General features: G+C 71.0%; 97 protein-coding genes (2 of these 97 only partly in view). 67 read left to right on the top strand and 30 right to left on the bottom strand.

What is annotated here, in order from left to right; translation table 11 throughout:
- From BM070_RS13720 to BM070_RS13705, 4 genes are all read right to left on the bottom strand, one after another.
- Positions 1-2560: the 5' portion of an efflux RND transporter permease subunit gene (locus tag BM070_RS13720; protein ID WP_092940014.1), read on the bottom strand. The gene continues 584 nt to the left of window position 1, outside the view; only the first 2560 of its 3144 coding nucleotides appear in the window; its start codon is at positions 2558-2560; its stop codon lies beyond the left edge, outside the window.
- A 31-nt stretch (positions 2561-2591) separates the two neighbouring features.
- The gene (locus tag BM070_RS13715) at positions 2592-4004 is read right to left on the bottom strand and encodes an efflux RND transporter periplasmic adaptor subunit (protein ID WP_092939964.1); all 1413 of its coding nucleotides are present in this window, start codon (positions 4002-4004) and stop codon (positions 2592-2594) included.
- A 184-nt stretch (positions 4005-4188) separates the two neighbouring features.
- Complete coding sequence (locus BM070_RS13710) at positions 4189-6381, bottom strand: protein-disulfide reductase DsbD family protein (protein ID WP_092939963.1); 2193 nt, start codon at positions 6379-6381, stop codon at positions 4189-4191.
- A gap of 65 nt (positions 6382-6446) precedes the next feature.
- Positions 6447-7202, bottom strand: coding sequence for an alanyl-tRNA editing protein (locus BM070_RS13705; protein WP_092939962.1), 756 nt, complete (start codon positions 7200-7202; stop codon positions 6447-6449).
- Between the two features lie 249 nt (positions 7203-7451).
- Between BM070_RS13705 and BM070_RS13700 the strand changes: the two genes are divergently transcribed.
- From BM070_RS13700 to BM070_RS13690, 3 genes are read left to right on the top strand one after another with little or no spacing between them, the layout of a single operon-like run.
- Positions 7452-7967 (top strand): FecR family protein, encoded by a 516-nt coding sequence (locus BM070_RS13700; RefSeq protein ID WP_092939961.1) that lies wholly within the window; start codon positions 7452-7454, stop codon positions 7965-7967.
- Positions 7967-8608, top strand: a complete 642-nt coding sequence (locus tag BM070_RS13695) for an OmpA family protein (protein ID WP_092939960.1) — start codon at positions 7967-7969, stop codon at positions 8606-8608. The genes BM070_RS13700 and BM070_RS13695 overlap by 1 nt, the downstream gene beginning before the upstream one ends.
- On the top strand, positions 8608-10695 hold the full coding sequence (locus BM070_RS13690; protein ID WP_092939959.1) for a CHASE2 domain-containing protein: 2088 nt from the start codon (positions 8608-8610) through the stop codon (positions 10693-10695). The genes BM070_RS13695 and BM070_RS13690 overlap by 1 nt, the downstream gene beginning before the upstream one ends.
- 81 nt (positions 10696-10776) lie before the next feature.
- Here the strand turns inward: BM070_RS13690 and BM070_RS13685 are convergent, their stop codons facing one another.
- The 8 genes from BM070_RS13685 to BM070_RS13650 form a co-directional block, all read right to left on the bottom strand.
- A complete protein-coding gene (locus BM070_RS13685) occupies positions 10777-12414 on the bottom strand; it encodes an FGGY-family carbohydrate kinase (protein ID WP_092939958.1) in 1638 nt (545 codons plus the stop codon).
- Positions 12414-13145 carry an SDR family oxidoreductase gene (locus BM070_RS13680; protein WP_092939957.1) on the bottom strand — a complete coding sequence of 244 codons (732 nt, stop codon included), beginning with the start codon at positions 13143-13145 and terminating at the stop codon, positions 12414-12416. Before BM070_RS13680 ends, BM070_RS13685 begins: the two co-directional genes overlap by 1 nt.
- A gap of 33 nt (positions 13146-13178) precedes the next feature.
- Complete coding sequence (locus BM070_RS13675; protein WP_092939956.1) at positions 13179-14450, bottom strand: sugar ABC transporter permease; 1272 nt, start codon at positions 14448-14450, stop codon at positions 13179-13181.
- The gene (locus BM070_RS13670) at positions 14447-15268 is read right to left on the bottom strand and encodes an ATP-binding cassette domain-containing protein (protein WP_092940013.1); all 822 of its coding nucleotides are present in this window, start codon (positions 15266-15268) and stop codon (positions 14447-14449) included. The genes BM070_RS13675 and BM070_RS13670 overlap by 4 nt, the downstream gene beginning before the upstream one ends.
- A 23-nt stretch (positions 15269-15291) precedes the next feature.
- Positions 15292-16359 carry an ABC transporter substrate-binding protein gene (locus BM070_RS13665; RefSeq protein ID WP_092939955.1) on the bottom strand — a complete coding sequence of 356 codons (1068 nt, stop codon included), beginning with the start codon at positions 16357-16359 and terminating at the stop codon, positions 15292-15294.
- Between the two features lie 81 nt (positions 16360-16440).
- Positions 16441-17325: a helix-turn-helix domain-containing protein gene (locus BM070_RS13660; protein ID WP_092939954.1), complete on the bottom strand. Its 885-nt coding sequence runs from the start codon at positions 17323-17325 to the stop codon at positions 16441-16443.
- Positions 17326-17723: 398 nt separating this feature from the next.
- The gene (locus BM070_RS13655) at positions 17724-19247 is read right to left on the bottom strand and encodes an MATE family efflux transporter (RefSeq protein WP_245785220.1); all 1524 of its coding nucleotides are present in this window, start codon (positions 19245-19247) and stop codon (positions 17724-17726) included.
- A gap of 84 nt (positions 19248-19331) precedes the next feature.
- Positions 19332-20345 (bottom strand): zinc-binding alcohol dehydrogenase family protein, encoded by a 1014-nt coding sequence (locus tag BM070_RS13650; RefSeq protein ID WP_092939953.1) that lies wholly within the window; start codon positions 20343-20345, stop codon positions 19332-19334.
- A gap of 112 nt (positions 20346-20457) precedes the next feature.
- On the opposite strand from BM070_RS13650, the gene BM070_RS13645 reads away from it, so the two are divergent.
- From BM070_RS13645 to BM070_RS13615, 6 genes are all read left to right on the top strand, one after another.
- Positions 20458-21423: a LysR family transcriptional regulator gene (locus tag BM070_RS13645; RefSeq protein ID WP_092939952.1), complete on the top strand. Its 966-nt coding sequence runs from the start codon at positions 20458-20460 to the stop codon at positions 21421-21423.
- A 78-nt stretch (positions 21424-21501) separates the two neighbouring features.
- Positions 21502-22554 (top strand): histone deacetylase family protein, encoded by a 1053-nt coding sequence (locus tag BM070_RS13640; protein ID WP_092939951.1) that lies wholly within the window; start codon positions 21502-21504, stop codon positions 22552-22554.
- Positions 22555-22562: 8 nt separating this feature from the next.
- Positions 22563-22964, top strand: coding sequence for a DUF2946 family protein (locus BM070_RS13635; RefSeq protein WP_175518493.1), 402 nt, complete (start codon positions 22563-22565; stop codon positions 22962-22964).
- Between the two features lie 160 nt (positions 22965-23124).
- On the top strand, positions 23125-25260 hold the full coding sequence (locus BM070_RS13630; protein WP_092939950.1) for a TonB-dependent receptor: 2136 nt from the start codon (positions 23125-23127) through the stop codon (positions 25258-25260).
- A gap of 192 nt (positions 25261-25452) precedes the next feature.
- Positions 25453-26886, top strand: coding sequence for a PepSY-associated TM helix domain-containing protein (locus BM070_RS13620; protein ID WP_092939948.1), 1434 nt, complete (start codon positions 25453-25455; stop codon positions 26884-26886).
- A 17-nt stretch (positions 26887-26903) separates the two neighbouring features.
- Positions 26904-27728, top strand: coding sequence for a creatininase family protein (locus tag BM070_RS13615; RefSeq protein WP_092939947.1), 825 nt, complete (start codon positions 26904-26906; stop codon positions 27726-27728).
- A 188-nt stretch (positions 27729-27916) separates the two neighbouring features.
- Here the strand turns inward: BM070_RS13615 and BM070_RS13610 are convergent, their stop codons facing one another.
- Positions 27917-29737, bottom strand: coding sequence for a methyl-accepting chemotaxis protein (locus BM070_RS13610; protein ID WP_175518492.1), 1821 nt, complete (start codon positions 29735-29737; stop codon positions 27917-27919).
- Between the two features lie 221 nt (positions 29738-29958).
- Here BM070_RS13610 and BM070_RS13605 point away from each other — a divergent pair, with 221 nt between their 5' ends.
- The 8 genes from BM070_RS13605 (at position 29959) to BM070_RS13570 (ending at position 38201) form a co-directional block, all read left to right on the top strand.
- Entirely contained in the window at positions 29959-30354 is a 396-nt protein-coding gene (locus BM070_RS13605) for a MerR family transcriptional regulator (RefSeq protein WP_092939946.1), read from the top strand.
- Positions 30355-30578: 224 nt separating this feature from the next.
- Complete coding sequence (locus BM070_RS13600) at positions 30579-31766, top strand: isovaleryl-CoA dehydrogenase (protein ID WP_092939945.1); 1188 nt, start codon at positions 30579-30581, stop codon at positions 31764-31766.
- Between the two features lie 50 nt (positions 31767-31816).
- Positions 31817-32479 carry a carbonate dehydratase gene (can, locus tag BM070_RS13595; RefSeq protein ID WP_092940010.1) on the top strand — a complete coding sequence of 221 codons (663 nt, stop codon included), beginning with the start codon at positions 31817-31819 and terminating at the stop codon, positions 32477-32479.
- Positions 32480-32509: 30 nt separating this feature from the next.
- Positions 32510-34348, top strand: a complete 1839-nt coding sequence (gene aceK / locus BM070_RS13590) for a bifunctional isocitrate dehydrogenase kinase/phosphatase (RefSeq protein ID WP_092939944.1) — start codon at positions 32510-32512, stop codon at positions 34346-34348.
- On the top strand, positions 34345-35562 hold the full coding sequence (locus BM070_RS13585) for an acetyl-CoA C-acyltransferase (protein WP_175518491.1): 1218 nt from the start codon (positions 34345-34347) through the stop codon (positions 35560-35562). The genes aceK and BM070_RS13585 overlap by 4 nt, the downstream gene beginning before the upstream one ends.
- Before the next feature lie 32 nt (positions 35563-35594).
- Entirely contained in the window at positions 35595-36221 is a 627-nt protein-coding gene (locus BM070_RS13580; protein ID WP_092939943.1) for a pyridoxamine 5'-phosphate oxidase family protein, read from the top strand.
- Positions 36222-36329: 108 nt separating this feature from the next.
- Complete coding sequence (locus tag BM070_RS13575; RefSeq protein WP_092939942.1) at positions 36330-36995, top strand: SDR family oxidoreductase; 666 nt, start codon at positions 36330-36332, stop codon at positions 36993-36995.
- A 75-nt stretch (positions 36996-37070) separates the two neighbouring features.
- Positions 37071-38201, top strand: coding sequence for an acyl-CoA dehydrogenase family protein (locus BM070_RS13570; RefSeq protein ID WP_092939941.1), 1131 nt, complete (start codon positions 37071-37073; stop codon positions 38199-38201).
- A 98-nt stretch (positions 38202-38299) separates the two neighbouring features.
- Here the strand turns inward: BM070_RS13570 and BM070_RS13565 are convergent, their stop codons facing one another.
- Positions 38300-38776 carry a DUF421 domain-containing protein gene (locus BM070_RS13565; RefSeq protein ID WP_092939940.1) on the bottom strand — a complete coding sequence of 159 codons (477 nt, stop codon included), beginning with the start codon at positions 38774-38776 and terminating at the stop codon, positions 38300-38302.
- 131 nt (positions 38777-38907) lie between these two features.
- Between BM070_RS13565 and BM070_RS13560 the strand changes: the two genes are divergently transcribed.
- Positions 38908-39324, top strand: a complete 417-nt coding sequence (locus tag BM070_RS13560) for a YchJ family protein (protein WP_092939939.1) — start codon at positions 38908-38910, stop codon at positions 39322-39324.
- A gap of 26 nt (positions 39325-39350) precedes the next feature.
- Positions 39351-41210, top strand: a complete 1860-nt coding sequence (locus tag BM070_RS13555; RefSeq protein ID WP_092939938.1) for a hybrid sensor histidine kinase/response regulator — start codon at positions 39351-39353, stop codon at positions 41208-41210.
- A 424-nt stretch (positions 41211-41634) separates the two neighbouring features.
- On the opposite strand, the gene BM070_RS13545 is transcribed toward BM070_RS13555, so the two are convergent.
- Entirely contained in the window at positions 41635-42333 is a 699-nt protein-coding gene (locus tag BM070_RS13545; protein ID WP_092939936.1) for a LuxR C-terminal-related transcriptional regulator, read from the bottom strand.
- Positions 42334-42704: 371 nt separating this feature from the next.
- Between BM070_RS13545 and BM070_RS13540 the strand changes: the two genes are divergently transcribed.
- From BM070_RS13540 to BM070_RS13530, 3 genes are all read left to right on the top strand, one after another.
- Positions 42705-43655: a hypothetical protein gene (locus BM070_RS13540; RefSeq protein ID WP_245785219.1), complete on the top strand. Its 951-nt coding sequence runs from the start codon at positions 42705-42707 to the stop codon at positions 43653-43655.
- Between the two features lie 114 nt (positions 43656-43769).
- The gene (locus BM070_RS13535) at positions 43770-44438 is read left to right on the top strand and encodes an HAD family hydrolase (protein ID WP_092940008.1); all 669 of its coding nucleotides are present in this window, start codon (positions 43770-43772) and stop codon (positions 44436-44438) included.
- 101 nt (positions 44439-44539) lie between these two features.
- Positions 44540-46096: a histidine-type phosphatase gene (locus BM070_RS13530; protein WP_092939934.1), complete on the top strand. Its 1557-nt coding sequence runs from the start codon at positions 44540-44542 to the stop codon at positions 46094-46096.
- Here the strand turns inward: BM070_RS13530 and BM070_RS13525 are convergent.
- Positions 46074-47171, bottom strand: coding sequence for an AraC family transcriptional regulator (locus BM070_RS13525; RefSeq protein ID WP_092939933.1), 1098 nt, complete (start codon positions 47169-47171; stop codon positions 46074-46076). The genes BM070_RS13530 and BM070_RS13525 overlap by 23 nt on opposite strands.
- A 192-nt stretch (positions 47172-47363) precedes the next feature.
- On the opposite strand from BM070_RS13525, the gene BM070_RS13520 reads away from it, so the two are divergent.
- The 10 genes from BM070_RS13520 to BM070_RS13475 all read left to right on the top strand — a co-directional run bounded on the left by BM070_RS13520 (position 47364) and on the right by BM070_RS13475 (position 58989).
- Complete coding sequence (locus BM070_RS13520) at positions 47364-49085, top strand: AMP-binding protein (protein WP_434803189.1); 1722 nt, start codon at positions 47364-47366, stop codon at positions 49083-49085.
- Positions 49086-49162: 77 nt separating this feature from the next.
- Entirely contained in the window at positions 49163-50767 is a 1605-nt protein-coding gene (locus BM070_RS13515; protein ID WP_092939931.1) for a carboxyl transferase domain-containing protein, read from the top strand.
- A gap of 52 nt (positions 50768-50819) precedes the next feature.
- Positions 50820-51995, top strand: coding sequence for a dienelactone hydrolase family protein (locus tag BM070_RS13510; protein ID WP_092939930.1), 1176 nt, complete (start codon positions 50820-50822; stop codon positions 51993-51995).
- Positions 51992-52927 carry a dienelactone hydrolase family protein gene (locus BM070_RS13505; RefSeq protein WP_092939929.1) on the top strand — a complete coding sequence of 312 codons (936 nt, stop codon included), beginning with the start codon at positions 51992-51994 and terminating at the stop codon, positions 52925-52927. Before BM070_RS13510 ends, BM070_RS13505 begins: the two co-directional genes overlap by 4 nt.
- Positions 52924-53439 carry a DinB family protein gene (locus BM070_RS13500; protein ID WP_092939928.1) on the top strand — a complete coding sequence of 172 codons (516 nt, stop codon included), beginning with the start codon at positions 52924-52926 and terminating at the stop codon, positions 53437-53439. Before BM070_RS13505 ends, BM070_RS13500 begins: the two co-directional genes overlap by 4 nt.
- Positions 53436-54233 (top strand): enoyl-CoA hydratase/isomerase family protein, encoded by a 798-nt coding sequence (locus tag BM070_RS13495; protein ID WP_092939927.1) that lies wholly within the window; start codon positions 53436-53438, stop codon positions 54231-54233. The genes BM070_RS13500 and BM070_RS13495 overlap by 4 nt, the downstream gene beginning before the upstream one ends.
- 22 nt (positions 54234-54255) lie before the next feature.
- Positions 54256-54975 carry a DUF4126 domain-containing protein gene (locus BM070_RS13490; protein WP_092939926.1) on the top strand — a complete coding sequence of 240 codons (720 nt, stop codon included), beginning with the start codon at positions 54256-54258 and terminating at the stop codon, positions 54973-54975.
- A 34-nt stretch (positions 54976-55009) separates the two neighbouring features.
- On the top strand, positions 55010-57037 hold the full coding sequence (locus BM070_RS13485) for an acetyl-CoA carboxylase biotin carboxylase subunit (RefSeq protein ID WP_092939925.1): 2028 nt from the start codon (positions 55010-55012) through the stop codon (positions 57035-57037).
- Between the two features lie 37 nt (positions 57038-57074).
- Positions 57075-57995: a 2-hydroxyacid dehydrogenase gene (locus tag BM070_RS13480; protein WP_092939924.1), complete on the top strand. Its 921-nt coding sequence runs from the start codon at positions 57075-57077 to the stop codon at positions 57993-57995.
- Between the two features lie 79 nt (positions 57996-58074).
- Entirely contained in the window at positions 58075-58989 is a 915-nt protein-coding gene (locus BM070_RS13475; RefSeq protein WP_092939923.1) for a hydroxymethylglutaryl-CoA lyase, read from the top strand.
- 135 nt (positions 58990-59124) lie between these two features.
- On the opposite strand, the gene BM070_RS13470 is transcribed toward BM070_RS13475, so the two are convergent.
- A complete protein-coding gene (locus BM070_RS13470; RefSeq protein ID WP_092939922.1) occupies positions 59125-60060 on the bottom strand; it encodes a LysR family transcriptional regulator in 936 nt (311 codons plus the stop codon).
- Between the two features lie 192 nt (positions 60061-60252).
- Here BM070_RS13470 and BM070_RS13465 point away from each other — a divergent pair, with 192 nt between their 5' ends.
- The 13 genes from BM070_RS13465 to uvrA all read left to right on the top strand — a co-directional run bounded on the left by BM070_RS13465 (position 60253) and on the right by uvrA (position 78477).
- Positions 60253-61791: an ABC transporter substrate-binding protein gene (locus tag BM070_RS13465; RefSeq protein ID WP_092939921.1), complete on the top strand. Its 1539-nt coding sequence runs from the start codon at positions 60253-60255 to the stop codon at positions 61789-61791.
- A 52-nt stretch (positions 61792-61843) separates the two neighbouring features.
- On the top strand, positions 61844-62761 hold the full coding sequence (locus BM070_RS13460) for an ABC transporter permease (RefSeq protein WP_092939920.1): 918 nt from the start codon (positions 61844-61846) through the stop codon (positions 62759-62761).
- Positions 62762-62776: 15 nt separating this feature from the next.
- On the top strand, positions 62777-63688 hold the full coding sequence (locus BM070_RS13455; protein WP_092939919.1) for an ABC transporter permease: 912 nt from the start codon (positions 62777-62779) through the stop codon (positions 63686-63688).
- A 22-nt stretch (positions 63689-63710) separates the two neighbouring features.
- Positions 63711-64709, top strand: a complete 999-nt coding sequence (locus BM070_RS13450) for an ABC transporter ATP-binding protein (RefSeq protein ID WP_092939918.1) — start codon at positions 63711-63713, stop codon at positions 64707-64709.
- A gap of 5 nt (positions 64710-64714) precedes the next feature.
- A complete protein-coding gene (locus BM070_RS13445; RefSeq protein WP_092940007.1) occupies positions 64715-65590 on the top strand; it encodes an ATP-binding cassette domain-containing protein in 876 nt (291 codons plus the stop codon).
- Between the two features lie 47 nt (positions 65591-65637).
- Complete coding sequence (locus tag BM070_RS13440) at positions 65638-67044, top strand: M20 family metallopeptidase (RefSeq protein ID WP_092940006.1); 1407 nt, start codon at positions 65638-65640, stop codon at positions 67042-67044.
- A 100-nt stretch (positions 67045-67144) separates the two neighbouring features.
- A complete protein-coding gene (locus BM070_RS13435; RefSeq protein WP_092939917.1) occupies positions 67145-67654 on the top strand; it encodes a YbaK/EbsC family protein in 510 nt (169 codons plus the stop codon).
- A 16-nt stretch (positions 67655-67670) separates the two neighbouring features.
- Entirely contained in the window at positions 67671-67961 is a 291-nt protein-coding gene (locus BM070_RS13430; RefSeq protein WP_092939916.1) for a DUF1289 domain-containing protein, read from the top strand.
- A gap of 46 nt (positions 67962-68007) precedes the next feature.
- Entirely contained in the window at positions 68008-68682 is a 675-nt protein-coding gene (locus BM070_RS13425; protein WP_092939915.1) for a DsbA family protein, read from the top strand.
- 317 nt (positions 68683-68999) lie between these two features.
- The gene (locus BM070_RS13420) at positions 69000-70658 is read left to right on the top strand and encodes an MFS transporter (RefSeq protein WP_092939914.1); all 1659 of its coding nucleotides are present in this window, start codon (positions 69000-69002) and stop codon (positions 70656-70658) included.
- 266 nt (positions 70659-70924) lie between these two features.
- The gene (locus BM070_RS13415; protein ID WP_092939913.1) at positions 70925-71938 is read left to right on the top strand and encodes a porin; all 1014 of its coding nucleotides are present in this window, start codon (positions 70925-70927) and stop codon (positions 71936-71938) included.
- 185 nt (positions 71939-72123) lie between these two features.
- A complete protein-coding gene (locus BM070_RS13410; RefSeq protein ID WP_092939912.1) occupies positions 72124-72318 on the top strand; it encodes a hypothetical protein in 195 nt (64 codons plus the stop codon).
- 255 nt (positions 72319-72573) lie between these two features.
- Positions 72574-78477 (top strand): excinuclease ABC subunit UvrA, encoded by a 5904-nt coding sequence (uvrA, locus tag BM070_RS13405; protein WP_092940005.1) that lies wholly within the window; start codon positions 72574-72576, stop codon positions 78475-78477.
- A gap of 13 nt (positions 78478-78490) precedes the next feature.
- Here the strand turns inward: uvrA and BM070_RS13400 are convergent, their stop codons facing one another.
- The gene (locus BM070_RS13400) at positions 78491-79663 is read right to left on the bottom strand and encodes an MFS transporter (protein WP_092939911.1); all 1173 of its coding nucleotides are present in this window, start codon (positions 79661-79663) and stop codon (positions 78491-78493) included.
- Positions 79664-79842: 179 nt separating this feature from the next.
- On the opposite strand from BM070_RS13400, the gene BM070_RS13395 reads away from it, so the two are divergent.
- The 5 genes from BM070_RS13395 (at position 79843) to BM070_RS13375 (ending at position 85286) form a co-directional block, all read left to right on the top strand.
- On the top strand, positions 79843-80859 hold the full coding sequence (locus BM070_RS13395; RefSeq protein WP_092939910.1) for a LysR family transcriptional regulator: 1017 nt from the start codon (positions 79843-79845) through the stop codon (positions 80857-80859).
- 176 nt (positions 80860-81035) lie between these two features.
- Complete coding sequence (locus BM070_RS13390) at positions 81036-81530, top strand: hypothetical protein (RefSeq protein WP_092939909.1); 495 nt, start codon at positions 81036-81038, stop codon at positions 81528-81530.
- A 234-nt stretch (positions 81531-81764) separates the two neighbouring features.
- The gene (locus BM070_RS13385) at positions 81765-83138 is read left to right on the top strand and encodes an aspartate aminotransferase family protein (protein WP_092939908.1); all 1374 of its coding nucleotides are present in this window, start codon (positions 81765-81767) and stop codon (positions 83136-83138) included.
- Between the two features lie 139 nt (positions 83139-83277).
- Positions 83278-84351, top strand: coding sequence for a GNAT family N-acetyltransferase (locus BM070_RS13380; protein WP_092939907.1), 1074 nt, complete (start codon positions 83278-83280; stop codon positions 84349-84351).
- On the top strand, positions 84348-85286 hold the full coding sequence (locus tag BM070_RS13375) for an arginase family protein (protein WP_092939906.1): 939 nt from the start codon (positions 84348-84350) through the stop codon (positions 85284-85286). Before BM070_RS13380 ends, BM070_RS13375 begins: the two co-directional genes overlap by 4 nt.
- A gap of 47 nt (positions 85287-85333) precedes the next feature.
- On the opposite strand, the gene BM070_RS13370 is transcribed toward BM070_RS13375, so the two are convergent.
- From BM070_RS13370 to BM070_RS13330, 9 genes are all read right to left on the bottom strand, one after another.
- Entirely contained in the window at positions 85334-86572 is a 1239-nt protein-coding gene (locus BM070_RS13370; RefSeq protein WP_092939905.1) for a DegT/DnrJ/EryC1/StrS family aminotransferase, read from the bottom strand.
- The gene (locus BM070_RS13365; RefSeq protein WP_092939904.1) at positions 86562-86981 is read right to left on the bottom strand and encodes an EamA family transporter; all 420 of its coding nucleotides are present in this window, start codon (positions 86979-86981) and stop codon (positions 86562-86564) included. Before BM070_RS13365 ends, BM070_RS13370 begins: the two co-directional genes overlap by 11 nt.
- Before the next feature lie 4 nt (positions 86982-86985).
- Positions 86986-87372 carry a DMT family transporter gene (locus tag BM070_RS13360; protein WP_092939903.1) on the bottom strand — a complete coding sequence of 129 codons (387 nt, stop codon included), beginning with the start codon at positions 87370-87372 and terminating at the stop codon, positions 86986-86988.
- Positions 87369-88286 (bottom strand): alpha/beta hydrolase, encoded by a 918-nt coding sequence (locus BM070_RS13355; protein ID WP_092940004.1) that lies wholly within the window; start codon positions 88284-88286, stop codon positions 87369-87371. The genes BM070_RS13360 and BM070_RS13355 overlap by 4 nt, the downstream gene beginning before the upstream one ends.
- Before the next feature lie 26 nt (positions 88287-88312).
- On the bottom strand, positions 88313-88978 hold the full coding sequence (locus BM070_RS13350) for an MtnX-like HAD-IB family phosphatase (RefSeq protein WP_245785225.1): 666 nt from the start codon (positions 88976-88978) through the stop codon (positions 88313-88315).
- A 131-nt stretch (positions 88979-89109) separates the two neighbouring features.
- Entirely contained in the window at positions 89110-90099 is a 990-nt protein-coding gene (locus tag BM070_RS13345; RefSeq protein ID WP_092939901.1) for an efflux RND transporter periplasmic adaptor subunit, read from the bottom strand.
- Positions 90096-90866 carry an ABC transporter ATP-binding protein gene (locus tag BM070_RS13340; RefSeq protein ID WP_092939900.1) on the bottom strand — a complete coding sequence of 257 codons (771 nt, stop codon included), beginning with the start codon at positions 90864-90866 and terminating at the stop codon, positions 90096-90098. The genes BM070_RS13345 and BM070_RS13340 overlap by 4 nt, the downstream gene beginning before the upstream one ends.
- Entirely contained in the window at positions 90863-91999 is a 1137-nt protein-coding gene (locus tag BM070_RS13335) for an FtsX-like permease family protein (protein WP_092939899.1), read from the bottom strand. The genes BM070_RS13340 and BM070_RS13335 overlap by 4 nt, the downstream gene beginning before the upstream one ends.
- A complete protein-coding gene (locus tag BM070_RS13330; protein ID WP_245785217.1) occupies positions 91996-93468 on the bottom strand; it encodes an efflux transporter outer membrane subunit in 1473 nt (490 codons plus the stop codon). Before BM070_RS13330 ends, BM070_RS13335 begins: the two co-directional genes overlap by 4 nt.
- A 162-nt stretch (positions 93469-93630) precedes the next feature.
- Between BM070_RS13330 and BM070_RS13325 the strand changes: the two genes are divergently transcribed.
- The 5 genes from BM070_RS13325 (at position 93631) to htpX (ending at position 98460) form a co-directional block, all read left to right on the top strand.
- Entirely contained in the window at positions 93631-94392 is a 762-nt protein-coding gene (locus BM070_RS13325; protein ID WP_092939897.1) for a response regulator, read from the top strand.
- Positions 94392-95555 carry a sensor histidine kinase gene (locus tag BM070_RS13320; RefSeq protein WP_245785216.1) on the top strand — a complete coding sequence of 388 codons (1164 nt, stop codon included), beginning with the start codon at positions 94392-94394 and terminating at the stop codon, positions 95553-95555. The genes BM070_RS13325 and BM070_RS13320 overlap by 1 nt, the downstream gene beginning before the upstream one ends.
- Before the next feature lie 59 nt (positions 95556-95614).
- Positions 95615-96676 (top strand): dihydroorotase, encoded by a 1062-nt coding sequence (pyrC, locus tag BM070_RS13315; protein ID WP_092939896.1) that lies wholly within the window; start codon positions 95615-95617, stop codon positions 96674-96676.
- 32 nt (positions 96677-96708) lie between these two features.
- The gene (locus BM070_RS13310) at positions 96709-97476 is read left to right on the top strand and encodes a DUF3025 domain-containing protein (RefSeq protein WP_245785215.1); all 768 of its coding nucleotides are present in this window, start codon (positions 96709-96711) and stop codon (positions 97474-97476) included.
- A gap of 114 nt (positions 97477-97590) precedes the next feature.
- Positions 97591-98460 (top strand): protease HtpX, encoded by an 870-nt coding sequence (htpX, locus tag BM070_RS13305; protein ID WP_092939895.1) that lies wholly within the window; start codon positions 97591-97593, stop codon positions 98458-98460.
- A 52-nt stretch (positions 98461-98512) separates the two neighbouring features.
- Here htpX and BM070_RS13300 read toward each other — a convergent pair whose 3' ends face one another.
- Both BM070_RS13300 and BM070_RS13295 read right to left on the bottom strand, forming a co-directional pair.
- Complete coding sequence (locus BM070_RS13300; RefSeq protein WP_092939894.1) at positions 98513-99154, bottom strand: FMN-binding negative transcriptional regulator; 642 nt, start codon at positions 99152-99154, stop codon at positions 98513-98515.
- 65 nt (positions 99155-99219) lie between these two features.
- Positions 99220-100131, bottom strand: coding sequence for a LysR family transcriptional regulator (locus tag BM070_RS13295; protein WP_092939893.1), 912 nt, complete (start codon positions 100129-100131; stop codon positions 99220-99222).
- A gap of 125 nt (positions 100132-100256) precedes the next feature.
- On the opposite strand from BM070_RS13295, the gene BM070_RS13290 reads away from it, so the two are divergent.
- From BM070_RS13290 to BM070_RS13240, 10 genes are all read left to right on the top strand, one after another.
- A complete protein-coding gene (locus BM070_RS13290; RefSeq protein ID WP_092939892.1) occupies positions 100257-102392 on the top strand; it encodes a 3-hydroxyacyl-CoA dehydrogenase NAD-binding domain-containing protein in 2136 nt (711 codons plus the stop codon).
- Between the two features lie 135 nt (positions 102393-102527).
- Positions 102528-103724 (top strand): acyl-CoA dehydrogenase family protein, encoded by a 1197-nt coding sequence (locus BM070_RS13285; protein ID WP_092939891.1) that lies wholly within the window; start codon positions 102528-102530, stop codon positions 103722-103724.
- Between the two features lie 4 nt (positions 103725-103728).
- Complete coding sequence (locus BM070_RS13280) at positions 103729-104862, top strand: acyl-CoA dehydrogenase family protein (RefSeq protein ID WP_092939890.1); 1134 nt, start codon at positions 103729-103731, stop codon at positions 104860-104862.
- A 193-nt stretch (positions 104863-105055) separates the two neighbouring features.
- The gene (locus BM070_RS13275) at positions 105056-105865 is read left to right on the top strand and encodes an oxepin-CoA hydrolase, alternative type (RefSeq protein WP_092939889.1); all 810 of its coding nucleotides are present in this window, start codon (positions 105056-105058) and stop codon (positions 105863-105865) included.
- Positions 105866-105931: 66 nt separating this feature from the next.
- Positions 105932-107209, top strand: coding sequence for a CaiB/BaiF CoA transferase family protein (locus BM070_RS13270; RefSeq protein ID WP_092939888.1), 1278 nt, complete (start codon positions 105932-105934; stop codon positions 107207-107209).
- 90 nt (positions 107210-107299) lie between these two features.
- Complete coding sequence (locus BM070_RS13265) at positions 107300-108310, top strand: Bug family tripartite tricarboxylate transporter substrate binding protein (protein ID WP_092939887.1); 1011 nt, start codon at positions 107300-107302, stop codon at positions 108308-108310.
- 55 nt (positions 108311-108365) lie between these two features.
- Positions 108366-109136: a class II aldolase/adducin family protein gene (locus tag BM070_RS13260; RefSeq protein ID WP_092939886.1), complete on the top strand. Its 771-nt coding sequence runs from the start codon at positions 108366-108368 to the stop codon at positions 109134-109136.
- Between the two features lie 65 nt (positions 109137-109201).
- On the top strand, positions 109202-110194 hold the full coding sequence (locus BM070_RS13255) for a tripartite tricarboxylate transporter substrate binding protein (RefSeq protein ID WP_092939885.1): 993 nt from the start codon (positions 109202-109204) through the stop codon (positions 110192-110194).
- A gap of 472 nt (positions 110195-110666) precedes the next feature.
- Complete coding sequence (locus BM070_RS13245) at positions 110667-112247, top strand: methyl-accepting chemotaxis protein (protein ID WP_092939883.1); 1581 nt, start codon at positions 110667-110669, stop codon at positions 112245-112247.
- Between the two features lie 131 nt (positions 112248-112378).
- Entirely contained in the window at positions 112379-112747 is a 369-nt protein-coding gene (locus BM070_RS13240; RefSeq protein WP_092940001.1) for a YXWGXW repeat-containing protein, read from the top strand.
- On the opposite strand, the gene BM070_RS13235 is transcribed toward BM070_RS13240, so the two are convergent.
- The gene (locus BM070_RS13235; protein WP_092939882.1) at positions 112744-113514 is read right to left on the bottom strand and encodes a TetR/AcrR family transcriptional regulator; all 771 of its coding nucleotides are present in this window, start codon (positions 113512-113514) and stop codon (positions 112744-112746) included. The genes BM070_RS13240 and BM070_RS13235 overlap by 4 nt on opposite strands.
- Positions 113515-113833: 319 nt before the next feature.
- On the opposite strand from BM070_RS13235, the gene BM070_RS13230 reads away from it, so the two are divergent.
- Both BM070_RS13230 and preA read left to right on the top strand, forming a co-directional pair.
- Positions 113834-115186, top strand: coding sequence for an NAD(P)-dependent oxidoreductase (locus BM070_RS13230; protein WP_092939881.1), 1353 nt, complete (start codon positions 113834-113836; stop codon positions 115184-115186).
- 53 nt (positions 115187-115239) lie between these two features.
- Positions 115240-115343, top strand: the beginning of a protein-coding gene (gene preA, locus BM070_RS13225; RefSeq protein ID WP_092939880.1) for an NAD-dependent dihydropyrimidine dehydrogenase subunit PreA. Its footprint extends 1204 nt past the window's final position; only the first 104 of its 1308 coding nucleotides appear in the window; the start codon lies at positions 115240-115242; its stop codon lies off the right edge, out of view.

Here is a 115343-nt window from a genome sequence, read left to right as displayed (position 1 = left end):
TGAGCGACTTCTCGTAGGCGCTCGCCGCGCCGAGGAATTCCATGGTCAGGCCGGCGGGCATGCCGATCTCCTGCGCCGCGGCGCGGATGGCATCCACCGCGCGGCCCAGCGACACGCCCGGCGCCGTGTCGAAGCCCAGCGTGGCCGCCGGGTACTGCGCCACGCGCGTGACCTGCAGCGGCGCGAACTGCTCGCGGATGGTGGCCACCGCCGAGAGCGGCGTGGGCGCGTTGCTGCTGGTGCGCAGCGGCAGCGTGCCCAGGCCCTCGGGGCTGTTCAGGTGCTCCTGCTGCGCCTCCAGGATCACGCGGTACTGGTTGGTCTCGGTGAAGATGGTGGAGACGATGCGCTGGCCGAAGGCGCTGTAGAGCGTGTCATCGACCGAGCTGGCCGTGACGCCCACGCGCGAGGCGGTGTTGCGGTCGATGTCCACATAGGCCGACAGGCCCTGCGCGCCCGCGTCGGTGGTGGCGTTGCGCACCTCGGGCACGGTCTTCAGGCGTTCGACCAGCTTCTGCGTCCAGCCGTTGACCTGGGCCGAATCCACGCCGCCGATGGAGGCGCGGTATTCGGTGGGGCCGGTCTCGGCGTCGATGGTCAGGTCCTGCGTGGGCTGCAGGAAGAGCGTCACGCCCGGCACGGCGGCGACCCGCTCGCGCAGGCGCTGCATGACGGTGGCCTGCGCGTCGTGGCTGGGCTTGAGGTTGATCAGCATCCGCCCGGCGTTGAGCATGGTGTTGTTGGCCGCGTCCACCCCGACGAAGGAGCTGAGCGACTGCACGTCCGGGTCCTGCAGGATGGCGCGCGCGGCGGCCTGCTGCAGCTCGCTCATGCGGGCGTACGAGACGTCCTGCGAGGCCTGCACCCGCGCCTGCAGCTGGCCCGTGTCCTGCGTGGGAAAGAGCCCCTTGGGGATCACCACGTAGAGCAGGGCGGTGAGCGCCATGGTCAAGAGCGCCACCACCAGCGTGGCGCGCTGGTGGCGCAGCACCCACTGCAGCCACACGTCGTAGCGCGCGATCACGCGGTCGAAGCCGCGCTGCACCGCGCCCGTCCAGCCGCGCTGGCTGCCGTGGGCGGGTTCGGCTTTCAGCCATCGCGCCGACATCATCGGCACCAGCGTGAGCGACACCACGGCCGAGATCAGGATGGTGATGGCCAGCGTCACCGCGAATTCGCGGAACAGGCGCCCCACCACGTCGCTCATGAAGAGCAGCGGGATCAGCACCGCGATCAGCGACACGGTGAGCGAGATGATGGTGAAGCCGATCTGCGTGGCGCCCTTGAGCGCGGCCTGGAAGGGCGGCTCGCCCTCTTCGATGTAGCGGGCGATGTTCTCGATCATCACGATCGCGTCATCGACCACGAAGCCGGTGGCGATGGTCAGCGCCATCAGGCTGAGGTTGTTGAGGCTGTAGCCCAGCAGGTACATCACGCCGCAGGTGCCGATCAGCGAGATGGGCACGGCCAGGCTGGCGATGACGGTGGCGCGCAGGCTGTGCAGGAAGAAGAAGATCACCAGCACCACCATCAGCACGGCCAGCACCAGCTCCATCTGCACGTGCTCGACCGAGGCGCGGATGCCGGTGGTGCGGTCGGACAGCACCTGCACCTTGATGGAGGAGGGCAGCTGCGATTCCAGCTCGGGCAGCTGGCGCTTGATGCCGTCCACCGTGGCGATCACGTTGGCGCCGGGCTGGCGCTGCACGTTCAATATGACGGCCGGCGTCTCGTTGGCCCAGGCGCCGAGGCGGTCGTTCTCGGCCGCATCCACCACGCGGGCCACGTCCGAGAGGCGCACCGGCGCGCCGTTCTTCCAGGTGAGGATGAGGCGCTTGTAGTCGTCCACCGTGACCAGCTGGTCGTTGGCGTTGATGTTGTAGGCGCGCTGCGGCCCGTCGAAGCTGCCCTTGGCGCTGTTGGCGTTGGCCGCCGAGATGGCGGTGCGCAGCGTGTCGAGGCCCAGGCCGTACGAGGCCAGCGCCTTGGTGTCGGCCTGGATGCGCACGGCCGGGCGCTGGCCGCCCGCGAGGGTGACCAGGCCCACGCCCGGCACCTGGCTGATCTTCTGCGCCAGCCGGGTGTTGACCAGGTTCTGCACCTCGGTGAGCGGCAGGGTGTCGGAGCTGATGGCCAGCGTCAGCACCGGCGCGTCGGCCGGGTTCACCTTGGCGTAGATGGGCGGCGCGGGCAGGTCGGCCGGCAGCAGCGAGGCGCCGGCGTTGATGGCGGCCTGCACCTCCTGCTCGGCCACGTCCAGCGCCAGGCCCAGGCCGAACTGCAGCGTGACGATGGACACGCCCGCCGCGCTGGTGGACGACATGCGGTCCAGCCCCGGCATCTGGCCGAACTGGCGCTCCAGCGGCGCGCTCACGGTGCGGCTCATCACCTCGGGGCTGGCGCCGGGGTAGAGGGTCTGCACCTGGATGGTGGGGTAGTCCACCTCGGGCAGGGCCGACAGCGGCAGCAGCCGGAACCCCAGCAGCCCTGCCAGCACGATGGCCAGCATCAGCAGCGCGGTGGCGACGGGGCGCTCGATGAACGGGCGCGACGGACTCAGGGCACTCATGGGCGGGGCCGTGCGTGAGGCGTCATCGGGCCGCGGGCTGCGAGGCAGCGGGCGCGGCGGCGGGTGCGGGCGCGGTGGGGGCCGGCTCTGCAGAAGCCGGCGCGGCCGGCGCCTGCGCTGCGCCGCCGTCCTGCGGCGGGCGGTGGCGGCGGCCTTCGCCCTGCGGCTCGGAGCCGCGCGCGCGCCGGCCCGGGGCGCCATCGGCGCTGCCCGGGCGCGGGCCCTGGCCTTGCAGCTGCACCTTCGCGCCGTCCTTGAGGCGGTCGCCGCCTTCGGTCACCACGCGCTCGCCGGGCTTCAGGCCTTCGGTGATGGCGACCAGGCTCACCGTCGCCTGGCCGCGCTTGATCTTGCGCAGCGACACGGTGCGGTCTTCGTTGATGACATAGACGAAGTCGCCGTTGGCGCCGGTGCGCACGGCCGTCACCGGCACCACCACGGCCGGCACCTCGCGCAGCAGCAGCCGCACGTTGACGAACTGGTTGGGAAACAGCGTGCCATCGGCATTGCCGAAGCGGGCCTTGGCCTTGACGGTGCCGGTGGTCGTGTCCACCAGGTTGTCCAGCGTGAGGAAGTTTCCCTCGGCCAGCGCCCGCGTGCGGGTGCGGTCGAAGGCCGTCACCGCCAGCGGCGCGCCGCCGCGCTGCGCGGCCTGCACGTCGCCCAGCCGGTCCTGCGGAATGGCGAATTCCACGTCGATGGGGTCTTCCTGCGTCAGCGTGGCGATGCCGTTGGCCTCGCCCGCGCTCACGTAGTTGCCCGCATCCACCGCGCGCAGGCCGATGCGGCCACTGGCCGGCGCGGTGATGCGCGTGTAGTCCAGGTTCAGCCGGGCGGCCTGCTCCTGCGCCAGGTCGGTGGTCACGGTGCCCTGCAGCTGGCGCACCAGCGCGGCCTGGGTGTCCACGTCCTGGCGGGCGATGGAGTCCTGCCCGAGCAGGGTGCGGTAGCGTTCGAGCACGATGCGGGCGTTGTCCAGCTGCGCCTGGTCGCGCTGGCGCGTGCCCTGGGCCTGCAGCAGCGCCTGCTCGAAGGGACGCGGGTCGATGCGGGCCAGCACCTGGCCCTTCTTCACGCGCTGGCCTTCGGTGAACAGCACCTCGGTCATAACGCCCGAGACCTGCGGGCGCAGCGTGACGGTGGCCAGCGGCGTGACCGTGCCCAGCGCCTCGATCGTCACCGGCAGTTCGGACTGGCGGGCCGCGGCCTCGCCCACCGTCACCATCAGCCGCCCGCCGGGAAAGCCGCCGCTCCCGGGCGCTTGCGAGCGCTGCACCAGATACCAGGCAGCCCCGGCGATCAGGGCCACGGTGCCGACGGCCACGACCGTGCCCAGCCAGCGGCTGCGGCGGCGGGGCGGGGTGGCGGCATCGGTGGCGGGGCCGGAGGCGGGCGGCTGGGCGGGCGCGGGGTGGGGGGCGTCTTGCGGGCTCATGGCGGTCCTGTGTCTGGGCGGAGTGGCACCGTCCGGGCGGCCTGTCGTCGGCGCCGGGCGCTGGTGCCGATCGTAGGGGCGCACGTTGGCGGTTTCCAGGCTGCCGTGCGAAGAAAAGTAAAGGAATCGCGAAGAAAGAGTGGCCGGCGCTGCGGCCGGCGGGCGTCAGAGCGCGTTCACGATCTCAGATCGCGTTGACGGCGTCCGTCAGCTCCTTGCGGCCCAGCACCTCGCTGAACACCACCGGCGGCTTGCCCGGGGCCATCAGCACATAGACCGGCACGCCGCTGCGCCCCAGCTTGGCCAGCGCGGCGGTGATCTGCGCGTCACGCCGCGTCCAGTCCGCCCGCAGCAGCGTGACCTTCTTGGCGGCCAGCGCGCCCAGCACCTCGGGGTTCGACAGGGTGGTCTGCTTGTTGTACTGGCAGGTCACGCACCAGGCGGCGGTGAAGTCCACGAACACCGGCTTGCCCTCGGCAACCAGCTTTTCGGGCAGGCCGGCCTGCCAGGGCTGCCAGCCTGCGGGCGCGCCTGCCGCGGCCAGGGCGGCGGGTGCGGGTTCGATGGCTTTCGGGCCCCAGGCCCAGGCCAGATAAGCGCAGATTGCTATGGAAAGCGGAGCGATCACCGCCCGGGCGCGCCCGGTCAGCGTGAGCGACCACACGGCCATGGACAGGGCCACCAGCAGCGCCAGCAGCGCCGCCGCGCCGTTGATGCCGCTTTGCTGGCCCAGCACCCAGACCAGCCAGACCACGGTGGCGAACATCGGGAAGGCCATCAGGCGGCGCAGCGTGTCCATCCACAGGCCGGGCCGTGGCAGGGCGCGCGCCACGGCCGGCACCCAGCTGGCCGCCAGGTAGGGCAGGGCCAGCCCCAGGCCCAGCGCCGCGAAGATGGCCAGCGCCTGCACGCCCGGCAGCGTGGCGGTGAGGCCCAGCGAGGCGCCCATGAAGGGCGCGGTGCAGGGCGAGGCCACGGCCACAGCCAGCACGCCGGTCAGGAAGGCGTCGGCCACCGGGTGGCGCGCCTGCAGGCTGGCGATGCCGCCCGGCAGCATGCGGCCGAACTCGAAGACGCCCGCCAGGTTCAGCCCCAGCAGGGTGAAGAGCGCGGCCAGCGCCGCCACCACGGCGGGCGACTGCAGCTGGAAGCCCCAGCCCACGGCCTCGCCGGCAGCGCGCAGGCCGAGCATCAGCGCGCCTAGCAGCACGAACGACAGCACCACGCCGGCCGTGTAGGCCAGCCCGCTGATGCGGTGCGAGCGCAGGCTCTGCGTGTGGCGGGCGAAGCCCACCACCTTGATCGCCAGCACCGGGAACACGCAGGGCATGAGGTTCAGGATCAGCCCGCCCAGCAGCGCGCCGAACAGCGCCACCACGAAGGTGCCCAGCGGCGCGGGCGTGGGCTCGGCGCGCGGGGCGGCGGCCGCTGCCGCGTCGGCATTGGCCTGCAGCGCGGCCTGCAGGGCGGGCGACACGCCGGCCTGGCCCGGCAGCGGCGGCCAGCCGTCCTGCACGGAGAGCTCCACCCGCCAGCCCTGGCCGGCATGGGCCAGCACCAGGGGCAGGGGCTCGGGGCCCGCGCTGCGGTGGGGCGAGAGCGGCAGGCGCGCCGTCCACACCGGGCCCTGCCAGCGCTGGGCCACGGGGGCGGCGGTCTCTGCCACGCCGGGCGTTTCGGCGAACACGTCCAGCGTCTCGCCCTGCAGCGATGCGGGCAGGCCCGCCACCGACAGCGCCACCGCCGTGCCTTCCACATGCGCCATGTTGCCGGCGGCCGGCGCCAGCGGCACGGGGTGCGCCTTGGCGGCTGCCGCGAAGGCGGCGGAATTGAGCGCGGTGGAGCCCTGCAGCGGCACCGTCAGCGTGAAGCTGCCCTCTTCGGGAATGCATTCCTTGCGGCAGGCCAGCCACGAGGCGTGCAGCGTGAAGGTCGCCTCCCGCGCCAGCGGGCCGGGCGCGTAGGCGCTGGTGACCGTCATGGGCACGGGCAGCAGCACCGTGCCTTCGTAACCGTAGTTGGCCAGGTTGCCGATGGGGATCTTGCGCGGCACGGGCCAGGCGATCTCGCCCGCGTCGATGCCGGCCGGCAGCTGCCATTCGAACTGCGTGGGCAGGCCGGAATCGCCGGGGTTCTTCCAGTAGGTGTGCCAGTCGGGCTGGTGGGTGATCGACAGCCCCAGCCAGAGCGGCTTGCCCGGGCCCACGCCCTCGGGCGCCTGGGCCACCAGCTCGGCCTGCACGTGCGGCGTGGTGACGATGCTGCCCGCCGCGCCCTGCCTGGGCGCCAATTGGGCATCAGCGCTGATGGATAGAGCGCTGAATGCTATGAAAAAGAGAGTGGGCAGCAGGCGCTGCAGCGGGCGGATGGACAACATGGCGCGGGGTGTGGCTGTGTGGGATCGGTGGCGGGCGGCGGGGTTCCCGGGGCTCTTGCGCCCGGTCAGGCGAAGCCCAGCACCACGCGGCGCGCCATGGCGCCCTTCTTCTCGATCTTGGTGACCACCACGGCGCCGATGTCCGAGGTGCGCGCCACGTGCGTGCCGCCGCAGGGCTGCAGGTCGATCTGCGCGCCGCCGCCGTCGCTGTCGCCCGTGCCGCCCACGCGCACGGTGCGCACCGTGCCGGTGCCGCGCGGCGGCTGCACGCTCATGCTCTTGACCAGCGCGGGGTTGGCGTCCAGTTCGGCATCGCTGATGGCGCCGATGGTGACGGGGTGGTCCTCGGCCACCAGCCGGGCGATGGCGGCGGTGAGCGCGTCCTTGTCGAGCGCGCCGTCCATGTGGAAGTCCAGGCGCGCGGAGTCCGGCGTGATCGAGCAGCCGTTGACCGGCTGCGCCACCACGTGGCAGAGCAGGTGCGTGGTGGTGTGAAAGCGCATCAGCCGGTGGCGCCGCTCCCAGTCCAGCCGGGCGGTGACTATCTCGCCCACGGCGGGCCGCGGCGCGTCGGCGTCGGCCGGCAGGTGCACGATGTCGGCGGTGGGCTGGCCCTCGGCGTCCTTGCCCTTGCGGGTGTCGGCCACGGCCCAGGCGCTGCCGTCCGCGCGCAGCAGCACGCCGCTGTCGCCCGCCTGCCCTCCGCCCAGCGGGTAGAACACGGTGCGGTCCAGCACCACCCCGCCCTCGGGCGTGTGGGCCGTGACGGTGGCGCTGCATTCACGGAGATGGCTGTCCTGGCGGAAGAGGTCTTGGGTCATCGTGTGATGGTAGTCAATCCTGGCGGCAGAGCCGGCCGCTGCCGGTTCGGCCGGGGGCGATGCCGCCCGGGCGGTCCGCCTCTCGGAAACGTCTGAAATCGGCTTGTCGCAAAAGGATGTTATTTGTTAGTATTGGTAACAGATGAGTGCGCGGGTCGTCAAGTCCGGCGCGCAGGCCAGACCGCCTGTGCACGCTTCGTCGGCCTTTTCCGTTCATCCCCCATACGACTCACAAGGGACTGGTTCCATATGACCCCGCTGCTCACGCCTGCACTTCGACGTGCCGGCCGTTCGGTTCTGGCCATCCTGGCCTGCTGGCTGGCCGTCGGCGTGTTTCCGCCAGCCGCCCAGGCCGGCGGCGCGCATGAGGCCACGGACGCGCCCGACGGCATCGCGCTGGTCAAGCGGGTGTCCGGCAGTGTGCAGCTATGGCGTGCAGGCGTCAGCCAGGCGCTGAAGGAAGGCCAGACGCTCGCCGCGACCGACCGCGTGCAGACGGGCGCCGACGGCACCGCCGCGCTGGTGTTCCGCGACGGCACGCGGCTCACGCTCGGCCACTCTTCGGACCTGCAGCTGCGCCGCTACGCGTTCGCGCCGAAGGCCGACGGGTGCGGCGACTGCGCCTTCGACATCTACCTGTCCAAGGGCCAGGCGGTCTATGCCTCCGGCAAGATCGGCAAGCTCGCGCCGCAGTCGGTCCAGCTGGAAACGCCCAACGCCGTCGCCGGAGTGCGGGGCACCCGCCTGATCCTGGAAGTGCACTGATGGGCCTGGGCGCCGCTTTTTCCCGGCCAGGCCGGCGCCTCGCCGCGCTCTGCTGCGTGCTGGGGCTGCTGCTCGGCGGCTGCGCCACGCCGCCGCCGCCCCAGCCGGGCACGACGCTGATCCTGCTGCCGGACGATGACGGCCATGTCGGCAGCGCGTGGCTGGGCACCGCCCAGGGGCGCCAGACGCTCTCCGAAGGTTTCAGCGGGGCGTCTGTCGTCGGCAGCGCCGGGGCGCCCTCCGCCCTCGCGCTCGGCCAGGCGGCCGTCGATGCCCGCTATGCCTCGCTGCTGGCCGCGCAGCCGCTGCCGCCGCGCAGCTTCACCCTGTATTTCCTGCAGGGCAAGACGGTGCTGACGCCGGCCTCCTGGGCCCAGCTGCCCGAGCTGCTGCGCACCGTGCGCGAACGCAGGCCGGCCGTCATGGGCATCTTCGGCCACACCAGCGCCGAGGGCGAAGGGGATTTCAACCAGCAGCTTTCCTTGCGGCGGGCGCACACCGTCGAGCGGCTCGTGCGCCAGGGCGATCCCGAGGTGGGTGACGTGGAGGTCCGGGGCCTGGGCAGCACCGAGCCGCTCACCGGGCCCGGCATCGGCCCCAACGACCCGCGCAATCGCCGTGTCGAGATACAGGTGTTCTGATGGCCCGGCCCCGTTGGGTCCGCTGGGCCCGCTGGTTCCGGTTCGATCACCGGTTCAGCCGCCGGCAGGTGCTCGCGCTCTTCGGCGGCAGCCTGGCTGCGGCGGCGGCCGTGGGGGCGCTGCTCGCGCTGTGGCCGGCCGCGTTCGCGCCGGCCGACCACCTGCTGCTCGACAGCTGGCTGCGCGTGGGGGCGTCGCCGGCTCCGGCGCCCAGCACGATCGTGGTCGATATCGACGAGGCCAGCCTGGCTGCCGCAGGCCAATGGCCCTGGCCGCGCTATCGCATCGCCACGCTGCTGCGGCGCATCGCCAGTGCACAGCCGGCCGCGATCGCGCTGGACATCTTCTTCCCCGAGCCCGATCGCAGCTCCCTGAACACGCTGCGCGAGAGCTTCCGGCACGACTTCGGCGTGGATCTGAAGATCTCGGGCGCCCCTTCCGGCCTCTACGACAACGACCGCTACCTGGGCCGCGTGCTCGCCGAGACGCAGACGGTCGGCGCGAGCTACCTGTACTTCGACCGCCGCACCGCACCCCTGCCGGACGGCAGCCTGCCCGGAGCGCTGCCGCCGGAGCCTTCGTTCGGCCTGCTGGATCTGCCTCTGGCGACCGGCGTCCTGTCCAACACCCCCGCCATCGAGGGCAGCCTGGGCCGCAGCGGCTTCGTCAACCACTCCGTGGACGGCGATGGCGTGCTGCGCCGCGTGCCGCTGCTGATCGCGCAGGCGGGGCGCGTGCATCCCAGCCTGGCGCTGGCCGCCGTGATGCAGGCCACCGGCGTGCAGGGCGTGCAGGTCCAGCAGACGCCGGATGGCCCGCAATTGAAGGCCGGGGCGCTCACCGTGCCGGTGGACCGCCGCGGGCAGGCCCTGCTGCGCACGGCGCCCAGTGCCGCGGCCTATCCGTCCGTGTCCGCGGTGGACATCCTGAACGGGCGCTTCTCCGCGGACGACTTCGCGGGCCGGGTCGTCTTCCTGGGCAGCTCGGCCCTCGTACTGAACGACTACCACCGCACCGCCGCGGCCGCGCGGTTGCCGGGCCTGCTCGTCCAGGCGGCGACGGCCGAGAACCTGCTGCACGACGGCTTCGTGCGCCAGCCGGCGTGGGCGCCCCAGGCGGCGACCGCTGCCGCCCTGGTGGTCGCGGCGGCCCTGGCCGGCCTCTTCGTCTGGAGCAACAGCATCGCGCTGCTGCTGGGCGGCGCAGTGGCCGGCCTGCTGCCTTGTGCCGCCAGCCTGCTGCTCTTCCTGCGCACGGGCATCTTCGTGTCGGCGGCGGCGCCGCTGCTGGTGGCCGCCGGGCTGCTGGCCGGCGGCTTCGCGGCGCGCCATGCCATCGAGCGGTGGCGGGCCCTGACCTGGCAGCGCCAGCTGGCCAACGCCCGCGAAATCACCATCGAGTCCATGGCCTCGGTGGCCGAGACGCGCGACCCCGAAACCGGAGCGCACATCAAGCGCACCCAGCATTACGTGCGGGAGATCGCCCTGAAGCTGCGCGGCATGGGCCGCCATCCACAGATCCTGACGCGGGCCTACATCGAGCTGCTCTTCCGGTCGGCGCCCCTGCACGACATCGGCAAGGTCGGCGTGCCCGACCACATCCTGCTCAAGCCGGGCAGGCTCACCCCGGATGAGATGGAGCAGATGAAGCGGCATGCCGACTACGGCCGGCAGATCCTGCTGAGCGCGGCCCAGCGCATCGATGGCGAGAACTTCCTCACCATCGCCGCGGACATCGCCGGCAGCCACCACGAGCGCTGGGACGGCGGCGGCTATCCCCGCGGCTTGGCCGGCGATGCCATTCCGCTCGCCGCGCGGATCATGGCCGTGGCCGACGTGTACGACGCGCTCATCAGCCGCCGCTGCTACAAGCCGCCTTTCACGCATGAGAACGCCATGCAGCTGATCCGCGAGCAATGCGGCGCCGCGTTCGACCCCGAGGTGCTGGAGGCCTTCCTCGCGATCGAATCCACGATCGTGTCCATCGCGGCGCGGTTCCGCGATGACGAATCATCCGGGGTGCCGCCCGTGGACCTGGCAGCCATCGCCCAGCTGTCCGGCACGGGCGGGGCCGCAGGTCTGCCCTGACGGGCGCGGCCGGGCGATGCCGCCCCTCGGGAGCGCTCCAGGAGACCGCTGACGATCCCCCGGGGAGATCGCCGAGCGTCTTCAGGAAGGCCGGTGCGCCGCCCCGCGCAGCCGCGCGGCCAGCTCCTGCAGCTGCCCGAAGGCGCTGAAGCGCGCGGCATGCACCTCTGCGATCGCGCCGGAGCGGGGCTCGAAGACCTCGCCGGAGCGGGACATGCCCGCCATGGTGCTCGCCACGTCGCCGAAGGCGCCCGCCGCCACGCCGCCCAGCATCGCGGCGCCCAGCAGCACCGGCTCGGCCGCCTCGGTCGCCACGACCGGCTTGCCGGTGCCGTCCGCCAGCAGCTGCCGCACCAGGGCCAGGCGGCCCGCGCCGCCGCTGATCATGATGCGGTCGATGGGCGCGCCGGCCCGGGCCTGCACCTCGATGATCTGCCGCAGCCCGTAGGCGATGCCGCAGATGCCCGCGACGTACATCGCCAGCAGGCTGTCGATGTCGCGCTCCATGCCCAGGCCCAGGATGGCCGCACGGGCATGCGGGTCGGCATGCGGCGCGCGATTGCCGAGGAATTCCGGCACCACGTGCAGCCCTTCGGCCAGGAGCACGGCGTCCGACAGGTCGGCTGTGCGCTGCGCGACCAGCTGCGCCAGCCGCGCGGGCAGGGCCTCGTCCTGCGCCTGGGCCTGCATTTCGGCGGCCAGCGGGTGCATGGAGAGCAGCTGGTCGATGGCGGCGCCCGCCGCCGACTGGCCGCCCTCGTTGAGCCAGGTCTGCGGCACCATCGCCGAGAAATACGGCCCCCAGACGCCGGGCACGAACACCGGCTCGCGCGTGCTGGTCATGGTGCAGGACGAGGTGCCGAAGACATAGGCCAGCGCCGCGAAGGGGTCTCCGTCCGCGCCCACGGTGCCGATGCCGCCGGCATGCGCGTCGATGACGCCGGTGGCCACCGCCGTGCCGGCCAGCAGGCCGAGTTCGGCCGCCGCCGCAGGCGTGAGCCCCTGGCCCAGCGCGGTGCCGGGCGCCACGACGCTGCGGCCGATGCGCGCGAAATCCTCGTCGGCCAGCACGCCCAGCCCGACGGTGCGGAAGTAGTCCGCGTCCCAGCGCTGCTCGTGCGCCAGGTAGGTCCACTTGCAGGTGACCGTGCAGGTGGAGCGGGCCAGGTCGCCGCTCGCACGCCAGGTGAGGAAGTCGGTCAGGTCCATGAACTGCCAGGCCGCGTCGAACACCTGCGGACGGTGCTCGCGCAGCCACAGCAGCTTGGGCGTCTCCATCTCGGGCGAGATGCGGCCGCCCACGTACTTCAGCACCTCGTGCCCGGTGGCGTTGATGCGCTCGGCCTGCTCCACGGCGCGGTGGTCCATCCACACGATGATGTTGCGCCCGGGGTCTTCCGAGGGGCCCACCGGCAGCGGCCGGCCGCCTTCGCCCAGCACCACCAGCGAGCAGGTCGCATCGAAGCCTATGCCGCGCACCTGGCCGGGCGCGATGCCGGCCTGCTGCATCGCGTCGCGCACCGAGGCGCAGACCGCGGCCCAGATCTCGTCGCTCGACTGCTCGACGATGGAGCCGGGCGCGTGGAAGAGCTGGATGTCGCGCTTGGCCGTGGCCAGCATGTGGCCGGCCAGGTCGAACACGCCGGCGCGGGCGCTGCCCGTGCCCACGTCCACGCCGATGACATAGGCCTGCGGCCTGGCGAGGGTGTCGGCGGCCATCACAGATCCACGTTGTTCGGCAGGATGACGATGTCGCGCACCGTCACGTTGCGCGGGCGGGTCAGCATGAACATCACGCAGTCGGCCACTTCCTGCGCCTGCATCAGGCTGCCCGAGGCCAGGGCCTCGTCCATCTTGGCCTTGGGCCAGTCGTCCAGCAGCGCGGTCACGACCGGGCCGGGCGCCACGGAACCCACGCGCACGCCGTGCTTGGCGAGCTGCCGGCGGGTGGTGTGGACGAAGGCCTGGACGGCGAATTTGGATGCCGTGTAGATCGGCTCCCACACCACCGGCACGATGCCCGCGATGGAGCTCGTGAAGAGGATGTCGCCGGACTTCTGCGCCACCAGGTGCGGCAGCACGGCGTGGACCGAGCGGAAGGCCGCATTGATGTTGAGGTTCAGCATGCGATCCCAGGCGTCGGGGTCGCCTTCGGTCACGTCGCCGCCCACGTAGGCGCCGGCGTTGGCGTGGAAGATGTCCAGGCCCCCGGCCAGCGCCAGGATCTTTTCCAGCATCGCCGAGTTCTCCTGCGGCTTCAGCAGGTCCAGCTGCAGGGCCAGGGCGCGCGGGCCCAGCTCGGCGCAGATCTGCTGCAGTTTGGTCGCGTCCCGGTCGATCAGCACGACCGTGGCGCCCGCTGCGAGCATCGCGCTCGCGCAGGCCAGGCCGATGCCCGACGCCGCGCCGGTGACGGCCGCCACGCGGCCCTTGAGTGATTCCGTCGTCATCAATTCAGTCTCCAGAAGGGGGGAGGCGGCGCATCAGGCGCGGCCATGGGACACGCGCGACTGGCGTGCCAGGGAATCGACGATCACTGCGATCGCCAGCACGGCGCCGGTGATCATGAAACGCAGGGACGAGGACAGGTTGAGCAGCGTCAGCCCACTCGCGATCGACTGGATCACGATGATGCCGAGCACCGCCGAATAGGCGCTGCCCCGGCCGCCGAAGAGGCTGGTGCCGCCGATCACCGCTGCGGCGATGGCGTTCAGGTTGACGTCGCCCGTGCCGGCCTGCTGGCTGGCCGAAGCCAGCCGCGCCGCGCTGAGGATGCCGCCGAGCGCCGCCAGGCTGGCGCACAGCACGAAGGCGCTGGCGAAGATGGCCCGCACGTTGATGCCCGCGCGGCGCGCCGCTTCGCGGTTGCCGCCGACGGCCTGCATCGCCCGGCCCCACCAGGTGCGGCGCAGCGCGTAGTCCATGGCGACCGCCAGAGCCAGGAACAGGCCGAACATCCATGGCACGCCCCGTGCCTGGTGCAGATAGGCCACAGCCGCCTGCAGCAGCACGGTGGCGATGGCAGCACGCGCCACCAGCCCGGCCACGGAGGGCGCCGACAGCCGCACCGCCTGCCGGCGGGCGCGCGTGCGCAGGCCCAGCACCAGCATCGCGGTGCCGGGCAGCAGCGCCAGCACGTGGGAGAGCGCCGGCGGGATCACCAGCAGCTGCCCGAAATCGACCATCTCCGAGCCGTACGGCAGGTTGATCGAGCCGCTGGTGCCCAGCAGGTAGAGCTGGAGGCCGAGGATGGCCAGCAGGCCGGCCAGGGTCGCCACGAAGCTCGGCATGCCGAAGCGGTTGAACAGCAGCGCGTAGAGCGCGCCGATCAGCCCGCCCGCGGCCAGCGCCGCGGCCACGGCCGCCGGCAGCGGCCAGCCCTGGGTCACCCAGAGCGTGCCGACCAGCGCGGACGAGAAACCGCTGATCGAGCCCACCGACAGGTCGATCTGCCCGACCATCAGCACGCAGACGATGCCGAGCGCGATGACGCCGGTGGTGGAGCAGTCGAACAGCAGGTTGACCAGGTTGTCGGCCGACAGGAACACCGGGTTCAGCAGGGCGAACACCGTCCAGATGATGAGCAGCCCGACGATGACCGGCAGCGAGCCGAGGTCGCCCGAGCGCACGCGCTGGAAGAAGGCCGATACCGAGGCGCCGAGGCCGTCCGCATGCTGCACGCGCACGTCGCTGCGGTCGAGCAGCGTGGGCGCCGGCACCGCTGCCGGCGCGGTGGATGGGGATTGGGGGCTCATGCTGTCTCCTGGCTCTGCGCCACGGTGTTGTCCTGGCCGCGGCTCGCGCGGCGCGAAACGGCGTTTTCGGTGGCGCCCGTGATGGCGGCAACGAGTTCCTGGTTGGAGGAGTCGGGGTAGAACACCCCGTTGTTGCGGCCCAGGCGCAGCACCACGATGCGGTCGGCCACGGCGCGCACGTCTTCCATGTTGTGGCTGATCATGATCACCGCGTGGCCCCGGTCGCGCACCCGCTCGATGAGGTTCAGCACCTCGGCGGTCTGCGCGACGCCGAGGGCGGCCGTGGGCTCGTCGAGCATGATCAGGCGCGGGTCGAGCAGCAGCGAGCGCGCGATGGCCACCGTCTGGCGCTGGCCGCCCGAGAGCGAGGCCACCACGTCGCGGACGTCGGGGATGCGGGCCGACAGCTCGTTGAGCAGCGTCCAGGCCTTGACCTCCATCGAGACCTCGTCGAGGCTCCACGGGCTCTTCTCGCGCCCGAGGTAGATGTTGGCGACCACGTCGAGGTTCTCGCACAGGGCCAGATCCTGGAACACCGTGGCGATGCCCAGGTCCAGCGCCTTGGCGGGGCTGTCGAGCGTGACCGGCTGGCCCGCGAAATGGATGCTGCCGGAGGTGGGCTGATGCACGCCCGCCAGCACCTTGACCAGGGTGGACTTGCCGGCGCCGTTGTCGCCCACGAGGGCGACCACTTCGCCCGCATGCACGTCGAGGTCGATGTCCGTCAGCGCGGACACCGCGCCGAAGCGCTTGCAGATCTTGCGCAGGCTCAGCACCGGCTCGCCGAGGGCGCGCCGTGGGGTAGAGGGGCTCTTCATCACGCTGTCCATCTATCCGTCGATCAGGGAGCGATGCCGAGCTTCTTGCAGCCGTCCACGTAGCGGCCCGTGCAGAGTTCCTTGGCGGTGGCGATCTTCTTGTCGATGATCTCGGCCTTGAGGTTCTTCGCGGTGACCACGGCCGGCGTGAAGAGCTGCGAAGGCGTGTTGTAGAGCTTGACCGGGGCGGCCGGCGTGGTGTCCGAGAGGAAGTCCACGGCGACGCGGGCGGCGGCGGCGGCCACGATCTCGCTGGGCTTGGAGATGGTGTTGTACTGGTCGCCCGAGATGATCAGCTGCAGCGCGGCGAGCGTGGCGTCGTTGCCCGACACCGGCGGGACGGGGTTGACGCCCGCGGCCTTGAACGCCGCGATGGCGCCGCCGGCCGTGCCGTCGTTGGCGGCCACCACGCCGACGATCTGCGAGCGGAAGCGCGTGACCTGCCCGCTGACCCACTGCTGCGCCTTGGGCGGCGCCCACTCGGGCGTGTCGAACTCGGCCAGCGTCTTGTAGCCGCTGTCCTTCAGGCCGGCGTGGATGCCGTTCTTGATCAGGCCCGCGGCGGCGTCGGTGGGCGAGCCGTTGACCTGCAGCAGGCCGCCCGCGTCGGTCGGCACCTTGTTCTCCTTCAGGTGCTGCACCAGCGACTGGGCGATGGCCTTGCCGATGCCCTCGTTGTCGAACGACACGTAGTAGTCGGCCGGGGTGGAGGGCACCGGGCGGTCATACGCGATCACCTTGACGCCCTTGCTCTGGGCCAGCTTGACCAGCGAGGCGGCGGAGGTGGAATCCACCGGGTCGAGCACGATGACCTTGGCGCCCTGTGCCATCACCGAATTGAATTGCTGCTGCTGCTGGGCCACGTCGCCGTTGGCGTTCTGGTAGAGCACCTTGCAGGCCGCGCAGAGCTTGGACATCTCGGCCTTGAAGCCTGGGAAGTCGTGCTGCTCGTAGCGGGTCGATGCCTGGTCCGGCATCAGGAAGGCGACGGTTCCGGCGGGCGCCGCTGCCGCGGCGGGCAGGGCTGCAGCGGCGAGTCCGGCGGCCAGCAGGCCGGCTGCGGCGAGCGTTTTGTGGGAATGGGCGGTCATGGCGTTGTCTCCTGTGGTTGAAATCGGATCGGCCCTGAGGTGTGGGCCTGTCTGCGGGGGCGGTGCTGCGGTTCTGCGCGGTCAGTCGGCGTGTGCCGTGCCGGAGTTCTCCATCAGAAAGTCCCTGAAGCGCGAGGGCGGAACGCCCTTTTGCCGCAGGAACTGGCGGTTGAAGTTCGAGATGTTCCGAAAGCCCGAGGCGAAGCAGATGTCGGTCACGGAGGCGTGCTCCCCGCTCATCAGCAGCTGCGCCGCCAGGTTGATGCGCAGCCGGTTCACGTAGCGGCTCAGGGCCATGCCGGTGTGGCGCCGGAAGCTGCGCGAGAACGCGCTGGGGCTGAGCTGGGAGATGGCGGACAGCTGCTTTTCGTCGAAGGGCTCGGTCAGGTGATGGCGGATGTAGTCGAGCGCCTCGTTGATGCCCGTCGCCATGAAGCCGGACGGGTCGGGGTGGTAGGAGTCGCTGCTCATCACCTGCGGGCTGCGCGCGCGGCTCAGCGCGCCGACGATGGAGATGAAGAGCTCGATCCGGCGGATGTGGGTGGCGCCCACCAGTTCGGCGATCAGCGGCCCCACCTCCGCCGCCGTCGCGGCCGGGAACAGCACGCCGCGCCGGCTCAGCTCCAGCATCGGCTGGAAGGACGACAGCTCGGGAAACAGCTGCGCGGCGTCGGAGATGAAGCGCTCGTCGAACTGCAGCACGCGGCTGCGCAGGGGCACCGAGGTTTCGTCGGGGATGTCGCTGACCCAGTTGTGGGGCAGGTTGGGCCCGGTCAGCACCAGGTGCCCGGGCGTGAACTCCCCGACGAAGTCGCCCACGAAGCAGCGGCCCGCCGTGGCCACCACGTGATGCAGCTCGTATTCGGGGTGGAAATGCCAGCGCACCGTGCGGAACGGATAGCCGTGCTCCCACGCCTTGAAGGACTGCGTGCGCCCTATCTGTACGAGTTCGAGGTCTGGTTGCATCTTCGGCGGTGCAATTCTTCGATCGCCTGCGAGGCCTGGGGCCTGCGGGCGGGTTGTCTCCGTGCGTCGGTGTGCCGACCTGGTTTGTGCTGGGGTCATGATAGGAAGCGCATCAGGCGCCTGGCTACTGCGTTTCGAAGTCCGAACTGATACTTTTTTGCCGATTCTGGGTCGATTTGCATACCGCATGGATCGGTATTCCATTGCTGGAGCAGTGAGGCGGCGGGCTCGCCGGGGCTTGCCGCCCAGGGCCGCAGGCAGGGCTGCGCGCCGCAGCCGCTGCGGCGGACTGCGATGGCGTTGTCAGGGAAGGAGAGGGGCCGGACGCGCCGGATGCACCGGATGCATGCTCGTGCGCTCTTTCGGGCCCCACGCCGGCCCGCCCCGGGCCGGGGGCGTCAGGCCGCGCGGTGCTGGCCCGGCCGTGGCGACGGCATGGGCGCTGCCCGGCCCTGGCCGGCCGGTGCCGCAGGCTGCGCATGCGCGCACACCGGCGACGGCGGCAGCGCGGCCACCTCGGCCGGGGTGCCCACCGGCGGGGCATCGTCCGGCGCCAGCATGCGGGCCTGGCGCCAGCGGCCCCAGCGGTAGTAGGCGATCGACATCAGCATGGCGCTGAGCGCGCTGGCCGGAAAGCTCCACCAGATCGCGTCCGCGCCCAGCCAGGGCTGCAGGCCGTAGGCGATGGGCAGGCGGATGCCCCAGAGCGCCAGGCCCAGGATGATGAGCGGCGGCACCACCGCGCCGGTGGAACGCACCACGCCCGAGAGCACGAAGGTCACGCCGAAGAAGAGGAACGAGCCCACGGCGATGTGGTTGAGGTGCCGTGCCGTCTCCAGCGCCGCGCTGCCGGCGGGCAGGAAGAGCGACAGCACCGTGCGGTCCAGCAGCACCAGCGGCACGATCAGCGCGCCGGTCAGCACGAAGTTGAAGAGCGTGCCGCTGCGGGCCACGCCGTCCACCCGGCTCCATTGCCCGGCGCCCACGTTCTGCGCGGCCATGGACGAGCAGGCCGCGCCGATCGCCATGGCCGGCATCTGCACGTAGGTCCAGAGCTGCAGCGCGGCGCCGTAGGCGGACGCGGTGGCCACGCCCTGGGCGTTGACCAGGCCCATCAGCATGAGCATGGCGGTGGAGATCATCACCATCTGCGCACCCATGGGCAGGCCCTTGAGGATGAGCGCGCGCAGGATGGCGCCGTCGGGCACGAACAGGCGCCAGTCGGCGCGGCCGATCCAGAGCGGGTGCCGGCGCCAGCGCAGCCAGCCCAGCAGCGCCGCGAAGCTGATCGCGTTGGCCACCAGCGTGGCCAGGGCCGAGCCCGCGATGCCCAGCGGCGGCACTGGCCCCCAGCCGAAGATGAGCAGCGGGTTCAGCGCCGTGTCCAGCACCACCACCAGCAGCAGGAAGACGAAGGGCGTGCGCGTGTCGCCCGCGCCGCGCAGCACGGCCGAGATGAAGGCGAACAGGTAGAGCAGCGGAATGGCGAGAAAGAGTGTGCGCAGATAGGTCTCGGCCAGCGGCAGCGCGGCGGCGGGCGTGCCCATCCAGCCCAGGATCTCGCGCGAGAGCGGCGGGCCGGCCGCCGCGATCAGCACGGATGTGCCGCCGAAGAAGGTGGCGCTGGTGCCGATCACGCGGCGCGCCTGCTGCGGGTTGTGCGCGCCCATGGCCTGCGCCACCAGGATGGTGGCCGCCATGCCCACGCCGAACACCGCGCCGATCAGCAGGAACAGGATGTTGTTGGCGTTCGCCGTGGCGGTGAGCGCCGCCTCGCCCAGGTAGCGGCCCACCCAGACCGCATTGACCGAGCCGTTGAGCGACTGCAGCACGTTGCCCGCCAGGATGGGCAGGGCGAAGATCAGCAGGGTGGTGGCGATGGGGCCGCGGGTCAGGTCGCGGGTAGGGGCGGCAGCAGGCATGGCGCGCATGGTGCCAGGGCCTGCGGCGCGCGGCTGTCGGCTGAGAGCCTGTCCGCCGGCCCGCCCCTCGTGGCGCGCAGCAGCTCAGAAGCCTTCGAGCACCACCTTGCCGATGGCCGTGCCGCTTTCCAGCAGGGCATGGGCGCGGCGCAGGTGTTCGGCGTCGATGGGGCCGAGCGTGGCCGTGAGCGTGCTGCGCAGGCGGCCGGCATCGGCCAGGGCCGCCACCTCGGCCAGCAGCGCGCCCTGGGCGGCCAGGTCCGGCGTGCCGAACAGCGGGCGGGTGAACATCAGCTCCCAGTGCAGCGACAGGCTCTTGCGCTTGAGCGGCACCACGTCCAGCGCGGGCATGTCGTCGATCAGCGCGATCTGGCCCTGGGGCTTGAGGCATTCCACGTACTGCGCGAAGTAGTCGGCCGTGTGCGTGAGGCTGGCCACCATGTCGATCTGCGGCAGGCCCAGCGCGGCCAGCTGCGGGGCCAGGGGCTGGCGGTGGTCGATCACGTCGTGCGCGCCCAGGTCCAGGCACCACTGGCGGGTCTCGGCGCGCGATGCCGTGGCGACCACGCGCAGCCCGGTGAGCTGGCGCGCGAGCTGGATAAGCACCGAGCCGACGCCGCCCGCGCCACCCATCACCAGCAGCGTCTGGCCCTGGCTGGCCGCGCCGCGCGCCACCCGGAGGCGGTCGAACAGCAGTTCGTAGGCGGTGATGCTGGTCAGCGGCAGCGCGGCGGCCTGGGCGTCGCTCAGCGTGGCGGGCGCCCGGGCGGCGATGCGGGCGTCCACCGCGTGCAGCTCGGCATTGGAGCCGGGCCGGTCGATGCTGCCGGCGTAATAGACGCGGTCGCCCACGGCGAAGCCCTGCACCTGGCTGCCCAGGGCCTCCACCGTGCCCACCGCGTCCCAGCCCAGCACCTTGGCGGCGCCGGCCTCGGGCGCGGCGCTCTTGCGCACCTTGGTGTCCACGGGGTTGACCGACACGGCGCGCACGCGCACCAGCAGGTCGTGGGGCCCGGGCGTGGGCGCGGGCAGCTCCAGGTCCAGCAGGGCCTGGGGATGGTCGATGGGGTGGGGGGCGTGGTAGCCGACGGCTTTCATGGAAGGGCTCCGAATGGGAAAAGGAGGGGCGGAATGGGCGCCCGGGGCGATGGTGTGACTGTATTTGTGCAGAATCGGCGCATAAAGCGGCTGGACCGGCTTACTCCTTCAAATGAAATTTGAAAATATCGCGGACCTGCGCGTGCTGGTGGAAACCGCACGGGGCGGCACCCTCACCGCTGCGGCCCGCGCGCTGGACATCACCCCCGCCGCCGCCAGCGCCATGCTCAAGCGGCTGGAGGGGCAGGTCGGCGCGCGCCTTTTCGAGCGCTCCACGCGCGCCATGCGCCTCACGCCCCAGGGCCAGACGCTGCTGGACTACGCCGGCCGCGCGCTGGAGCTGCTGGAGGAGGGCGCCAGCCAGGCGCTGTCGGAATCCGGCGCGCTGCGCGGCACCATCCGCGTGGCGGCGCCGTCGGACTTGTCGCGCAGCCTGCTGCTGGGCTGGTTCGACGGCTTCCTGGCGCAGCACCCCGGCGTGCAGATCGCCCTCTCGGTCAGCGACCGGGTGCAGGACGTGCGCCGCGACGCCGTGGACCTGGCCCTGCGCTACGGCGCGCTGGCCGATTCGCAGCTGGTGGCGCGCACGCTGCACACCACCCGCCGCGTGGCCTGCGCCGCGCCGGCCTACCTGCAGCGCCACGGCGCGCCCGCCCACCCGTCGGAGCTGGCGGCGCACCGCTGCATCACGCTGCACATCGCCGGCCGGCGCGAATCGCGCTGGCTTTTCGAGCGCGCGCCCGGCGCGGCGGGCGACGGCCCGGATGCGCTGGAGGTGCGGGTGGACGGCGACCGCAGCGTGGACGACGGCGCCATCGCCCATGCCTGGGCACTGGGCGGCGAGGGCATCGTGTACAAGTCCGGGCTGGACGTGCGCGCCTCGCTGCGCAGCGGCGCGCTGGTGGCCCTGCTGCCAGGGTGGCTGGGCCAGCGCTACACGCTCAGCGCCGTGCTGCCCAGCAACCGCTTCGTGCCGGCGCGGGTGCGCGCCCTGGTGGACCACCTCGCAGACTGCTTCGCCGGGCTGGCGGCGCAGGATGCCGCCCAGGCCGGCGGCCTGGGGGCGCAGGCGGCATGAACGCCGGTGCCCGCAGGCGCGTCCTCTTCCCTATCTGCTTCGCTCGTTCCCCGTCACCAACCCCTTCGCATCGATGCCATGCTGATCCTGCACAACCCCCTGCAATCGCGCCACGCCGGCCGCCAGGAAATGTTCCGTGGCCGCCTGGTGGACTGCCATGAAAACCCCGGCCGCTTCGACCACGTGATGGCCGCGCTGGAGCGCCGCCCGCAGGGCCCGCTGGCCACGCCCGGCGCGGCCGACATGGCGCTGGTGAGGAGCGTGCACGCGCCCGAATACGTGGATTTCCTGCAGAACGCCTGGGCGCAGTGGGTGGCGCTGGACGCCGCCAACGCCGCGCTGGACATCCTGCCCTCCGTCTGGCCCGGCCACGGCCTGCGGCGTGACGTGCGGCCCGCCAACTTCTCGGCCCAGGTCGGGCGCTTCGCGTTCGACAGCGGCTCGCCCATCACCGCCGGCACCTGGGAGGCCGCTCAGGCCGGCGCCGCCTGCGCCATCGACGCGGCACGCGCCGTCGCGCAGCCCGGCGGGCCGCGCGCGGCTTTCGCGCTCACGCGCCCGCCCGGCCACCATGCGGGCACCGACTTCTACGGCGGCTACTGCTTTCTCAACAACTCCGCGCTGGCGGCCCAGGCCCTGCGCGAAGCCGGCTTCGCCCGCGTGGCGGTGCTGGACGTGGACTACCACCACGGCAACGGCACGCAGCAGATCTTCTATGCGCGCGGCGACGTGCTCACCGTCTCGCTGCACGGCGACCCGCTGACCGAATACCCGTTCTACCTGGGCTATGCCGACGAGACGGGCGAGGGCGACGGCGCGGGCTGGAACCTCAACCTGCCGCTGCCGGCCGGCACCGGGCCCGACGCCTGGTTCGCCGCGCTGCAGCAGGGCCTTGCGCGGGTGGCCCAATCGGGCGCCCAGGCGCTGGTGGTGGCGCTGGGCGTGGACACCTTCGCGGGCGACCCGATCTCGAAGTTCCTGCTGCAAAGCCCCGACTACCTGCGCATCGGCCAGCAGATCGCCACGGCCGGCCTGCCCACCGTCTTCGTGATGGAGGGCGGCTATGCGGTCGAGGACATCGGCGTGAATGTGGTCAACGTGCTCGAGGGCTTCCAGCGCGCGGCCCGATAATCCGCGCCATGCCCGCCCACCTGCGCCGCCGAACCACCGCCCCAGCGATCACCCGCTGGGTGCTGGCGTGGTTCCTGCTGGCGCTGGGCGTGGCCACCGCCGCCCCGCTGGTGCAGCCCAAGCCCTGGGTGCTGGTCTGCAGCGCCAGCGGCGTGGTGGCGCTCGTCGCCCTGCAGGACGACGATGGCAGCAGCGGCGGCAGCGACGGGGCTGCGGCCCCGGGCGGCCTGCACCACACGCTCGACTGCGCGCTGTGCCTGCCGGGCGGCGCGCCGCCGCCCCTGCTGGTCTGGGCGCTGGCCGCGCCCGCGCCGCTGCCCCATGTGCTGCTGCCCGTCGAGGCGGCACGCATCGCCGCCCTGGTGGGCGCGCCGCTGCCGGCGCGCGGGCCGCCGGGCGCGCAGGGCTGAGCCCTCTCCCTCCCCTCGTGTCTTCTCCCTCCTCCGGGCACCGCCGCACTGCGGGCGCGTGCCCGATCGCTTGTCTGCCCGCCTGCCGGGGCTGACCTCGCGCGCCTTGCCGGCCGTGGGGCGGCCGGCAGGTGCCGGCGCTTTTTTGTTGGCTCCATTCATGCCTTACCGCATCGCTTCTTCCCTTTTCGTTCCGGGTGGCGCCCGGCTGCACGCCCTGGCCGGCGCCGTTCTGGCGCTGCTGGCCGCCTTGCCTGCCGTGGCCCAGCCGTCTTCGCTTCCCCTTTCGTCCGGTGCGGCTGCGCCATCGGCCGCATCGGTGGCATCGGCATCCTCGGCCCCTTCTGCCGATGCCGCGCTCTCGCTGGGCACCGTGCAGGTGCAGGGCGCCTCCACCGGCCCGCTGCCCGTGCGCGGGGTGTTCAGCTCGGTGGACATCCTGGGCGCGAGCATCGTGCAGGACCAGCATGTGGACTACAGCTGGGAGCTGTTCTCGCGCGCGCCCGGCGTGCAGGTCACGCCCTTCCGCCAGGGCACGGATGCCGGGCGCTTTTCCATGCGCGGCTTCAACGGCGAGGGCCGCGTCAATGCCGTCAAGCTGCTGATCGACGGCATTCCGTCCAACGACAACGCGGGCGGCATGCCGTTCCTGGACGCGGTGTTCCCCATCGACATCGAGGCCATCGAGATCGTGCGCGGCACCAACGACCCGCGCTACGGCCTGAACAACATCGCGGGCAATGCCAACGTGGTCACGCGCACCGGCGGCAACGACGGGCGCGCCACGGCCACCGTGGGCAGCTTCGGCACGCGCGAGGTGCAGGTGGCCAAGGGCGTCGAAAGCGGCAACTGGAGCCAGAACTATTCGCTGGCCTGGCGCGACGGCGACGGCTGGCGCGACCATGCCGACGCCACCAAGCACGCGCTCTCGGGCAAGTGGTTCTATACGACCGACGACGGCCGCTGGCGCGCCGGCCTCTCGGCCCGGGCCTATCGCAACCGCGCGCTGGAATCGGGCTACCTCACCTGGGCCGAGGCCCAGGCCGCGCCGCGCAGCTCGCCGGCGTTTTCCGCGTCCGACCGCAGCACGCGCGACACCACGCAGCTGGGCCTCTACCTGGACGGCGAGCTGGCCGACCGGCTCTCGTGGTCCACGCGCATCTACCGCAACCACTACGAGAACCAGCGCTGGGTGCGCTTCTCGCAGGCCGGCGTGCAGCAGGAGCGCGACAACGACGAGACCCACCACGGCGTCATCTCCACGCTGACCTGGCGCCCGCAGGTGCGCTGGGCGCATGAATTCACGCTCGAAGGCGGGCTGGATGCGCAGTGGCAGGACAACGCCGCCCAGCGGTACCGCACCGCCGAGCGCGTGCGCACCTCGCAGTTCCGCGACTGGGCCTTCGACCTGAACACCCGCGGCGCCTACGTGCAGGCCGTGATCCGCCCCGTGGCGGCGCTCAAGATCGTGCCCGCCCTGCGCGTGGACCGGGTGGGCGGATCTTTCGAGGATGCGATGACCGGCATCACCTCGCCCGTGCACGACTACGGCACCATCCGCCAGCCCAAGATCAGCGTGGCCTATGCCGTGCGCGACGACGTGAGCGTCTATGGCAACTGGGGCCGCACCTTCCAGATCGGCACCGGCATCGACGCCTACCGCACCCAGCCGCGCAACCTCGCGCCCTCGATCAACGACGGCTGGGAGACGGGCGTGAAGTTCCAGCCCCTGCCGTGGCTGGACGCCCGCGTGGCCTATTGGGAGCAGCGCGCCTCCGGCGAGGTGGCCCGCGTGCTGGGCGTCGATGGCCTGCCCGATCCGGGCGGCCTGGGCAACGTGGGGCGCACATTGCGCCGGGGCTACGACCTGCAGTTCAACGCCCACCTGGGCGCGCGCCTGACGGGCTGGCTGGCCTATTCGCACCAGCGGGCCCGCATCGTCACGCCCGACCCCAGCGCGCCGCAGACGGCGGGCAAGGAGGTCGAGAACGTGCCGCACTACCTCGTCACCGCCGGCGCGCAGTACCGCGCCACGGAGCGGCTGCGCCTCTCGGCCTCGGTCAGCGCGCAGGGCGACTACTGGCTGGACCGTGCCAACACCCTGCCGCGCACGGGCGGCTTCACGCTGCTCAACCTGGGCGCGCAGTGGCAGCTCACGCCCACCGTCGATGTGGGCCTGCAGGTGAACAATGCGACCAACCGCCGCTATGTCTATGCCTGGTACGACAGCGGCTCCTCCGGCTACTCTCCGGGCGACGGCCGCAGCGTGGCGCTCACCATGGGCTGGAAGTTCTAGTGGGGCCGCGGCACCCCCCTGAAGCGCTGCGCGCTCTCCCCCCGCTCTCGCCGTGCTGCGCCCGGCGGGCAGGGGGACGCAGCCCTCGCTGCGGGGCGGCCCTTGCTCGGCTGCTGCTGGCCCGGGCCGTGCCCGTGTCAGAGGCTGCGGGCAGCGCGCTGCGCCATGGATCACTGCAATCGAAATACCGCCATGCCTTCCACGACTGACACCTTGCCTCCGCTGGCCCCCAGCCTCTACCGCGCCGTGTGGCGCTGGCATTTCTATGCCGGCCTGCTGGTGCTGCCCTTCCTCGTCTGGCTGGCTATCACCGGCGCGGCCTATCTGTTCCATGACGAGATCGACGGCTGGTATCACCGCGACCTGCTCAGCGTGCCCGCGGCCTCGGCCGGGCAGGCCGCGCTGCCGCACGGGCGCATCGTCGGCGCGGCGCTGGCGGCCCATCCGGGCGGGCAGTGGTTCCGCTACACGCCCGCGCCCGATGCGGGCCATTCCGCCAACGTGGGCGTGGCCCTGCCGCAGGGCGAGCGCCTGGCGGTCTATGTGGACCCGGCCACGGCCCGCGTGCTGGGCGAGCTGCCCGAGCGCGGCACGCTGATGTGGACCGTGCGCCAGCTGCACAGCCTGAAGTACTTCGGCCCCATCGCGCGCGGCTTCATGGAGATGGCCGCCGGCTGGGCGCTGGTGCTCGTCGCCAGCGGCATCTACCTGTGGTGGCCCCGGGGCCGCCGCCGCGGGCAGGGCCTGGGCGGCGTGCTCGCGGTGCGCGGGCAGCCGGCGCAGCGCGTCTTCTGGCGCGACCTGCACGCCATCACCGGCGTGGGTGTGGGGCTGGTGCTGGCCTTCCTCGCGATCACCGGGCTGCCGTGGTCGGTGCTCTGGGGCAGCCAGGTCAACGCCTGGGCCAACGGGCAGGATTTCGGCTACCCGGCCGGCGTGCGCGTGCAGCTGCCCATGTCCGGCGAGCGCCTGGCCGATGCCGCCCATGTGCCCTGGACGCTGCAGCAGGCCCGCGTGCCCGGCAACCCGCATGCCGCCCACGAAGGCCACGGCGGCGGCGCAGCGCCCGCGGCCGACGAGCCGCTGCTGGGCACACCGCTGCCTTTCGATGCCGCCATGGCCGTGATCGGCCGGCTGGGGCTGGCGCCGGGCTACACCGTGACGCCGCCGAGCGGCGCCCGGGGCGTGTTCACCGCGTCGGCCTATCCGCGCGACCTGGCGCGCCAGCGCGTGGTGCACATCGACCGCTACAGCGGCGCCGTGCTGCTGGACCAGGGCTATGCCGACTACGGCCCCGCCGGCAAGGCGCTGGAGTGGGGCATCAACGTCCACCTGGGGCAGGAATTCGGCGCGCTCAACCAGTGGCTGCTGCTGGCCGCCTGCGCGGCCATCGTGCTGCTGTGCGTGACGGGCGCCGTCGCCTGGTGGAAGCGCCGGCCCAGCGGCAGCGGCCTGGCGGTGCCGCCGCTGCCCGCGCGGCCCGAGGTGCTGGCCGGGCTCACGGCGGTGCTGGCGCTGGGCGGCGTGGTGTTCCCGCTGGTGGGGCTGTCGCTGCTGGTGGTGCTGGGGGGCGATCTGTGGTGGCAGCGGCGGCTGGCGGCGCGGGCGTCGGTCAAGGCGGCCTGACTCGCTAACATCGCCGCATGCACCATCCCTCACGCTTCTGGGCCGACCTTTCCACGCGCGACTTTTCCGAAGCCCGGGCCACCGGCCTGGCCGCCCGGACGGTGGCCGTGCTGCCCGTGGCCGCCGTGGAGCAGCACGGCCCGCACCTGCCGCTGCATGTCGATGCCACGCTGCTGCAGGGCGTGATCGACGCGGCGCTGCCGCAGCTGCCGGCCGATCTGCCGGCGCTCTTCCTGCCGCCGCAGAACGTGGGCTTTTCCACCGAGCACACGGCTTTCCCGGGCACGCTCACGCTCTCGCCGGCCACGGTCATCGCGCTCTGGACCGAGCTGGGCGCCTGCGTGGCGCGGGCGGGCGTGAAGAAGCTGCTGCTGCTCAACGGCCATGGCGGCCAGGTGAGCGTGATGGACATCGTGGCGCGCGAGCTGCGCCAGCAGTGCGGCCTGCTGGTCTATAGCGCCAGCTGGTTCAGCCTGCCGCTGCCCGATGCGGTGCAGGGCCTCTTCAGCGCCGAGGAGCACCGCTTCGGCATCCATGCCGGCGAGATCGAGACCTCGATGATGCTGCACCTGGCGCCGCAGACCGTGCGCATGGAGCATGCCGCGCAATGGCGCTCCAGCTCGCAGGACCGGGCCGAGCGCTATGCCGTGCTGGGCAACGGCCGCAGCGCCAAGATGGGCTGGGCGATGCAGGACTACCACCCGGCCGGCGCCGTCGGCAACGCGGCGGGCGCCACGGCCGACAAGGGCCGCGCGGTGGTGGAGGCCGCGGGCGCGGCCCTGGTGCAGCTGCTGGGCGAGATCCACGAGCTGCCCTGGAGCCCGGCGCCCGCTGCGTACTGAGCGGCCGGCCTGGCCCACTTCGCCTCGCCTCGGCTCGCATGCCGGTCGCGGCGAAAGCCAGGCGGTTTGCTATCTAAAGAAGAGCGCCTTGCGCAGTCTGCGCAAGGGCTGGGGCGGAAAAGGCCCTGAGACCCTGCTGCTGGGGCGCCGCCGCCCGCCCCGATCAGATCCGATCCGTCAGCCCGTTCTCAGAAGCTTTCCCACTCGTCGTCGGCCGGCTTGGCGGGGGCCGCTGCGGGTTTGCGGGGCGCCGGGGGCGCGCTCAGCGTGGGCTGGCTGCCGGCGGGCGTGGTCCTGGGCTTGGCCTTGGCTGCTGCCGTGGCGCGGACGGGCGCGGCCACGGCGGGGGCCGGCGAGCTCGCCAGCGTGGGTTCGCGGCGCGGCGCCGGGGCAGGAGCTGCGCGATGCGCTGCCGGAGCCGGTGCGGAGGCCGGCGCCTGGGCCGCTTCCGCATGGTCGATGACGAACACCTTCACCAGCTCCACCAGCCGGGCGGCCTGGACGTTGAGGCTGTCGGCGGCGGCGGCGGATTCCTCCACCAGCGCGGCGTTCTGCTGCGTCACCTGGTCGAGCTGGTTCACGGCGCCGCTCACCTGGGCGATGCCTTGCTCCTGCTCCTGCGCGGCGGCGCCGATCTCGGCGATCAGGTCGGCCACGCGGCGCGCCTGCTGCACGAGCTCTTCCATCGTGGTGCCCGCCTCGTTCACCAGCTGCGCGCCGGCTTCGACGCGGTCCACGCTGGCGCCGATCAGCTGCTTGATCTCCTTGGCGGCCTCGGCGCTGCGCTGGGCCAGCGAGCGCACTTCGCCCGCCACCACCGCGAAGCCACGGCCCTGCTCGCCCGCGCGGGCCGCTTCGACGGCGGCGTTCAGCGCCAGGATGTTGGTCTGGAAGGCGATGCCGTCGATCACGCCGATGATGTCGCCGATCCGGCGCGAGCTGGTCGTGATCTCCTGCATGGTGGAGACGACGTTGCTCACCACGTCGCCGCCACGTGCGGCGGTCTGGCTGGCGGCATTGGCCATCTGCGTGGCGGTGCGCACCGTTTCGGCGTTTTGGTTGATGGTAGAGCCGATCTCTTCCATCGAGGCGGCCGTCTGCTGCAGGTTGGACGCCTGCTCTTCGGTGCGCTGGCTCAGGTCGGCATTGCCCATGGCGATCTGGCGCGCGCCCGTGGCGATGGATTCGCTGCTCTGGCGCACCTGGCTGACCACCCCGCTCAGGCTGCGGCGCATGCTTTCCATGGCGGCCATCACGCTGGTGGTGTCGCCGGGGCGCAGGTCGATGCGCATGGCCAGCTGGCCCTGGGCCACCTGCTGCGCGATCTCGGCGGCATAGGCGGGCTCGCCGCCCAGCTGGCCCTTGACCCGGCGGGTGATGCTCCAGGCCACCAGCACGCCGATGGCGGCGGCCAGCGCGGCCAGCATGAGCATGGCGTTGCTGGCGTCCAGGGAGTCACGCTTGGCTTCCAGGGCGATGGCGCGGGAATGGTCGCGCTCCATCGCCACCAGCTTGTCGATCGCCTTGAAGTAGCGGTCCTGCTCGGTGCGCAGCGCGCCCTGGATGGCCTCGCGCGCCGCGTCGATCTGGTCGGCCGAGGCCAGGTCCACCGCCTTGTCGAAGGCCGCGCGGTAGCCGGTGGTGGCGGAGGCCAGCTCCGCCAGCAGGGCCTTGCCGTCCGGCGTGGGGTAGCGCTCGCGCAGGTCGTCCTGGATGGTCGTGGCCTGCTTGCGGTTCTTGTCCATGAGCTTTTTCTGGCCCGGAATGCGGCTGCGGTCGCTCTGCATCGCCATGTTGCGCACCACGCGGGCGTTTTCGTTCACCAGATCGCGCAGGTTCTGCAGTATCAGCAGGGATTCCAGCCGCTCGTCTGCCAGCTGGGAGACGTTGCTGGCCACGTCCGTCAGGTGGACCCGGCCGTAGAGGGCGACCAGCAGGCTGATCAGGATCATTGCGGCGAAGCTCAGCCCTAGCTGGGTGCCCAACCGCATGTTGCGCAGAAAACTCATCAATCACCTCCGTGTGCACGCGTCCTGACCAGGAATGGTGGATCGTGTGTTTTTGTTACTTGTGTAGTGTAGAAGTTCCTCTTATACCGCCGGACATGCGGGTTATCTTGACAATGCGGGGCCGGGGCGGGGCTTTTCCCCCGGGCCGGCCGGCTTTCATCGGGAGTGAGGCGGCTGCGTTAGCATTGACGTTGACGTCAACGTAATTCGGCCCGCCCTCCATGTCCATCACCTACACCATCAGCGACCTCGCCAAGGAGTTCGACCTGACCACCCGCGCCATGCGCTTCTATGAAGACATGGGCCTGCTGCAGCCCGAGCGCACGGGCCCGGGCGGGCGCAACCGCATCTACAGCCCGCGCGACCGCACCCGGCTGCGCCTGACGCTGCGGGCCAAGCGCCTGGGCCTGTCGCTGACCGAGGCCAAGGAAATCATCGACCTCTACGACAGCCCGCGCGACACGGGCGTGCAGCTGCGCCGCTTCCTCGACGTGCTGGGCCAGCACCGCAAGCAGCTGGAGGCGCAGATGGCCGACCTGCAGGCCAACCTGGACGAGGTGCGCGAGCACGAGAAGGAAGCCCGCGCGCTGCTGCGCAAGAGCGAGAAGCAGGACTGAGCTTCGAGGCGGCCCGCCCAGCCCGCAAGGCCCGCAGCCCAGCGCCCCGCCGGAACCGCTTCGCCGGGCCATCCGATCCGCTCCACAAGCCGGAAATGGCTGATAATCTCGAATTGACGTTTACGTTAACGTAACACACAAGAAACTTCGGAACGCATCTCCGCGCCCACGGGCTGGCACCGCAGCGCCGGCCCGCGCCCACCACCGAAACCAGGAGACACACCATGAGCAACGCCCCCATGCCCGGCCTGAACTTCCAGCTCGGCGAAGACATCGACGCGCTGCGCGACGCCGTGCGCGATTTCGCCCAGGCCGAGATCGCCCCGCGCGCGGCCGAGATCGACCGCAGCGACCAGTTCCCCATGGACCTGTGGCGCAAGATGGGCGATCTGGGCGTGCTGGGCATCACCGTGCCCGAGGCCTACGGCGGCGCCGCCATGGGGTACCTGGCGCACATGGTGGCCATGGAGGAAATCTCCCGCGCCAGCGCATCGGTGGGCCTCTCCTACGGCGCGCACAGCAACCTGTGCGTGAACCAGATCAACCGCAACGGCAGCGAGGAGCAGAAACGCAAGTACCTGCCCGGGCTCATCAGCGGCGAACACGTGGGCGCGCTCGCCATGAGCGAGCCCGGCGCCGGCTCCGACGTCATCAGCATGAAGCTCAAGGCCGAGGACAAGGGCGGCTACTACCTGCTCAACGGCAGCAAGATGTGGATCACCAACGGCCCCGACGCCGACACCCTGGTGGTCTATGCCAAGACCGAGCCCGAGATGGGCGCGCGCGGCGTCACCGCCTTCCTGATCGAAAAGGGCATGAAGGGCTTTTCCGTCGCGCAGAAGCTCGACAAGCTGGGCATGCGCGGCAGCCACACGGGCGAGCTGGTGTTCCAGGACGTGGAGGTGCCCGCCGGGAACGTGCTGGGCCAGGTGGGCGGCGGCGCCCGGGTGCTGATGAGCGGGCTGGACTACGAGCGCGCCGTGCTCACCGGCGGGCCGCTGGGCATCATGCAGGCGGTGATGGACAACGTGGTGCCCTACATCCACGACCGCAAGCAGTTCGGCCAGAGCATCGGCGAATTCCAGCTCATCCAGGGCAAGGTGGCCGACATGTACACGGTGCTGCAGGCCGGCCGCGCCTTCGCCTACACCGTGGCCAAGAACCTCGACCTGCTGGGCGAGGGCCACGTGCGCCAGGTGCGCAAGGACTGCGCCTCGGTCATCCTCTGGTGCGCCGAGAAGGCTACCTGGATGGCCGGCGAGGGCGTGCAGATCCACGGCGGCAACGGCTACATCAACGACTATCCGCTGGGCCGCCTCTGGCGGGATGCGAAACTCTACGAGATCGGCGCCGGCACCAGCGAGATCCGCCGCATGCTGATCGGCCGCGAGCTGTTCGCCGAGACTTGTTGAACCTTCTTTTTCTTTTTTTGATTTTGCAGATAGCAGAAAGCGACCCGCGCGTGCCCACCTCCATCGATGCCCTTTTCGTCCACAACCGTGCCTGGGCGGCCGGTATGGAGGCTGAGCGCCCCGGCTTCTTCACCAACCTGCTGGCGCAGCAGGAGCCCAAGTACATGTGGATCGGCTGCTCCGACAGCCGCGTGCCGGCCAACCAGATCACCGGCCTGCAGCCGGGCGAGGTCTTCGTGCACCGCAACATCGCCAACGTGGTGGTGCCTACCGACCTGAACTGCCTGTCCACCATCCAGTACGCGGTGGACCAGCTGCACGTCGAGCACCTGATGGTCGTGGGCCACTACGGCTGCGGCGGCGTGATGGCCGGCCTGACCGGCATGCGCGTGGGCCTGGCCGACAACTGGATCCGCCACGTCTCCGACGTGCGCGACCGCCACCGCAAGCTGCTGGATGCGATCGATCCGGCCTACCAGCACGACGCGCTGTGCGAGCTGAACGTGATCGAGCAGGTGGTCAACGTGGCGCAGACCACGGTGATGGCCGACGCCTGGGAGCGTGGCCAGCAGGTGACCCTGCACGGCTGGTGCTACGGCCTCAAGGACGGGCTCATCAACAACCTGCACATGACCGTCGCCGGCCGTGACGAGCTCGAAGCGCAGTACCAGGCCGCCGTCGAAGGCGTGGCCAAGGCGCCCCGCGGGCACTAAGCCGGCACCCGCCGCACCGCACCGGCCACCATGTTTCCCCAGCGCCTCGATTCGCCGCAAGCCTGGGGGATCGCCCAGGCGATGATGGACGGCTTCGACCGCCATTACCGCCTGTTCCGCGACGCATCGGCCGGTGCGCAGGCGCGCTTCGAGGCGCAGGACTGGCACGGCCAGCAGCGCGCCCAGCGCGAGCGCATCGAGTTCTACGACCTGCGCGTGAAGGAATGCCTGCGCCGGCTCGACGAGGAGTTCGACGCCGGCCGCCAGCCCATGGAGGTCTGGCAGCAGGCCAAGCTGCACTACATCGGCCTGCTGGTGGGCCACTTCCAGCCCGAGCTGGCCGAGACCTTCTTCAACTCGGTCACCACCAAGATCCTGCACCGCACGCACTTCCAGAACGACTTCATCTTCGTGCGGCCGGCCGCCAGCACCGAATACATCGAGAACGACGGCCCGGGCGCGCGCCCCACCTACCGCGCCTACTACCCGGCGGGCGAGGGCCTGCAGGCCACGCTGCTGCGCATCGTGCAAGACTTCCGGCTCGCCTGCGGCTTCGAGGACCTGCCGCGCGACGTGGCCCGCGTGGTGGCCGCCATGCAGCCGCACATCGCGCCCATGAAGCTGCGCGCCAACTTCCAGATCCAGGTGCTCTCCAGCCTGTTCTTCCGCAACAAGGGCGCCTATCTGGTCGGCAAGCTCATCAACGGCTTCACCGAGATCCCGCTCGCGCTGCCCCTGCTGCACGCCCCCTCGGGCGGCGGGCTGGTGATCGACGCCGCGCTCTTCGGCGAGGACGACCTGCTCGCGCTCTTCAGCTTCGCGCGCGCCTACTTCCTCGTGGACATGGAGATCCCCAGCGCCTACGTGCGCTTTTTGCGCAGCCTCATGCCCCGCAAGCCCCGCGCCGAGCTCTACAACGCGCTGGGCCTGGCCAAGCAGGGCAAGACGCTCTTCTACCGCGACTTCCTGCACCACCTGAAATATTCCAGCGACCAGTTCCGCATCGCGCCGGGCATCAAGGGCATGGTGATGCTGGTGTTCGACCTGCCGAGCTTTCCCTACGTCTTCAAGCTCATCAAGGACTTCTACCCGCATCCCAAGGAAACCACGCGCGAGCAGGTGCAGGGCAAGTACCTGCTGGTCAAGCAGCACGACCGCGTGGGCCGCATGGCCGACACGCTGGAATACAGCGAGGTGGCCTTCCCGCGCGAGCGCTTCAGCGACGAGCTGATCGCCGAGATCGAGCGCTTCGCGCCCAGCCAGCTGGAGATCGGCGACCGCGACGGCGACGGCCGCACCGAGGTCATCATCAAGCACCTCTACATCGAGCGGCGCATGATCCCGCTCAACATCTACCTGCAGGAAGCCTTCGACGCCGGCCCCGGCCAGGCCGACGCGGCGCAGCAGATCGAGCGCTGCGTCGTCGAATACGGCAACGCCATCAAGGACCTGGTGGCCGCCAACATCTTCCCCGGCGACATGCTGTGGAAGAACTTCGGCATCACCCGCCACGGCAAGGTGGTGTTCTACGACTACGACGAGATCGAATACCTCACCGACTGCCATTTCCGCCGCGTGCCCGCGCCGCGCAACGAAGAGGACGAGATGAGCGGCGAGATCTGGTGGCCCGTGGGCCCGCGCGACGTCTTTCCCGAAACCTTCGCGCCCTTCCTGCTCGGCAACCCCGCCGTGCGCGAGGCCTTCATGCGCCACCACGCCGACCTGCTCGACCCCGCCTTCTGGCAGGCCCACCAGGCGCGCATCCGCGCCGGGCAGGTGTCCGACGTTTTCCCCTACGACGCGGAGCGCCGCTTCCAGAGCGGTGCCCGCCTGATTCCATCCACCTTGACTGCAGGAGACACCGCATGACTTCCACCCCCTCCAACACCGCTTCCTCCCTGGCCGACGACGCCATCGTCATCGTCGGCGCCGCGCGCACGCCCATGGGCGCCTTCCAGGGCGACTTCGCCGGCCTGGCCGCGCACGACCTGGGCGGCGCCGCCATCCGCGCCGCGGTGGAACGTGCCGGCGTGGCGCCCGAGGCCGTGGGCGAGGTGCTGTTCGGCAACTGCCTGATGGCCGGCCAGGGCCAGGCCCCGGCGCGGCAGGCCGGCTTCAAGGGCGGGCTGCCGCAGAGCGCCGGCGCCGTCACGCTCAGCAAGATGTGCGGCTCCGGCATGAAGGCCGCCATGCTGGCGAACGACCTGCTGTTGGCCGGCACGCACGAGGTCATCGTGGCCGGCGGCATGGAGAGCATGACCAACGCGCCCTACCTGCTGCAGAAGGGCCGCGGCGGCTACCGCATGGGCCACGACCGCATCTTCGACCACATGATGCTCGACGGCCTGGAGGACGCCTACGAAGCCGGCCGCAGCATGGGCACCTTCGGCGAGGACTGCGCGGCCAAGTACCAGTTCAGCCGCGAGGCGCAGGACGCCTTCGCCATCGCCAGCGTGCAGCGCGCGCAGGCGGCCACCGCCTCGGGCGCCTTCGCGGCCGAGATCGCGCCCGTCACCGTCAAGACGCGCGCGGGCGAGACGGTCGTCTCCACCGACGAAGGCCCGGCCAAGGCCCGCCTGGACAAGATCCCCCAGCTCAAGCCCGCCTTCAAGAAGGACGGCACCATCACCGCCGCCTCCAGCTCCAGCATCAACGACGGCGCCGCCGCGCTGGTGATGATGCGCGCCTCCACCGCCGCGCGCCTGGGTTGCCAGCCGCTGGCGCGGGTGGTGTCGCACGCCACGCATGCGCAGGCGCCCGAATGGTTCTCCACCGCGCCCGTGGGCGCCACGCAGAAGGCGCTGGACAAGGCCGGCTGGAGCGTGGCCGACGTGCAGCTCTGGGAGGTGAACGAGGCCTTCGCCGTCGTGCCCATGGCGCTCATGAAGGAGCTGAACATCCCGCACGAGATCGTCAACGTGAACGGCGGCGCCTGCGCCCTGGGCCACCCCATCGGCGCGAGCGGCGCGCGCATCCTGGTCACGCTGATCCATGCGCTCAAGGCCCGCGGCCTGCAGCGCGGCCTGGCCACGCTGTGCATCGGCGGCGGCGAGGGCACGGCCATGGCCATCGAGCTGGTCTGACGGGCCGGCGCACGAGAAACAAGGCGGCCGCCATGATCACCACCGAAGCCCAGCTGCGCGCGCTCTATGCCGCGCCGGCCGAGCGGGCCCTGCGCAAGCAGCTGGACCGGCTGGACGCGCACTGCCGCCGCTTCATCGCGCTTGCGCCTCTGTGCGTTCTCGCCACCGGCGGCGGCGCGGGCAGCCTGCTGGACGCTTCGCCCCGGGGCGGCCCGCCGGGCTTCGTGCAGGTGGGCGAGGACGGCGACCTGCTGCTGCCCGATGCGGGCGGCAACAACCGGCTCGATTCGCTCGCCAACCTGCTGCACGACCCGCGCATCGGCCTGCTGTTCTTCATCCCCGGCGTGGACGAGACCCTGCGCGTGAACGGCACGGCCTGCCTGCGCGACGAGCCCGCATTCATCGCCCGCTTCGGCGCCGAGCGCCAGCCGCCCCGGCTGGTCGTGCAGGTGCAGGTGCGCGAGGCCTATCTGCACTGCCCCAAGGCGCTGATGCGCTCGCGCCTGTGGCGCGCCGAATCGCAGGTCGAGCGCAGCGTGCTGCCCACGCTCAACCAGATGATCCACGCGCAGTCCGGCAATACCGCCCCGCCCGAGGCCCAGGAAGCGATGGTTGAGCGCTATGCGCGGCAGATCGCGCAGGAGCAGGGCGAGATCTGATTGCTATGAATTCAATAGCTGCATGCGCTTGATTCGAGAGCGCTGCAGGCCGAAAAGGCTCTGAATGAGCCCCACAACCCGCGGCAACGCGGCAGGAAGGAAATCGACATGTCCCTCGTCCTCGTGATCGGTGCCTCGCGCGGCATCGGGCTGGAGCTGGTGCGCCAGTACCGCGAAACCGGCCAGCGCGTGGTGGCCACCGTGCGCGACGCCGCCGGCCGCGAGCGCGTGCAGGCCCTGGGCGCGCAGGCGCTCGTCGTGGACGTGAGCGACCCGGCCAGCGTGAGCGGCCTGGCCTGGCAGCTCGACGGCGAGAAGATCGACGTGGCGCTCTACGTGGCCGGCCTGTGGGACGACCACGGCGCCGCCACCCCGCCCACGCGCGAGGCCTTCGACCGCGTCATGCACACCAACGTGCTGGGCGCCATGCAGGCGCTGCCCCAGGTGGCGCCGCTGGTGGAAGAGGCGGGCGGCGTGTTCGGCTTTCTCTCCAGCGAGATGTCGCTCATCAGCGAAGCCGGCAGCAGCGCCTGGCTCTACCGCGTGAGCAAGGCCGCGCTCAACATGGCCGTGGCGGCGGCCCAGCCCGCCTGGCCGCGCGCCACGCTGGTCACGCTCGACCCGGGCTGGACGCAGACCGACATGGGCGGCGCCGGCGCCCCGCTGACGGTGGAGCGCAGCGTGGCCGGGCTGATCGCCACCATCGCCGGCATCACCCCCGCCGACCGGGGCCGCCTGCTGCACCACGACGGCCGCCGGGCCGAGCGCTGGTAGGCGGCTGCGGCGGCAAGACCCGAATCCAGGCCAAGACACGACAAGACAAGACGACCGAACCAGGAGACCTTCACCATGCTGTTGACCCCCGACCAGGAAATGATCCGCGACGCCGTGCGCGACTTCGCCCAGGACCAGCTCTGGCCCCATGCCGCGCGCTGGGACCGCGAGCACCATTTCCCCAAGGAGGCTCACCAGGGCCTGGCCGCGCTCGGCGCCTACGGCATCTGCGTGCCCGAGGAATACGGCGGCGCCGCGCTGGACTACGTCTCGCTCGCCGTGGTGCTCGAAGAGATCGCGGCCGGCGACGGCGGCACCAGCACCGCCATCAGCGTGACCAACTGCCCCGTCAACGCCATCCTGATGCGCTACGGCACGCCCGAGCAAAAGCGCGACTGGCTCACGCCGCTGGCGCGCGGCGAGATGCTGGGCGCCTTCTGCCTGACCGAGCCGCACGTGGGCTCCGACGCCTCGGCGCTGAGGACCACGGCGGTGAAGCAGGGCGGTGAATACGTCATCAACGGCGTCAAGCAGTTCATCACCAGCGGCAAGAACGGGCAGGTGGCCATCGTCATCGCCGTGACCGACAAGGCGGCCGGCAAGAAGGGCATGAGCGCCTTCATCGTGCCCACCAGCGCGCCCGGCTACGGCGTGGCGCGGCTGGAGGACAAGCTGGGCCAGCACAGCAGCGACACGGCGCAGATCCAGTTCGACGACTGCCGCATCCCGGCCGCGAACCTGATCGGCGCCGAAGGCGAGGGCTACAAGATCGCCCTGGGCGCGCTGGAGGGCGGGCGCATCGGCATCGCCGCGCAGAGCGTGGGCATGGCCCGCAGCGCCTTCGACGTGGCGCTGCAGTACGCCAAGGAGCGCGAGAGCTTCGGCACCGCCATCTTCAACCACCAGGCCGTGGGCTTTCGCCTGGCCGACTGCGCCACGCAGATCGAGGCCGCGCGCCAGCTCATCTGGCACGCCGCCGCGCTGCGCGATGCCGGCCGGCCGTGCCTGAAGGAGGCGGCCATGGCCAAGCTCTTCGCCAGCGAGATGGCCGAGCGCGTGTGCAGCGCCGCCATCCAGACCCTGGGCGGCTACGGCGTGGTGAACGACTTCCCGGTCGAGCGCATCTACCGCGACGTGCGCGTCTGCCAGATCTACGAAGGCACGAGCGACGTGCAGAAGATCCTCATCCAGCGCGCGCTGGCCTGACGGGGTTTGCTATCTATTCAGTAGCTTGATGCGAAGGCGGGTAGCGTGCTACGGGGCTTTTGCGCACATGATCCCCTGGCGCAGCCACGCTGCGCCGCTCACTCCGAATCGCGCTTGCGCAGCACCACCGTGATCTGCCCGTTGACCTCCAGCGTGGCGCTCTCCACCTCGTGCAGGTGGCGGCAGCCGCCCGCGCGCAGGGCGGCGGCCAGGTCGTCGGCCGACAGCAGCTGCTGGCGCATCAGCGCCTCGTTCACGCGGCCCTGATAGACCAGCTCCTTGGGCCGGCCGTCCACCAGGTCGGCCAGGCGCGGAAAGCGGTAGGTCAGGTGCGCGAGCAGCACATGGCACATCAGCAGCGTCGCGGCCGAGATCAGGCCGCCGATCAGCGAGTTGTCGCCCGCGTTCATCGAGTTCTGCACCGCGTTCGAGAGCACCAGCAGCAGCACCAGGTCGAACGGCGCGAACTGGCCCGTCTGCCGCCGCCCGGTCAGGCGCAGGAAGACGAGCAGGAAGGCATACACCACCACGCCCCGGACGATGAACTCCCACCAGGGCACGCTGAGCGAAAACATCGGTGCAATCTCCTCATGAACGACGTTGATCCCGCCGCTGCGGGGTCTGCCATCATGGCAGCAATGGGGCCGGCCTGCGCAATGCAAGAATGCCCGCCCGACCTTCACCGATCCCGCCGCTTCCTTCGCCGATGTCCCTGGACCCCCGCTCTCCCTGCCCCTGCGGCCGCACCCCGGCCCGCACCCGCTCCCCGCTGGCCTATGCCGACTGCTGCGGCCGCTACCTCGGCCACTGGGACGACTGTCCCGCACCCGATGCCGAAAGCCTGATGCGCTCGCGCTACACCGCCTTCGTGCGCGAAGACGGCCCCTATCTGCTGGCCACCTGGGATGCGGCCCACCGCCCCGCCTCCATCGACTTCGACCCGGGCACACGCTGGCTGGGCCTGGAGGTGCGCGCGCACCGCCAGCTGGGGCCCGACAGTGCCGAGGTCGAATTCGTCGCCCGCCAGCGCGCCCCCGGCGGGCGCGCCCACCGCCTGCACGAGACCAGCCGCTTCGTGCGCACCGCCGGCCGCTGGTACTACGTGGACGGCGACCTGCGCTGACGCGGCCGAGCCTGCACGCCTCGCCCATGCCACGCAGCCCCTCGATTCCCCAGGAAGACGACGCCGCGCCGGCGTCCTGGTCGGCCTCCCTGCTGCCGGGCGAGGGCGAGCCGCAGCTGGAGCTGGCCATGAAGCGGCGGCTGCTGCTGTCGCTCTCGGAGCGCGGCTCCACCGAGGCCGCGGCGCTGGTCATTCCCGGCGTGCTGTGCTGGATGTACGGCTTCGCGCCCGGCCATGTGGGCCTCTGGGCCTGCTGGGCCGGCTTCGTGATGGCCGCGTGCGGGCTGAACTGGCAGCGCCGCCGCATGCAGCGCGGCGCGCCGCTCATCCAGGCGCAGGCCGTGCAGCGCTGGGAGCGGCACTACGCCCGCACCGCCATCATCGTCGGCCTGTTCTGGATCGCGCCGCTGGGCTTCGGCCTCTACGGCGGCACGGTGGAGTTCCGGCTGGTCGTCTATATCTGCCTGTGCGCCATCCTGGCCTCCACCGCCACCTTCGTCGCGCCGCTGCCGCAGGTCTTCTGGCGCTTCTACGCCGTGGTCTTCGTGCCCATGGCGGTGGCCGTGCCCTGGGCCTTTCCGCTGCGCTGGAAATACCTGCTGCCGCTCACGCTGCTCTACGGCGCCGTGATCGCGCGGCACGCCTGGGGCGGGCGCCGGCTCATCGAGCAGCAGGTGGAGCAGGAGCGCCAGCGCCTGCGGCTGGCCGAGCGCTACCGCCTCGCCAAGGAGGAGGCCGAAAACGCCCTGCTGGAGCGCGACCGCTTCATCTCCACCACCAGCCACGACCTGCGCCAGCCGCTGCATGCCATGGGCCTGCTGGTGCAGGCGGCAGTGCAGCGCAATGCCGACGCGCAGCTCTCGCCGCTGCTGCGCGACGTGCAGGAATGCGTGCGCTCGCTGAGCTTCATGTTCAACGCGCTGCTCGACCTCTCGCGGCTGGAGTCGGGCGAATTCACGGCGCGGCACGAAGACCTGGCGCTGGCCGCCGTCTTCGAGGACGCGGCCCGCATCTTCGGCCCCGATGCCGATCACCGGGGCCTGAGGCTGCGCCTCTTCCTGCCGCGCAGCCAGGACCCGTGGGTGCGTGCCGATCCGGCCCTGCTGCGGCAGATGGTGTTCAACCTGCTGCAGAACGCGCTGCGCTATACGCCTTCGGGCGGCGTGCTGCTCGGCGCGCGCCTGCGCGGCAGCCGCTGGCGCATCGAAGTCTGGGACACGGGGGCCGGCATCGCCCAGCAGGACCGCGAGCGCATCTATGCGCCCTATGCGCGCGGGAAGAACGGCGTGCAGGCCACGGCCGAGGGACACGGCCTGGGCCTGGCGGTGGTGGCGCGCGGCGCGCAGCTGACGGGTGCGGACTACGGCTTCGAGTCCACGCCGCAGCGCGGCTCCTGCTTCTGGCTGGAGCTGCCGGCCGTGCGCCCCGGCATCCGCCCCGCCGCAGCGCCGGCGCACCTGCCCGTGGTGCCGCCGGACGCATCGCTGACCGGGCGCTGCCTGCTGGTGGACGACGACCCCCAGGTCACCTCCGCGCTCACCGGGCTGCTGCAGTCGTGGGGCGTGCAGGTGCGCGCAGCGGCCGGCGGCGCGCAGGCCCTGGCCTGGCTGGACGAGGGCTATGCGCCCGATGCCGTGGTGTGCGACTACCGGCTGGCCGGCGGCGAAAGCGGCCTGGCCGTGCTGCAGGCCGTGCTCCAGCGCTGCGGGCATTCGCGCGGCGCGCTGCTCACCGGCGAGCACGCCGCCGCAGGCGTGGACCGGGCGGAGGAAGACGGCTACCTGGTGCTGCGCAAGCCGCTGGAGCCTGAGCTGCTGTATGGCCTGCTGGCGCACTGGCTTGCGGTGGCGGAGCCGCCGGGCGAGGGCAAGAGCGATACGCCGTAGCGGCGCCCCGCCATGGAGGGCGGCGGCACGGCAGGATGCGATGTGGCAGGCAGCGTGCGCCGCTTGTAAGAACGTGTTTACGATCTCGCAGGGGATCGCGTTGGAGCGCAATCGGGATGAGTGGATGCTTCGGATGCGCCGCATGGGCTGATGCCCATGCAAGCAGCCGGGGCGTCCAATCGCCCGATTTCGCTCCAACCCGAAGGGCAGCTACGTCGGCGGGCGGTCTGCGGCGTTGCGGCGCTTGTGGATAGCCCGAGCTATCCACTGCGCACCGCGCCTTGCATCCCATCCCGCCGACGTAGCTGCGCGACCCCTGGGAGATCGTAAACACGTTCTAAGCAAGCATGTCGCTGCGGCTGCGCCGAACGGGGGCGGGCAGGCCCCTGAAGCGCTTGGCAGCGGCTGCGCGCCGCGCGTCGCTCTAGCTCGCGGCCGGCGCCAGGCCCTGCGCCTGGAATTCCAGCCGCACGCCGCGCAGGCGGGAGATGGCCTCCACCCGGTTGCGCGCGCCCAGCTTGCCCAGCAGGGCGGTCACATGCTCCTTCACCGTGTGCTCCGAGAGGTTCAGGGTCGCGGCGATGTGCTTGTTGGGCAGGCCTTCGAGCAGCAGCGCCAGGATCTGCCCCTGCCGCGGCGTGAGGCCCAGCTCGGCCGGCGACATCGGCAGCTCGCGCAGCTGCGCTCCGGGCGAGGCGACGATCTCTTCGTCGAACCAGATGCCGCCCTGCAGCACGGCCGTGGCCGCCTGCGCGAACACCTCGGGGCAGCGCTGCTTGTGGATGAAGCCGTGCGCGCCGCAGCTGCGCGCCTTGAGCGCGATGCCCGGGTGGTTGTCGCCGCTCACCATCAGCACCCGCGTCTGCGGCGCCAGCGCGAGCAGGTCGCGCACGCAGTGCGTGGTGGGGCCCTCGGCGAGCCAGAAATCCATCAGCGTCAGCGCGGGCTGGCCGCGCGTGGCGATGGTGCGCAGCGCCTCTTCGGTGGTGTTGACGAAGACGGAATCCTGCAGGCAGGGCAGCTGGCGAAGGAACTCGCTCATGCCACGGGCGACGAGAGGGTGGTCGTCCAGGACCAGGGCATAGCGCGGCTCCGGGAGGGGGCAGGGCGCGGTGGAATTCATGGCAATCCAGTTCAAGGGCCGAAGGCGTGGGCCTGCAGCGGCAGTTCGGCACAGGGCTCGTGCAAGGCGGACTCGGGCGTTCAGCGCCGGTCCCGGCAGGGCCTGCCTGGTGAACGCATCGGTCTGCAGTGTGTAACAAAAACCCGGCCCCAGGGGGGTGTCGGCCAGTGGCGCGGGCTGCAAACAATTCTTTCTGCCGGGTATCGCGGCGCTGCATTGTTGCCGTGCCGCAACGGGGCTGCCGGCTGTCCAACCCTGATGTCAACCAAGGATTTTTCATGATCTCTCTTCCGATGACCCGTCGCGCTGCGTCTCTCGTCCTGGCCGCCTGCCTGGCTGCGTGTGGAGGCGGGGGAGGGGGCGATGGCGGCGTGGGTACGGCTCCCGGCGGGGGTGATGGCGGCAGCAGCGGAGGCGGCGGCAATGGTGGCGGAAGCGGCGGTGGCGGGGGCGCGCCCGCACAGCAGGTCACCGGCCAGTACGCCATGCAGCCCGCCGCCTCGGGGGCTGCGGCACTCGCGGCGTTCAACGACCAGGGCTCGCGCGGCTACGCCTTCATCGGAACGCAGTCCACCGGCAGCGGCAGCACGGGCACGGACTTCTACGTCTCCGATACCGCACACAGCGGCTCGCGGCTGGCCTACGAGTTCGTCGCCCAGGCCAGTTCGGGCGATGCCCTGGTGGCGCAGCTCAACCAGCAGGGCGCGCGCGGCTTCGCCTTCAAGGCGCCCTATCTGTCCGACGCCTCGGGCATCCGCCTGCTCACGGTGCGCGACACGACCCGCAGCGTGACCTATTCCTACGAACGGCTGCCCATCTCCGGCAGCCTGGGCAGCGACGCCTTCCAGGCCCAGCTCAATGCCGAGGGCGCCCGGGGCTACCGGCTGGTCGGCCCCTTCGGCGCGGGCCCGGACAGCTTCAATCTCTACGCCAAGGACTCCAGCGCCACCACCTACGCCTACACCGTGATCCCCATCTCCGGCTCCGGCGGCATGGCCTCGGGGGACGCGCTGCGCCAGCGGCTGAACGAGCAGGGCGCCCAGGGCCGGTTCTATCTGGGCACGTTCGTGCTGCAGGGCCAGGCGTCCGCGCAGGTCTTCGAGAAGAGCTCGGCGCAGAACGGCCCCATCGACTACGACCTGGCCGCCGTCAGCCTGCAGGCTTCGGCCAGCCAGAAGCTGGCCGCCATGAACCAGCTCGCCGCCCAGGGCCTCTTCTTCGTGAGCGACCTGACGACCGATGACCGCAGCGTCTACACCTTGTCGGCGCGCAACGCGGCCAGCCTGCGCAGCCCGCTGGCGGGGATCGCCTTCCCGAACTGATGACGGCAGCAAGGTCGTCCGGCCCGGCGCCACCACCGGGCTGACGCATACTCAGAGGCGCCTTCGGGCGCTTTCTTTTTTTCTTTGAACCTCTTTGGGAAAGACGTTGACATGCTGGCCTTCGATGCGGTGCTGTTCGATTGCGATGGTGTTCTGGTGGACAGCGAACCCATCACCCACCGCGTGCTGCGCGACCTGCTGGCCGAAACCGGCTGGGAGATGACGCACGAAGAGTGCATGGGCATCTTCCTGGGCAAGGCCGTGCGTGCGGAAACCGCGCGCATCGAGGCCCACACCGGCCGGCCGCTGACCGATGCATGGATGGCCGAGTTCTACGCCCGCCGCAACGTCGCGCTGGCCGCGGAGCTGCAGGCCATTCCCGGCGCGGCCGAGGCCGTGGCCGCCGTGCGCGAGCGGCTGGGCGGGCGCATCGCCTGCGCCTCGGGCGCCGACCGCGAGAAGGTCGAGCTGCAGCTGGCCAAGACCGGGCTGGCTCCGCTCTTCGCGGGCCAGGTCTTCAGCGGCCACGAGATGCCGCGCACCAAGCCCGCGCCCGACGTCTATCTGGCCGCCGCCGCCGCCCTGGGCGTGCCGCCCGCGCGCTGCCTGGTGGTGGAGGATTCGGCCACGGGCGTCACCGCCGGCGTGGCCGCGGGCGCCACGGTGGTGGGCTACAGCCCCGGCGGCCCGGGCCACGACGTGGCCGAGGCGCTACGGGCCGCCGGTGCCCAAAAGATCATCACGCGCATGGACGAGCTGCCGGGCCTGCTGGACGCGGCCTGAGGCGTGCGCCGGGGCGCTGGCCGCGCCTTTCTGTCATGACGCTGCCACGGGCCTGCCCTAGGCTGGCGGGTTCCGTGGGTTCCTCTGCCATTGCAGCCGTCATGCCTTCTTCTTTCCTCTCCTCCCTTCGCTGGGCCTGCCTGGCCGCCACCTTCTCGCTTGCCGCCTGTGGCGGCGGGGGCGACGGCACGCCGGCCGCGGCCTCTTCGGGCTTCTACGCCACCAAGACGGGCTACCAGCCCCGCCAGTCGCTGGCGAGCTACGAAGCGCCGCCGCCCGGCTTCAGCACGGTGTATGCCGAACTCGTCGCCCGGCACGGCTCGCGCGGCCTGTCCAGCCTGAAGTACGACGACGCGGTGCTGAACATGTGGACGCGGGCCAAGGCCGATGGCGCGCTCACCGCCCTGGGCCAGCAGCTGGGCCCGGACGTGCAGACGATCATGCAGGCCAACTTCGTTCTGGGCTGGGGCGTCGCCGGCATCAGCACGCCGGGCTACGGCAACCTCACCCAGGTGGGCATCGCCGAGCACCGCCAGCTGGCCGCCCGCCTGGTGCAGCGCGACCCGGATCTCTTCTCCGGACAGCGCTACCAGGGCCGCGCGCGGGCCATCGAGGTGCTGAATTCCGGCCAGGACCGCGCCGTGGACAGCTCGCAGTTCTTCGCCGCGTCGCTGGCCGCCTCGGCGCCGGCTGCGGCCGCCGCCATCGCACCGGCCGTGGTGGACCGCTACCAGCTCTATCCGCACAAGCTCTCCACCAGCACCGATGCGGTGACCGATGGCAACGCCGTGCATGCCGCCGTGCTGGCCGCCAGCCAGGACTACCAGCGCTACGCCGCCGCCAAGGATGCGGCCGGCTTCGGCGCCGAGGCCGCCGCCAAGGTGGCCGCCGCGCGCAATGCGCCCGAGGTGCGCGCCCATGCCCGCGCCGTGCTGGAGCGGCTCTTCACCGGCGCCTTCATCGACAAGCTCGATGCCGGCACCTACAGCTTCTCCAACAACGGCAAGCGCACGTTCGCCAGCGCCGACGGCCGCTTCACCAGCACGCTGACGGGCGACGGCAAGACCCGGATCCAGAGCGCGGTGGATGCCGCCGCGCTGCTCTACGAGCTCTACATCATCGCCCCCGGCATGAAGGCCGAAACCGGCGGCCTGGACTTCAGCCCCTACATGCCGCTGGAGCATGCGCCGACCTTCGCCTACCTGCAGGACATCGACGACTTCTACGGCAAGGGCCCGGCCGCGACCGAGTACGGCGGCGTCACCACCCGCTTCACGCAGGCGCTGCTGCAGGACTTCTTCGACGAAGTGGGCCGCATCGCCCAGGGCGACATGGGCCACGCCGCCCGCCTGCGCTTCACCCATGCCGAGGTCATGATCCCCTTCATCGCCCGGCTGGGCCTGCGCAATGCGGCCACGCCCGTGCCGCGGGCCTCCACCTACACCTATGCCGGCAACCCCTGGCGCGGCGAAGACGTCTCGCCCATGGCCACCAACGTGCAGTGGGACGTGGCGCGCGACACCTGGGGCGTGACGCTGGTGAAGATGCTGTTCAACGAGCAGGAGGTGGACTTCCCCGCCGCCTGCGAGGCCGCGCGCTACGCGCCCGGCAGCCACTACTACGACTACGCCGGCCTCAGGCGCTGCTACGGCCTGTAGCCGGCAGGGCCGGCGGGGTCATCAGCGCGGCCGCGCGCTGGCGCCGCCGGTATTCGGTGGGCGCCATCGCCATCCAGTGGCGGAAGGCGCGGGTGAAGCTCTTTTCGCTGGCGAAGCCCGCCATCTGGGCGATGGCCTTGATGGGCCGGTCGGTGCGCAGCAGCAGCTCCATCACCCGCTGGCGCCGCGCCTCGTCCTTGAGCGCCTGCAGCGAGGCGCCTTCTTCCTTCAGCTGCCGGTGCAGCGTGCGCGGCGACACGTGCAGCTGCGCGGCCAGCGTCTGCGCGCTATGGGCCAGCTCCGGCGCGTGGGCCAGCAGCTGGCGCACCCGCTGCACCAGCAGCCGGTCGCGCCGGTACTGCCGCACGGTCAGCGGCAGGGCGCGCTGCAGCATCTGGCGCAGCATGGCCTCGTCGCGCTGCAGGGGCATGTCGAGATAGCGCGCGTCGAAGCGCAGCAGCGCCTGCGGCGCGCCGAAGCGCGGCGCCACGCCGAAGAGCAGCGGGTACACCTCGGCATGCGGCGGCGGCGCGAACGGGAACGCCGCCTCCAGCAGCGGCAGGCGTGAATCGATGAACCAGCACGCCAGCCCCAGCGCATTGCGCAGCACCGAGACGATGCAGAACTCCCGCAGGCCGCCCAGGCTGCGGTGCTCGGCCAGCGCCAGCGTGGCGGTGGCGCCGTCGCCATCCAGGTGCAGGCCGATGTCGTCCGCGATCAGCGCATGGTGGCGGCACCAGCGCCGCAGCGCCAGGCCCAGCGTGGGCGAGCTGATGGAGGCGCGCGCCAGCATGCCGTAGCTGCCCCAGGGCAGGCGGCGCGAGAACCAGCCCAGCGCCTCGTCGTCCAGCTCGCGCATGGCGGCGGCCGACAGCGCCTCCATCTGCAGCGCGGTGATGCGGGCGGCCGGATCATGCACACGTTCTGGCGGGATTTGTGCCGCTGCGAGCGCGCCGCCCGGGTCCATGCCGCGCTGCGCATAGGCCTGCACGATGGCCTGCACGAAGGCCATGGGCGTGGCGGCGACGGGCTGGGTCGTGGTGGTAGGGCGGGCGAGGGCAGGGGGCTGGCGCATGGCGGCAGTGTGTCCGGCGGTGGCACGATTTGCAACCTCTCTGGCCTGATCGGGGGTGGAGGCCGGGCACCCCCGGGCGTATGCTGCAGGCCAGAAGGCGCCCCCGCGCCGCGCCCGCCCTGCGGGCCGGGCCGGCGCACTTGCATGCCGACGTCCGCCAGAGACCGCCCGCCAGGAGACACCGCCGTGACCATCGCTGCTTCGCCCGCCTCCACCGCCCTGAGCTACGCCCGGGGCGACACCCACGTGCCGCTCATCGAGCAGACCCTGGGCGACTTCTTCGCCGCCATGGCCGCCCGCCAGCCCGGCCGCGAGGCGCTGGTGAGCCGCCACCAGGGCCTGCGCTACACCTATGCCGAACTGCACGCCGCCGTGCACCGCCTGGCCGGCGCGCTGCTGGGCCTGGGGCTTGCGCCGGGCGACCGCGTCGGCATCTGGTCGCACAACAACGCCGAATGGGTGCTGATGCAGTTCGCCACCGCCCAGGTCGGCCTGGTGCTGGTCAACATCAACCCGGCCTACCGCACGGCCGAGGTCGAATACGCGCTGAACAAGGTCGGCTGCAAGGCCCTGGTGACCATGGCGCGCTTCAAGACCAGCGACTACCTGGCCATGCTGCGCGAACTGGCGCCCGAGCTGGCCGCCGCCGCGCCCGGCGCCCTGCAGGCCGCGCGCCTGCCCGCGCTGCGCACCGTGGTCTGGATCGACGAAGGCCCGGGGCAGGGCGCCGACGAGCCCGGCCTGCTGCGCTTTTCCGAACTGATGGCGCGGGGCGACGCGCAGGACGCGCGCATCGACGCCGTGGCCGCCACGCTGAAGAGCACCGACCCGATCAACATCCAGTTCACCAGCGGCACCACGGGCTTTCCGAAGGGCGCCACGCTCACGCACCGCAACATCCTCAACAACGGCTTCTTCATCGGCGAATGCATGCAGCTCACGCCCGAAGATCGCCTGTGCATTCCCGTGCCGCTCTACCACTGCTTCGGCATGGTGCTGGGCAACCTGGCCTGCGTGACGCACGGCGCGGCCATCGTCTATCCCAGCGATGGCTTCGACCCGCTCAAGGTGCTGGAGACCGTGCAGGCCGAGCGCTGCACCGGCCTGCACGGCGTGCCCACCATGTTCATCGCCGAACTGGACCATCCGCGCTTCGCGGAGTTCGACCTCTCCACCCTGCGCACCGGCATCATGGCCGGCTCGCCATGCCCCATCGAGGTGATGAAGCGCGTGGTGCGCGACATGCACCTGGAGCAGATCACCATCGCCTACGGCATGACCGAGACCAGCCCGGTCAGCTGCCAGAGCAGCACCGCCACGCCGCTGGACAAGCGCGTGTCCACCGTGGGCACGGTGCAGCCGCACCTGGAGGTGCGGATCATCCACCCCGAAACCGGCGCCGTGGTGCCGCGCGGCACCTCGGGCGAGCTCTGCACGCGCGGCTATTCGGTCATGCACGGCTACTGGGGCGACGAAGCCAAGACCCGCGAGGCCATCGACGCCGAAGGCTGGATGCACACGGGCGACCTGGCGACCATGGACGCCGAGGGTTACGTGAACATCGTCGGCCGCATCAAGGACATGGTGATCCGCGGCGGCGAGAACGTCTATCCGCGCGAGATCGAGGAATTCCTCTACCGCCACCCGCAGGTGCAGGACGTGCAGGTGGTGGGCGTGCCCGACGCGCGCTACGGCGAAGAGCTCTGCGCCTGGATCATCGCCAAGCCCGGCGCCGAGCCCACCGAAGAAGGCATCCGCGCCTTCTGCCAGGGCCAGATCGCGCACTACAAGGTGCCGCGCCACATCCGCTTCGTCACCGAGTTTCCGATGACGGTGACCGGCAAGATCCAGAAATTCAAGATCCGCGAAGCGATGAAGGAACAGCTGGGGCTGCAGGAAAGCCGCACCGCCTGAGCTGCGGTCGCCCTCCATCCGCAGGCCCCGGCCTATGGCCGGCCCATCGCCCGACCCTTGCCCGACACCGGAACACCATGATCCTCGACACCCAACTCAATGCCCGCTCGGCGGACTTCCTGGCCAATGCCGCCGCCATGCGCGCCCTGGTGGACGACCTGCGCGCCCGGCTCGTCCAGGTCGCCCAGGGCGGCGGCGAGGCCGCGCGCGCCAAGCACGTCGCGCGCGGCAAGCTGCTGCCGCGCGAGCGGGTGGACCGGCTGCTGGATGCGGGCACGCCTTTCCTGGAGCTGGCGCCGCTCGCCGCGCTGGGCATGTACGGCGGCGACGCGCCCGGCGCGGGCCTGATCGCCGGCATCGGCCGCGTGGCCGGCGTGGACTGCATGGTGGTCTGCAACGACGCCACGGTGAAGGGCGGAACCTACTACCCTCTCACCGTCAAGAAGCACCTGCGCGCGCAGGAGGTGGCCGAGCAGAACCGCCTGCCCTGCATCTACCTGGTCGATTCGGGCGGCGCCAACCTGCCCAACCAGGACGAGGTCTTCCCCGACCGCGACCACTTCGGCCGCATCTTCTACAACCAGGCGAACATGAGCGCGCAGGGCATCGGCCAGATCGCCGTGGTCATGGGCTCCTGCACGGCCGGGGGCGCCTACGTGCCCGCCATGAGCGACGAGACCATCATCGTCAGGAACCAGGGCACCATCTTCCTGGGCGGCCCGCCGCTGGTGAAGGCCGCCACGGGCGAGGTGGTGACGGCGGAAGACTTAGGCGGCGGCGACGTGCACACGCGCCTCTCGGGCGTGGCCGACCACCTGGCCCAGAACGACCTGCACGCGCTGGCCCTGGCGCGCGCTGCCGTCAAGAACCTGAACGCCCGTCAGCCTGCAGCCCTCGATCAGCCTGCGCCTGCTGCTCCCAGATTCGCAGCGGAGGAGCTGTACGGCGTGATCCCGGTGGACACGCGCAAGCCCTTCGACGTGCGCGAGATCATCGCCCGCATCGTCGATGGCAGCGCGTTCGACGAGTTCAAGGCCCGCTTCGGCACCACGCTGGTCACCGGCTTCGCCCACATCGAAGGCATGCCCGTGGGCATCATCGCCAACAACGGCATCCTGTTCTCCGAATCGGCCCTGAAGGGCGCGCACTTCATCGAGCTGTGCTGCCAGCGCAAGATCCCGCTGGTCTTCCTGCAGAACATCACCGGCTTCATGGTGGGCCGCAAGTACGAGAACGAAGGCATCGCGCGCAACGGCGCCAAGATGGTCACGGCCGTGGCCACGGCCAACGTGCCGAAGTTCACCATCATCATCGGCGGCAGCTTCGGCGCCGGCAACTACGGCATGTGCGGCCGTGCCTACAGCCCGCGCTTCCTCTGGATGTGGCCCAACGCCCGCATCAGCGTGATGGGCGGCGAGCAGGCCGCCAGCGTGCTGGCCACCGTCAAGCGCGACGGCATCGAGGCCAAGGGCGGGCAATGGAGCGCCGAGGAGGAAGAGGCCTTCAAGGCCCCGATCCGCCAGCAGTACGAAGACCAGGGCCACCCCTACTACGCCACGGCGCGGCTCTGGGACGACGGCATCATCGATCCGGCCGACACGCGGCGCGTGCTGGCGCTGGGGCTGGCGGCTGCGCGCAACGCACCCATCGGCGACATGAAGTTCGGCGTATTCCGCATGTAGGATTTTTCCCTTCTCAAAGACGAAAACGTCATCAGAAAGGGAGTGCTGTTCCATGCCACGTTGTTTCCTTCGTTCCATCGTGCGCCGCCTCTGCGGCTTGGCGATTGCCGCCGTCTGCGCGGGTGCCGTGGCGCAGAGCGCCCCGCCCGCGCCGCTGGACGCCGGCCTGCGCGAGCAGGTCGTGATGGTGCCCAAGGGCAGCGGCATGCTGTCCACGTCGCTGGAAACCACCTTCTTCCGCCCGCCGGGGCAGGGGCCTTTCCCCATCGTCGTCATCAACCACGGCAAGCAGCACGGCAACCCGCGCTTCCAGGCGCGGGCGCGGTACGAGCCGGCCGTGCGCACCTTCCTGTCGCGCGGCTACATGGTGGTCATTCCCATGCGGCAGGGCTTCTCGCAATCGACCGGCGCTTACATCGGCGGTGGCTGCAATACCGAAGGCAACGGGCTGGCGCAGGCCGAAGACGTGCAGGCCGTGCTGGCCTACCTGCGCACCGTGCCCGATGCGGACAACAGCCGCATCGTGGTGGCGGGCCAGTCGCATGGGGGCCTCACCACCATGGCGCTCAGTTCACTGCCGCCGGCACAGGGCGTGAAGGGCTATATCAACTTCGCGGGCGGGTTGAACAACGACAACTGCGTGAATTGGGAGGGCGCCTTGGCCGGCGCCATGGGCGCCTATGGCAAGACGGCGCGCCTGCCCTCGCTCTGGTTCTACGGCAGCAATGACAGCTACTGGCCCGAGGCCCTGTGGCGCGACATGTATGCCCGCTATGTGGCCGGCGGCGCGCCGGCCCGGCTGGTGGCCTACGGCCCTTTCGCGTCGGATGCGCACGGCATGTTCGCCTCGCGCGCCGGCCTGAAGATCTGGGTGCCCGAGGTGGACAAGTTCCTGGCCGAACTGGGCCTGCCATCGCAGGTCACCATCGCCTTGCCCGGCCTGCAGCACGACCATGCACCGCCGGCCGCCACCGATGCCTTCCCCGTCGGCGATGCGGCGGCCATCCCCCACGTGGGCGAGGCCGCGCGCGAGGGCTACCGGAAGTTCCTGGCCACGCCCTTCCCGCGCGCCTTCGCCATTGCCGAAACCGGCGCCTGGGCCTACTTCTATGACCGCGCCGACGCCATGAACGCCGCCATGGAGCGCTGCACGCGCAACGCCCAGGCCAAGGGCGGCACCTGCCATCTCTACGCCGTGGACGACCAGATCGTCTGGCCCAAGCCATGACCCGCTGCGCCCGCCTCATCGCGCCCCTGCTGCTCTGCGCCTTGCTGGCTGCGTGCCAGTCCGTCGGCCTGCCCGCGGGCGCTGCCGATGCTGCGGAGCCCGCAACGCCTGCCAGCGCGCATCTGCAGCCCGTGCGCCTGCCCCTGCCTGGCGGCGAGAGCCTGCAGGCCTACTGGTGGCCGGCGGAAGGCGCCGGCCCCGCCCATCCGCAGCCGGCCGTGATGGCGCTGCACGGCTGCGGCGGCCTCTATGCCCGCAGCGGCCAGCTGGCCCAGCGCTACCGCGAGACCGCGGCCAGCCTGCATGCGGCCGGCTATGCCGTGCTGCTGCCCGACAGCTTCGGCTCGCGCGGCCTGCAGTCCATCTGCAGCACCCGCTACCGCGATCGCGATGTGCCCGTGGCCGTGCGGGTGCAGGACGCGCGCGCCGCCATCGCCTGGCTGGCGGCGCAGCCCGGCGTGGATGCGCAGCGCATCGGCGTGATGGGCTGGTCCAACGGCGGCACCACCACGCTCAATCTGCTGGAGCAGCGCCGGCTGCACCCCGCGCCGGGCGATGTGCCCCTGGCCGGCGCGGCCGTGTTCTACCCCGGCTGCGGCCCGCTGCAGCGCCGGCATGCCGCGCTGGAGCCCGTGCCCCTGCTGATGCAGCTGGGTGCGCTGGACGACTGGACGCCCGCCCAGCCCTGCGTGGACTTCGCGCAGGCGCTGCAGGCGCGGCCCGGCAGCGACGTCACCCTGCACGTCTATGCCGACAGCTACCACGGCTTCGACGGCGCCGGCCCGGTGCGGCTGCGCGCCGACGTGCCCAACGGCGTCTCGCCCCAGGGCGTGCACCAGGGCGGCAACCCGGCAGCGCGCGTGCAGGCGCTGGCCGCGCTCGACGCGTTCTGGCCCCGGGTGTTCGCTGCCCGCAAGGAGTCTTCGCCATGAGCCATCCGTTCAACGCCCATTTCGCCCAGCTGGCCCGCTACAACGCCTGGGCCACGGCGCGCCTGCTCGATGCCGTGGCGCAAGTGTCCGACGCCGACTACCGGCGCGATGCGGGCCTGTTCTTCCGCAGCATCCACGGCACGCTCAACCACCTGCTGGTAGGCGAGCAGCTGCTGTGGTTCGTGCGCTTTGCCGAAGGCTTCTCGCCGCGTGTGGCGCTGGATGCGGAGGCCGAGCCCGACCGCGCCCGGCTGGACGAGCGCCTGCGGGCCGGCACGGCACGCTGGGAGCCGCTGATCGCCGCGCTGCCGGCCGAGCGCTGGGCCGGCACGCTGGACTACACGACCAGCCAGGGTGTTCCGGCATCGTTGCCCTTTGCCGGCTTGCTGGCGCACGTCTTCAACCATTCCACCCACCACCGCGGGCAGATCACGGCGGCGCTGACCGCGCTGGGCCGCCCGGCGCCGGAAATCGATTTCGTCCCTTACCTGCGGAACCCCTCCCAGCCATGAGCCAAGCCCCTCTCGCCATCACCCAGTCCGGCGCCGTCGCGCGCATCACGCTGACCCAGCCCGAAGTGCGCAACGCCTTCAGCGACGCGGTCATCGCCGCCATCACCGCCGCCTTCGAGGACGTGGGCGCGCGCAGCGACGTGCGGGCCGTGGTGCTGGCGGCCGAGGGCCCGGCCTTCTGCGCGGGTGCCGACCTGAACTGGATGCGGCGCATGGCCGACTACACGCGCGGCGAGAACATCGCCGATGCCGCGCTGCTGGCGGCCATGCTGCGCACCATCGCCGAATGCCCCAAGCCCACCATCGCCCGCGTGCAGGGCGATGTCTATGCCGGCGGCATGGGCCTGGTGGCTGCCTGCGACATGGCGGTGGCGGTGGAGACGGCGGGTTTCTGCCTCTCGGAGGTCAGGCTCGGTCTCATCCCCGCGACCATCAGCCCCTATGTGATCCGCGCCATGGGCACGCGCGCCGCGCAGCGCTACTTCCTCACGGCCGAACGCTTCGATGCGGCCGAGGCGCTGCGCATCGGCTTCGTGCATGCGGTGGCGGCCGATGCGGCGGCGCTCGACGCCACCGTCGATGCGTGGACGCGCACGCTGTCTGCCAACAGCCCGCAGGCCGTGCGCGCCTGCAAGCGGCTGGTGAACGACGTGGCCGGCCGCGCCATCGACGACGCGCTGATCGCCGCGACGGTGGAGGGCATCGCCGACATCCGCGCGAGCGAAGAGGGGCGCGAGGGCGTGCAGGCCTTCCTGAACAAGCGCAAGCCGTCCTGGCTGGCGCCGGCGGGCTGAAGGCAGGGCAGGGCGGCAGGCCATGGACGCGATCTGGCTCTCCCTGGTGCAGTGGTGGCATGCGCTGGGCCTGCACATCGATGCCGGCACCGCGCAGACGGTGGCCGACGGCGCGCGCCAGGCCTCGGCCCATCTGGACATGCCCGCCCTGATGGCCCTGGCCGCCGCGCTGGGCTGGGCCAGCGGCTTCCGGCTCTATGCGGTGGTGTTCCTGATCGGCCTGATGGGCTGGGCCGGCTGGCTGCCCCTGCCGCCCGGCCTGGCGCTCCTGCAGCATCCGGCGGTGCTCTGGGCCAGCGGCTTCATGCTGTGCGTCGAATTCTTCGCCGACAAGGTGCCCTGGCTCGACAGCGCCTGGGACGCGGTCCACGCCTTCATCCGCGTGCCGGCCGGCGCGCTGCTGGCGGCCGGCGTCTTCGGGGCCGACAACGGCGCCATGGCGCTCGCGGCGGGGCTGGTGGGCGGCTCGCTCTCGGCCACGGCGCTGGCCACCAAGATGACCACGCGGGCGGCGGCCAACACCTCGCCCGAGCCGTTCTCCAACTGGCTGCTGTCCTTCTTCGAGGACGGCCTGGTCGTCCTCGTGGTCTGGCTGGCCACGCAGCACCCGCTGCTCTTCGGCCTGGCCCTGGCCGTGATGCTGGCGGTGTCGGTGCTGCTGCTGGCGCTGCTGTTCAAGTTCCTGCGGGCGGTGCTGCGGCGCCTCTCGGCCCTTTTTTCCAGTCCTGCGAAGGTGGTTTGAATGTTCAAGAAAGTTCTGATCGAAGGAGGGCGCCATGTTTAAGAAGATCCTGATCGCCAACCGCGGCGAGATCGCCTGCCGGGTGGCTTCCACCGCCCGCCGCCTGGGCGTGAAGACCGTCGCCGTCTATTCCGACGCCGATGCCGACGCCAAGCACGTCGCCGCCTGCGACGAGTCCGTCCACATCGGCGGCAGCGCGCCCAAGGACAGCTATCTGCGCTGGGAACGCATCATCGACGCCGCCCGCGCCTGCGCAGCAGAGGCCATCCACCCGGGCTACGGCTTCCTGTCCGAGAACGAGGACTTCGCCCGCGCCTGTGCCGAGGCCGGCCTCGTCTTCATCGGCCCGCCGCCTTCGGCCATCAAGGACATGGGCCTGAAGGCCGAGTCCAAGCAGCTCATGGAGAAGGCCGGCGTGCCCCTGGTGCCCGGCTACCACGGCCATGACCAGGACCCGGCACTGCTGCAGCGCGAGGCCGACCGCATCGGCTACCCCGTGCTCATCAAGGCCAGCGCGGGCGGCGGCGGCAAGGGCATGCGCGCGGTCGAGAAGGCCGAGGACTTCGCGGCCGCGCTGGCCTCGTGCAAGCGCGAGGCGATCGGCAGCTTCGGCGACGACGCGGTGCTGGTCGAAAAGTACGTGCAGCGCCCGCGCCATATCGAGATCCAGGTCTTCGGCGACACGCACGGCAACCTGGTCTATCTGTTCGAGCGCGACTGCTCCGTGCAGCGCCGCCACCAGAAGGTGCTGGAGGAAGCCCCCGCGCCCGGCATGACGCCCGAGCTGCGCGCCCGCATGGGCGCCGCCGCCGTGGCCGCCGCGCGTGCCGTGAACTACGTGGGCGCGGGCACGGTGGAATTCATCGTCGAGCAGCCGGGCGGCTACGAGCGGCCCGAGGACATGAAGTTCTATTTCATGGAGATGAACACCCGCCTGCAGGTGGAGCATCCGGTCACGGAGGCCATCACCGGCCAGGACCTGGTGGAGTGGCAGCTGCGCGTGGCCAGCGGCGAGCCGCTGCCCTGCACGCAGGACGAACTGCGCATCACCGGCCACGCCATCGAGGCGCGCATCTGCGCCGAGAACCCCGACAACCAGTTCCTGCCCGCCACCGGCACGCTGCATGTCTATCGCAAGCCGGCCGCGGCCAGCTTCGAGCGGGCGCCGGTGCGCATCGACGACGGCGTGCGCGAGGGCGACGCGATCAGCCCGTTCTACGACTCCATGATCGCCAAGCTCATCGTGCAGGGCGACACGCGCGAGCAGGCCCTGGCGCGGCTGGACGAGGCGTTGGCGCAGACCCGCATCGTGGGCCTGGCGACCAACGTGCAGTTCCTGCGCCGCGTGGCCGCGAGCGGCGCCTTCACGCAGGCGAAGCTGGACACGGCCCTGATCCAGCGCGAATCGGCCGTGCTGTTCCAGCAGGAACCCGTGGGCCTGCCGCTGGCCGCCGCCGCCGCCGTGGCCGCCACCCTGCTGCGCGAGCGGCAGGCCGAGGTGCCCGGCAGCCCGTTCAGCCGGCGCGACGGCTGGCGCCTGGGCGGCCTGCATCGCCGCGCGTTCGATTTCGTCTTCGGCGGCGAGGCCGTGCAGGCCTGGCTGCGCTATGCCCCCGGCAGCACGCCGACGCTGGAAGTGGGCGAGGTGGCCGGCCCGCTGGCCTTCGCCGAGGCGCCGGGCGGCGAGGGCGCAGGGGAGTCCATCGACCTGCAGTTCGCCGGCCGCCGCACGCGCGCCACCGTGCATGTGCTGGGCGAGGCCGTGCACGTCTTCACGCCCGCAGGCGCCACGCGCATCGACACCGTGGACCCGCTGGCCCATGCGGGCGACACCCAGGCCGAAGGCGGGCGCCTGACCGCGCCCATGCCGGGCAAGGTGGTGTCCTTCGCCGTGCGCGCGGGCGACGCCGTCTCGCGCGGCCAGCCGTTGGCGGTGATGGAGGCCATGAAGATGGAGCACACCATCGCCGCCCCCGCCGACGGCGTGGTGCAGGAACTGCTCTACGCCCCCGGCGACCAGGTGACCGAAGGCGCCGAGCTGCTGCGCCTGGCGGCTGCGTGACAGCGGCGGCATGCGCTGCAAGGTAGGCTAGCGGGCCATGAACATCACCATCTGCTGCACCGATACCAAGACCGAGCCCTGGGTGGCCGGCCTGCGCGCCGCACTGCCGGGCGCCCATGTTTCCGTCTGGCAACCGGGCGCCCCCCAGGCCGACTTCGCCGTGGTCTGGGCGCCGCCCCAGCAATTCCTCGACGAGCAGCCCGGCCTGAAGGTGCTCTTCAACATCGGCGCGGGCGTCGATGCGCTGCTGCGCCTGCGGCTGCCGCCCGGCGCGCAGGTGGTGCGGCTCGACGATGCGGGCATGTCGGTGCAGATGGCCGAGTACGTCTGCCATGCGGTGATCCGCCACTTCCGCGAGCTGGACGCCTACGAGGCCGACATGCGCGGCGGCCGCTGGGGCTACCGCAAGCCGCGCCTGCGCTCGGAATTCACTGTGGGCGTGATGGGCCTGGGCGTGCTGGGCGAGCGCGTGGCGCGGGCGCTGGCGCATTTCGAATTCCCCGTGCTGGGCTGGAGCCGCTCGCCCAAGAGCGTGCCGGGCGTGCGCGCCTTCGAGGGCGCCGGCCAGTTCGATGACTTCCTGGCCGCCAGCCGCGTGCTGGTCAACCTGCTGCCGCTCACGCCCGAGACCGAGAACCTGCTGGACCGCGCGACGCTCTCGCGCCTGCCCGCCGGGGCCTACCTCATCAACGTGGCGCGCGGCGCGCACGTGGTCGAGGAAGACCTGCTGGAGCTGATCGATTCCGGCCACCTGGCCGGCGCCACGCTCGACGTGTTCCGCACCGAGCCGCTGCCGGCCGGCCACCCGTTCTGGAACCACCCGCGCATCGTCGCCACGCCGCACACCTCGGCGCGCACGCTGCGCGACGAAAGCATTGCGCAGATCGCCGGCAAGATCGCGGCCCTGCAGCGCGGCGAGCCCCTGGCGGGCGTCGTCGATCGCGAGCGCGGCTATTGAGGGACGGATGGAGCGCGGGCAGCTTTGGCGCCCGCAGCGCCGCCGCCCCGCGCGGAATTCACAGCTTGAGGATGTCTTCATGAGCAACCACTACCCCCGCCGCGTCAAGATCGTCGATGTGGGCCCGCGCGACGGCCTGCAGAACGAAAAGGCGCCCGTGCCCGCCGAGGTGAAGATCGGCCTCGTGCACCGCCTGCAGGATGCGGGCCTGCGCGAGATCGAGGTCACCAGCTACGTGAGCCCCAAGTGGGTGCCGCAGATGGCGGACAACCATGCCGTCATGGCCGGCATCGAGCGCCGGCCCGGCGTGCGCTATTCGGTGCTCACGCCCAACATGAAGGGCTTCGAGTCGGCCGTGGCCGACCGGCCCGACGAGATCGTGGTCTTCGGCTCGGCCAGCGAGGCGTTCAGCCAGAAGAACATCAACTGCAGCATCGCCGAGAGCATCGAGCGCTTCGCCCCCGTGGTGGAAGCCGCGCGCGCGGCGGGCATCCACGTGCGCGGGGCGATGAGCTGCACCGTGGGCTGCCCCTACGAAGGCGAGGTGGCGCCCGAGCGCGTGGGCTACCTGGCCGGGCTCATGAAGGGCATCGGCGTGCAGCACATCGGCGTGGCCGACACCATCGGCGTGGGCACGCCGGTCAAGGTGCAGCGCGCCATCGAGGCCACGCTCGCGCACTACGCCGTGGACGACATCTCCGGCCACTTCCACGACACCTACGGCCAGGCCCTGGCCAACACGCTGGCTGCGCTGGAGCTGGGCGTGTGGCAGTTCGACACCTCGGTGGCCGGCCTGGGCGGCTGCCCCTATGCCAAGGGCGCCACCGGCAATGTGGCGACCGAAGACGTGGTCTACATGCTGCACGGCATGGGCATCGAGACCGGCATCGACCTGGACTGGCTCATCGACGCGGGCGACTACATCAGCGGCTTCCTGGGCCGCAAGCCGAACTCGCGCGCGGCCACGGCGCTGCTGAACAAGCGCGCTGGCTGAGTCCTCCTCCGGGCTGGGCGTTGCACCGGCTGGCGCTGGCGCAATCGCCGGCCAGGCTTGGGGTTTTCTGGGCCTTCAGCCCGCACTGCGGCTGCGCATTGCGCTATGCATTGCATAGCATTGAGCCAAGGCCGCTCAACGCAGCCCGACCCCGCTCAGCCCCTCGCGCAGGTGCTCCAGAAAGGCCTGCGCCGCCTTGGGCTGCGTGCGGCCGATGAGGGTCTGCACCTCGATGTTGCGCAGGTCCAGCCCCTTGTCGCGCAGCCGCACGAAGGCCAGCTCGCCCCGGTCCACCTGGTTGCGCACGGAGATCAGCCCGCAGACCGTGACGCCGTCCTCGCGGTGGCGCAGAAAGCCGAACAGCGCGCCGATGTAGTTGCTCGTCAGCGTCGGCTCCACCGCCAAGCGCTGGCGGCTGCAGGCGATGTCGAACAGCTGGCGCACGGTGGTGTCGGCCTCGGGCAGGGCGATGGGGTAGGCCAGCAGCTGCGAGAGACTGATCTGCCTGAAGCGCGACAGCGGATGGCCCTGGCGCATCGCGGCCCCGAGCGGCGCGGGCTGCAGGTGCTCCACCTTGATGTCCTTTTCGGTGTGGCGGCTCATCACGATGCCGATGTCCGCGTCGCTGTGCAGCACGCGCCGCGTGCATTCGCCCGGCGCATGCACGCTCAGGTGGCACTGCACGCCCGGGTGCAGCTGGTGGAATTCGCTGATGAGCCGGGGCAGGAACTCCATGGCGAAGCCTTCGGTCGCGGCGATGCGCACGCGGCCGCGCCGCATGCCCTGCAGCGACTGGATCTCCTGCACCACGCGCTCGGCATCGTGCGCGGACTTGAGCGCGTGCGTGGCCAGCAGCTCGCCGGCCGCGCTGGGCACCATGCCGCGCGCATGGCGCTCGAACAGGGCCGTGCCCAGCACGTCCTCCAGCTGCGCGATCTGGCGGCTGATGGCCGAGCCCGCCACGGACAGCCGCGCCGAGGCCTCGCTGATCGAGCCGCAGCGCACGACCTCCAGGAAGTAGCGCAGCGCCGTGTCCTGCAGCTGGCGGGCGATGAGCGGGGTGCGGTTCATGGGCCGGCATGGTTGCATGCACCGTGCCAGCGCGCCTGCGGGTCATTCCGGATGGCGGCATCCGCCGAAATGGCTCGTTGCCGCGGCGGCATCGCTGGGCTACGAAAACGGTAATAGTGCGAACGGCCTTTGTGTCCCATTCTTGCTCCTCGACACGCGTTGCGTTGTTTGTCTGACGAAGGAGTTTCCGAAATGGGTCATCTTTCCTCCACGCTGGTGCGCCGCGGCTGCGCAGCGGTTTTCACGGCCTTGTCCCTCGCTGCCGCAGCCCATGCGGGCAAGGCCAACGACACGCTGGTGTATGCCTCGGACAACGAGGTCGAGAACGTCAGCCCCTACCACAACAACATGCGCGAAGGCGTGATCCTGGCCAACATGGCCTGGGACACGCTGATCTACCGCGACCCCAAGACCGGCGAGCACAAGCCCCAGCTGGCCACCGCGTGGACGTGGGAGTCCCCCACGGCGCTGCTGGTCACGCTGCGCCCGGGCGTGAAGTTCCACAACGGCGACCCGTTCAGCGCCGAGGACGTGGCCTACACCTTCAACGTGGTCAACGGCCCGGACGCCAAGATCGCCACGCGCCAGAACACCGACTGGATCAAGAACGTCGAGGTGGTGGGCCCGCTGCAGGTGCGCATCCACCTCAAGACGCCGTTCCCCGCCGCGCTCGAATACCTGGCCGGCCCCACGCCCATCTACCCGGCGGCCTACTTCAAGAAGGTGGGGCTGGAGGGCTTCAGCAAGGCCCCCGTGGGCACCGGCCCCTACAGGATCACGGCCGTGGTGCCCGGGCAGGGCGTGACCATGGTCAAGAACCCGGCCTATTTCAAGGACAGCCCCGTGGGCCAGCCGCACATCGGCACGGTGAAGTTCGTGGTGGTGCGCGACCCCGAGGCCCGCGCCGCCCAGCTCATGACCGGCGCCATCGACTGGATCTGGCGCGTGCCGGCCGACCAGGCCGAGTCCATGAAGGCCGGTATGCCCCAGATCACGGTGCTCAGCGGCGAGACCATGCGCGTGGGCTTCGTCACCATCAACAACGTGGGCACCACGCCCGAGTCCGCACCGTTCAAGGACGTGCGCGTGCGCCAGGCCGTGAACTACGCCATCAACCGCAAGGGCTTCGCCGACAGCCTGGTGCGCGGCGGCAGCCAGCCCGTGTATGCGCCGTGCTTTCGCATGCAGGTGGGCTGCGTGACCAGCAAGGTGGTGCGCTACGAATACAACCCCGCCAAGGCCAAGGAGCTGCTGGCGCAGGCGGGCTACCCCAACGGCTTCGACACCGACCTGTGGGCCTACCGCGAGCGCGAATACGCCGAGGCGCTGATCGGCGACCTGCGCAAGGTGGGCATCCGCGCCCGGCTGCATTTCGTGCAGTACCCGGCGCTGCGCACCGAGGTCCGCTCCGGCCGCGCGCCGCTCTCCTTCCAGGCCTGGGGCTCGTATTCCATCAGCGATGCCTCGGCCTTCGTCGGCAACTTCTTCAAGGGCGGGCCGGACGACACGGCCAAGGACGCGCAGACCATCGCCCTGCTGCAGACCGCCGACAGCAGCACCGACAAGACCGACCGCCTCGCCAAGTACGGCCAGGCGCTGGAGCGCATCAGCAAGGAGGCGATGTGGGCGCCGATGTTCTCGTATTCGACCAACTACGCCTTCACCAAGGACCTGGCCTTCGACGCCTGGCCCGACGAGCTGCCGCGCTTCGCGCAGGCGCGCTGGAAGTGAGCCGCCGCCGCGCGCCCGGTGAACGCCCCGCAACCCCCACGCTGACAAGACCATGCTGACCTACATCCTGCGCAGGCTGGCGGTGGCGCTGGCCGTGATGCTCACCGTCGCGGTGGTGAGCTTCCTGCTGCTGCACCTCTCGGGCGACCTGGCCACGGCCATCGCCGGCCCCGAATCGAGCGCTGCCGACGTGGAGAAGATCCGCGTGCAGTACGGCCTGGACCGGCCCATGGTCACCCAGTTCTTCGAATGGCTGGGCTCGGCCCTGCAGCTGGACTTCGGCCGCTCGTTCTACTTCCAGAACACGGTGATGGAGCTGGTGGGCGAGCGCCTTCCGATCACGCTCAAGCTCGGCGCCGTGTCGCTGCTGCTGGCGGTGGCCGTGGCCATCCCGCTGGGCGTGGCGGCGGCGCTCTACCGCGACACCTGGGTGGACCGCCTGGCGCTGCTGGTGGCCACCATCGGCCAGGCCATGCCGAACTTCTGGTTCGCGCTGGCGCTGATCGTGGTGTTCTCCGTGGGCCTGAAATGGCTGCCCGTGGCGGGCAACGCCAGCTGGCAGAACTTCGTGCTGCCGGCCGTGGCGCTGGGCTACTACGCCATGCCCTCGCTCATGCGGCTGACCCGCGCCGGCATGCTGGACGTGATGGGCTCGGACTACATCCGCACGGCGCGCGCCAAGGGCCTGTCGCCGGCGCGCGTGGTGTTCAAGCACGCGCTGCGCAACGCCATCATCCCCGTGGTGGCGCTGGCGGCGGTGGAGCTGGGCTTCATGCTGGGCGGCTCGGTGGTGATCGAGTCGGTCTATTCGCTGCAGGGCCTGGGCCAGCTGGCGTGGGACTCCATCGCCCGCAACGACTACCCCGTGGTGCAGGCCGTGGTGCTCATCATCGCCACGTTCTACATCGCGCTCACCTTCGTGGCCGACGTGCTCAACGCCGCGCTCGACCCGCGCATGCGCACCCGCTGAGAAAGAAGGCATCCCATGACGACGACCTCCTTGCCCCTGCCCGGCACCTCGGCGCTGGCCGCGCTGCCCGTGCCGGCCTGGCGCCGCACGCTGCGCCGCGTGGCCGGCCACCGCGGGCTGCTGATCGGCAGCATCGTGCTCGGCCTGGCCGTGCTGGCCGCGGTGTTCGCGCCCTGGCTCGCGCCGCACGACCCCTTCGCGCAGGACGTGACGCAGCGCCTCATCCCGCCCGTGTGGCAGGAGCGCGGCACCTGGGAACACGTGCTGGGCACCGACAAGCTGGGGCGCGACTACCTGAGCCGCCTGCTCTACGGCGCGCGCGTGTCGCTGGTGATCGGCTTCGTCACCGCGCTCGTCGCCGGGCTGATCGGCACCACCCTGGGCGTGCTGGCCGGCTACTTCGGCGGCCGGGTGGACGCGGTGGTGAGCTACGTCATCACCTGCCGCCTGGCCATGCCCGTGGTGCTGGTGGCCCTGGCCATGGCCTCGCTGGTGGGCGGCTCGCTCAAGGTGGTGATCGTGCTGCTGAGCCTCTTGCTGTGGGACCGCTTCGCCATCGTCACGCGATCGGCCACGCAGCAGCTGCGCGATGCCGAGTTCATCGCCGCCGCCAAGAGCCTGGGCGCCTCCACGCCCTACATCCTGGTGCGCGAGCTGCTGCCCAACCTGATGGGCGCGCTCACCGTGGTGGCCACGCTGGAGATGGCCCACGCCATCCTGCTCGAATCCACGCTGTCCTTCCTGGGCCTGGGCGTGCAGCCGCCCACGCCCTCGTGGGGCCTGATGGTGGCCGAGGGCAAGGCGTACATGTTCTTCCAGCCCTGGGTGATCATGATTCCGGGCGTGGTGCTCGCGGTGCTGGTGCTGGCCATCAACCTCGTGGGCGACGGCATCCGCGACGTGGCCGCCCCCGACGGCCGCCATTGAACGCAACCGAGGAGAACCCCCGATGAGCATCCTTCTCGATGTGAAGAACCTGCGGGTCGATCTGCCCACCGAGCGCGGCATGCTGCATGCCGTGCGCGGCGTCGACTTCCATGTGCGGCGCGGCGAGATGCTGTGCCTGGTGGGCGAGTCGGGCTGCGGCAAGTCCATGACCTCGCTGGCGCTGATGGGCCTGCTGCCCGCCAGGGCCCGGCGGTCGGCCGACCGCCTGCAGTTCGACGGCATCGACCTGCAGGCGCAGGACGAGCGCGGCATGTCGCGGCTGCGCGGCGCGCGCATGTCCATGATCTTCCAGGAGCCCATGACTTCGCTGAACCCCTCGTACACGCTGGGCGACCAGCTGTGCGAGGCGCTGCGCGCCCACCGCAAGGCGACGGCCGCCGAGGCGCGCGAGCGGGCCCTCTACCTGCTGGAGCGCGCCGGCGTGCCCCAGGCGGCCGACCGCCTGCGCCAGTACCCGCACCAGCTCTCGGGCGGCCTGCGCCAGCGCGTGATGATCGCCATGGCGCTGATGTGCGGGCCCGACCTGATCATCGCCGACGAGCCCACCACGGCGCTGGACGTGACCATCCAGGCGCAGATCCTGCGCCTCATCCGCGAGCTGCAGCAGGAGTTCGGCACCGCCGTGGTGTTCATCACGCACGATCTGGGCGTGGTGGCGCGCATCGCCGACCGCGTGGCCGTGATGTACGCGGGCGAGGTGGTCGAGACGGCGCCCGTGGACCAGCTCTTCGAGCAGCCCTCGCACCCCTACACCCAGGGCCTGCTGCGCTGCATTCCCGTGCGCGGCAAGACCTTGCCGGGCAGCCGGCTGCAGGCCATTCCCGGCGTGGTTCCCAGCCTCGTCGGCGATGTGCAGGGCTGCGCCTTCGCGAACCGCTGCAGCCAGGCCCAGCCGGCCTGCAGCGTGGCGCCGCCGTTTACCGAAGTGGCACCGGGCCACGCCGTGCGCTGCGTCGCCGCCGCCCCATCCGCAACCCTGGCACTGGCGGAGGCCGCATGAACGCCATGACCGATTCCCTGGCCTGGAAACTGCCCTTGCATGCGGGCGCGGTGGGCGGCTCCGAAGACATCGCGCTGGAGCTCTGCGCGCTCAGCCGCAGCTTCAAGCTCAAGCGCGGCCTGTTCAAGCCCTCGGGCAGCATCCAGGCCGTGAGCGATGTGTCGCTGCGCATCCGCAAGGGCGAGACGCTGGGCCTGGTCGGCGAGTCCGGCTGCGGCAAGAGCACGCTGGCCAAGATGCTGCTGGGCCTGCTGCCGCCCACCTCGGGCAACGTGCTGATCGGCGGCAAGGAGATCGACCCGCGCCAGCGCCGCGCGCTGGCCCGCAGCATCCAGCCCATCTTTCAGGACCCGTATTCCTCGCTCAACCCGCGCCGCACCGTGGCCGACATCGTCGGCGTGCCGCTGCGCCTGCACGGCGTGGGCACGGCCGCCGAGCAGGATCGCGCCGTGAAAGCCATGCTCGATCTGGTCGGCATGCCCGAGCGCACGCACCGGCAATACCCCAACCAGCTCTCGGGCGGCCAGCGCCAGCGCGTGGCCATCGCCCGCGCCCTGGTGCTGCGGCCGGAGATCCTGGTCTGCGACGAGCCCACCTCGGCGCTCGACGTGTCCGTGCAGGCGCAGATCCTGAACCTGCTGCTGGACCTGAAGGCCGAGTTCGGCCTCACCTATCTGTTCATCAGCCACGACCTGGGCGTGGTGGAGCATCTGGTGGACCGCGTGGCCGTGATGCACCGGGGCCGCATCGTCGAGCAGGGCACGCGCGAGCAGATCTTCGCCGCCGCGCAGCACCCCTACACCCGCATGCTGCTGGCCTCGGCCCTCACGCCCGAGCCCGGGCTGGGCCTGCCCGACATCGACCGCGAGGCCTTCGCCTGATGCCTGCCACCGTCTTCTCTACCGACACCGCCACCCGAGAGCCCGCCATGACCCGTGAATCCGCCATCGCACGCACCGTCGCCGTCTTCGACGACGGGCGCTTCCAGGCAACGCTCGACCGCCGCGTCGCCTTCCGCACCGAGAGCCAGGACGCCGCCAGCCTGCCGCAGCTGTACGCCTACCTGAGCGACGAGATCGCTCCGCTGCTGCGCTCGCTGGGTTTCGGCTGCCGCATCGTGGACAACCCTGTGCCGGGCAAGAGCCCCTTCCTGCTGGCCGAGCGCATCGAGGCCGGCGCCGCCTTCACCGTGCTCACCTACGGCCACGGCGACGTGGTGCGCGGCTACGAGGCGCAGTGGCGCGAGGGCCTGCAGCCCTGGAAGATCGTGGTGGACGGCAACCGCTGGTACGGCCGCGGCACGGCCGACAACAAGGGCCAGCACACCATCAACTTCACCGCGCTGGAGCAGGTGCTCCAGGCCCGCGGCGGCGTGCTGGGCTACAACGTGAAGATCATCCTGGAGATGGGCGAGGAAGACGGCTCGCCCGGCCTCGACGAGGTCTGCGCGCTGCACAGCGACTTCCTGGCCGCCGACCTGTTCCTCGCCTCCGACGGGCCCCGCGTGTCGGCCTCGCGGGCCACGATGTTCCTGGGCTCGCGCGGCGTCTTCAACTTCGACCTGCACCTCGACCTGCGCGACGGCGGCCACCACTCCGGCAACTGGGGCGGGCTGCTGCGCAACCCGGGCATCCGCCTGGCCCACGCCATCGCCACGCTGGTGGATGCGAAGGGCCGCATCCTCGTGCCGGGCCTGCTGCCCCAGGAACTGCCCGAGAGCGTGCGCGTGGCGCTGCGCGACATCGAGGTGGGCGGCAGCGCCGGCGACCCGGAGATCGACCCGGACTGGGGCGAGCCCGGCCTCACGCCCGCCGAGCGCGTCATCGGCTGGAACAGCCTGGAGGTGCTGGCCTTCACCTGCGGCAACCCGGCCATGCCGGTCCACGCCATTCCGGCCACGGCGCGGGCGCACTGCCACATGCGCTACGTGGTGGGCAGCGATGCGGCGCACTTCCTCGGCCACATCCGCGCCCACCTGGCCGCGCACGGCTTCGACGACGTGGAGGTGCGCGCCACCGACGTGCACATGGCCGCCACGCGCCTGGACCCGGACGACGCCTGGGTGCGCTGGGGCCTGGCCTCCATGGAGCGCACCACCGGCCGGCGCCCGGCGCTGCTGCCCAACCTGGGCGGCTCCCTGCCCAACGACGTGTTCTCCGAAACCCTGGGCCTGCCCACGCTGTGGGTGCCGCATTCCTACCCGGCCTGCTCGCAGCACGCGCCCAACGAACACATCCTGGCCGACGTCACGCGCGAATCGCTGGAGATCATGGCCGGCCTGTTCTGGGACCTGGCCGAGCAGGGGCCGGCCGTGATGCGGGAACGCGCGGCTTGAGCGCGCAGCCGTGGTGGCGGCCCGGACGTGCTGGCCGTTCTCAGAACGTGAGCACGTTCTAAGATCGGCGTTTTCCATCGAACGACAGGACGCTTCCATCATGTGCGGTGCTGAACTTCAAACCCTTCCCGAAGGCGTGCAGCGCGTGGCCGCCGCGCTGCAGGCCCTGGGCCATCCGCATGCCCCGCGCATGCTCGACAGCGCCGCGCGCACCGCGCAGCAGGCGGCCGACGCCCTGGGCATCTCGGTGGGCCAGATCGCCAAGAGCATCATCTTCCGGCGCAAGAGCGACGACGTGGCGGTGCTGGTCGTCACCTCGGGCGACCGGCGCGTGGACGAGAAAAAGGTCGATGCGCTGGTCGGCAAGACCGGCCGCGCCGACGCCGACTTCGTCAAGGCCAAGACGGGCTTCACCATCGGCGGCGTCTCGCCCGTGGCGCATGCCACGCCGCCCGTCACGCTGATCGACCGCGAACTGTTCCGCTTCGACGAGATCTGGGCCGCCGCCGGCCACCCGCACGGCGTGTTCCAGCTGCGCCCGCACGACCTGGAGGCGCTCACGCAGGCGCCGGTGGCCGACGTCACGCAGCCGCCGCCCGAGGCCGCCTGAACCCGACCGTCACATCGTGAATGCTACGGATCTGATAGCTGCACGCGCCCGTGATGCGGGCGCTGCAGGCCTTTTCGATGTGGAAAGCGACGGCGCGGTGCCGTCGCCCTGCATCAGCCTGTGCCGCATGGCGCCCGAAGCCGGCCACTGCCTGGGGTGCTTCCGCACGCTGGACGAGATCGGCGCCTGGTCCGGCGCCGGCCCCGCGCAGCGCCGCGCCATCTGGGCCGCGCTGCTGCAGCGTGCCGGCCTGCCCGTGCCGCAGGCACTCGCCGCAGGGCCGGCGGCATCGCTGCCGCCGCGCTGAAGGCGGGCCCAGGCCGTTTCCCCCAACCCCTCACCGGAGCCGCGCCATGCACCAGATCACCTGCTACCTGGACTTCGTCTCGCCCTATGCCTGGCTGGCTTTCGACGCGCTGCCGCGCGCGCTGCAGGGCCTGAGCTACGAGGTGCGCTATCGCCCGGTGCTGCTCGGCGCGCTGCTGCACCAGCATGCCAACCCGGGCCCGGCGGGCGTGCCCCCGAAGCGCGAGTGGACCTTCCGCCACGCGAGCTGGCTGGGCCAGGCCCAGGGCTGCGGGCTGGACCTGCCGGCGAACCACCCGTTCAACCCGCTGCCCCTGCTGCGCCTGGCCCTGGCCTGCAGCGACGACGGCTGCATCAACCGCTTCGTGGCCGGCACGGTGCTGCGCCATGTGTGGCTGGGCGGGCACGACGCGCTCGACCCGGCCCGGCTGGAGGCGCTGCAGGCCGAGCTGCAATCGCAGCTGCGCCCCGACCCCGGCGGCCAGGGCGCGGCGGCCAAGGCGCTGCTGCGCGCCAACACCGACGAGGCGATGGCGCGCGGCGTCTTCGGCGTGCCCAGCTTCCTGGTGGGCGAGCGGCTCTTCTGGGGGCTGGACAGCCTGCCCATGCTGCGCGCCTGCCTGGAGGGCACGGACCCCTGGTTCGACGGCCCGGCCTGGGACGCCTCCGCGCAGGTGCCCAGCGGCCTGCCGGGCCACGCCGCGGGCGCTGCGGCCCGCTGAACCGCGCCGCGCAGGCCGCTCCTGCGGGTTTGTCCCGGGCAGGGATTTCCCGGCCGGAAACCTCGGTGTTTACCCGGGCCGCCACGGGCGCCAGAGGCCGTGGCGCGCGGCGCTTTCCCCTCCATTCCCGCATCGAGAAAACGGCGCTAGGGGTTGCGCCGGGTTTTGTCAGCGGCGCGTAAGAGGCGCCCGGCGGCGCCTGCCGCAGGCCGCGCGCGCCTGTCAGCTTTCGGTCAGATGGCGCACCCATATTGCGGCCGCAGGCACCTCTGTGGAGTGCCGCCGTTCACGTCCCGCAATTCATGGAGACAAGCACCATGGCTACCAACGTCGCTTCCCGGCCCATGTCGCCGGAAGAAAGAAAAGTCATCCTGGCCTCGTCGCTAGGCACCGTTTTCGAGTGGTATGACTTCTACCTCTACGGCTCGCTCGCGGCCATCATCGCCAAGCAGTTCTTCAGCGGCCTGGATGCGGGCTCGGCCTTCATCTTCGCGCTGCTGGCATTCGCGGCGGGCTTCATCGTGCGGCCCTTCGGCGCGCTGGTGTTCGGCCGCCTGGGCGACATGATCGGGCGCAAGTACACCTTCCTGGTGACCATCCTGATCATGGGCCTCTCGACCTTCATCGTGGGCCTGCTGCCCACCTACGCCAGCATCGGCGTGGCGGCGCCCGTGATCCTGATCGCGCTGCGCATGCTGCAGGGCCTGGCGCTGGGCGGCGAGTACGGCGGCGCGGCGACCTATGTGGCCGAGCACGCGCCACAGGGCAAGCGCGGCGCCTACACGTCGTGGATCCAGACCACGGCCACGATGGGCCTCTTCCTGTCGCTGCTGGTCATCCTGGGCACCCGCACCGTCATGGGCGAGGAAGCCTTCGGCGACTGGGGCTGGCGCATTCCGTTCCTCGTCTCCGTGCTGCTGCTGGGCGTCTCGCTGTGGATCCGCCTGACGCTGTCGGAGTCGCCCGCCTTCCAGAAGATGAAGGCCGAGGGCAAGACCTCCAAGGCGCCGCTGGCCGAATCCTTCGGCCAATGGAAGAACCTGAAGATCGTGATCCTGGCGCTGATCGGCCTGACCGCCGGCCAGGCCGTGGTCTGGTACACGGGCCAGTTCTACGCACTCTTCTTCCTCACGCAGCAGCTCAAGGTCGATGCCGTCACGGCCAACCTGCTGATCGCCGCGGCCCTGCTGATCGGCACGCCGTTCTTCGTGGTGTTCGGCTCGCTCTCCGACAAGATCGGCCGCAAGCCCATCATCATGCTGGGCTGCGTGCTGGCCGTGCTGACCTATTTCCCGGTCTTCAAGGCCCTGACCGAAGCCTCCAACCCTGACCTGGCCGCAGCGCAGGCCAAGAACAAGGTGGTGATCGTGGCGGACCCGGCCGAGTGCTCGTTCCAGTTCAACCCCACCGGCACCGCCAAGTTCACCAGCTCGTGCGACGTGGCCAAGCAGGTGCTGGCCGCCAGTTCGGTGAGCTACGACAACGAGGTCGCCGCGCCCGGCACGCCGGCCATCATCAAGATCGGCCAGGCCACCATCCCGAGCTATTCGGCCAAGGGCATTGCGGGTGACGAGCTGAAGGCCAAGGACTCCGCGTTCAAGAAGGCCGTGTCCGATACGCTGAAGGCCGAGGGCTACCCCGCCAAGGCCGACCCCGCCAAGATGAACAAGGTGATGATGATCGTCATCCTGACCTACCTGGTGCTGCTGGTGACCATGGTCTATGGCCCCATCGCGGCGATGCTGGTGGAGATGTTCCCCACGCGCATCCGCTATACCTCGATGAGCCTGCCCTATCACATCGGCAACGGCTGGTTCGGCGGCCTGCTGCCCACCATGTCGTTCGCCATCGTGGCCCAGACCGGCAACATGTACAACGGCCTCTGGTATCCCATCATCATCGCGGGTGCTACGGCCATCATCGGCACGCTGTTCATCCGCGAAACCAAGGATGTCGATATCTACGCCGGAGATTGATCGGCATCAATCCAGACGCCTGAAAAGATGACCCGTGCTGGCGCACAAGCCGGGTCATCGTGGTGCATCCCCGCTCCGTATTGGTGAATTGTGGAGAAAGTGTGGCGGGGATACATCATGACAATCACGAAAACTACATTCGCATCTGTTAACCGAAGGCTTACACCTAGAATTTGAGCCAGTAGCTGCACACGGCGCTCACGGCCCAACAGGCTGAAAGCGGTGCCTACAACTACCCGCTGGACCCAAGCCTTCAAGGAACCCAAATGCAAAAAACCAACCGCCTCCTGCTCGCATCCCTGGCACTGCTGAGCACGTCCGCAGCCTTCGCGCAAAGCAGCGTCACGCTGTACGGCCGTGTGAACACCAGCATCGAACACTCCAAAGTGGGCAGCCTGTCCCAAGACGGCGTGAACAACAACGCGTCCCGTTTCGGCTTCAAGGGCGTGGAAGACCTGGGCGGCGGCCTGAAGGCTGGCTTCCAGCTGGAAAGCGGTTTCGATAGCTCCACCGGCCGTACCGACGCCACCTTCTTCGGTCGCCAAAGCGAACTGAACCTGTCGGGCAACTTCGGTATGGTCCGTCTGGGCAACTTCATCCCCGAGTCCTACTACGCCATCGCCGACTACGGCGTGCAAGACCAGCCCAACCACGACACGGGCAACTTCGCCAACCAGCTGTACACCTCGGTGTCCTTCGGCAACCAGGCCAACAAGGTCGGCTACCGCACGCCTGAAATGGGCGGCTTCTGGGCCGAAGGCACGGTCAGCATGCACGAGAAGGCCAACCGCACCAACCCCCTGGGCCTGAACGTCGGCGCCAAGAACGCCTACGACCTGGCTGCCAACTGGGAAAGCGGTGCCGTGGCCCTGGGCGCCGGCTACGCCAAGCTGGGTGACAACTGGGATGCCGGCCTGCGCGGCCACTACACCGTGGGTGCTGTCCAAGTCGGCGCCTACTACCAGCGCAACGACTACCAAGTCGTCGGTACCCGCAACTCCGTGGGCATCGCTGGCCAATACGCCTTCGGCGCTTCCGAACTGGTCGCCAACTACATCTGGGCCAGCAAGTGGAGCAACGTGGCTGACTCCGGCGCTCAACAGCTGATCCTGGGCTACAACTACAACCTGAGCAAGCGCACCAAGGTGTACGCTGCCTACACGTACGTGAAGAACCAGGCCGGCGCCAACTACGCCTACGGCTTCGTGAACAACACGGGCACGCTGGCCAACGGTGCCGATCCCCGCACGTTCGGCGTGGGCGTTCGCCACAACTTCTGATGACGCGAGGTGGCTCGGGCCCTGGCGGCCCGTGCCATCGCCGGCGCATCGCCGAAGCCTCACACCTGCAAGGGTGTGGGGCTTTTTTTCTGGGTGCTGCGTTTTCCCCTCCGTTGGTGTCCTGCGTCAGCGCGTCGTCAGCATCGCGATGACTAATATCGACATCTACTGAGGAGACAAAGAGCATGTGGAAAATCGTTGTGGGCTTCGTTCTGTTCGCCGCCCTGTCCTTGTTCGTCATCATGAAGGCCGGAGACAAGGTGGACATGAGCGGGGAGAAACACGGCGCCGACGCCGTGCATGCGCCGGAGGCGCCCGCGTCGTCGCCGGCATCGGCCCCGGCTTCCGTGCCGGCCTCGGCCGCCAGCGCGGCCTCCTGAACGCCGTCTTCCGCAAGACGCGCCCCCCCGCCCGCAAGCCCGCCTCGCGCGGGCTTTTTTGCGTCCGGGCCCGGGGTGGTTGTCTTTCGGGCGGGGCGCCTCATCTGCGATGGGACGCGGCGCCATCCAGGGCGCGGGCCTGCCGGCTCCAGAACAAAGCCCCCAGCGTTCTCTCGCGTCCTCTTCGCCGACAGGCAGCGCTGCCGCGCGGTGCCTAGAATGGCCCGCCCCCTCCAGCAGAAAGACCCCCACCCCATGACCCAGGGACTGATCCGCATCCACGGCGCCCGCCAGCACAACCTCAAGGACATCGACCTCGACATCCGCACCGGCGAGTTGACCGTGGTGACCGGCCCCAGCGGTTCGGGCAAGTCCAGCCTGGTGTTCGACACGCTCTATGCCGAGGGCCAGCGCCGCTACGTCGAGACCTTCAGCGCCTATGCGCGCCAGTTCCTCGACCGCATGGACAAGCCGGCGGTGGACAAGGTCGAAGGCGTGCCGCCGGCCATCGCCATCGACCAGACCAACCCCGTGCGTTCCTCGCGCTCCACCGTGGGCACGATGACGGAGCTCAACGACCACCTGAAGCTGCTCTTCGCGCGCGCCGGCCGGCTCTTCGACCGCAAGACCGCGCAGCCCGTGCGCCACGATTCGCCCGACAGCATCTATGCCGAACTGCAGCAGCGCTGCGCCAGCGCGGGCGATCCGCGCATCGTGCTGACCTTCCCGGTCGAGCTGCCGGCCAACACTTCGCCCGAGCAGGTCGAACAGTGGCTGTCCGCCAGCGGCTTCACCAAGGTGCAGGCCGAGCGCGAGCAGGGCGGCCGCAAGCTGCTGGACGTGGTGGCCGACCGCTTCCGCCTCGCCAAGGCCGAGCGCGCCCGCGTGGTGGAGGCCATCGAGGTGGCGCTCAAGCGCGGCACCGGCCGGCTGACCGTCTATCGCCTGCCCGATGAGGAGGGCGGCGAGCCCGCGCTGTGGAAGTTCTCCACCGGCCTGCATTCGCCCGAGAGCGACCTGCGCTATGCCGAGCCCATCCCTTCGATGTTCTCGTTCAACTCCGCCGTGGGCGCCTGCGACACCTGCCGCGGGTTCGGGCGCGTGATCGGCGTCGATTACGGCCTGGTCATCCCCAACGAAAAGCTCACGCTGCGCGCGGGCGCCATCAAGCCCATTCAGACGCCGGCCTGGAAGGAGGCGCAGGACGACCTCATGCGCCACGCCGAGGCGGCCGGCATTCCGCGCGACACGCCCTGGTACAAGCTCACCGAAGATCAGAAGAATTGGGTGATCCAGGGCACGCCCGGCTTCAAGGACGGCAACTGGAACAAGCAGTGGTACGGCGTGCGGCGCTTCTTCGAATACCTGGAGAGCAAGGCCTACAAGATGCACATCCGGGTGCTGCTGTCCAAGTACCGCAGCTACACGCCGTGCCCCACCTGCGGCGGCGCGCGCCTGAAGACCGAAAGCCTGCTCTGGCGCATCGGCAGCAAGGCCGCGGCCGATGCGGTGGTCGAGCCCGCGCAGCGCTTCATGCCCCACGGCGTGGAGTGGAGCCGCGCCCAGCTCGAAGCGCTGCCCGGCCTCACCCTGCACGACCTGATGCTGCTGCCCATCGACCGGCTGCGGCGCTTCTTCGCGCTGCTGGGCGAGGAGGCGATTGCTCCTCTTTCGATAGCTGATGGCGCAGGCGAATCAAGCGCTGCAGGCCCGCAGGCCTCCGAGAACGCGGGCGATGCCCAGGCGCTGAAGCTGCTGCACGAAGAGATCACCACGCGCCTCAAATACCTGTGCGATGTGGGCATCGGCTACCTCACGCTGGACCGGCAGAGCCGTACCCTTTCCGGCGGCGAGGTGCAGCGCATCAACCTGACGACGGCGCTCGGCACCTCGCTGGTCAACACCCTGTTCGTGCTCGACGAGCCCAGCATCGGCCTGCACCCGCGCGACATGTACCGCATCACCGAAGCCATGCTGCGCCTGCGCGATGCGGGCAACACCCTGGTGGTGGTGGAGCACGACCCGGCCGTGATGCTGGCCGCCGACCGCGTGATCGACATGGGCCCCGGCCCCGGCGAGCGCGGCGGGCAGATCGTGTTCGACGGCACCACCGCCGAGCTGCGCCGCGCCGACACGCTGACCGGCGTCTATCTGGGCGGGCGCCGCCAGATCACCTCGGGCATCAAGCGCATGGTGACGGATTCCACGCCTCGCCTCGTGCTCGAAGGCGCGCGCCAGCACAACCTGCAGAACGTGTCGGTGGACTTCCCGCTGCAGCGCCTCGTCACCGTCACGGGCGTGAGCGGCTCGGGCAAGTCCACGCTGATCCAGGACGTGCTCGCGCCCGCGCTGCTGCGCCATTTCGGCAAGGCCACCGAAACGCCGGGCGTGCACGACCGCCTGCTCGGCGCCGACCACCTGGGCGACGTGGTGTTCGTCGATCAGTCGCCCATCGGCAAGACGGCGCGCTCCAACCCCGTGAGCTACGTGGGCGCGTGGGACGCCATCCGCGAGCTGTTCGCCGTGGCGCCGCTCTCGCGCCAGCGCAGCTACACGGCGGCCAAGTTCAGCTTCAACTCGGGCGACGGGCGCTGCCCGACCTGCGGCGGCTCGGGCTTCGAGCATGTGGAGATGCAGTTCCTCTCCGACGTCTATCTGCGCTGCCCCGACTGCGACGGCAAGCGCTACCGGCCCGAGATCCTGGAGGTGACCATCGAGCGCGGCGGCCGCCTGCTCAACGTGGCCGACGTGCTGGAGCTCACCGTGAGCGAGGCCGCGGCCGCCTTCGCGCAGGACCGCGACGTGATCCGCGCGCTGCAGCCCATCGTCGATGTGGGGCTGGAATACGTGAAGCTCGGCCAGCCCGTGCCCACGCTCTCGGGCGGCGAGGCGCAGCGCCTCAAGCTCGCGGGCTTCCTGGCCGAAGCCGCGAAGAGCGCCAGCAGCAGCCGCCAGCCGCTCGCCAAGAAGGGCACGCTGTTCCTCTTCGACGAGCCCACTACCGGCCTGCACTTCGACGACATCGCCAAGCTCATGCGCGCGCTGCGCAAGCTGCTCGACGCCGGCCATTCGCTGATCGTCATCGAGCACAACCTGGACGTGATCCGCGCCAGCGACTGGCTGATCGACCTGGGCCCCGAAGGCGGCGACGGCGGCGGCCTGGTGGTCGCCGAAGGCACGCCCGAGGACGTGCGCCAGCACCCGGCATCGCACACCGGCGCCGCGTTGCGCGACTACGAGCTGGCCCTGGGCGAGGGCGGCCACTCGGTGCACGAGAAAGCCGCCGTGCTCCGAAAAGAGAAGCGCCGTGCCCAGGCGGATACGGGGCATGTGCCCAAGAACGCCATCGAGATCGTGAACGCCAAGGAGCACAACCTCAAGAACCTGTCGGTGGACATCCCGCGCGGCAAGTTCAACGTGGTGACCGGCGTCTCGGGATCGGGCAAGTCCACGCTGGCCTTCGACATCCTGTTCAACGAAGGGCAGCGCCGCTACCTCGAATCGCTCAACGCCTATGCGCGCAGCATCGTGCAGCCGGCCGGCCGGCCCGAGGTGGATGCGGTCTATGGCATTCCGCCCACGGTGGCGATCGAGCAGCGCCTCTCGCGCGGCGGCCGCAAGAGCACGGTGGGAACGACCACCGAGGTCTGGCACTTCCTGCGCCTGCTGTATGTGAAGCTGGGCGTGCAGCACTGCATCCACGACGGCGCCGCCGTGCAGCCGCAGACGCCCGACAGCATCGCCGCGCAACTGCTGACGCAGTTCAAGGGCCGTCACATCGGCCTGCTGGCGCCGCTGGTGGTCAACCGCAAGGGCGTCTATACCGAGCTGGCCGACTGGGCGCGCCCGCGCGGCTACACGCATCTGCGGGTGGACGGCAACTTCCTGCCGACCACCGGCTTTCCGCGCATCGACCGCTTCAAGGAACACACCATCGAGCTGCCCGTGGCCAGCCTGGACGTGGCTCCCGCGCAGGAGGCCGAGCTGCGCGCCGCGCTGGCCCGCGCGCTCGAGCTGGGCAAGGGCGTGGTCCATGTGCTGAGCGGGCTCGAAGGCCTGAAGGACGCCATGGCCGCCGGCCAGCCCACCGCGGGCATCGGCACGCTGCAGGCCTTTTCCACCAAGCGCGCCTGCCCGGTCTGCGCCACCAGCTATGCCGAGCTGGACCCGCGTCTCTTCTCCTACAACAGCAAGCACGGCTGGTGCCCCGACTGCGTGGGCACGGGCGTGAAGCTCACCAAGGAGCAGCGCAAGGTCTTCGACGACTCGGTGCAGGACGACAAGGACCGGGGCCGCGAGCAGACCTTCGCCGAACCCGAGGCCGAGGACGTGGCCGACACCGTCTGCCCGACCTGCCAGGGCACGCGCCTCAATCCCGTGGCGCGCGCCGTGCTGTTCGCGGGCGTGCCGGTGACCGAGGTGGCGCGCCTCTCGGTGACCGAGGTGCGGCAGTGGATCGACGGGCTGAAGCTCTCGGGCCGCGAGGCAGAGATCGCCCGCGACCTGGTGCCCGAGATCAGGAGCCGGCTCGAATTCCTGGAGGAAGTCGGCCTCTCCTACCTCACGCTGGACCGGGGCGCTCCCACGCTCTCGGGCGGCGAGGCACAGCGCATCCGCCTGGCCGCGCAGCTGGGCAGCAACCTGCAGGGCGTGTGCTACGTCCTCGACGAGCCCACCATCGGCCTGCATGCGCGCGACAACCAGATCCTGCTCAACGCCCTGCACAAGCTGGGCGACAAGGGCAACACCCTGGTGGTGGTGGAGCACGACGAGGACACCATCCGCCGCGCCGACCACATCATCGACATCGGCCCCAGCGCGGGCAAACGCGGCGGGCGGCTGGTGGCGCAGGGCACGGTGGCCGACATCGAGGCGGCCGAGGATTCGCAGACCGGCCGCTACCTGCTGCACGCCATGCGCCACCCGCTGCAGGCGCGGCGCAGCATGCAGCCCTCCGAGGTGGACGCCGAAACCGTGGCGCAGGCCCAGCCCGCCGAGGCGCCCACGGGCCGCCAGAGCGCCGCAGTCAAGAAGCGGGCAGCGCAGGCCGCGGCCCTGCAGGCCGCTGCGCTGGAGGATGCCAAGGAGCGCGCCGCCATGCGCTGGTTGACGGTGCACGGCGCGAGCCTGCACAACCTGCAGGACGTGACGGCCACCGTGCCGCTGCACCGCCTCGTGGCCGTCACCGGCGTCAGCGGCTCGGGCAAATCCACGCTGGCGCGCGACGTGCTGCTGGCCAACGTGCAGGCCTGGGTGCAGCAGCGCTCCACCAAGGCCGGGCGCGACGCCATGGATGCCGGCAAGGCGCCGGCGCTGGTCGGCTGCACGGGCCTGGCGGGCTTCGAGACCATCGACCGCGTGCTGGAAGTGGACCAGACCCCCATCGGCAAGACGCCGCGCAGCTGCCCGGCCACCTACATCGGCTTCTGGGACACCATCCGCAAGCTCTTCGCCGAGACGCTGGAGGCCAAGGCCCGCGGCTACGCGGCCGGGCGCTTCAGCTTCAACACCGGCGAAGGCCGCTGCCCGGTCTGCGAAGGCCAGGGCATCCGCACCATCGCCATGAGCTTCCTGCCCGATGTGAAGGTGCCCTGCGAGGCCTGCCACGGCGCGCGCTTCAACCCGGAGACGCTGGCCGTCACCTGGCGCGGCAAGAGCATCGGCGATGTGCTGCAGATGGAAGTGGACGAGGCGGTGGAGTTCTTCGCCAGCATGCCCAGCATCGCCCACCCGCTGCAGCTCTTGAAGGACGTGGGCCTGGGCTACCTCACGCTGGGCCAGCCCAGCCCCACGCTCTCGGGCGGCGAGGCGCAGCGCATCAAGCTCGTGACCGAACTCACCAAGGTGCGCGACGAGGTTGGCCGGCGCGGGCAGAAGGCGCCGCACACCCTCTACGTGCTGGACGAGCCCACCGTGGGCCTGCACATGGCCGACGTGCACAAGCTCATCCGCGTGCTGCACCGCCTGGTCGATGGCGGCCACAGCGTGGTGGTGATCGAGCACGACCTCGACGTGATCGCCGAGGCCGACTGGATCATCGACCTGGGCCCCGAAGGCGGCAAGGAAGGCGGCCGCATCGTGGCCGCCGCCACGCCCGAAGAGGTGGTGCGCCTGGGCACCCACACCGGCCGGGCGATCGCGCCGGTGCTGGCGCGGTAGGTCTTTGGCAGGCTCAGGCCGGCTGTGGCTGTCCGCTGCCTTCCCGGCCCAGCCGGGCGCTCGCGCCCACCAGCACCAGCCCCACGGCCGCCAGCGCCGCTGCGGCCCAGGCCACGCTCAGCAGGCCCAGGCCCTGGGCGATCACCAGCCCGCCCAGCCAGGCGCCGATGGCATTGCCCAGGTTGAAGGCCGAGATGTTGAGGCTGGACGCCAGCGTGCTGCCCTGCGGCCCGGCCTGCTGCAGCACGCGCATCTGCATGGGCGCCACCGTGGCGAAGGCCGCCGTGCCCAGCACCACCACATAGGCCATGGCCAGGGCCGCATGGCCGAAGGCCCAGCGGCCGGCCACCAGCACCAGCAGCAGCGCGGCGATGGACAGCGCCAGCGCGCGCATCACGCCCCGGTCGGCCAGCTTGCCGCCCAGCAGGTTGCCGGCGGCGAGGCCCGCGCCGAACAGCAGCAGCGTGACGGCCACGGCGCCGCCCGCCATGTGGGTGACCTGCGTCAGCAGCGGCTCCACATAGGTGTAGAGCGCGAACACGCCGGCGAAGCCGAACACCGTGATGCCCAGGCCCAGCCAGACCTGGGGCAGCGCCAGCACGGCCAGCTCCTGCCTGAGCGGCGTGGCGGCGGGCCGGCCCGTGTCGCGCGGCACGAAGGCGGCCAGGATGGCGAGCGCCGCCACGCCCACCACGGCCACGGCGGCGAACGCCATGCGCCAGCCGAAGTGCTGGCCGATCCACGCGCCCGCCGGCACGCCCAGCAGGGTGGCCAGGGTCAGCCCCGAGAACATCAGCGCGATGGCCGAGGCCTTCTTCTCGGCCGGCACCAGCCCGGTGGCGACCACCGCGCCCACGCCGAAGAAGGTGCCGTGCGTGAGCGCGGTCAGCACCCGCGCCGCCAGCAGCCAGCCATAGGTGGGGGCCACCACGGCGGCGGCGTTGCCGGCGATGAAGATCAGCATCAGCGCCAGCAGCAGGCGCTTGCGCGGCCACCGCCGGGTGAGCAGCGTGAGCACGGGCGCGCCCACGGCCACGCCGATGGCGTAGCCCGAGATCAGCGTGCCGGCCGCGGGAATGGAGATGCCCAGGTCCTGGCTGACCTGGGTGAGCAGGCCCATGATGATGAATTCGGTGGTGCCGATGCCGAAGGCGCCGGCGGCGAGTGCGAGAAGGGATAAAGGCATGGAAGGCAGGGCGCGCCGCGTCTGGACAAAGCGGCATGCGCAGGAGTGGATGGCGATGGGCTGAACTGTGGCGCCCGGCGCCAGCTTTGTGTAGATGGAATAATGGAAATGGCTTTGTGCCTGCTGGGCACAGATCGACAAGCCTGCTTCCAGCCCTTCTCTTTCTGCCCGAAGGTTCCATGCCTGCCTCCGCTCCTGCCCGGCCCTCAGTGCCCGAACCCGCCCTCGTTCCTTTGCCGGGCGGCGGCCTGGCCGATGGGCATCGCTCGGCCGACCTGGAAACGCTGGTGCTGGTGGCCGAGCGCGGCAGCCTGTCGGCCGCGGCGCGGCACCTGGGCGTCTCGCCCTCGGCCGTCAGCAAGGCCATGTCGCGTCTGGAGACGCGGCTGGGCGTGCAGCTGCTGCAGCGCAGCACCCGGCGCGTGCTGCTCACGCCCGAAGGCACGCAGCTGTGCCAGGGCGCCAAGCGCCTGCTGGCCGATCTGGCAGAGCTGGAGGCCGAGGTGGCCGCGCGCAGCGAGCCGCGCGGCACGGTGCGCATCAGCGCCAGCACCTCGACCGGCACGGTGCTGCTGCTGCCCCTGGTGCCGCGGCTGCTGGAGGCGCTGCCGGGCCTCAGCCTGGACCTGCATTTCTCCGACCAGGTGGTGGATCTGGCGGAAGCCGGCATCGACATCGCCATCCGCTGGGGCGCGCTGCCGGCGTCCGACGTGATCGCCCGGCTGCTGGGCCGCACGCGGCAGGTGGTCGTGGCCTCGCCCGCCTACCTCGCGCGCTGCGGCATGCCCGCGCATCCGCAGGATCTGCAGCGCCATGTGCGGCTGGGCTGGAACTACCCGCGCGCCATCGCGCACTGGCCCTTCCTCGTCGAGGGCCGGCGGGTGGCGGTGGATGCGGGCCAGGTCATCCGCGTCAACGATGGCGACGTGATGCGCCAGCTGGCGCTGCAGGGCACGGGGCTGGCCCGGCTTTCGCTCTACCACGCCTGGGACGACCTGGTGCAGGGCCGCCTCGTGCCCGTGCTCGACGCCTTCGACTGCGGCGACCTGGAGCCCATCCACGCCGTCTATGTGGGCCGGCCCGACCGGCTGCCGCCGCGCACCCGCGCCGTGCTGGACTTTCTGCAGGCGCATGTGGACCTGCGCTATGCCGAAGCGCGCTGGGCGCCAGCCGTGCAGGGCGCGCCGGCGGGGTAGGGCGCGGGCCCCCGGCGGCCGCGCGCACGGCGCTTGCGCCGAGTCCTACAGGCGCTGCTGCGGCGGGACGACAATCCGCCCCCGCCTGGATTTCTACGATCGCTCCACGCTGCGCCGCTCTGCCTTTTGTAGCGGGCGGCGCTCACCGAACCGATCCCAGACTTCCAGGAGCCCTCATGAAATCCCTGCTCACGGCCTGCGCCGCCATCGCCGCCTCCAGCCTGCTGCTGACCGCCTGCGGCGGCGGCAACGACGACGACCCGACCCCCAGCGAACAGACCGGCGTGCTCACCGTGACCGCCGCGAGCGATTCCAGCCTGAACGGCGTCTACGGCGACGGCAACGTCAACCTGACGGACGTGGACAAGAAGAACCCCATCGGCTCCTACCCCCAGGTCTGCACCTTCCGCTTCGACGGCATCAACAAGGTCGGCAGCACCGGCACAGCTTCCGGCGACATCCGCTACCGCCCCGAAAGCGTCAACGTCTATGAGGCGTGGCTGACCTTCCAGGGCAAGGAGTTCGGCGCCAGCGACTGGTCCGACGTGGCCGTGGTGCGCGGCTCCGACCGCATCCGCCTGTCCGGCAAGCGGCTGACGGCGTCCGACGGCGCCGCCGTCGTGGTCACGGGCGTGGTGCCCATGCGGCCCAACCGTCCCTCGGGCTGCTGATCCCCCTTGGGGCCTGCGCCGCCATTCCGGGCGGCCCCGCGCAAAACTCTCTCGTCGATTCCCTTGACCCCTCCCCTCCAGCGGGGCTTGCGCCCTGGGTTCCTCCCTCCGAGGCGCCCAGGGTTTTTTTCGTGCGCCCGCCGGCGTCTGCACACATTGCGCACAAAAGCTCGATAGTCGATCAAGGTTCGCCGCTCACACTCCGCCGAATATCTTTTCCGGAGTCCCTGTTCCATGACCCTCGACGCTGCCCAGCTCCTCGCGGACGAAGCCAAGTACTGCTCGTTCGGCGACACCGTCCACTACGTGAACCCGCCCAAGATCTTCACGGGCTGCAACGGCAGCTACATGCTGGACGACAACGGCACGCAGTACCTCGACCTGCAGATGTGGTATTCGGCCGTGAACTTCGGCTACAAGAACGAGCGTCTGGAGAACGTGCTCAAGCAGCAGCTCGACACCCTGCCGCAGATCGCCAGCCAGTACCTGCACCCCACCAAGATCGAGCTGGCCAAGACCATCGCCCAGGACGCCGAGAAGAAGTGGGGCCGCCCCGGCCGCGTGCACTTCAACGTGGGCGGTGCCCAGGCCATCGAAGACTCGCTCAAGGTCGTGCGCAACGCCAGCAACGGCAAGAGCCTGATGTTCGCCTTCGAAGGCGGCTACCACGGCCGCACGTTGGGCGCTTCCAGCATCACCTCCAGCTACCGCTACCGCCGCCGCTTCGGCCACTTCGGCGACCGCGCGCAGTTCCTGCCCTTCCCGTACCCCTTCCGCCGCCCCAAGGGCATGACGGCCGAGGAATACGGCGATTCGCTGGTGGCCGAGTTCGCCCGCAAGTTCGAGAACGAATACCACGCCGTCTGGGACCCCAAGACCCGCCAGTGCGAATACGCCGCCTTCTACATCGAGCCCATCCAGGGCACGGGCGGCTACGTGATCCCGCCGGCCAACTACTTCAAGGGCATCAAGAAGGTGCTCGACGAGCACGGCGTGCTGCTGGTGGTCGATGAGATCCAGATGGGCTTCTGGCGCACCGGCAAGCTCTGGTCCATCGAGAACTTCGGCGTGCAGCCCGACGTGCTGGTCTTCGCCAAGGCGCTGACCAACGGCCTGAACGCTCTCTCGGGCCTGTGGGCGCGCGAAGAGCTGATCAACCCGACGATCTTCCCGCCGGGCTCCACCCACTCCACCTTCGCCTCCAACCCGCTGGGCACGGCCCTGGGCCTGGAAGTGATGAAGATGACCCACGAGGTGGACTTCGGCAAGCAGGTCTGCGACAGCGGCGCCTACTTCCTCGAAGGCCTGAAGGACCTGCAGAAGCGCCACAAGGAAATCGGCGACGTCGATGGCCTGGGCCTGGCCCTGCGCGCCGAGATCTGCACCGAAGACGGCTTCACGCCCAACCGCGCCCTGCTCGACAAGATGGTCGATATGGGCCTGGAAGGCACGCTCGAATACAAGGGCCAGAAGCGCGGCCTGGTGCTGGACGTGGGCGGCTACTACAAGAACGTCATCACCTTCGCTCCGTCGCTGATGATCTCGCGTTCCGAGATCGACGAGGCCATGGTGCTGCTGGACCAGCTGCTGACCCGCGCGAAGAAGTGATCCGGCCCGCTGAGCAGCTTCGCCGCTCCTCCCTTCTCTCACTTCGCGGGAAGGGGGGCGACGCCAGCGCGGCGGGGCGGCCCTTGCGCGGCGTCCGCGCCTGCTGGCGGGGCTTGCGTCCGGGCGCTGAGGTTTCCTGATGCGCTGGCGCAACCGGCTGGAGCCCGAGTCGCTCGTGCAGCATGCGCTGGCCCATCCGCCCGAAGGCTTCGGCTGGCTGGGCGGCGTGCCTGCGCCCGTCTTCGAGGCGCCGTTCGATCTGCTGACCACGGCGGATGACGAGCTCAAGGCGCGCCTGGCCCGCCTGCCGCTCCACGCGCGCTGGTCGCGCTGGCTGTGCGTGCGCACCGCCTTCGTGGGCACCACGGTGACGGAATACGCCCCGCTGCCGCAGGACGCCACGCCCCAGGCGCTGGCCGAGGCCGTGCGCACGGGCCCCGGGCGGCGCTACGCGCTCGCCATCGTCAAGGACATCCCGCAGGATTCGCCGCTGCTGAGCGAGGCCGACAACGCCTACGCCCGGCAGCTCGCCGAGGTCTGCGTGGCCCAGGGCTATGTGCTGGTCGAAGGCCAGGCGCTGGCCTATGTGCCCATCGACTTCGCCAGCGTGGATGAGTACCTCGCGCGCCTGTCGTCCAGCCGCCGCAGCAACCTGCGGCGCAAGCTGCGCAGCCGGGCCGAGCTGCGCATCGAGCGCGTGCCCACGGGCGATGCCTTCGCCCAGGATGCGCGCGTGGACGCCTACTACGCGCTCTACGAAGCCGTGCACGCCCAGAGCGAAGTACATTTCGACCGTCTGACGCGGAGCTTCTTCGCGGCGGTGCTGCGCGACGGCGCGAGCGGCGGCATCAGCTTCGAATACCGGCATGCCGAAACCGGCGCACTGCTGGGCTGGAACCTCTGCTACGAGCACGATGGCCGGCTGGTGGACAAGTACATCGGCCTGTCCTACCCGGCCGCGCGCGAGGTCAATCTTTACTTTGTGAGCTGGATGGTCAATCTCGAATACGCGATCGAACGGGGCCTGACTCACTACATCGCCGGCTGGACCGACCCCGAGGTCAAGCGCAGCCTGGGCGCGCGCTTCACCTGGACGCGCCACGCCGTGCATGTGCGCAACCCCGTGCTGCGCGCGCTCGCGCGCCGCTTCGCCGGCCATTTCGAGAGCGACAGCCGCTGGCAGGACGAGACCACGGGAGGCGCCAAGCCATGAACGCGACCGCTGCTGCTGACGCTGCCACGACGACGCAGGCCCTCGCCCCCGTGGTGCTGGACCTGGACGCCTCCGTGGGCCCGCTGCCGGGCGAAGTGCGCCTGCCGCTGCGCGACGCCTGGCAGGAGCGGCTGCGCTTCGGCTGCACCACCTGCACCATGAAGGCCTTCCGCACCGAGCTCGACGCCCGCATGCCGGCCTTCAACGCCCACGGCACCGTGTTCCTGGGCAGCGGCGACTTCCACCATCTGAGCTGGCCGCTGATCGAGCGCTGCATCGCCGCGCGCGGCTTCACGCGGGCGAACCCGCTGCATGTGCTGGTGCTGGACAACCACCCCGACAACATGCGCTTTCCCTTCGGCGTGCATTGCGGCTCGTGGGTGCGGCGCGTGGCCATGCTGCCCCAGGTGGCGCATGTGAATGTCGTGGGCATCACTTCCGGCGATATCGGAGCCGGCCATGCCTGGGAGAACTACCTGGGCCCGCTGCGCGCCGGCAAGCTCACCTACTGGAGCACCGGCGTGGACACCAGCTGGTCGCGCTGGCTGGGCGTGGGCGATCGCTTCCGCTCCTTCCCCGACGTGGATGCGCTGGTCGGCGCGGTGATGTGCATGCTGAGCCGCCAGAGCCTGCCCACCTACCTCAGCATCGACAAGGACGTGTTCTCGCCCCGCGTGGTGCGCACCAACTGGGACCAGGGCTCGCTGGAGGCGCGCCACGTGGCCGCCGTGCTCACCGGCCTGCGCGGCCATCTGGTGGGCAGCGACGTGACCGGCGACGTCTCCACCCACCGCTACGCCACGGCCTGGAAGCGCTGGCTCAGCGCGGGCGACGGGCAGGACACCGGCGCCGAGCAGGCCGAAATGCCCGCCTGGCAGGCCGCGCAGGCCGCGTTCAACGTCTGGCTGCTGGACATGCTGGAGATGGACAGCTGATGGGGCGCAAGCGGCGGCCGTGAGGCCGTATGGCCGCGGCGCCGTGCTCAAGCGCCCGGCCGCACCGCCTGCCGCAGCACCGCGCAGATCCGGTCGAAGCCGGCGTCGTCCAGCCAGGGGCTGTTGCCGATGGCCAGCACCCGGGCGGCGAAGTCCCGTGCCTGCGGCCAGCCGCCGCCTTCCTGGTTGGCGATGTGCCGCGCATAGCGAGGGTAGTCCGGCAGCGCATGCACGAAGGGCAGGCTGACGCCCAGGCCCTGGCCCCAGAGCGCGGCGATGGCGGCTTCGCGCCTGGCCGCATCGGGCAGCAGCACCAGCAGCGTGGGCCAGGTGCCCTGCGCGCCCGGCACGGCCGCGCTGTCTTCGATCACCTGCAGCTCCGGCACGCGTTCGCGCAGCAGGGCGGTGCGCTGCTGCGCCCGCGCACGGCCCTCGTCCAGCCAGGCGGGCAGGCGGGCCAGGGCGCGCACGCCCACGGCGCGGCGCCAGCGGCCCACGCGGTGCAGCGGGATGGCATCGTCGAAATCGTCGCCCGCTGCCGCGATGCGGTCGCCCTGCGCCAGCGCCCGGCGCAGCGGCAGCCCGTAGGCCAGCGGCAGGCCGGCCGGGCGGTAGAGCGCGGCATAGCCCAGCAGCTCCGCGCTGCGGCGCAGCTCCCAGCCCCAGCGCCAGGGCGCCACGCTGCGGGCCGCCTGCGCGCAGGCCTCGCGCAGGCCGGCATCGGCCACCACCAGCGCGCCGCCTTCGAAGATCGTCAGGCCCTTGCCCACGGCCATGCTGAAGAACACCATGTCGCTGCCCGTGGTGCCGATGCAGGCGCCGCCCGCCTCGCGCGCGCCCAGGGCCTGGGCGGCGTCCTCGATCACGCAGGCGCCTGCCGCATGGGCGATGGCGCGCACCGGCGCCACATCGCTCACCCGGCCCGCCAGGTGCGTGGGCAGCACGGCCAGCGTGCGCGGGCCGCAGAGCGCGGCGAGCGCGTCGGGGCACAGGTCCAGGCTGGAGGGTTTGAGGTCGCAGAGGTGCAGCCGCAGGCCGCAATGCGCGGCGGCCAGGGCGATCAGCGGGCAGGTGTAGGCGGGGGCGATGAGTTCGTCGCGGGCGGGCTCGCGCGTGCGCAGGGCGGTGAGGGCCACCACCAGCGCGGCGGTGCCGGAGCATTCCACCTGCACGGCCGGCACGTTCAGGAAGCGTGCCAGCGCGCCGCCCAGATCGGCATCGCCGCCGGGCAGCAGGTCGCGCCAGCCCAGCGGCAGGCCGGCGGTGGGCGGCGCCTCAGGCGCCATGGGGCGTGGGCGGCGCGGGTGGGGCGGCCGGGGGCGCCTGCTCCTCGGCCTCGCTGCGCGCCAGGCAGGCGATGCCGGCGGCGATCAGCGCGGCGCCCAGCAGCTGCGGCCAGCCGATGGGCTCGTTGAAGAGGATGGCCGAGAGCGCCAGCACCGAGACGACTTCGAGGTGCGAGGCCGCGAAGGCCGGGCCGATGGGCGCGTGCTCCAGCAGCGTCATCCAGGTGAAGAAGGCGCCCACGTAGCCCACGAAAGCGCCATAGATCCAGGGCTGGCCGAAGACGCGCAGCAGCCAGGCGCCGGAGAATTCCAGCGGCAGCGCATGCTCGCCCGCGACCTTGAAGCTGATCTGCGCGAGCGTGTCGAACGCGACCAGGATGAGAAAGCCGATGGCATAGAAGCGTTTCATGGCATCACCCCTTGAGCCCGACGATGGCCACGCCCGCCGACACCAGCAGGATGCCCGCCACCCGCATGGGCGAGAGCTTTTCGCGGAAGAGGAAACGCCCGGCGACCATCACGGCCACGATGTTGATCGAGCCCAGCAGCACACCGTCCGAGAGCGGCACCAGCGAGAGGAAGGCCAGCCAGACGAGGAATTCGGCCACGTAGCAGCCGATGCCGATCCAGAGCCAGGGCCGGCGCGCCATCCAGATCCAGCGCGCGAGGCCCGTGCCCGCGCGCGGGTCGGCCGTGGCGGCGGCCTTGAAGGCCAGCTGCCCGCCCGTGTCCACCACCATGTTGAGCAGCCATAGCAGGGCCACCAGCGGCGTGATGCCGCCGCCGTCCGTTGGCGTCATGGCGCGGAGCCTTCCTGGCCTGGCTGGTGTTGCTGCTTTTGCGCGATCGATTCGGCGAAGGCCACCGTGCGCGCCAGCACCGTGCGGCGGTCGCGGTCGATGGTGATCATGTGATAGCTGTCGTCCAGCAGCACCAGCTCCACCGGGGCGTGGCGCACGCCGCGCACGATGTCCTGGGCGTTGCCGGCGGCGGCGATGTCGTCGTGGCGGGCATGCATCACCAGGCAGGGCGCGTGCACCTTGCCCAGGTTGCGTTTCACGTAGGCCGAGAGGGCGCGCAGCTCGATCACCGACCACCAGGGGTTGCCCGGCAGGCCCGCGGCGGCGCTGTCGCCCGAATGCATCTGCGCGACCACGCGCTCGCGCAGGGCCTCGTCCTTGATGCCGTAGGGCGGCGCCTCCATGAAGACGCTGCGGCGGCCGATGCCGAGCGCGCGGAAGAGCGGCAGCAGGAAGGCCAGGCGCGTGTAGCCCGGAATGCTCCAGCCGTCGTAGCGGAAGGTGGTGGAGAGCGCCACCACGCCGGCCACCTGCCGGGGCCGCTCGATCGCCAGCGCCAGCGCCAGCAGCGCGCCCATCGAGAGGCCGCAGGTGATGACCGGCTGGCCGGTGTGCTGCATGAGCCGGTCGGCACCGCGCCGGGCGCTGGCCACCCAGTCCTGCCAGCGCGTGGCGACGAGGTCGTCCTGCGTGCCGCAATGGCCGGCCAGCTGCACGGCCAGCACGGTGAAGCCCGCACGGTTCAGGCCCTTGGCCAGCAGGCGCATTTCGTTGGGCGTGCCGGTCAGGCCGTGGATCAGCAGCACGCCGGTCGAGGCCAGCGGGCCGTGGCCTTCGAGCAGGTATTCGTGCGCGGTGCCCGTGCCCGTACTCGCGGCGGCCGATGCGTGGCCGGCCGGGGGCGTGTCATCCATGGCGCGCAGGGTCGCGGCGGCTGCGTTCATGCCATCTCCAGCTGGCGGGGGGCCAGCGCGTCGAGCTGGTGCAGCATCTCCAGCGTGCCGGAGAAGTCGCGGAACGGCGCGTGGGCGATGCCGTTGTTTTCGCAGTGGGCGATGAGCTTGTACTTGGCGAAGACGAAGTCGGCGCGGCCGGAGACGCAGAAGTCCGAGGTGCTGTCGCCCACGAAGAGCACGCGCCCGTGCAGCGCGCGCTGCTCGGCCAGGCGCTCGCACTTGCAGTTGCCGCTGGCGCGCGCGCAGCGGCCGCTGGCCCAGGGCGATTCCAGGCGCCACTGGCGCGGGCCGGCCTGCACCAGGCGGTTGGCGATCACGGGCAGCCGGCCCAGGCCATTGCGCGCCAGCACGGCCTGGATGGCGTAGTCGATGCCGTCGCTCACCACCTGCACGGGCATGCCCAGGGCCTCGGCCTCGCGCACGAAGGTGGCGAAATGCGGATCGACCTCGATCGTCTCCAGGTGCGCGTCGAGTTCGGCGCGGTCCATGTCCAGCAGCGCGACCTGGCCCTTCATGCATTCGCGCGAGCCGATCTCGCCGCGCTCCCAGGCGTCTTCGAGCGCCTGCCAGCCGGGCTGGCCGAAACGCTGCAGCAGGGAATCGGTCACGTCGGCGGTGCTGATGGTGCCGTCGAAGTCGCACTGGACCATCCAGCCGGCGGGGGTGTCGCCGTGCAGTTCGGCAGCGGCGGACGCCACGGGGATCACGCGGCGCAGGGAGTCGTGGGGGGCGAAGGAGGAAACGGTTTGCATGGGGCAATCCTGCGATGGGGGCTGTGGGTTCAGCGGTGAAAGGCGACGCGCACGGTCTGGCCGGGGCGTGCATCGGCGGGTGGGGTGTCGAATTCCAGAATGCATTCGACGACCCGCACGGGGCCGCGCTGGGATTCGTCCTGCAGCCGCGCGGCGCCGAGCACCGGGCTCATGCGCACCACGCGGGCGGGCGGCAGCGTGACCGGGGCCGCGTCGCCATCGGTGGTCACGGTGGCGGGCATGCCGGTCTTGACGGCGGCGATATAGCTTTCGTTGACTTCGGCACGCACCTGCAGCGGCCGGTGGGGCAGCAGCGTGATGGCCGGATGCCCGCTGGAGCCCGGCAGGCGCTGGCCGGCCTGCGTGTTCACGCGCACGACGATGCCGTCATCGGGCGCGCGCAGTTCCAGCCGGCCCTGCTGGCTGCGCAGCAGCGCCAGCCGCTGGCGGGCCACGTCGATCTCGGCGCGGGCGATGGCGACATCGGATTCGGCCGTGCGCACCGCCTGGGCGGCCTCTTCGGCGCGCTGGGGTTCGGCAGCGCCGGCAGCGCTGGCTTCGGCCAGGCGCGCGGCCGTGCGGCGCAGCGCGGGCAGCTGCTGGGCGCGGGCATTGGTGCGCGCTTCGGCGAGCTGCAGTTCGGCCTGCGCGACGTTGACTTCGCCCTGCGAGGCGGTGGGCGAGAGGCGCAGCAGCACCTGGCCGCGCTTGACGTGCTGGCCTTCCTGCACGGCGACCGACTCGACCAGCCCTTCCTGCAGCGGCGCGAGTTCGACCATGCCGCCCTTCACTTCGATGCGGCCCCGCGCCACGGCCACGTTGGCGGATGCGGCGCTCGCCGTGCCGGCAGAGCCGTTGCCGCTGGCGCCATTCGTGCCGTTGGCGGAGGCCGCGGCGGCGCCTGCGGGCGGGGTGCGGTCGTTGCAGGCGGCGAGCGTCAGCAGCACGGCGGCCAGGGCGGCCGTGGTGGCGGCGGTGCGCAGCGGCGCGGTCCGGAGGGAGTGGGTGAGGCGGTTCATGCGGCGGTGGCTTCGGGCTCGGCGTCCGGCTGGCGCCAGTCGCTGCGGATGGCGCCGTCTTCCATGCCGAGCACGCGGTCGGCATGCCGGACGAGGCGCGGGTCATGGCTCACGCACAGCACGGTGGTGCCATGCGAGCGGGCGATGCGGTGGAGGATGTCGATCACGCGCTGGCCGCTGTCGGCGTCCAGCGCGCTGGTGGGTTCGTCGGCGAAGAGCAGCTGCGGCGACTTGGCGATGGCGCGGGCGATGGCCACGCGCTGCTTCTCGCCGCCCGAGAGCTGCGCCGGGCGCATGTGGGCACGCTGCATGAGGCCGACCTCGTCCAGCGCATCCTGCGCGCGCTGCAGGCTTTCGCTGGCGCTCAGGCCCAGGTAGCCCAGCGGCAGCTGCACCTGTTCGAGCGAGGTGAGCGCCGGAAATAGGTTGAAGCCCTGGAAGACGAAGCCCGTGTGGTGCAGCCGGAAGCGCTCCAGCGCCCGCGCGTCCAGCGAGGCGAGGTCCTTGCCGAGGGCGCGGATCGTGCCCGAGTCGGGCTTCTGCAGCGCCGACAGCAGCGACAGCAGCGTGCTCTTGCCGCAGCCCGAGGGGCCCGAGATGAGGGTGAGCTCGCCCGCGTGGATCGACAGGTTCATCTGGCGCAGCACCTGCACCTGCACCACGCCGGAGACGAAGGACTTGTGCAGGTCGATGGCCTGCAGGCTGGGCGTGCCGCGCTGCACGCGGCCGGCGGCGCCGAGGGAGGGGCGGGGGGCGGAGGACGTCATCGCAGCAGCAGGGCAGGGTCGGCGGCCATGAGGCCGCGCATGGCGAAGAGGCCCGAGAGCAGGGTCACGGCCCCGACCAGCAGGGCGCAGGCGGCGGCGGTGAGCGGCGTCATGGCCACCGGCACGCCGTAGGTGTTGGCCAGCACCAGCAGGGCGGCGCTGGCCGCGCCCCCCAGCAGCAGGCCCAGCCCGCCGATCCAGCAGGCCTGTTCGACCACCAGGCGCCCCAGCGCGCGGCGGCTCACGCCCAGGGCGTTGAGCACGGCGTATTCGCGGGCCGAGCCGGCCACCACGCCCATCAGCGACTGGCTGGTGACCACCGTGCCCACCAGGCAGACGATGCCGACCATGAAGAGCACGGCCACGCCGGCGCCCGTGTCGAGCAGCCAGTAGAGTTGCGAGCGGCGGGCGAAGTCCTTGGCCGTCCAGACCTCGAAGGGGCCGAAGCCGGGCGCACCGGCCGCCAGGCGCGCCTGCACCTGGGCCGCCTGTGCCGGTGTCTGCGTGCGGGCCACCACGTAGGTGGGGCCGGCGGAGCCTTCGCTGCCCGCGATCTCGCGGGCCGAATCGATGGAGGTGATCACGTTCACGCCGCCCAGGCCGCGCAGGCCATCGACGGCGGCCACCACGTGCACGGGGTGGGCATTGATCCAGGCCCGGCCGCCGACGGTGGTGTCCAGCGTGGAGAGGTCTTCGCGGTCCACGATGACCGCGCCCGGGTCGCGCAGCGCGGCGCGCTGCCAGGGCGCGAGCAGGCGCGAGAACAGCATGCCGTCGGCCGCCGTGCGGATGCCGGACACATAGACCGACACGCCGCCGCCGCTGCCCTGGCTGCTGCGCCAGTCGCCGTCCACCCAGAGGTAGGGCTCGGTGGCGGTCACGGCCGGGTCCATGGCCAGGCGCAGGTTCACGTCCTGGCCGATGGCGCGGCCGAAGTTCACGCTCTGCGTGCCGGGGTAGCCGGCCCAGAGATCGGCGCCCGAGGCGCGCACGTAGACGGCGGCGCTGCCGAAGATGCCCAGCACCAGCGCCGCCTGCACCGACAGCAGCACGCACGAGAAGCCCACGGCGAACACGGCGGGCACGAAGCGGCGCCACTCGTGAATGAGGGTCTTGCGGGCCAGCGCGATCATGAAGCCTCCGGCCGGGCGCCGGGCACCTGCGCAGGCGTCTGCGGTGCCTGCGCCGCGGCGGCATCGCTCTCGGCCGGCAGCGGCGCGCCGCCCAGCGCCTTGTAGAGCGCGACGAAGGCGAGCGCGCGCGCATCGTTGGCGGTGGCCTGGTCGGCTTCGGCCTGCAGCAGGGCGCGCCGTGCGGCCAGGCCGTCGTATTCGCTGGACAGGCCCAGCCGGGCGCGCGTGCCAGCCGCATCGTTGCGCTGCTGCCAGGTGCGGGTGACCGTGGCCAGCGCATCGGCGCGGGCCTGCTGGGCGGCCAGCGCGGCCAGAGCGCCTTCGGCCTCGGCCACGGCGGCGCGCAGGGCGCGTTCCTGGCCGAGCAGCGCGGCCTGCAGCGCCTCCTGCTGCGCATCGACCTGCATGCGCCGGCGGCCCCAGTCGAAGATCGGCACGTCGATCACCGGGCCGATGGCCGGCATGTCGTCGCTGGTGGTGCGGCGGTTCTGGGTCAGGTTGTAGGAGTAGAGCAGCGAGCCCGCGATGGAGATGCGCGGGTACAGCTCGGAGCGGGCCAGGCCCAGGGCGGCTTCGGCCTTACGCACGGCCGCCTCGGCGGCCTGCACGTCGGGACGGGTGCGGACCAGATCGGCGGGCAGGGTCTGGAAGGCGAAGGGCGCGAGGGCCACGGCGTCGGGCGCCGAGGGGGCGAGCCAGGCCGGATCGGGTGCCTGGCGGCCCAGCAGCACGGCCAGGGCCTGGGCGGCGCGGGCGCGGGCTTCTTCGGCCGTGGCGCGGGCGGCCAGGGTCTGGGCCGACTGGGCGCGGGCCTGGGCAATCTCGTCGGCCGTGCCCGTCTGGGTGCGCTGGCGCACGTCGGCCAGGGCGACGGCCCGGTCGTCGATGCGGGCAGTGGCGTCCAGCAGCCGCAGCTGGCGGCGGGCGGCCTGCAGGTCGAGGTAGTTGCGCACCACGTCGGCCACCACGGCCACGCGCACGCCCTGCGCGTCGGCCTGGGAGGCATCGGCCTCGGCACGCGCGGCGGAGCGGATGCTGTCGCCCGCGCCGAACAGGCCCAGCTCCCAGATCATGTCGATGCTGGCGTGGAAGTAGGTGTCGGTAGCGGTGATGTCCTGCAGGGTGCGTGCGCCCGCGCTGAACGAGGGGCGGAACTGCACGGCCGCGCGGCCGGCCTGCAGGCGGGCTTCGCGCAGGCGGTGGCCGGCGATGGCGAGGTCCACGTTGCGCGCGAGCGCCTCGTCCACCAGCGCGTCGAGCGCCGGATCGTGGAAGTGCTTCCACCAGGCCCGCAGGTCGGGCGCTGCCGGCCCCTGGGGCACGGGGGCGGTCCAGGCGGGCGCCACCGCCTGCGTGGCGGGCCGCTGGGTGCCGGGGCCGGGCGCGGCGCAGCCCGCCAGCAGGGCGAGCGCCATCGCTCCGGCGCCGAAGCGGCTGGAGGCGGCAGAAAACGAGGGAGTGGAACGCACGGACGGGCAGGCTGCTTTTGTGACAGCCTGTATTGGACCCCCCCAAGCTTGCGCGGCGATGCATGGAGTATGGAGGGTTCGTGGAGATACCCCCGGGTAATGTCCCGGCGGCGGCCCGGCGGGCCGGGCCTGTGGATAATCCGCCCCCACCCCCTGCCGCCTATGCAACAGCCCTCTCCAACGCCGGCCACGGCCCCTCTCATCCTCGTGGTGGAGGACGAGCCGGGCATCGCCAGCATCCTCACCGCCTACCTGCAGCGCGACGGCCTGCGTGCCCAGCACGCGGCCGACGGCCTGGAGGCGCTGCGCCTGTTCCGCCAGATCCGGCCCGACATGGTGCTGCTGGACATCCACCTGCCCGGCATGGACGGGCTGGACCTGCTGCGCGAGATCCGCACCGACGGCCAGACGCCCGTCATCATGGTGACGGCCGTGGCCGACGACGTGGACAAGCTGCTGGGCCTGCGCATGGGCGCGGACGACTACGTGGTCAAGCCCTTCAGCCCGCCCGAGGTGGTGGCCCGCGTGCGCGCCGTGCTGCGGCGCGCGCAGTCGCAGCCGGCGGCGCCCAGCCGCACCGCCGGGCCCATCCGCGTGGGCCGCATCGAGATCGACCAGGAGGCGCATGCCGCGTTCGTGCACGGCGAGGGCGACCAGACCGTGGCGCTGCCCCTCACGCTCACCGAATTCCGGCTGCTGGCCTGCCTGGCGGCCCAGCCGCGCCGGTGCTTCTCGCGCAGCCACCTGATAGAGCACTGCCTGCCCGAAAGCGATGCGCTCGACCGGGTGATCGACTCGCACCTCTCCAAGCTGCGCCGCAAGCTGCAGCAGGCCGGGCAGGGCGACCTGATCGAGACCGTGCGCGGCATCGGCTACCGCTTCTGGCCGGGCGGCGGCCCGGGGCTCACGGGCGGCGGCGCGTGATGCAGCACGGCCCGCTCCTGCAGCGGATCTGGGTCCGCTTCGGCCTGAGCATCGCTGCCACCGTGGTGGCCACCATGGCCCTGCTGGCGGGCAGCGTGATGCTGTTCTCCGAACTCCAGTACCGCGATTTCTACAACGGCCTGCCCGCCGAGGTGCAGCACGAACTGGACGACCTGCGCGACCGCGGCCAGGAGGACGGCCCGCGCGCCATGGAGATCTACGGCCAGTACTGGCGCGGCGACCTGTTCTGGGGCGAGAAATGGTCGCTCGCCATCGGGCTGGTGATCTGCCTGCCCGTGGGGCTGGTGGTGGGTTTCTGGGTCTCGCGCATCGTCACCCAGCCGCTGGCCTCGATGGCCGAGGTGGCGTCGCACGTGGCCGATGGCGACTTCAGCGTCCGCGCCCAGCCCGGCCGCCTGCACGACGAGATGGCTTCGACCGTGCGCCGCTTCAACCAGATGATCGACTCGCTCGAGCGCATGGCCAAGGAGCGCCGCGCCACGGCCGCGTCCATCTCGCACGAGCTGCGCACCCCGCTGGCCGTGCTGCGCGCGCGGCTGCATGCCATCTGCGACGGCGTGATCGAGGCCGATGCGGCCGAGTCCCGTGCGCTGCTGGACCAGGTGGAATACCTGGGCCGGCTGGTGGGCGACTTGCACACGCTGTCGATGGCCGAGGCCGGCCAGCTGTCGCTGGAGACCGGCCCGGTCGATCTGGCCGAACTGGTGCGCGATGCCCTGTCCGTCCATGCCCAGCGCATCGCCGACCATGGCATCGCGCTGGAGCTGCGCCTGCCCGAGGCAGGCCGCCCGGCCTGGGTGGTGGTGGACCCGGACCGCATCCGGCAGATCCTCTTCAACCTGGTGGAGAACGTCCTGAGCCATGCGGCCTCGGGCGGCTGGCTGGGGGTGGAGGTCTCCGTCGGCGAGAACATCGCCACGCTACGCGTGAACGACGCCGGCCCGGGCCTGCCCGCGCACATGCTCGAACGCCCGTTCGAGCGCTTTCCGCACCCGGCCGGCCGGCGCGGCGACGGCTCCGGGCTGGGCCTGTCCATCGTTCGTGCGCTGGCCGAACGCCAGCACGCCACGGTGCGGGTCGAGGGCCGGCCCGAAGGCGGCTCCAGCTTCGTGGTGGACCTGCCGCTGGCCAACGTCGCCTGAGGCCGCGGCGCGGCCCGCCTCGCTGCCCGGCGGCCGGCGCGATGGGACAATGGCGCCCCATGACCGCAGCCGCCCCCCTTTCCACCCCCGACACCCTCACCATCACCCGGCCCGACGACTGGCACCTGCACGTGCGCGACGGCGAGCCCCTGCGCACCGTGGTGCCGCACACCGCCGCCCAGTTCGGCCGCGCGATCATCATGCCCAACCTGCGCCCGCCGGTGACCACCGCCGAGCAGGCCCTGGCGTACAAGCAGCGCATCCTGGCCGCCGTGCCGGCCGGCGTGCAGTTCGAGCCGCTGATGACGCTCTACCTCACCGACAACCTGCCGCCCGAGGAGATCGCCCGCGCGAAGGAGGCCGGCGTCGTGGCCGCCAAGCTCTACCCGGCCGGCGCCACCACCAACAGCGATGCCGGCGTGACCGACATCCGCAAGACCTACAAGACCCTCGAAGCCATGCAGAAGGCCGGCCTGCTGCTGCTGGTGCACGGCGAGGTGACCTCCAGCGACATCGATCTCTTCGACCGCGAGGCCGTGTTCATCGAGCAGCAGCTCATTCCGCTGCGCCGCGACTTCCCCGAGCTGAAGATCGTCTTCGAGCACATCACCACCAAGGACGCGGCGCAGTACGTGCGCGAGGCCGGCCCCTTCACCGCCGCCACCATCACCGCCCACCACCTGCTCTACAACCGCAACGCCATCTTCACGGGCGGCGTGCGCCCGCACTACTACTGCCTGCCGGTGCTCAAGCGCGAAACGCACCGCGTGGCGCTGGTCGAGGCCGCCACCAGCGGCAGCGACCGCTTCTTCCTGGGCACCGACAGCGCGCCGCACCCGGCCCACCTGAAGGAGCACGCCACGGGCTGCGCCGGCTGCTACACGGCCCATGCCGCCATCGAGATGTATGCCGAGGCCTTCGACAACGCCGGCGCGCTGCACCAACTGGAAGGCTTCGCCAGCTTCCACGGCCCGGCCTTCTACGGCCTGCCGCGCAACGCAGGCACCATCACCCTGCGCCGCGAATCGTGGACGCCGCCGGACAGCTTCGCCTTCGGCGAGGCCGAACTGAAACCCCTGCGCTCGGGCGAGGCGCTGCCCTGGCGCGTGGTCTCCGCCTGACGCAGGTGGCGGCCCCCGCCTGGCCTGCCGCGGTGCCCATCGACTGGGCGCGCCCCTGGCTGCAGCCGCTGGCCGCCGTGGGCCGCGCCGTGGCGGCCCGTGCCGATGCGGGCGCCGCCGTGGCCGATGCCCTGAATGCCCAGGGCGCCCCGGCCCAGGGCCCGTGCGCCGTGCCCCGCTTCGTCGGCCAGCAGGCGCTGCCCAAGGGCGAGGCCTACGAGAGCTTTATTTACGCCACCGGCACCGTGCCCACGCGCGACAACCGGCACGACTTCTTCAACGGCCTGGTCTGGCTGCACTACCCGCGCACCAAGCGCCTCTTGAACCAGTGGCAGGCGCGCGCCATCGCGCAGCAGGGCGTGGGGGCGGTGCGCGGGCCGCTGCGCGATGCGGCGACCCTGTTCGACGAGAACGGCGCCGTGCTCTTCGCCCCGGCCGCGCTCTGCGAGGCGCTGCGCGAGCGCGCCTGGCGGCGGCTCTTCGTGGAGCTGCGTCCGCTTTGGGCCCAGGCCACGCTGCTGCTCTTCGGCCATGCGCTGATGGAGCAGCTGCTCCAGCCCCGGAAATCGATCACAGCCCACGTCTATTGTGCGGATTCTGCTATTGATTCCGTAGCGGATGCCGACGCCTGGCTAGCCGGCACGCTCGATGAACAGGCCTTCGCGGCCAAGCCGTTCAATCCCCTGCAAGTCCTGGGAGTGCCCGGCTGGTGGGCCGGAAACGAAGACTTTTGCTTCTATGATGACCCACTCGTTTTCCGCAGCAGGCGGCCTGTACAGGCACCACAACAACCGGCCTGACCCTGCTGCGCGGGGAGTGGCTTGAACGCCGGTGCGCCACCCCCATTTCCCGGACTGAAAGGCAGCGGCCCATTCCGCCGCCTCACCCACGCATCCCTTCGCGGAGAACCTTCGATGAAACGTATCGCACTTTTTCTGCTCACCAACATCGCCGTCGTGGTGGTGCTGGGCATCGTCGCCAGCCTGCTGGGCGTCAACCGCTTCCTCACGGCCAACGGCCTGAACCTCGGGGCGCTGCTCGGCTTCGCCTTCATCATGGGCTTCGGCGGCGCGATCATCTCGCTGCTCATGAGCAAGCCCATCGCCAAGTGGAGCGCTGGCGTGACCCTCATCGACGGCTCCGGCTCGCCCGATGAGCGCTGGATCGTCGAGACCGTGCGCAAGTTCGCCGACCGCGCCGGCATCGGCATGCCCGAAGTCGGCATCTTCGAGGGCGAGCCCAACGCCTTCGCCACCGGCGCCTTCAAGAACAGCGCCCTGGTGGCGGTCTCCACCGGCCTGCTGGAAGGCATGACCCGCGACGAGGTCGAGGCCGTCATCGGCCACGAGGTGGCCCACGTCGCCAACGGCGACATGGTGACCATGGCGCTGATCCAGGGCGTGATGAACACCTTCGTCGTGTTCCTCTCGCGCGTGATCGGCTACGCGGTGGACAGCTTCCTGCGCAAGAACGACGAGAACAACTCCGGCCCCGGCATCGGCTACTACGTGACCACCATCGTGCTGGACATCCTGCTGGGCTTCCTCGCCTCGATGATCGTGGCCTGGTTCAGCCGCCAGCGCGAATTCCGCGCCGACGCCGGTTCCGCCCAGCTCATGGGCCAGAAGCAGCCCATGATCAACGCCCTGGCCCGCCTGGGCGGCGCCACCCCCAACGAGCTGCCCAAGAGCATGGCCGCCATGGGCATCACGGGCGGCATCGGCAAGCTGTTCAGCACCCACCCGCCGATCGAAGAGCGCATCGCCGCGCTGCAGGCCCGCTGAGCCGGCGCTTGCCTCAAAGGAGCCCCGCCATCGCAAGATGGGCGGGGTTCTTTCATGGGGCTTCGCCGTCAGCCCCGGCGCTGCCCATGCGTTCGGCCAGCGCCGTGTGGCCCCGGCCCGCCGCGCCCTGCGCCGCGCCGGCCCGGTCGCGCGCTTCCTTGTTCTGGCTGAGCTTGCGCTTGCCCACCAGCGAGGTCACGGCGATCTCGATGCCCACGATGTGCTGCAGCAGGCCGTCGATGAAGCCGGGCTCGGAGTCCGACATCTTCCAGGGCCGGGGCTCCGCCGCCTCGTGCCGGCGCGTGAGGCGGCCTACGACGCCGCGCACGAAACGCTCGTCGTCGCGCACCGTGAGCGTGCCGTGGGCGTGCACCACCTCGTAGTTCCAGGTGGGCACCTGGCGGTGCGCCTCGTGCTTGCTGGGGTACCAGTTGGGCGAGATATAACCCTCGGCGCCCCGGAAGACGACCATCACCGCGGCGCCCGCGCAGCGCTGCCAGACCGGGTTGGCCCGCGCCACATGGGCCGTCAGCAGGCCGTGGGGGCCGGCTGACGGGTCGAACTCGAAAGGAATGTGGTCGGCGTCCAGCCCGTCGTGCGCGCCGTGGGTGACCAGCATGCCCAGCGGATGGGCCTGGATGATGCGGGCCAGCTCGTCGGGCCGGGTTTCGGCGAAGTGCTCTGGGATGTACATCGTGCGGCGCAGGAAAGGAAAGGCAAGCGAAGGGTCGGGATCAGGTGGTGCGAGGCGATCTTGCCTCAAGGCGGCGGTTCCGACGCGCCGCCGCCGGCCTGCGCCTTGTCCAGCAGGAAGTCGATGCAGGTGCGCACGGCCCGCGTCTGGTGGCGGTTGGGCAGGTACAGCAGGTACATGTGGGTGCCGAAGATGCTCAGGCGGTATTCGTCCAGCGTGGTCAGCACCTCGCCGCCCGCCAGCTCGCCCTGCACCACGTAGTCGGGCACCAGGCCCACGCCCAGGCCGGCCAGGATGCCCTGGCGCAGGAACGGGAAGTGCTCGGAGATGAGGGTGGGCTCCAGCATCACCTCGTGCCGCTCGGCGCCCCGGTAGGCCGACAGGCGCAGCTGCCGGCCGGTCACGCCGGCGGTGATGACGGGGCCGGCGCGCAGTTCGTGCAGGGTGCGCGGCAGGCCGTGGCGGCGGGCGTAGCCGGCCGAGGCGCAGGCCAGATAGCGCACCGTGCCCAGGCTGCGCGCCACCAGCGACAGGGGCGGCTCCTGCACCACGCGGATGGCGATGTCCACTTCGTCGCGCAGGTTGTCGGCGCGGTTCTCGAACAGCACGTCCAGCACGATGCCGGGATAGAGGCGCTTGAACTCGATCAGCCAGTCGCTGGCCACGATCTGCCCGTAGCCGCTGGGCAGGCTGATGCCCACACGGCCCTGCAGTTCCTGGCCCAGCGTGGTCACGGCCTCCTGCGCGGCGCGCAGTTCGTTCTGGATGGTGCGGCCGTGCTCGTACAGGCGCAGGCCGATCTCGGTGGGCTCCACCCGGCGCGTGGTGCGCTGCACCAGCTGCACGCCCACGGCCTTTTCCAGCTTGGTGAGGTGGTAGCTGACGTTGGCGCGGGTCATGCGCAGCTTGCGCGCGGCCTGGCTCAGGTTGCCGCTGTCGATGATCTCGACCAGCAGGGTGAGGGAGGGCAGGTCCATGGCGAGAAGCAGAAAGTGCGGTGATTGGTAAAAAACCTTTGACAGTCTGTCAATGATTGATGTGATTGTCAGAAAACATTGTCGCCGCAAGAATGGATCGCAACCAAGATCCAGGAGACAAAGGCATGACCTCAGCAGCGGCAACCGCGTCGCCCGTGCAAACACGCCTGCAGGGCGACGGCGTTCTGGTCGTCCGCATCGACCACCCGCCCGTGAACGCGCTGGGCGCAGCCGTGCGCCAGGGCCTGATGGACGCCATCGGCGAGGCCGAATCGCGGGCCGACGTGCAGGCGGTGCTGATCGTGGGCGCCGGCAAGGCCTTCATCGCCGGGGCCGACATCCGCGAATTCGGCAAGCCGCCCGTGCCGCCGTCCCTGCCCGAGGTTTGCCAGCGCATCGAGTCCTGCGGCAAGCGCGTGGTGGCCGCCATCCATGGCGCGGCGCTGGGCGGCGGTCTGGAAGTGGCCCTCGCCGCGCACTACCGCGTGGCGCTGCCGGGCGCGCAGCTCGGCCTGCCCGAAGTGAACCTGGGCCTGCTGCCCGGCGCGGGCGGCACGCAGCGCGCGCCGCGCCTGATGGGCGTGAAACCGGCGGCAGAGATGATGCTGAGCGGCAAGCCTTTGAGCGCCAAGGCGGCCCTGGCCGCGGGCCTGGTGGACCGCCTGGTGGACGGCAGCGATCCGGTGGCCGCGGGCCTGGCCTGCGTGCAGGAACTGCAGGCCGCGCAGGCGCCGCTGCGCCGCACGCGCGACATCGCCATCGCCGACCGCGCCGCCGCGCTGGCCGACCTCGACGCGCTGGCGGCCGATACCGCGAAGAAGTCGCGCGGCCTGTTCTCGCCGCAGAAGATCGTCGAATGCGTGCGCCACGCCGTGGAGCTGCCCTTCGGCGAAGGCATGCAGCGCGAGCGCGCAGCCTTCATGGAGTGCCTGGCGAGCCCGCAGCGCGCAGGATTGATCCACGCCTTCTTCGCCGAGCGCGAGGTCGCCAAGGTGCCCGAGGCCAAGGCCGCCGCGCCGCGCCCGGTGGCGTCCATCGCCGTCATCGGCGGCGGCACCATGGGCGCGGGCATCACCGTGTCGGCGCTGGACGCCGGCCTGCCCGTGACCATGATCGAACGCGATGATGCCTCGCTGGCCCGGGGCCGCGCGCATGTCGAGAAGGTCTATGACGGCCTCATCGCCAAGGGCCGCATGACGGCCGAGGCCAAGGCCGCCGTGATGGCGCGCTACACCGGCAGCACGCGCTACGACGACATCGCCGCGGCCGACCTGGTGATCGAGGCGGTGTTCGAAGACCTGGAGGTCAAGAAGGCCGTCTTCCGCGAGCTGGACCGTGTCTGCAAGCCGGGCACCGTGCTGGCCACCAACACCTCGTACCTGGACATCGACGCGATCGCCGCCGCCACGCAGCGCCCGCAGGACGTGATCGGCCTGCACTTCTTCAGCCCGGCCAACATCATGAAGCTGCTGGAGATCGTGGTGCCGGCCAAGGTCGGCGCCGACGTGGTCGCCACGGCCTTCGCGCTGGCCAGGACGATGAAGAAGGTGCCGGTGCGCGCCGGCGTGTGCGACGGCTTCATCGGCAACCGCATCCTGGCCGTGTACAAGCAGGCGGCCGACTATCTGATGGAAGACGGCGCCAGCCCCTACGAGATCGATGCGGCGGTGCGCGGCTTCGGCTATCCGATGGGTCCGTTCCAGGTGACCGACCTGGCGGGCGGCGACATCGGCTGGGCCACGCGCAAGCGCCGCGCCGCCACGCGAGACCCCCAAGCGCGCTATGTGGAGATCGCCGACCGCATCTGCGAGCGCGGCTGGTTCGGCCAGAAGACGGGACGCGGCTTCTACCTCTACCCCGAGGGCGCCCGCACGGGCCAGCCGGACCCGGAGGTGCTGGCGATCGTCGATGCCGAACGCGCGAAGAAGGGCATCGTGCCGCGCAGCTTCACGCCCCAAGAAATCATGCGCCGCTACCTGGCCGCCATGGTCAACGAAGGCGCGAAGGTGGTGGAGGAGGGCATCGCCCTGCGCCCGCTGGACGTGGACGTGACCTTCCTCTCGGGCTACGGATTCCCGCGCTTCCGCGGCGGGCCGATGCACTACGCCGACACCGTGGGCCTGCCGAAGATCCTGGCCGACATCCGCGAGTTCGCGCAGGAAGACCCCCTCTTCTGGAAGCCGGCGCCGCTTTTGGAAAAGCTCGTGGCCGAGGGCCGCGACTTCGGCAGCCTGAACCGCGCCGCGGCCGAAGCCGGCTGAGCGCCCCAGGGCTATTGCTATTAAAACGATAGCTTCAGGTGCATATACAGCAAGCGCAAGAGGCCGAAAAGGCCTGGCAATCGACCGACAAGAACGCAGGACGGCGGCCCCGCCTACCGTCCGCCAAGGAACCCCATGGATCTGCAATTCACCCCTGAGGAACAGGCCTTCCGCGACGAAGTCCGCGCCTTTCTGGCGGAGCATCTGCCGCTGGAGCTGTCGCACAAGGTCCAGGCCGGGCTGCGCCTGGACAAGGCCGACATGGAGCGCTGGCACGCCATCCTGAACGCGCGCGGCTGGCTCGCCAACCACTGGCCCGCGCAGTACGGCGGGCCGGGCTGGAGCGCCGTGCAGAAGTTCATCTTCGAGAACGAATGCGCGCTGGCCGGCGCGCCACGCATCGTGCCCTTCGGCGTGAACATGCTGGGCCCGGTGCTCATCAAGTACGGCAGCGAGGCGCAGAAGCAGTACTGGCTGCCGCGCATCCTGAACGGCGAGGACTGGTGGTGCCAGGGCTATTCGGAGCCCGGCGCCGGCTCGGACCTGGCTTCGGTGAAGACCACCGCCGTGCGCCAGGGCGACCACTACGTCGTCAACGGCCAGAAGACCTGGACCACGCTGGGCCAGCACGCCAACATGATCTTCTGCCTGGTGCGCACCGACCGCGAGGCCAAGGCGCAATCGGGCATCAGCTTCCTGCTGGTGGACATGCGCTCGCCCGGCGTGGAGGTGCGGCCGATCATCACGCTGGACGGCGAACACGAGGTGAACGAGGTGTTCTTCACCGACGTGCGCGTGCCCGCCGGGAACCTGGTGGGCGAGGAGAACAAGGGCTGGACCTACGCCAAGTACCTGCTGACCTACGAGCGCACCAACATCGCGGGCGTGGGTTTCTCCGTCGCGGCGCTGGAAAAGTTGAAGCGCGTGGCCGCCACCGTGCAGTGCAACGGCCGTCCGCTCGCGCAGGACCCGCTGTTCGCCGCGCGCCTCGCCCGCGTGGAGATCGACCTGGAGAACATGAAGACCACCAACCTGCGCGTGATCGCCGCGGTGGCCGGCGGCGGCGTGCCGGGCGCGGAAAGCTCCATGCTGAAGATCCGCGGCACCGAGATCCGCCAGGAGATCCTCTCGCTCACGCGCCGTGCCATGGGCCCGTATGCGCTGCCTTTCGAGGAAGAGGCGCTGCATGCCGGCCGCGAAGACCGGGCCGTGGGCCCGGAAGGCGCCGCCGCAGCCGCGGCCAACTACTTCAACTACCGCAAGCTGTCGATCTTCGGCGGCTCCAACGAGATCCAGAAAAACATCATCTCCAAGATGATCCTGGGACTGTGACGCCATGAATTTCGAACACACCGAAGACCGCCGCATGCTGGCGGACACGCTGGACCGCTTCATCGCCGGGCAGGCCGGCATCGAGCAGCGCAACCAGGCCGCCTACGGCGCGCAGGGCCACAGCCCCGCGCTGTACCGCGGCTTCGCCGAGCTGGGCGCCATCGGCGCGCTGTTCTCAGAGGCCGACGGCGGCTTCGGCGGCGCGGGCTTTGACGTCAGCGTGGTGTTCGAGCGCCTGGGCCGCGGCCTGGTGGCCGAGCCCCTGCTGGGCGCGCTGGTGGTGGGCCGCGCCGTGGCGGCGGCCGGCAGCGCCGCGCAGAAAGACACCGTGCTGGCGCCGCTGATGGCCGGCGAGGCCGTGGCCGCGCTGGCGCACGACGAGCCGGGCGGCCACTACGAGCCGACGCGCGTGGCGGCCACCGCACGCCGCGCGGGCGCTGGCTGGGTGATCGACGGCGCCAAGGGCGTGGTGCTGTTCGGCGATAGCGCCGGCTGGCTGCTGGTGTCGGCCCGCACGGGCGGCGGCAGCTTCGATGCGGAGGGCATCTCGCTGTTCCTGGTGCCGGGCGATGCGGCCGGACTCACGCGCCGGGCCAATAGCCGCATCGACGGCGGCCGCACGGCCGAACTGGTCTTTAAGGACGTGGCCGTGGGCGCGGATGCACTGCTGGGCGCCGAAGGCGAGGGCGCCGCGCTGCTGGAGCGGGCCGTGGGCTGGGGACTGCTGGCGCTCTGCGCCGAGGCCGTGGGCGCCATGGACGTGGCCAAGGAACACACGCTGGAATACCTGCGCACCCGCAAGCAGTTCGGCGTGCCGATCGGCAGCTTCCAGGCGCTGCAGCACCGCATGGCGGACCTGCTGCTGGAGGTGGAGCAGGCCCGCTCCGCCGTCATCAACGCGGCCGCCGCCATCGACGGCGCGGACCGCATCGCGCGCGAGCGGGCGCTCTCGGCGGCCAAGTTCAGCATCGGCCGCATCGGCACGCTCGTGGCCGAGGAAAGCATCCAGATGCATGGCGGCATCGGCATGACCTGGGAACTGCCGCTGGCGCACTATGCGAAGCGGCTGGTGATGATCGACCACCAGCTGGGCGATGAAGACCATCACCTGGCGCGCTACATCGCGCTCGGCCACTGAAGTGGACACCCCCCTGAAGCGCTGCGCGCTTTCCCCCCGCTCTCGCCTTGCTTGCCGCAAGGCGGGCAGGGGGACGCAGCCTTCGCTGCGGGGCGGCCCTTGCTCGGCTGCCGCTGGCCTGGGCCGCGCCGGTTTCGCGGGACCTGGTTGGCGCATAGCGCAATGAACAACTGCAATGGAAAAAGGAGCCGCCATGGTTGACGCGAACGCGCCCCTGCTGCAGCGCCGCGAAGGCGCGGTGCTGGTGCTCAGCAACAACAACACCGCCGCGCGCAATGCCCTGTCGCCCGCGTTCTATGCCGCGCTGACGGCGGCGCTGGCCGCCGCGCAGCATGATCCCGCAGTGGGCGCCATCGTGCTCACGGGCGAGAGCGGGCACTTCTGCGCGGGCGGCGACCTGCGCCAGCTGGCCAAGCGGCGCGAGCTGCCCATCGAGGAGCGCCGCGCGAAGCTGGAAGGCCTGCACGACCTGATCCGCACGGTGCGCGGCAGCGGCAAGCCGGTGATCGCGGCCGTGGAAGGCGCGGCGGCCGGCGCGGGCCTGTCGCTGGCGCTGGCCTGCGACATGCTGGTGGCGGCGCGCAATGCCGTCTTCTCGGTGGCCTATGTCAAGGTCGGCCTCACGCCCGACGGCGGCGCGACGGCCTTCCTGGCCGAATTCGTCTCGCGCCAGGTGCTGACGGAGCTGTGCCTGACGGGCGAGCGCATCTCGGGCGAGCGCCTGCATGCCCTGGGCGCCGTCAACCGCCTGGCCGAGCCGGGCGAGGCTCTGGCGGGCGCGCTGGCACTGGCCGCCAGCGTGGCGGACGGGCCGCAGCAGGCCATGGCGCGCATCAAGGCGCTGTGCCTGGCGGCGCCCCAGGCCACGCTGGAGGAGCAGCTGGAGAGCGAAGCGCAGAGCATGGTGCTGTCGCAGGCCACCGAAGAGTCGCGCGAAGGCATCGCCGCCTTCCTGGAAAAGCGCGCACCCGACTACGTGCGCCTGCGCGGCCCGGCGGGCTGACGCGCCCCCGGTGCCGGGTCGCGCAGGGGGCAGCGGCCACGTCGCCTGCCGCACCACAATGAACGAATGACTGGAGACAAGACATTGGACGCCACCACTTCCGCCGCCGCGACCGGCACCATCGACTTTCCGCTGGAGGGCGTGCGCGTGCTCGACCTCTCGCGCGTGTTCGCCGGGCCGCTGTGCGGTCAGGTGCTGGCCGATTTCGGCGCCGAGGTGGTCAAGGTGGAGCACCCCGGCCGCGGCGACGACACGCGCGACTGGGGCCTGCGCATCGGCCAGACCGAGACCACCTACTACAACAGCATGAACCGCAACAAGCGCTCGGTCACGCTGGACCTGCAGAGCCCCGAAGGCGCGAAGATCGTTCACGAACTGCTGCCGCAGTTCGACGTGGTGATCCACAACTTCAAGACCGGCGGCGCCGAGAAGCTGGGCCTGGGCTACGAGCAGCTCAAGGCCCTGAAGCCCGATCTCATCTACTGCGCGGTGGCCGGCTACGACACCAGCGGCCCCGAGGCGAAGCGGCCCGGCTACGACCTGGTGATCCAGGGCGAGGCGGGGCTGATGGCCATCAACGGCGAGGCCGGCCAGCCGCCGCTGAAGTTCGGCGTGGCCGTGGTGGACCTGATGACCGGCATGTACGCCGCGCAGGCCGTGCTGGCGGCGCTGTTCCAGCGCGAACGCACGGGCCGCGGCCGGCTGATCGAGCTGGCGCTCTACGACTGCGGGCTGATGATCTCCGGCTACTACGGGCTCGACGCGATGCAGCTGGGCCGCGACCCGCAGCGCTACGGCAACGCGCACCCGTCCATCGTGCCCTACGGCATGTTCGATGCGGCCGACGGCCCGCTCATCATCGCCGTGGGCAACAACGCGCAGTTCGACAAGTTCTGCCGCCAGGTGATCGGGCGGCCCGACATCGTGGAAGACCCGCGCTTCGCCACCAACGTCGAGCGCGCGAAGCACCGCCTGGAACTGGCGCCGATGCTGACGGAGCTGATCCGCAGCTTTCCGCGCGATGTGCTGCTCGAACGCATGGCGGCCTGCGGCATTCCCTGCGGCAAGGTGGCTGGCCTGCACGAGGCGCTGACCAGCGAGCGCACGCGCCGCAGCGGCCTGCTGCAGGACATGCCGCACCCGGTGGTGGGCACCACGCCCGTGTTCGCGCCGCCCTACCGGCTGAACGGCCAGCGCCTGCCCATCCGCAACGCGCCGCCCACGCTGGGCGAGGGCACGCGGGAGGTGCTGCAGCGCCTGCTGCAGATGAGCGACGAGCAACTGCAGGGCCTGCAGCAGCGCGGCGTGCTGACCCTGCCGGAGGCGCCCCCTCCGCCTGCCTGACCGATTCACCCGCCGGCCCGGTGCACCATGCCGCCCGCAGAGGCGGCGCACCGGAACCGGTCTTCCCCAGAGAACCCCGGAGACAAGACCATGACAGGTTCCCGATTCAACCGCCGCGCCGTGCTGCACGGCATGGCTGCGCTCGGCGGCGCCGGCTGGCTGGGCACGGCCCCCGCGCAGACCCCCAAGGCGGCCGCCTGGCCCACCAAGCCCATCCGGCTCATCGTGCCGTTCAACGCCGGCGGCGCCACCGACATCATCGCCCGCAGCGTGGGCGAAGCCCTGTCGCAGCGCCTGGGCCAGCCGGTGGTGGTGGACAACCGGGGCGGTGCGGCCGGCATCCTGGGCACCGACGCGGTCGCCAAGGCCGCGCCCGACGGCACCACGCTGCTGCTCTCGCTCAGCACCTCGATGCTGATCAACCAGTTCCTCTACACCAAGCTGCCCTACGACCCGCAGAAGGATCTGACGCTCATCACGCAGATCGCTGCCGCGCCCGTCACGCTGGTGGTGCACCCCTCGGTGCCCGCCGGCAACATGAAGGAACTGCTGGCCTACGTGAAGGCGAACCGTGGCAAGGTCTCGTACGGCTCCTGGGGCGTGGGTTCGTACGCGCATCTGGGCGGCGCCTACATGAGCAAGACGCAGGACGCCGACATGTCCCACGTCGCCTACAAGGGCGAGGCACCCATGATCCAGGACCTGATCGGCGGCCAGCTGCAGCTGTGCTTCTCCAGCGCGCAGAACACCAGGCCCTTCATCGACGCGGGCCGCCTGAAGGCCATCGGCGTGACCGGCATGCAGCGCATGGACATCCTGCCCCAGGTGCCCACCATCCACGAGCAGGGCGTGACGGACGATGCCTACGCCGTCTTTGGCTGGGTCGCCATGGGCGGCCCCGCGAACCTGCCCAAGGAGGTGATGGACGTGCTCCAGGCGCACCTGCGCGAGATCGCCCGCGATCCGAAGCTGCTCGAACGCATCCGGGGCGCGGGCTTCATGCCGCTCATGAACAGCCCGCAGGCCTTCCAGGCCAACTACCGCCGCGACATGCCGGTCTGGAAGGCGCTGGTGGACGCGGCCGGCGCTAAGCTGGATTGATGCGGGCCCCCGTTTCCCTGCAGCGGCAGACCTCGACCGATGAAAGGCTTTCCCCATGACTGATTCCAGCGCGACTCCCAGCGTGCGCCACCAGGTTTCCCCCGAAGAATGGCAGACCCGCGTCGATCTGGCCGCCGCCTACCGGCTGGTGGCCCACTTCGGCTGGGACGACCTGATCTTCACGCACATCTCCGCCCGCGTGCCCGGCGAGCCTGACCGCTTCCTCATCAACCCCTACGGCATGCTGTTCGACGAGATCACGGCCTCCAGCCTGGTCAAGGTGGACCACCACGGCGAGCCGGTCATGCCCACCGAATACGACGTGAACCCGGCGGGCTTCCTGATCCACAGCGCCATCCACGAAGCCCGGCCCGAAGTGCAATGCGTGCTGCACACCCATACGGCCTACGGCGTGGCCGTGTCGGCGCAGGAGGGCGGGCTGCTGCCGATCTCGCAGCAGTCCATCTTCCCGCTGGCGCGCCTGGCCTACCACGGCTACGAAGGCGTGGCGCTGAACGACGACGAGCGCCCGCGCCTGGTGGCCGACCTGGGCCAGAGCAACATCATGATCCTGCGCAACCACGGCCTGCTGACCTGCGGGCGCGGCGTGCCCGAGGCGCTGCTGGCCATGTACACGCTGGAGTCGGCCTGCCGCATCCAGATCCTGGCGCAGGCCGGCGGCGGCGCGCTCACGCGCATTCCCCATGAAATCATCGCCACGTCGGTGGAGCAGTCGCGCCAGGTCACCAAGGGCAAGGGCGCAGGCCTCGCCTGGCCCGGGCTGCTGCGCCGGCTCGACCGCCTCGACCCCGGCTACAAGGACTGAACCGCCCGGCCTCCGGCGCCGCGCTGCCGGGGGACAACGACACCAGAGAGGAGACACAAAGCACCATGGCCTTCCACCCCACCCGCCGCCACCTTCTGCAGGCCGGCTCGGCCCTGGCCGCCGGCGCCGCGCTGGCCGGCACCGCCCGTGCGCAGGGCGACTGGCCCGCCCGGCCCATCCGCATCGTCGTGCCCTACACCGCTGGCGGCTTCACCGACCAGATGGCGCGGCTGCTGCAGGTGGGCCTGCAGCAGCGCCTGGGCCAGCCGGTCATCGTGGACAACAAGCCCGGCGCCAACAGCATCATCGGCGTCGATGCGGTGGCCAAGGCCGCGCCCGACGGCTACACCTTCGGCGTGTTCATCGCCGCCTATGCAGCCAACACCACGCTCTACCCCAAGCTGCCCTACGACCCCAAGAAAGACCTGACGGGCGTCTCGCTCATGGGCGTGTCGCCGCTGGTGGCGGCCGTGGCCATGAACGCGCCCTTCAAGACCCTGGCCGAGCTGGTGGCCTATGGCCGCGCCCATCCGGGCAAGATCAGCTATGCCTCTTCGGGCACGGGCTCGGCCGCGCATCTCACGTCGGAGCTGATGCGCAGCGTCACCGGCGTGGACATGGTGCACGTGCCCTACAAGGGCGCCGCGCCCGCGCTGGCCGACCTGCTGGGCGGCCAGGTGCCGCTCTTCCTCGATCCACCGCCCAACCTGATCCAGCCGGCCCGGGCCGGCAAGATCCGCCTCATCGGCGTGGCCAGCGACAAGCGCCTGCCCGCGCTGCCCGAGGTGCCGACCTTCGCCGAGCAGGGCTACCCGGCCCTGCTGGGCAGCACCTGGGCCGCCATGCTGGCGCCGGCGGCCACTCCGGCGGCCATCGTGCAGCGCATGTCCGAAGAGGTGGCGCGCATCATCCGCAGCCCCGAAGTCTCGCGCCGCCTGGAGCAGACCATGGGCACCTTCCCCGAAGGCTCGACCCCGCAGGAATGCAACGCCTTCATCGCGGCGGAGACCGCCAAGTGGGCGCAGGTGATCCGCTCGGCCGGCGTGGTTCTCGACTAAGAACGTGTTTACGATCTCGCAGGGGATCGCGTTGGAGCGCAATCGGGATGAGTGGATGCTTCGGATGCGCCGCATGGACTCATGTCCATGCAAGCAGCCGGGGCCTCCAATCGCCCGATTTCGCTCCAACCCGAAGGGCAGCGGTGTGGGCGGGCGGTCTGCGGCGTTGCGGCGCTTGTGGATAGCCGTGCTATCCACTGCGCACCGCGCCTTGCATCCCATCCCGCCCACACCGCTGCGCGACCCCTGGGAGATCGTAAACACGTTCTAAGACCGTCTCGCTGCGGCCGCCTCGCAGGAGCATGGGCGGCCCGGCTGGAATTCCACGGGGTGGCATGGGTCGGCGTGGGCCCGCCCGCAGGGTCAAGATACCGCAAGCATGGGCCGATAAACTGGCTGCCGTCTCCGTCTCTGGCCGCCCGTAGTGGCTGGAAGCCTGGTTCTTCCATCCTCTACCCGGGGCTCCTTTTCCATGTCTCTCAACAATGCCCGTCTTTCCCTGCGCCTGGCTCTCGCCTTCGGCGCGGTCTGTCTCGTCATGTCGCTGGCCTCGGCCGTCGGCGCCTGGCGGCTGATGAACCTGCAGAACCTCGCCGATGACCTGGGCGGGCCGTCCGCCGAGCGAGCGCTGCTGGCGCAGGAGCTCGAAGCCATCGTGGTGCTGAGCGCGGCGCGCGCCGAGTCGCTGCTGGAGGTGGACAACGCGGTCTATGCCGCGCGGGTCGATGCCGACCGCAAGCGCACCTCCGCCCGGTCCGCCGAGGTGCGCAAGCGCCTGGAAGCGCTGGCCGAGGACGACGAATCGCGCCGCATCTTCGCGTCCATCGACGCGGCCGGCAACGGCTTCCGCACCGCGCGGGACGCGCTCGTCAAGCGCCGCCAGGCCGGCGAGACCCTGCCGCCCGAGGCCGTGGGCCAGCTGCTGCGCCCGGCGGCCGACCGCTATGCCGCTGCCGTGAACGACATGGCCGCCTACCAGCGCAAGCGCGTGGCGCAGGACCGCGAGGCCGCCAGCGCCAGCGAGCGCCAGGGCATCGCGCTGCTGGGCGGCGGGGTGGTGCTGGGCCTGGCGCTGAGCCTGCTCTGCGCGGTGCTGCTGTCGCGTTCCCTGCTGCGCCCGCTGGCGCAGGCGTCGCTCGTCTCCGACCGCATCGCCGAGGGCGACCTCACCTCCGGCGTGCCTCCCGTGGCGCCCGACAACCGCGACGAGGTGCGCGCGCTGCTGGCCCGCCTGGCCGACATGCAGGCGCGGCTGGTCGGCCTGGTCGTGGGCATGCGGCAGGCCAGTGCCTCGGTGGCGGGCGCCAGCTCCGAGATCGCAGCGGGCAACAGCGATCTCTCGGCCCGCACCGAGCAGACGGCCTCCAACCTCGAAGAGATCGCCGCCAGCATGGAAGAGCTCCTCTCCACCGTGCGCCAGAGCGCCGACGCCGCCCATCAGGCTAGCGGCCTGGCCGCATCGGCGAGCGACGTGGCCCGGCGCGGGCGCGAGGCGGTCGAGCGCGTGGTGGGCACGATGAACGGCATCGCCCAGTCCTCGCGCAAGATCGCCGACATCACCAGCGTGATCGACGGCATCGCCTTCCAGACCAACATCCTGGCGCTGAACGCGGCCGTGGAAGCCGCCCGTGCGGGCGAGCAGGGCCGCGGCTTCGCCGTGGTGGCGGGCGAGGTGCGCAGCCTGGCGCAGCGCAGCGCCACGGCAGCCAAGGAGATCGGCACGCTGATCGCCGAGAGCGCCCGGCAGGTGGATGAGGGCACCCAGCTGGTCGATGCGGCCGGCGGCACCATGGGCGAGATCGTGCAGTCCGTGCAGCAGGTGACGACCATCATCGCCGAGCTGAGCACCTCCGCGCGCCAGCAGAGCACCGGCCTGGGCCAGGTGGGCGAGGCCGTGAACCAGCTGGACCAGATGACCCAGCAGAACGCCGCATTGGTCGAAGAGTCTTCCGCCGCCGCGCAGGGCCTGCGCATGCAGGCGCAGCAGCTGGCCGAGCTGGTGGCGGCCTTCCAGCTGCCGGCGTCCGCCACCACCATGCCGGCGCTGCGCTGATCGGCAACGGGCGGCCGGCCCACCGGCGGGCCAGCATCTTTGCCTCGGCTTTACACGCCTGCGGTGCGCGGCCTATGCGCCGCCGTCGTTGAATACCCATTCCCGCCATGATGATGAATGGAGTGTTCGCCATGTTCTTGCCCAGCCCTGGAGCCCGCATCCGCCGCGCGGGTGCGCTGACTCTGCTCGCCGCAGCCGCTGCGGCTGCGCTATCGGGCTGCGTGGTGGCCCCGCCCGTGCGGCAGGTGCTGGTGGAGCAGGGGCCGCCCATCGTCGCCCCGATCGCGCCGCCTGCGCCCTATGTGGAAACGGTCACCGTCGCGCCTTCGCCGGTCCACGTCTGGGTGGGCGGCTTCTGGGAGTGGGGCGGCGGGCGCTATGCGTGGCGCCCGGGGCACTGGGCCGCGCCGCCGCGCCCGGGCTGGGTCTGGGTGCCCCAGCGCTGGGAGCCGGGCCCGGGCGGCTGGCACATGCGCCAGGGCCACTGGGGCTACCGTTAGTCGTTTGCGGTATCGGCTGAGCGCTGCCTGGCGCGCTTGCCGCTGCGGGCCGCGGGCTGCGGCGCAGCGCCAGGCTCCAGCCCCTTGAGCACCAGGTGGCAGATCAGCTCCTCGGCCCGGGCGTAGTCGCGCTCGGTGAGGGCGGGCTGGCCCAGCAGCAGGGCGAACTGGGTCTGCTGGTCGGCATAGGCCTGGGTGACCGACCAGATGATGAACATCAGGTGCGTGAAGTCCACGTGCGCGATGCGGCCCTCGTCGGCCCAGCGCTGGAAGGTGCTCACGTCCTTCTTCAGCACCGGGCCCACGCGCTCGGCGATCACGCCGGCATAGCGGGGCGCGCCGGCGATCACTTCCTTGGCGAAGACCTTGGCCGCGTTGGGCCGCTCCAGCGACGAGCGCAGCTTGGCGCGGATGTAGTGGCGCAGCGCCTGCTGCGGATCGTCGCCGTGCGACATCTCCTCCATGCCCGAGAGCCACTGGTTGAGCACGTCGTCGAGCACGCGCAGATAGAGCGCTTCCTTGCTCGGAAAGTAATACAGCAGGTTGTGGCGGCTGATGTTCACGGCCGCCGCGATGCTTTCCAGCGACGCGCCCTCGAAGCCGAACTGCGCGAACTGGCTCTCGGCCTCCGTCAGGATGGTGCGTTCCTTGTTCAGCCGCGACGCCGTGGGCGGGCGCGCGGGCGGGGGCGTGGGGGTCTCGCTGTCGTCGGTGGCGGTGCGCCCGCGCACAGGCGCGGGGCGGGCGGGCGGAGGGTTTCGTCGCATTGCACCATTGTGGGATGAATGCGGGGCCCTCAAGTTGGCACGCGGCTTGCAGTTGGGTTTTTACCGATTGGTAAATTTTTACTGGTCGGTAAATTAACCGACAGGCAGGGCGACGGCATCGCCGATGACACCTGCCAGCACCCCGTGAGGCCCCCGATGAAATCTCCGCAGTCCGCACCGCTGTGCGCCGGGTTCGTTGCCCGCGCATGCGTCCTTGCCCAGGCGCGACCTGGCCGGCCGGTCTCTCGATCCGCGTGCAGCGGCGCTCGCCGCAGCGCTCCCCATCCCCTCGACTGACCCCCTCGCCGGAGCACACACCATGGAACCGACCGCAAGCCGTGCCTGCGGCGTGCATGCCGCACGCCTGAACCTGGCCGATTACGCCGTGAATTTCGGCGACGCGCATCCGCCGCTCACGCGGGCCCAGGCGCTGATCGAAGCCGAGCGCTGCTACTACTGCCACGACGCGCCCTGCGCCACGGCCTGTCCCACGGGCATCGACATTCCCTCGTTCATCCACCGCATCGCCCAGGGCAACGAGCGTGGCGCTGCGCGCGCCATCCTCGAAGCCAACCCGCTGGGCGGCATGTGCGCCCGCGTCTGCCCCACCGAGGTGCTGTGCGAAGAGGCCTGCGTGCGCAACGCCAACGAGGACAAGCCGGTGGAGATCGGCGCGCTGCAGCGCCATGCCACCGATGCCTACTTCGCCGCACCCGGCGCGCCGCTCTTCACCCGCGCCGCGCCCGCCGGCCGGCGCGTGGCCGTGGTCGGCGCCGGGCCTGCGGGGCTGGCCTGCGCCCACGGCCTCGCGCTGCGCGGGCACGACGTGGTGCTGTTCGAGGCCCGGCCTAAGCTGGGCGGCCTCAACGAATACGGCCTGGCCAGCTACAAGACCGCGGGCGGCTTCGCGCAGAAGGAGGTGGCGTGGCTCTTGTCGGTGGGCGGCATCGAGGTGCGCTGCCAGCAGCAGCTGGGGCGCGACATCACCGTCGATGGCCTGCTGGAGGCCTATGACGCCGTCTTCCTGGGCCTTGGACTGGCCGGCGTGAACGCGCTGGGCATCGCGGAGCCGCAGGCCACCGGCCTGCGCAATGCGGTGGACTTCATCGCCGAGCTGCGCCAGGCCGCCGATCTGTCGGCCGTGCCCGTGGGCCGGCGCGTGGTGGTGATCGGCGGCGGCATGACGGCGGTGGACGCCGCCGTGCAGGCGCGCAAGCTGGGTGCCGAGGAGGTGACCATCGTCTATCGCCGGGGGGCCGAGAGCATGTCGGCCTCGCAGGTGGAGCAGCGCTGGGCCCAGACCCATGGCGTGACCCTGCGCCACTGGGCCGCGCCCAAGGAACTGCGGTGCGAGGCCGGCGCCGTGCGCGGCATGCGCTTCGCCGCCACGGCGCTCGAAGGCGGGCGCCTGGTGGAGACCGGCGAGACCTTCACGCTCGAAGCCGACATGGTGCTCAAGGCCATCGGCCAGAGCTACCGGCCCGAATACGCGGGCCCGGCCATCGCGCTGCAGGCCGGCCGCATCGCCACCGATGCCCAGGGCCGCACCAGCGCGCCGGGCGTCTGGGCCGGCGGCGACTGCCGTGCCGGCGGGCGCGACCTGACCGTGGAGGCCGTGGAGCACGGCAAGGTGGCCGCCGCCTCCATCCACGAGGCGCTGATGGCGGGCTGAGGCCCGCGCCACCCACCCCACGAACCCACCGCGACACGACACGGGAGAAGCACATGGCAGACATCCGCAGCGAATTCCTGGGCATCCGCAGCCCCAACCCCTTCTGGCTGGCCTCGGCGCCGCCCACCGACAAGGAGATCAACGTCACCCGCGCCTT

Origin of the sequence: Paracidovorax wautersii, from assembly GCF_900113035.1 — a bacterium.
Classification (GTDB): domain Bacteria; phylum Pseudomonadota; class Gammaproteobacteria; order Burkholderiales; family Burkholderiaceae_C; genus Paracidovorax; species Paracidovorax wautersii.
This window is presented reverse-complemented; position numbering and strand designations above follow the sequence as displayed.

Excerpts from the sequence above, each read along its gene's own strand:
- BM070_RS13400 (WP_092939911.1), bottom strand. The coding sequence starts at position 79,663 with ATGCCTTTATCCCTTCTCGCACTCGCCGCCGGCGCCTTCGGCATCGGC.
- BM070_RS13240 (WP_092940001.1), top strand. The coding sequence starts at position 112,379 with ATGTTCTTGCCCAGCCCTGGAGCCCGCATCCGCCGCGCGGGTGCGCTG.
- BM070_RS13380 (WP_092939907.1), top strand. The coding sequence starts at position 83,278 with ATGCGCTGGCGCAACCGGCTGGAGCCCGAGTCGCTCGTGCAGCATGCG.
- BM070_RS13715 (WP_092939964.1), bottom strand. The coding sequence starts at position 4,004 with ATGAGCCCGCAAGACGCCCCCCACCCCGCGCCCGCCCAGCCGCCCGCC.
- BM070_RS13555 (WP_092939938.1), top strand. The coding sequence starts at position 39,351 with ATGCCACGCAGCCCCTCGATTCCCCAGGAAGACGACGCCGCGCCGGCG.
- BM070_RS13385 (WP_092939908.1), top strand. The coding sequence starts at position 81,765 with ATGACCCTCGACGCTGCCCAGCTCCTCGCGGACGAAGCCAAGTACTGC.
- BM070_RS13360 (WP_092939903.1), bottom strand. The coding sequence starts at position 87,372 with ATGACGCCAACGGACGGCGGCGGCATCACGCCGCTGGTGGCCCTGCTA.
- BM070_RS13505 (WP_092939929.1), top strand. The coding sequence starts at position 51,992 with ATGACCCGCTGCGCCCGCCTCATCGCGCCCCTGCTGCTCTGCGCCTTG.
- BM070_RS13425 (WP_092939915.1), top strand. The coding sequence starts at position 68,008 with ATGCACCAGATCACCTGCTACCTGGACTTCGTCTCGCCCTATGCCTGG.
- BM070_RS13375 (WP_092939906.1), top strand. The coding sequence starts at position 84,348 with ATGAACGCGACCGCTGCTGCTGACGCTGCCACGACGACGCAGGCCCTC.
- BM070_RS13530 (WP_092939934.1), top strand. The coding sequence starts at position 44,540 with ATGCCTTCTTCTTTCCTCTCCTCCCTTCGCTGGGCCTGCCTGGCCGCC.
- BM070_RS13485 (WP_092939925.1), top strand. The coding sequence starts at position 55,010 with ATGTTTAAGAAGATCCTGATCGCCAACCGCGGCGAGATCGCCTGCCGG.
- BM070_RS13565 (WP_092939940.1), bottom strand. The coding sequence starts at position 38,776 with ATGTTTTCGCTCAGCGTGCCCTGGTGGGAGTTCATCGTCCGGGGCGTG.
- BM070_RS13665 (WP_092939955.1), bottom strand. The coding sequence starts at position 16,359 with ATGACCGCCCATTCCCACAAAACGCTCGCCGCAGCCGGCCTGCTGGCC.
- BM070_RS13560 (WP_092939939.1), top strand. The coding sequence starts at position 38,908 with ATGTCCCTGGACCCCCGCTCTCCCTGCCCCTGCGGCCGCACCCCGGCC.
- BM070_RS13235 (WP_092939882.1), bottom strand. The coding sequence starts at position 113,514 with ATGCGACGAAACCCTCCGCCCGCCCGCCCCGCGCCTGTGCGCGGGCGC.
- BM070_RS13575 (WP_092939942.1), top strand. The coding sequence starts at position 36,330 with ATGTCCCTCGTCCTCGTGATCGGTGCCTCGCGCGGCATCGGGCTGGAG.
- BM070_RS13395 (WP_092939910.1), top strand. The coding sequence starts at position 79,843 with ATGCCTGCCTCCGCTCCTGCCCGGCCCTCAGTGCCCGAACCCGCCCTC.
- BM070_RS13650 (WP_092939953.1), bottom strand. The coding sequence starts at position 20,345 with ATGAAAGCCGTCGGCTACCACGCCCCCCACCCCATCGACCATCCCCAG.
- BM070_RS13545 (WP_092939936.1), bottom strand. The coding sequence starts at position 42,333 with ATGAATTCCACCGCGCCCTGCCCCCTCCCGGAGCCGCGCTATGCCCTG.
- BM070_RS13480 (WP_092939924.1), top strand. The coding sequence starts at position 57,075 with ATGAACATCACCATCTGCTGCACCGATACCAAGACCGAGCCCTGGGTG.
- BM070_RS13660 (WP_092939954.1), bottom strand. The coding sequence starts at position 17,325 with ATGCAACCAGACCTCGAACTCGTACAGATAGGGCGCACGCAGTCCTTC.
- BM070_RS13465 (WP_092939921.1), top strand. The coding sequence starts at position 60,253 with ATGGGTCATCTTTCCTCCACGCTGGTGCGCCGCGGCTGCGCAGCGGTT.
- BM070_RS13710 (WP_092939963.1), bottom strand. The coding sequence starts at position 6,381 with ATGTTGTCCATCCGCCCGCTGCAGCGCCTGCTGCCCACTCTCTTTTTC.
- BM070_RS13275 (WP_092939889.1), top strand. The coding sequence starts at position 105,056 with ATGGTTGACGCGAACGCGCCCCTGCTGCAGCGCCGCGAAGGCGCGGTG.
- BM070_RS13670 (WP_092940013.1), bottom strand. The coding sequence starts at position 15,268 with ATGAAGAGCCCCTCTACCCCACGGCGCGCCCTCGGCGAGCCGGTGCTG.
- BM070_RS13325 (WP_092939897.1), top strand. The coding sequence starts at position 93,631 with ATGCAACAGCCCTCTCCAACGCCGGCCACGGCCCCTCTCATCCTCGTG.
- BM070_RS13435 (WP_092939917.1), top strand. The coding sequence starts at position 67,145 with ATGTGCGGTGCTGAACTTCAAACCCTTCCCGAAGGCGTGCAGCGCGTG.
- BM070_RS13685 (WP_092939958.1), bottom strand. The coding sequence starts at position 12,414 with ATGGCCGCCGACACCCTCGCCAGGCCGCAGGCCTATGTCATCGGCGTG.
- BM070_RS13705 (WP_092939962.1), bottom strand. The coding sequence starts at position 7,202 with ATGACCCAAGACCTCTTCCGCCAGGACAGCCATCTCCGTGAATGCAGC.
- BM070_RS13290 (WP_092939892.1), top strand. The coding sequence starts at position 100,257 with ATGACCTCAGCAGCGGCAACCGCGTCGCCCGTGCAAACACGCCTGCAG.
- BM070_RS13245 (WP_092939883.1), top strand. The coding sequence starts at position 110,667 with ATGTCTCTCAACAATGCCCGTCTTTCCCTGCGCCTGGCTCTCGCCTTC.
- BM070_RS13495 (WP_092939927.1), top strand. The coding sequence starts at position 53,436 with ATGAGCCAAGCCCCTCTCGCCATCACCCAGTCCGGCGCCGTCGCGCGC.
- BM070_RS13675 (WP_092939956.1), bottom strand. The coding sequence starts at position 14,450 with ATGAGCCCCCAATCCCCATCCACCGCGCCGGCAGCGGTGCCGGCGCCC.
- BM070_RS13500 (WP_092939928.1), top strand. The coding sequence starts at position 52,924 with ATGAGCCATCCGTTCAACGCCCATTTCGCCCAGCTGGCCCGCTACAAC.
- BM070_RS13460 (WP_092939920.1), top strand. The coding sequence starts at position 61,844 with ATGCTGACCTACATCCTGCGCAGGCTGGCGGTGGCGCTGGCCGTGATG.
- BM070_RS13605 (WP_092939946.1), top strand. The coding sequence starts at position 29,959 with ATGTCCATCACCTACACCATCAGCGACCTCGCCAAGGAGTTCGACCTG.
- pyrC (WP_092939896.1), top strand. The coding sequence starts at position 95,615 with ATGACCGCAGCCGCCCCCCTTTCCACCCCCGACACCCTCACCATCACC.
- BM070_RS13615 (WP_092939947.1), top strand. The coding sequence starts at position 26,904 with ATGCACCATCCCTCACGCTTCTGGGCCGACCTTTCCACGCGCGACTTT.
- BM070_RS13345 (WP_092939901.1), bottom strand. The coding sequence starts at position 90,099 with ATGAACCGCCTCACCCACTCCCTCCGGACCGCGCCGCTGCGCACCGCC.
- BM070_RS13265 (WP_092939887.1), top strand. The coding sequence starts at position 107,300 with ATGACAGGTTCCCGATTCAACCGCCGCGCCGTGCTGCACGGCATGGCT.
- BM070_RS13255 (WP_092939885.1), top strand. The coding sequence starts at position 109,202 with ATGGCCTTCCACCCCACCCGCCGCCACCTTCTGCAGGCCGGCTCGGCC.
- BM070_RS13585 (WP_175518491.1), top strand. The coding sequence starts at position 34,345 with ATGACTTCCACCCCCTCCAACACCGCTTCCTCCCTGGCCGACGACGCC.
- BM070_RS13630 (WP_092939950.1), top strand. The coding sequence starts at position 23,125 with ATGCCTTACCGCATCGCTTCTTCCCTTTTCGTTCCGGGTGGCGCCCGG.
- BM070_RS13420 (WP_092939914.1), top strand. The coding sequence starts at position 69,000 with ATGGCTACCAACGTCGCTTCCCGGCCCATGTCGCCGGAAGAAAGAAAA.
- BM070_RS13515 (WP_092939931.1), top strand. The coding sequence starts at position 49,163 with ATGATCCTCGACACCCAACTCAATGCCCGCTCGGCGGACTTCCTGGCC.
- BM070_RS13355 (WP_092940004.1), bottom strand. The coding sequence starts at position 88,286 with ATGGATGACACGCCCCCGGCCGGCCACGCATCGGCCGCCGCGAGTACG.
- BM070_RS13475 (WP_092939923.1), top strand. The coding sequence starts at position 58,075 with ATGAGCAACCACTACCCCCGCCGCGTCAAGATCGTCGATGTGGGCCCG.
- BM070_RS13490 (WP_092939926.1), top strand. The coding sequence starts at position 54,256 with ATGGACGCGATCTGGCTCTCCCTGGTGCAGTGGTGGCATGCGCTGGGC.
- BM070_RS13285 (WP_092939891.1), top strand. The coding sequence starts at position 102,528 with ATGGATCTGCAATTCACCCCTGAGGAACAGGCCTTCCGCGACGAAGTC.
- BM070_RS13340 (WP_092939900.1), bottom strand. The coding sequence starts at position 90,866 with ATGACGTCCTCCGCCCCCCGCCCCTCCCTCGGCGCCGCCGGCCGCGTG.
- aceK (WP_092939944.1), top strand. The coding sequence starts at position 32,510 with ATGTTTCCCCAGCGCCTCGATTCGCCGCAAGCCTGGGGGATCGCCCAG.
- BM070_RS13260 (WP_092939886.1), top strand. The coding sequence starts at position 108,366 with ATGACTGATTCCAGCGCGACTCCCAGCGTGCGCCACCAGGTTTCCCCC.
- BM070_RS13655 (WP_245785220.1), bottom strand. The coding sequence starts at position 19,247 with ATGCCTGCTGCCGCCCCTACCCGCGACCTGACCCGCGGCCCCATCGCC.
- BM070_RS13440 (WP_092940006.1), top strand. The coding sequence starts at position 65,638 with ATGACCCGTGAATCCGCCATCGCACGCACCGTCGCCGTCTTCGACGAC.
- BM070_RS13455 (WP_092939919.1), top strand. The coding sequence starts at position 62,777 with ATGACGACGACCTCCTTGCCCCTGCCCGGCACCTCGGCGCTGGCCGCG.
- BM070_RS13580 (WP_092939943.1), top strand. The coding sequence starts at position 35,595 with ATGATCACCACCGAAGCCCAGCTGCGCGCGCTCTATGCCGCGCCGGCC.
- BM070_RS13690 (WP_092939959.1), top strand. The coding sequence starts at position 8,608 with ATGGCCCGGCCCCGTTGGGTCCGCTGGGCCCGCTGGTTCCGGTTCGAT.
- BM070_RS13350 (WP_245785225.1), bottom strand. The coding sequence starts at position 88,978 with ATGGTCCAGTGCGACTTCGACGGCACCATCAGCACCGCCGACGTGACC.
- BM070_RS13700 (WP_092939961.1), top strand. The coding sequence starts at position 7,452 with ATGACCCCGCTGCTCACGCCTGCACTTCGACGTGCCGGCCGTTCGGTT.
- BM070_RS13365 (WP_092939904.1), bottom strand. The coding sequence starts at position 86,981 with ATGAAACGCTTCTATGCCATCGGCTTTCTCATCCTGGTCGCGTTCGAC.
- BM070_RS13610 (WP_175518492.1), bottom strand. The coding sequence starts at position 29,737 with ATGAGTTTTCTGCGCAACATGCGGTTGGGCACCCAGCTAGGGCTGAGC.
- BM070_RS13320 (WP_245785216.1), top strand. The coding sequence starts at position 94,392 with ATGCAGCACGGCCCGCTCCTGCAGCGGATCTGGGTCCGCTTCGGCCTG.
- BM070_RS13295 (WP_092939893.1), bottom strand. The coding sequence starts at position 100,131 with ATGGACCTGCCCTCCCTCACCCTGCTGGTCGAGATCATCGACAGCGGC.
- uvrA (WP_092940005.1), top strand. The coding sequence starts at position 72,574 with ATGACCCAGGGACTGATCCGCATCCACGGCGCCCGCCAGCACAACCTC.
- BM070_RS13300 (WP_092939894.1), bottom strand. The coding sequence starts at position 99,154 with ATGTACATCCCAGAGCACTTCGCCGAAACCCGGCCCGACGAGCTGGCC.
- BM070_RS13620 (WP_092939948.1), top strand. The coding sequence starts at position 25,453 with ATGCCTTCCACGACTGACACCTTGCCTCCGCTGGCCCCCAGCCTCTAC.
- BM070_RS13600 (WP_092939945.1), top strand. The coding sequence starts at position 30,579 with ATGAGCAACGCCCCCATGCCCGGCCTGAACTTCCAGCTCGGCGAAGAC.
- BM070_RS13390 (WP_092939909.1), top strand. The coding sequence starts at position 81,036 with ATGAAATCCCTGCTCACGGCCTGCGCCGCCATCGCCGCCTCCAGCCTG.
- BM070_RS13415 (WP_092939913.1), top strand. The coding sequence starts at position 70,925 with ATGCAAAAAACCAACCGCCTCCTGCTCGCATCCCTGGCACTGCTGAGC.
- BM070_RS13445 (WP_092940007.1), top strand. The coding sequence starts at position 64,715 with ATGACCGATTCCCTGGCCTGGAAACTGCCCTTGCATGCGGGCGCGGTG.
- BM070_RS13335 (WP_092939899.1), bottom strand. The coding sequence starts at position 91,999 with ATGATCGCGCTGGCCCGCAAGACCCTCATTCACGAGTGGCGCCGCTTC.
- BM070_RS13470 (WP_092939922.1), bottom strand. The coding sequence starts at position 60,060 with ATGAACCGCACCCCGCTCATCGCCCGCCAGCTGCAGGACACGGCGCTG.
- BM070_RS13570 (WP_092939941.1), top strand. The coding sequence starts at position 37,071 with ATGCTGTTGACCCCCGACCAGGAAATGATCCGCGACGCCGTGCGCGAC.
- BM070_RS13510 (WP_092939930.1), top strand. The coding sequence starts at position 50,820 with ATGCCACGTTGTTTCCTTCGTTCCATCGTGCGCCGCCTCTGCGGCTTG.
- BM070_RS13230 (WP_092939881.1), top strand. The coding sequence starts at position 113,834 with ATGGAACCGACCGCAAGCCGTGCCTGCGGCGTGCATGCCGCACGCCTG.
- BM070_RS13680 (WP_092939957.1), bottom strand. The coding sequence starts at position 13,145 with ATGACGACGGAATCACTCAAGGGCCGCGTGGCGGCCGTCACCGGCGCG.
- BM070_RS13695 (WP_092939960.1), top strand. The coding sequence starts at position 7,967 with ATGGGCCTGGGCGCCGCTTTTTCCCGGCCAGGCCGGCGCCTCGCCGCG.
- BM070_RS13525 (WP_092939933.1), bottom strand. The coding sequence starts at position 47,171 with ATGCGCCAGCCCCCTGCCCTCGCCCGCCCTACCACCACGACCCAGCCC.
- BM070_RS13280 (WP_092939890.1), top strand. The coding sequence starts at position 103,729 with ATGAATTTCGAACACACCGAAGACCGCCGCATGCTGGCGGACACGCTG.
- BM070_RS13640 (WP_092939951.1), top strand. The coding sequence starts at position 21,502 with ATGCTGATCCTGCACAACCCCCTGCAATCGCGCCACGCCGGCCGCCAG.
- htpX (WP_092939895.1), top strand. The coding sequence starts at position 97,591 with ATGAAACGTATCGCACTTTTTCTGCTCACCAACATCGCCGTCGTGGTG.
- BM070_RS13645 (WP_092939952.1), top strand. The coding sequence starts at position 20,458 with ATGAAATTTGAAAATATCGCGGACCTGCGCGTGCTGGTGGAAACCGCA.
- BM070_RS13410 (WP_092939912.1), top strand. The coding sequence starts at position 72,124 with ATGTGGAAAATCGTTGTGGGCTTCGTTCTGTTCGCCGCCCTGTCCTTG.
- BM070_RS13635 (WP_175518493.1), top strand. The coding sequence starts at position 22,563 with ATGCCCGCCCACCTGCGCCGCCGAACCACCGCCCCAGCGATCACCCGC.
- BM070_RS13450 (WP_092939918.1), top strand. The coding sequence starts at position 63,711 with ATGAGCATCCTTCTCGATGTGAAGAACCTGCGGGTCGATCTGCCCACC.
- BM070_RS13370 (WP_092939905.1), bottom strand. The coding sequence starts at position 86,572 with ATGGCGCCTGAGGCGCCGCCCACCGCCGGCCTGCCGCTGGGCTGGCGC.
- BM070_RS13270 (WP_092939888.1), top strand. The coding sequence starts at position 105,932 with ATGACTGGAGACAAGACATTGGACGCCACCACTTCCGCCGCCGCGACC.